Source organism: Mobilicoccus pelagius NBRC 104925, assembly GCF_000247995.1.
GTDB lineage: Bacteria > Actinomycetota > Actinomycetes > Actinomycetales > Dermatophilaceae > Mobilicoccus > Mobilicoccus pelagius.
In genome coordinates, this window is sequence record NZ_BAFE01000009.1 from 1 (window position 1) to 115,343 (window position 115,343).

A 115,343-nucleotide genomic window follows, 5' to 3' on the forward strand; every position below is an offset into this window, starting at 1 on the left:
CGGGGGTCGACGCGCACCTCGAGCCAGTTGGTGTTGTTGTCGGAGCCGTCGACGGTGATGCGGGTGAGGTCGTCGGCGGCGCCCTTCACGCCGTAGAACGTCAGCCAGCGGGAGCCGGCGGCCAGGGGCTCGTCGACGTGGAACACGTGGCTGTCACCGTCGAGGAGGTAGACGCGGCCGTCGAAGTCGTTCGTCTCGTCGACGAGCTTCTGCACCAGCGGCGCGAACGCCTGGTTCGTGCCCGGCTTCGGCTCGTAGGTGGGGTCGAACATGTCGGCCTGCATCGCAATGGCGACGGCGCGGTCCTTCTTCGCCCGGGCCGTCGCGAAGGTCTGCTCGACGAGGTCGATCGAGGCGGCCATGCGGGCCTGCTCCTCGGCGAGCTGCGCCGAGGTGGCCTCCTTCTCACCCGTCCACGGCAGACGGCCGTTGTCGCTGCCGACGACGTGGATCGCCGCGGCCGAGACGCCCGGGTAGCGGAACGACACGTTCTCGGGGAACCCGCGGGAGGCCTGCGAGGCGATCGGCGCGGGACGGCCGTTCGTCACACCGGGCGTCGCGAAGAACGTCGACCGGATCTTCCCGAGACGTTCGAGGGGGTTGTAGCCACCGTTGTTCGTGCGGTGGCAGTCGGTCCACTCGTTGTCGCCGGGGGTGTAGACGAGCGGCATCCGCAGCCGGTCGAACTGCGACTTCACCCACGAGGAGTACTCGTCGCTGCACACGGTCGAGCCGTTCTTGATGTCCCCGAGGTGCATCGCGGCGACGGGCTTGGCCGCGTTGAGGTCGTCGATCATCCCCGGGAACGCGGCGACCTGCTTCTCGCCGTAGGGCACGTCACCGATGACGGCGAGGCGCTGCGCGGCCTTGGAGGGGCGGGCCGCGCCGTAGGGGACGAACGAGCCGAACAGGCGCGGGTCGGCGTGGAGGCTGCGGGGGAGGCGGATCTCGATGTACTCGTTCTGGTCGGCGACGCCCTTCCCGCGGCCGCCGGTGGCCGGGTAGTTGTTGTCGTTCATCACGGCGATCGTGTGGTCGTCGACGAGCTCGACGTCCTCGATGGTGAAGAACGGGAACGTGAACGTCGTGTCGCCCGAGAGCTTCTGGGGGTCGGCGAGGTTCATGAGGTCGGCCACGAGCGTCTTGGCGACGACGCCGCCGGGCTTGATGCCGCGGATGTCGGCGAGGTAGATGCGCTTGAACGCGGCCTCGTTGCCCTGCTTGCTGTCGCGCTCGATGACGAGGAACCGGTGCGCATCGACCGCGATCATGTCGCCGATCGCGTTGTCGGGGGATTCCATGCGGTAACGCCACGACGTGCCGGTGAACCGGGCGCCGCCCTTGCGCAGGGAGACCTGGAACATCCGCAGGTCCGCGGCGTGCCCGGCAGCCTTGTCCGCGGCGGTCGCGCCCTCGAGCATCGGGTAGAGGGTGCGGCCGTCGGGGGAGATCGCCATGCCCTCGAAACCCTTGGAGTCGGGGATCGCGGGCTTCTCGCCCGCGGTGAGGGTCGGGTTCGACGGCGACTTGACGCCCGGGGTCGGCACCGGCGGAGCGAGGAGGCGACCCTGCTGGTCGGTGTGGAGGAGGTAGGGGCCGAACTCCTCACCGAACCAGAACGTGCCGTCGGGCGCGACCTGCATCGACTCGATGTCGAAGTCCGCGCCGGTGAGCTTTCGGTCGGCGGTCGGGCACGTGTAGCCCTTCGGGAGGGTCGCGGCGGCCTCGCATCCGCCGTCACGCCAGAGGCGCCACGGCACGTATCCGTGCGGGTCCGACAGGGTGAACACGGTGTTGAGGTAGCTCGTCGCGCCCGGCTTGCCGTCCTTGGCCGCTCCCGGGCGGATGCGGTGCACCGAGAGGAGCGCGTCGGGGCTGTTCGCCTTCGCGCCGAACCCGTTGTCGCTCATGACGAGGTAGCTGCCGTCACCGAGCCGGTGCGTCGCCGAGAAGCCCTGGACCGGCTGGCCCGTGAACGGGGCCTTGGCCGCGGCATCACCGGTGAGGAAGTGGCCCGAGGTCTCGCTGCCGGGGGGGAACGTGTCGGCCGGGAGGACGGAGTACGCGGCGAGGGTCGCCCGCGAGGCGGGCGCCGGGGCGGGCGAGGGGGTGGCGGCGGCGGGCAGGAGCGTCGTTCCGGTGGTGGCCGCCGCGAGGAACGTGGCGGCGGTGAGGCGGAGGGGGCGGGCGATCACGGGGACTCCACGGTGTCGGGGTTCGGTCGGGCACACGCCGGGAGGGACGCGTCGATGTGCTTGGGGCACAGGCGAGTCGACCACCTGCGAGGGAGCAGTGGGTGAGGCGTGGGTGAGGTGCAGATGACGGGGGCGTGACGTCTCGCCACGGGCCGCGCCGCCTCGACGCTGCAGACCTCACCGGAGGGACGGACCCCGGGGCGTCGCGCAGAGGCCGTCCACGTCCGAGGGAGGAGCGCCCGGGAACACCGCCGGCGGCATCCGGGAGGATCGACGGCGCCGGGGCGGTCGGCGCCCGAGAGGGCCGGAGGGCTCGCCTAGGATGACGCGCATGTCTTCTCGTCTCCCCGTCGTCGGCGTGCCCGGGTCCATGCAGCGGCGTCTGGGGGCGGTCACGCTCGTCGGTGAGTCCCCGGTGTTGCTCTTCGGGGCGTTGGCGCTGTGGGGTCTCGCGTCGGCGCACGGCGACCCCAACGCCCGCATCGTCCTGTGGCTGGGGATCGCGACGACCGTCCTCGCCGTCGTCGCCGCCGCGACGATGCGCCGCCCGTTCGGCGTCACCCTGGGGTGGCTCGTCCAGCTCCTCACTCTCGTCGCCGCCTTCGTCGACCCGTTCGTCCTCGTCGTCGTCGCCGTGTTCCTCCCCATGTGGGTGTGGTCCCTGTGGCACGGCGCCAAGATGGACGCCCTCACCCGCGACTACGAACGCCGCGCAGCCCAGGACACGGCGAGTTCCACCCACTGATCCCCGCCCGGTCGTGACAGGTGTCATGGCCGGGTCGTGACATCTCCCGCATCCGCGAATCCACGCAGATCACGACGCTGGAGGCATGACCACCTCACTCCTCACCGGACCTGCTGCGGTCGACCTGCGGGAGGTCCGCAAGACCTTCGGCACCAGCGACCGCACGGTCGTCGCCGTCGACGGCCTCGACCTGCGCATCGACCCCGGCGAGGTCGTCGCCGTCCTCGGCCCCAACGGCGCGGGCAAGACGACGACCCTCGACATGGTGCTCGGCCTCACCTCGCCGTCCTCCGGCACCGTGCGCACGTTCGGGCAGGACCCACGGGCGTCGGTCGCCGCAGGTCGCGTGTCGGCCGTACTGCAGAGCGGCGGCCTGCTCGACGACCTCACGGTGGGGGAGACGGTACGGCTCGTCGCCTCGCTGTACGGCTCCCGCGAGATCGCCTCGCGCGCCCACGTCGGGCAGGTCATGGACCGCGCGGGCATCACGCACCTCGCGCGGCGGCGCGTCTCCAAATGCTCCGGTGGTGAGCAGCAGCGCCTGCGGTTCGCCCTCGCGCTGCTGCCCGAACCCGACCTCCTCGTCCTCGACGAACCCACCGCCGGGATGGACGTGAGCGCCCGGCAGGAGTTCTGGGCCGCCATGCACGCCGACGCCGACGGCGGACGCACCGTCGTTTTCGCCACCCACTACCTGCACGAGGCGGAGGAGTTCGCCCGGCGGGTCGTCCTCGTCGACGGAGGACGTGTCGTCGCCGACGGAACGACCGCCGAGCTCCGGGCACGATCGTCGGCCCGCACCGTGAGTGCGGATCTCGCGCCCGATACCGAGACCGACGCACGGGCCACCCTCCACGCGCTCAGCGGTGTCCAGGCGGTACAGGTCAGCGGTGTCGAACCCACCGGGCAGCGGATCACCGTGCGCTGCACCGACTCCGACGCTGTCGCCCGCGCCCTCCTTCACCTCGGTGCTCACGACCTCGAGATCGCCCGTGCCTCCCTCGACCAGACCTTCCTCGACCTCACCCACCGCGCCACCGACGCGACTGCCAGAGACACCACCACCGACATTACCCCCGAGATGGAGCCGACCCGATGACCACCTATTACCGCTACGAGGTCCTGCGGGAACTCCGCGAGCCCGTGGGATTGCTCTTCACGCTCGGTCTGCCCGCCTTCATGTACCTCGTGTTCGGTGCGGCCCAGGCGTACGGGCAGCAGGACATCGGGCACGGCAACGTCGCCGCCCACGTCATGATCTCGATGGCGGTCTACGGCGCGATGACCGCGACGACGACCATCGGTGCCGCCGCCGCCCTCGAGAAGCAGTTCGGGTGGGGACGGCAACTCGGTCTCACGCCGCTGCGCGACTCCGGATTCGTGATCGTCAAGGTGGCCCTCGCCGTGACGATGGCGCTCGTCGCCGTCGCCGCCGTCTACGTACTCGGCGCGGCGACGGGGGCCCACGCCGAGGTGCACGTGTGGGTGCTCTCGGCCCTCGGCTGCGTCGCCGGCGCACTGGTGTTCGCGCTCTACGGCCTCACCTTCGGCCTCGGCATGCGCTCGCGGAGTGCCGTCGGTGTCGCGAGTGGCACCCTCGTACTCCTCGCCTTCCTCGGCGGGTTGTTCACCCCGCTGTCGGGGACGATGCTCCAGCTCTCCCGTTTCACCCCCGTCTACGGCGCGGCCGCGCTCGCCCGCGCGCCCCTCACCGAGGGCGCCGTGATGACCGCCGACGGGCTCGTCACCGACCCGACGTGGTGGGCCGTCGTTAATCTGGCCGCATGGCTCACGGTGCTCTCGACGCTCTCCGTCGTGTTCGTGCGCCGGGGGCGGAACCGGCAGTGAGCGCCGAAGGAGACGCGCGACCGCGCAACCCGTGGGTCTTCTTCGGATGGCTCATGTCGGGGGTATGGCTCGGGTTCCTCGTGTTCCCGGCGATGGCCGTGTGGGCCTCGCCGTACGGCCTGGGGCTCCGGGTGGCCGGGATGCTCGCGCTCCTCGCGTTCGCGGGGGTGTTCGTGTACGGGTGCGGGGCGTGCTGGTCGGAGTCCGCCTCCGCGCGACGGCCCCTGGCGCACTGGCTGTTCGCCGTCCTGTTGGTGCTCACCGCGGCCCTCGTCCCGTTCGTCGGGATCGGGGTCCTCGCCCTGGCGCCGTTCCTCGTCTCGTTCCTCGCCTTCACCTGGCCCGTTCGCATGGGGCTCCTCGCCGCGGGCGTGGTCTGGGTCGCGGTGGCGTGCACGGCGTGGATCGGGCACGCGGGCGAGGACTGGGGGAACCTGTTCGTCATCCTCGGCATCGTCTCCGTGTCCTCCTTCGCCACCCGGATCGCCAACACCCGTGGGCTCGAGTACGACCGCGCCATGGACGCCCTGCGACTGGCTGACGAGCGCGAGCGGGTGGCCCGTGACGTCCACGACGTTCTCGGGCACTCGCTCACCGTCGTGGCGGTCAAGGCCGAACTCGCCGAGCGACTGCTGGAGGTCGACGTCGATCGGGCCCGAAACGAACTCGCCGAGATCCGTGCGCTCACGAGGACCGCGCTCGCGGAGGTGCGGGAGACCGTGGGTGGGCTGCGCGTCGCGGCGCTCGCCGACGAGATCGACTCCGCCCGAACGGCTCTCGGTGGGGCTGGCATCCGGGCCGACCTCCCCCACGACCTCTCCGTCGTCGATCCACGCCACCGCACCGTCCTCGCCTGGGTGTTGCGGGAGGCCGTGACGAACGTCGTCCGCCACTCCGGCGCGCGGGCGTGCCGCGTGTCCCTCGGTGAGAGGACGCTCGTCGTCGAGGACGACGGCCGCGGACTGCGGGGGCGCCGGGAGGGCAACGGCATCCGCGGACTGCGCGAGCGGGTCGAGGGCGTCGGCGGGCACGTCGACGTCGGACCGGGGGAGCGCGGCGTGGGCACGCGGGTCGAGGTGACGCTGTGACCGCCGCGCCCGGAGACGGGACGACGCCGATCCGGTTGCTCCTCGCCGACGACCAGGCGATGGTCCGCGGCGCCCTGGCGGCGCTCCTCGACCTCGAGACCGACCTCCGCGTCGTCGGTCAGGTCGGCCGCGGTGACGAGGTACTCGACGCCGTCCGGGAGGTGCGTCCCGACGTGTGTCTGCTCGACATCGAGATGCCCGGCCTCGACGGCATCGAGGTCGCCGCCCTCCTCGCCCAGGAGGCTCCCGAGGTCCGTACGATGATCGTCACGACCTTCGGACGTCCCGGATACGTGCGTCGCGCGCTCGACGCCGGTGCCTCGGGGTTCCTCGTCAAGGACGCGCCCGCGACCGAGCTCGCCGACGCCGTCCGTCGCATCCACGCGGGGTTGCGGGTCGTGGACCCGGCGCTCGCGACCGAATCGTTGTTCGGTGGCGACTCCCCGCTCACCGCGCGGGAGTGCGACGTGCTCCGGTTCGCGCTCACGGGTCGCCGCGCGCCTGCGATCGCGGCCGAGCTCTTCCTCTCACCGGGCACCGTGCGCAACCACCTCTCCTCCGCCATCGCGAAGACGGGCACCGACACCGCCGTCGCCGCCGCTCGTGAGGCCCGGCGGTGCGGATGGATCTGAGGCCGGTGGTCCCCGTACCCGGGAGCCACCGGCCGGGACACCGTGAGTATCCCTGCAACACAGGGGGACACCTCGCTCCCTCGGCGGTCCTCGGGGGGTCTAGTTAGGGTGGGGACATGACCGAACGCTCTCTCGTCCTCGTCAAGCCCGACGGCTACGCCCGCGGCCTCACCGGTGAGGTCCTCCGCCGCATCGAGGCGAAGGGGTACACCCTCGCCGCGCTCAAGGTCCTCACCCCCGGCCGCGACCTGCTCATGCAGCACTACGCCGAGCACGAGGGCAAGCCGTTCTTCGAGCCGCTCGTCGAGTTCATGGGCTCCGGCCCCGTCACCGCCGCCGTCATCGAGGGCGAGCGCTGCATCGAGGGCTTCCGCTCCCTCGCCGGCGCCACCGACCCCACGACCGCAGGGCCCGGCACGATCCGCGGCGACCTCAGCCGCGACTGGGGCGAGAAGGTCCAGAAGAACATCGTCCACGGCTCCGACTCGACCGAGAGCGCCGAGCGCGAGATCGGCCTCTGGTTCCCCGAACTCTGAGCCGGCGCACCGACACCGACGGCCTCCCAGCGACATCCCCTCGTGTAGACCGGGACGATCCCGGGTACACGAGGGACAGCACGATCACCGACCACCCCGACGAAGGGACACGATGATGAGCGACACGACGACCAACCCCATGGGTGACGGCGGCGCGGACGGCGGTGCCGACTCCGGCGCCGGTGCCCCCGTGACCGGCCCTCTCGCGGGCAACCCCGCCCAGCACGGCCCCGCCGACGGCGGCGCCGACACGGGTGCCGGTGCCGACACCGGCGCGGGCGCCGACGGTGGCGCGGACGGTGGCGCCGACTCCGGCGCCGACACGGGCGCAGGCGCCGACACGGGCGCGGGTGCCGACGGTGGCGCTGACGGCGGTGCCGACGGTGGTGCCGATGGTGGCGCGGACGGTGGCGCCGATGGCGGTGCCGATGGCGGTGCCGATGGCGGTGCCGATGGTGGCGCGGACGGTGGTGCCGACGGTGGCGCGCACGGCAGCGCCGACGGTGGCGCCAACCCCACCGGCGACGGTGGCGCGGACTCCGGTGCGGGCGTCCCGGCCTGATCCGCATGACCACAACTGATCGCGACGGGCGGGCGGGTGCTTCGGCACTCGCCCGCCTCGTCGGTTCCGACCTCGATGCGTTCCGTGCGGCCTGGGGGAGGAGCCAGTGGCTCCACCACGGCCCCGGCTACGCCGATCTGCTCGACCCGCCCGCCATCGACGAACTCCTCTCGACGCGAGGTCTGCGCACCCCGTTCCTCCGCGTCGCGAAGAACGGCCGACCGTTCCCCGAGCGGACGTTCACGAGTGGGGGAGGCGTCGGCGCCGCCGTCGCCGACCAACTCGACGACGCCCGCCTCGCCGCCCTGTTCGCCGACGGCGCGACGATCGTCCTCCAGGGCCTCCACCGCACGTGGGCGCCGATCGCCGAGTTCGTCCGCGACCTCGCCGCCGACCTCGGCCACCCCGTGCAGGCCAACGCCTACATCACCCCGCCGCAGTCGCAGGGGTTCTCGGCCCACTACGACGTCCACGACGTGTTCGTGCTCCAGCTCTCCGGCGAGAAGCGGTGGGTCATCCACGAGCCGGTGCTGCAGTGGCCGATGAGAGACGAGCCGTGGGAGACCGGTGGTCGTCGCGACCTCGTCGCCCGCGCCGCCGAGGGCGAACCCGCACTCGACGTCGTCCTGCGTCCCGGCGACTGCCTCTACCTGCCGCGCGGTTACCTCCACGCCGCGACGGCCCTCGGCGGGGTGAGCGCGCACCTCACGCTCGGTGTCCACACGTGGACCCGTCATCACCTCGCGACCGACGTCATGCGTCAGGCCCTCGCCCGGGCCGGCGACCTCCGGGCGCCGCTCGCCTCAGGCGTCGACGTCGGCGACCCCGCCGCGATCGCCGAGGACGCCGCCGCCGTGCGCGCCGCGCTCGTCGCCGCGATCGACGAGATCTCCGACGCCGACCTCGCCGCCGCCCTGACCCGCCGCGCCGACGACTCCGGGCGTCCCGCGCCGGTCTCGCCCCTCGCGCAGGCCGCCGCCGCGCGCGCCGCCGACGACGACACCGTCGTGCGGCTCCGCCGTCACCTGCGCCTCCGGAGGTACGACGGGGACGGCACGACCCGCCTCGTCGGACGGGGTGTCGACGTCGTGCTCGACCCGGCCCCGCGTGCCGAGCTGCTCGACGTCCTCCTCGACGGAGACGACCACCGCGTCGCCGACCTCCCCGGGGACGGGGTGACCGAACTCGTCCGGCGTCTCCTCACCGTCTCGGTCCTCGTCCCCGCCTGACGGACCCGCCTCGTCGGCGTCATCGGCCCCGCATCCCGTCCGGGCTTCGGGGCCGACGCGTTCCCGGCCCACGGCCGACGGGGAACACGGGCACTCGCGGCCACGTTGGCACGGTGGCGGCAGAGGCTGCGATCCTGTCGTCGGCGTCCCCGAGCCCGAAAGGCCCTCATGCTTCCCCAGCCCGATCCCGACGAGCCGAGCTGCAGACCTGCCGGCGCCACCCCGCCGGCCGACACGTGCCTCGTCGTACGCGGCGGTGACGGCGCGTGAGCCCGGTCCTGTCCCTCCTCGTCGGGATCCTCGTCGTCCTCGTCATCACGGCGGCCACGGGGTACTTCGTCGCGCAGGAGTTCGCCTACATGGGCGTCGACCGCTCCCGGCTCGCGAGCCAGGCCGCCGCCGGTGACGCCGCCGCCGAACGCACCCTCGCGATCACGAAGCGGACGTCGTTCCTCCTCTCCGGGGCGCAGCTCGGCATCACCGTCACCGGCCTCCTCGTCGGCTACGTCGCGGAGCCGCTCATCGGCCAGGCCCTCACGGCGCTCACGGGTGACGCCCTCGGGACGGGTGCGGCCGTCGCCCTCGGTGGCATCGTCGCGCTCGGGTTCTCGACGATCGTGCAAATGCTCTTCGGCGAACTCGTCCCCAAGAACTACGCCCTCGCCCGCGCCGACGTCGTCTCCCGGTGGCTGTCGCGGTCGACGCGGATCTATCTCACCGTGCTCGGCCCGGTCGTCTGGGTATTCGACAAGGCGGCCGAGGGCTTCCTCCGCCTCCTCGGCATCGAGCCCGTCCACGACGTCGAGCACGCCGCGAGCGCCCAGGACCTCGAGGCCGTCGTCGCCGAGTCCCGCGCGAGCGGCGACCTCTCGCCCGAGCTCTCGATGCTCCTCGACCGCATCCTCGACTTCCCCCAGCGCACCGTCGAGCACGCGATGATCCCGCGCTCTCGCGTCGACGTCCTCCGCGACACGACGACGATCGCCGAGGCCCGCGCCGAGATGGCCGCGGGCAACACGCGCTATCCCGTCCTCGACGAGGAGGAGGCGATCGTCGGGGTCGTCGACCTCGTCCACGTCCTCTCCCACCCGGCCGACTCGGCCCGCACCGTCGCCGAGATCGCCCGGCCTCCGCTCATCCTCACCCCGTTCATGTCGCTGCCCGACGCCCTCCACCGCCTCCAGGAGGGGCGCGAGCGGTTGGGGTGCGTCATCGACGAGTACGGCGGTTTCGGCGGCATCCTCACGATCGAGGACCTCGCCGAGGAGGTCGTCGGTGAGATCACCGACGAGCACGACCCGGAGGAGCGCCAGTACGAGCCCCTCCCCGACGACGGCGTCTGGGTGATGGCCGGTGACGTCCACGTCGACGAGGTCGAACGTGCCCTCGACATCGACCTCCCCGAGGGTGACTACGAGACCGTCTCGGGCCTCGTCCTCCACACCCACGGTGGCCTGCCGCAGGAGGGCGAGACCGTCTCGGTCGAACTGCCCATGGATCCGGCGGACCTCGTCCTCGACGAGGAGCCCGAGCCGCGTCACCTCCACGTCGAGGTGCTCGAGGTCGACACGTACGTGCCCTCCCGCGTCCGACTCACGCTCGACCATCCCGCAGGCGGGAGCACCCCCGTGACGCCGCCAGCCGCGGACCGGGCCGAGAGCGGCGGCGCCACCGCGGCCGACGCCACCGATCTCCCGTCCGAGGAGGAAGGGCGATGAGCGGCCTCACCGTCGTCCTCGTGACGGTCGTCCTCATCGTCGCGAGCGCGTTCTTCGTCGCGATCGAGTTCTCCCTCATGGCCGCCAAGCGGCACCGCCTCGAGGGCCTCGCGACGACCTCCCGGGCCGCACGCGCGGCGCTCCGCAACTCCTCCGAGCTCACCCTGCTCCTCGCCGGGTCGCAGCTCGGCATCACGCTGTGCACGTTGGCGCTCGGTGCCGTGACGAAACCGGCCGTCCACCACGCCCTCACGCCGCTGCTCGAGGTGGCGGGGATGCCGCGGTCCGTCGCCGACGTCGCGGCGTTCGTCCTCGCCCTCCTCATCGTCACGTTCCTCCACCTCGTCGTCGGCGAGATGGCGCCGAAGTCGTGGGCGATCGCCCACCCGGAACGGTCGGCGGTGCTCCTGTCCCTGCCGATGCGGGGGTTCATGTTCCTCGTCCGCCCTGTCCTCCGCGCGCTCAACCACTCGGCGAACGCCCTCGTCCGACGCCTCGGCGCGACGCCGGTCGACGAACTCGCGAGCGGACAGGATCCTGCCGGGCTGCGTCAGCTCGTCGAGCACTCCGCCAACGTCGGCGCCCTCGACGCGGCGTTCCGATCCTCGATCGAACGCGCGCTCGACCTGCGGGAACTCACGGTCGCCGACCTCGTGCGGCCGACGGCCTCGATGACGAGCGTCCCCGCCGGGGCGACCATGGCAGCCGTGCAGGACGCGACGCGCCGCACCGGCCACCTCCGCGTGCTCCTCCGGGAACGGGGACGCATGGTCGGGGTCGTCCACGTCCGTGACACCCTCGAGGCCGACCCGCGCGCCAAGGCCGACACCGTCGCGCAACCGGTGTTCGAGCTCGAGGCGGGCATGCCGCTGTACGAGGCGATGGCGCTCATGCGCGAACAGCGCAAGCAACTCGCTGTCGTCCGGCAGGGTGCGCGGCAGATCGGCGTCGTCACCCTCTCCGACATCCTCCCCGGCCTCCTGCCTCCCGCGACCGAGAACGGGGCCGCGAAGGGCTCGGAGGGCAGGACCGGCAGCACCGCCGGAACCGTCTGACCGATCCGGTCACCGGCCGTCCCCGTCCCCGCCTCCGTCGGCGCCGTCGCGTCACACCGGCGGGACGACGTGCCGCGTCGCACCTGTGCCACGGTTCGAGCCGTCCGTACACGACGACGCCGGTGCCGGGAGATCTCCGGCACCGGCGTCGTTCGGTGAGGCGTCAGCTCGCGGCGATGAACCCCGCGGCGCGAGCGCGCTCGGCGTCGGCGAACCACACGTCCGGCTCGACGGAGCTCACGCCCTGGGCGGGGTCCCCGTACGTGCCGGTGCTCTTCCATGCGGGCACGGGGTGTCCGAGCGGCATCGCGTGGTCGGGTAGCGGACGGGCCGACCCGGGACCGTATCCGCCGTCGGCGACCTGGTCGAGCGTCGACACCCGACGCTGCCGGGCCTCCGGCGACCGGTCGTCCCTCGTGGCGGGGGTGGTCACGTCGACGACGACGGGAGCGACGGCCTCGCCCGCGTCGTCGGCGAGGACGACGACGAGGGTCCGCGGACCGTGGACGCCCTCGACGCGGGAGAGCTCGATGTCGCTCGTCGCCGATCCACCCGAGATCCACGTGAGCGGCAGGCGCTCCTCGTGCACCGACGGGGCAAGTCTGGCGACGGCTTCGGGGACGTCGGAGACGACCTGGTCGGCGCGGATGACGCACACGTGGAGGTCGGGCACGAGGGTAAGGGCGCGACGACCCTGGTCGGGCCGGTGGTCGAGCATGATCGTGCCCGATTCCGCGGCGCCGACGCAGCAGGCGGTGACGACGGCGTCCGTCTCGTTGAGCTGCCCACGCGTGAGGTGCGGCTCGTCCTCGCGGACGTCGAACCCTCCGGACGCGACGGCGTCGCGCCACGCCGGGTCGAGCCCGGCGGGAAGGACGACGGACTGCGCGCCGTGCTCGTGGAGTGCCTCGGCGATCCGCGCGGGGATCTCCCCGGTGTGGCAGCGCACGACACGGGCCTTGTAGTCCTCGACCCGTTCGACGAAGAGGTCGAGGACGCCCTCGGTGCGGGTCGGCCGGCCGTATTCCCACGGCACGGGCACGTCCTCCTCGGGCGGCAGGTCGGGGATGTCGACGAGGGCGGTGCGGATGCGGCCGAGGATCTCGTCCTTGGCGCTGCCGCGGCGCGCTGCCCCGTCACGGGTGGGCATGGTGGGGGTGCTCACTTCTCGTCGCCTCCTCGCGTCCGGCTCCACCAGGAGCGGAACGACTCCGTGGGCGGGACGGGGACGTCCCGCGCGTTGGTCCACTTCGACAACGGCCACGGCATCGGACCGATGTGATCGGCACGTCCGAGCAACCGGCCCGAGAGGCCGGCGCCCTTGGTCGCGGTCTCCCAGCGGCGGCTGTCGGCCATCATCCAGGCGGCGGCCGTCATCGCGGCGGGCTCGCCGTGGGTGAGGAACGGGCGCGCCTTGCCCGTCCGGCCCTCGACCTTCTTCGTCTCGACGACCTTGTTGCGCATGTAGACGAGGAGGTCGGGGATGGGGATCCGCACGGGGCAGACGTCGAAGCACGCACCGCAGAGCGAACTCGCGAACGGCAGCGACTTGTCGACGGCCGAGCCGGTGCCCCGCAGCTGCGGGGTGAGGATCGAGCCGATCGGGCCGGGGTACACCGAGCCGTAGGCGTGGCCGCCGACCTTCTCGTAGACGGGGCACACGTTGAGGCAGGCCGTACAGCGGATGCAGCGGAGCGCGTCGCGACCCTGACGGTCGGCGAGCACGTGCGTGCGGCCGTTGTCGAGGAGGACGACGTGCGTCTTCTCCGGCCCGTCGCCGTCCTTTCCGCCGGGGCCCGTCCACAGCGTGTTGTACGGGTTCATGCGCTCTGCGGTGCTCGAGCGGGGCAGGAGCTGGAGGAACACCTCGAGGTCGTCGAACGTCGGCAGCACCTTCTCGATGCCGATGACGCTGATGAGGGTCTGCGGCAGCGTGAGACACATGCGGCCGTTGCCCTCGGACTCGACGACGACGAGCGTGCCCGTCTCGGCGACGGCGAAGTTGGCGCCCGAGATGCCGACCTTCGCGCGGAGGAACTTCTCGCGGAGGTGCAGGCGCGCCGCGGCGGCGAGGTTCTTCGGCTCGGAGTCGAGGTCCTCGGGGGCCGGGCGGCCGTAGTTGCCCATCTCCCCGAGGAAGATCTCGCGGACCTCCGCGCGGTTGCGGTGGATCGCGGGGACGAGGAAGTGGCTCGGGCGGTCGTGACCGAGCTGGACGATGATCTCGGCGAGGTCGGTCTCCCAGGCGGCGATGCCCTCGGCCTCGAGGGCCTCGTTCATGTCGATCTCCTGGGTGACCATCGACTTCACCTTGACGACCTCGTCGCCCGCGATGCCGGTGCCGTCGTAGTCGACGTCCTCGTCGGCGAGGGCCTCCTTGACGAGGCGGGTGATGATCTCGTTGGCCTCGGCGGCGTCGCGAGCCCAGTGGACGACGGTGCCCGCCTTCGTGAGGTTCTCCTCGAGCTGCAGCAGGTAGGAGTCGAGGTGGCGCAGAGTGCGGTTCTTGATCGCCTCTCCCGCGAGACGCAACTCCTCCCAGTTGTCGAGCTCGGAGACCACCCGCTCACGCTTGGTGCGGATCGTCGTCATCGCGTGGTGGAGGTTGCCACGCTGCACCGGGTTCGCCATCTCGCGGCGGGCCCCGGTGGGGAACGGCGGGGAGTCGATGAGTTCGGTGGGGGGCGGTGCCGGCGTGTGCCGGTCGGCGCCCTCGTAGCGGGGGGCGGGGCGTCCGGCGACGGGGATGGTCGACCCGAGGAAGGTCGTCCTCCCGGGGGAGCCGAACGGGCCGCGGGGCGTGGTCTCGGTGGTCACAGCGTCTCTCCTTCGCGATCGGCCTCGGTACCGGCGAGGACTTCGGCGAGGTGGATGGGCCTGACGCCGCCCTTCTGGCGGTTGGTCACACCCGAGATGTTGAGAAGGCAGAGGTTGTCACCGGCGACGAGGTATTCGGCGCCGGTGTCCATGACGTGTCGGGCCTTGTCGCCCGCCATCGCCGTCGACACGTCGGGGTTCTTCATCGCGAACGTGCCGCCGAAGCCGCAGCAGCGCTCGGCGTCCTCGAGGGGGAGGATCGTGATGCCCTTGACGGCCTGGAGGAGTCGCATCGGCTTGTCGCCGACGTGCGCGATGCGAATCGAGTGGCACGTCGGGTGGTAGGTGACCTTGTGGGGGAAGTAGGCGCCCACGTCGACGACTCCCAGGACGTCGACGAGGAACTCGCTGATGTCGTAGGTGCGTCGGGCGACGGCGGCGGCGTCACGGGCGAGTCCGTGGTCACCGGCGTTCTCGGCGAGCATCTCGTGCTGGTGCCGCACCGCGCCGACGCAGGAGCCCGACGGGCCGACGATGTAGTCGTACGGCTCGAAGGTCTGGACGTAGTTGCGGACGACGGGGACGGACTCCTCGAAGTACCCCGTGTTCGCGAACGGCTGTCCGCAGCAGGTCTGCTCGCGGGGGAAGACGACGGTGCAGCCGAGACGCTCCAGGAGCGTGACGACCGCCTTCGGCGTCTGGGGGAACATCACGTCGCTCGCGCAGGTGGCGAACAGGGCGACGCGCTTGCCGTCGCCCGGCCGTGTCGTCATGGGGCGGACCTCCTCGTCGGTGCCGGTGGGGGCGCTGGGGCTGATGGGGGAAGTGGGGAAGGCGGTCATGGGAGCAACCATCCGAGGACGGGGGTGGACATGAGCCCCGCGATGAGGCACATGAAGAACAACAACAGGATGCTGTAGCCGAAGACCTTGCGGAGGATGACCGACTCGGCTCCTGCGATGCCGATGGCCGAGGCGGCCACGGCGAGGGACTGCGGCGAGATCATCTTGCCGACGACGCCACCGGCGGCACCGGCGCCGACGAGCAGCTCCTTGTGGCCGATCTGGTCGCCGACCCCGGCCTGCAGGCCGGAGAACAGGATGTTCGCGCTCGTGTCGGAGCCCGTGACGTATGTGCCGATCCAGCCGAGGATCGGGGCGAAGAACGGGTAGGCCGCGCCGACCCCGGCGATGAACAGGCCGAGCGCGAGGGTCTGGCCCGAGTCGCCCATGACGAACGCGAGGGCGACGACGGAGCCGATCGTGAGGGCCGTGTACTTGAGCTTGACGGCGTTCTTCCACAGCTCGCCGAAGAGCGTGCCCATCGGCACCTTGTAGATGAGGCCGACGGCGATCGCGACGAACGCGAGGAGCGTGCCGGGGCTGGAGAGCCACGTGAGCGTGTACGCGCGGTGGCCAGCGGGGGCGCCGGCAGCGTTGTCGAGGTCCGACAGGCCCGGCCAGGCGAACTTGAGGTCGGTGGAGGCGAGGGCCTCCTTGACGGCGGGGATCGCCGCGATCGAGAACACGGCGATGACGAGCACGTACGGCACGAGCGCCATGAGGATCCGACGTCCGTCGAGGTGGTCCGTCCGGAGTTCGGTGCCGGTCGCGGCCGGTGCGGTCTTCTGCGCGGTGGCGGTGGCGGCGCCGCCCTGGGCGTCGGCACGGCCACGGAGGTGGGCCTCCTCGACCTCGGGGACGAGGGCCTGACCGACGCGCGGACGTGCCTCCTCGCCGCCCTTGGGGTGCCACACGCGGAGGAAGGCGATGACGGCGACGACGGTGATGACGGCGGCGAACACCTCGGTGAGGTTGTAGAGGCTCGTGCCGGAGACGACCCACTTGGTGATGCCGAAGATCGCCCCGATGAACAACCCGATCGGCCAGCACTGCGCGACGCCCCGTTTGCCGTCGATGACGTAGAGGAGCAGGAGCGGGACGACGACCGAGAGGAGCGCACAGATGCGTCCGGCGACGGGGGAGACCGCGAGGACGGGCAGGTCGGCGGTCTTGGCGGCCATGAGGATCGGCAGGCCGACGGCGCCGAACGCGACCGGGACGGTGTTGGCGAGGAGCGCGGTGATCGCGGCGCGGATCGGGGAGAACCCGATGGCGACGAGCATGACCGTGACGATGGCGACGGGGGCGCCGAACCCGGCGAGCGCCTCGAGGAGGCCACCGAAGCAGAACGCGATGATGAGGCCGAGGACGCGGGGGTCGTCGGTGATGAGGTAGAAGGTCGCCCGCAGGTCGTCGAACCGGCCGCTGACGACGGTGACCTGGTACATCCAGATCGCGCAGAGCAGGATCCACACGATGGGGAACAGGCCGTAGACGAACCCGTGTGCGGAGAGGGAGAGCGCGGTCGTCAGGGGCATCGCGTAGACGGCGACGGCGATGACGAGCGCGACGGCCCACGACGTGAGTCCGGCGATGTGGGCCTTCCACCGCAGACCGCCGAGCGTCACGAGCATGACGAGGATGGGGAGGGTCGCCACGAGGGCGGAGAGCCATTGGCGCCCGAGGGGATCGGTGACGGGCTGGTATGCGGGGATCATCGGCACAACTCCGGGCAGACGATGGGGGGACAGGCCCGACTGAATGGTCAGACCATTGGGGTCAACGTAAGGCCGGGGGTCTCGGAGGTCAAGGGTCCTAGGGGCCGGATCCGACACCCGCCGTGCGGGGTTGCGGAGTGCAGCGGGCCCAGTGCCCGCCGCACCCGAAGGTCAGACGAGGGCGTCGGCGAGCGCCTCGAGGACGTGGTGATAGGTGTGCCCGGTGGCGCGACTCATGCCGAGTTCGCACGTGCGGTTGCTCGACAGGTAGAGGTCGTAGGTGCGGTGGTCCACCTCCTCCGCCTCCCGGGCCGTGGCCCCGGCGGTGAGTTCGGGGTGGAGCATGCCGCGGTCGCCCGCGAACCCGCAGCAGCCGGACTCGACGGGGACGACGACCTCGTCGGCCACGGCCTCCGCGATGGCGCGCAGCGCGGGGATGTCGTCCACGTGCCGGTCCGAGCACGTCGGGTGGAGGACCGCCGACCGGACCGTGCGGCGCACGGTGAGGCGGGGAAGGACGTGCTCGGCGACGAATCGGGTGGCGTCCATGATCTGCAGACCGGCGACGCGTTCGGCGAGGGCGTACTCACCGGCGGCGTCGAGGTCGGCCGGCAGGGCGTGGAGACCGTGGGTGCAGGAGGAGGCGTCCATGACGACGGGCACCCGCCCGTCCTCGCTCGCCTCGAGGAGCGCCCGGGCGGTGCGGACCGCCATCTGTCCGAGGCCCTCGGTGAGTCCCTTGCTGCGCCAGACGGTTCCGCAGCACAGCCCGTCCATGTCCTTGGGCAGTCGCACGGTGATGCCCGCGCGGTCGCAGACGGCGAGGAACGCCTGGGCAGCGCCGGGGGAGTCGCCTTCCGGGGCGAAGAGTTCGCCGATGCACGAGGGGAGGAGGACGACGTCGCCCGGCTCCTGTCGCGCGTTCGTGCGTCGGGACAGGCCGGGTCCGGGCAGGTCGTCGCCGACGAGTGGCACGAGGTCGGGGGAGAGCACAGCGCGGGCGGTGGCGGTGATGCGTTCGAGGAGGGTGCCCGGCACGTGGTCGGCGACGCCGACCCCCACGCGCAGGCCCGTGAGCGTCGGACCCCAGTTGTCGGCGAGGGCGGCGCCGACCCGCTGGACGGCCGGGGTCTGGGCGTCCTTGCGGAACCCCTTCATGACGATGCCGGTGTCGATGCCGACGGGGCAGGCCGGCTGGCAGAGGGAATCGGCCGCGCACGTCTGCACCGCCATGTAGTCGAAGTCCTTCGCGATGGCGTCGGCCTCGTCCTCGCGCCCGGCGGCGCGGTGGGCGGCCATCTCGCGCATGAGGACGATGCGCTGGCGGGGCGTGGTCGTCACGTCGCGGCTCGGGCACACGGGCTCGCAGTAGCCGCACTCGACGCAGCGGTCGACGGCCTCGTCCACGGGCGTCGGGGCCTTGAGCGCCCGCAGGTGGGCGCGCTCGTCGTCGGTGATGACGACGCCGGGGTTGAGCGTGTTCGTCGGGTCGAGCAGCCGCTTGACCTCGCGCATGACGGCGTACAGCTCGCTGCCGAACTGCCGCTCGACGAACGGTGCCATGACGCGTCCGGTGCCGTGCTCGGCCTTGAGCGAGCCGTCGGCGGCGAGGACGAGGTCGACGAGGTCGTCGCTGAACGCGCCCAGGGTCTCGACCTGGGCGGGGTCGCGCAGGTCGGGATTGATCATGAAGTGCAGGTTGGCGTCCTTGGCGTGGCCGAACACGACGGCCTCGTCGTAGCCGTGGCGGGCGCAGATCTCGCCCAGGTCGCGGACGGCCTGGGTGAGCGCCGGCATGGGCACGACGATGTCCTCGAGCAGGGCGGTGGAGCCGGCGCGGCGGGCGCCGGCGACCGCGGTGTAGAGGCCCTTGCGGACGGCCCACGCCTGGGCGCGCGGCACGGGGTCGGCCGAGAACCGGGTGGGGATGGCCAGGTCGGTGAGCAGCCCGTCGTGGCGAAGCCCGTCGAGCACGCCCTCCAATCGGTGGACGTGCTCGTCCAGCTCGCCCGCCTCGGCGGCGCGGGCCTCGACGAGGAGGGCCGTGTGGTCACGCACCTCGAGCCCGGTGAGGGCGTCGACGGGGGTGGGGAAGTGCTGGGCGACGCGCAGCGAGGCGGCGTCCATGAGCTCGGCCGTCTCGGCGCCGGCGCCGACCAGGTCGGGCAGTGCGGCGGTCGCGGTCTCGATGCCCTCGAACACGAGCAGCGCGGTCGAGATGTGCTGGTGCACGGGCACGGTGCGGAACGTCACCGACGAGATGAACCCGAGCGTGCCCTCGGAGCCGACGAGCAGGTGGGCGAGGATCTGCACGGGCTCGTCGAAGTCGAGGAAGCTGTTGACGCCGTAGCCCATCGTGTTCTTCATCGAGTACTGGTGCTCGATGCGGCGCACGGAGTCCGGGTTGCCGCGCACGCGGTCGCGCAGGCGGGCCAGCCCCTCCCATACCTCGGGCTCGGCGGCCTTGAGCCGCGCGTCGGCGTCGGGAAGGGCGGTGTCGATCACCGTGCCGCTCAGCAGCACGGCCTCGAGGCAGTCGAGCGTGCGGTACGTGTTGCGGGTCGTGCCGCAGGCCATGCCGGAGGAGTTGTCGGCGACGACGCCGCCGATGGTGCAGGCCGCCTCGCTCGCCGGGTCCGGGCCGAGCGCGCGCCCGTACGGGGCGAGGTGGGCGTTGACGGTGCGGACGGTCGCGCCGGGGCGGCAGCGCACGCGGGCGCCGTCGTCGAGCACCTCGACGTCGCGGAATCCGCGGCGGGTGTCGATGAGCACGCCGTCGGTGACGGCCTGGCCCGACAGCGACGTGCCGCCCGACCGGAACGTCACCGGCACGCCGTGGCGGGACGCGATCGCGAGGGTGCGGGCCACGTCGGGGGTGTCCCGCGCGACGACGAACGCCTGGGGGTGGAGCAGCACGTGGGAGGCGTCGTGCGCCGCCCGGGCCAGGTCGACGGGCCGGTCGCTCACCGCCGTCCCCTCGAGTGCCGTCCGCAGATCGGTGAGCAGCGCCGTGGACATCCGTTCCTCCTCGGGTCGGTGGGGGCCATCATCCTCCTCCTCGGGCGGATCCGGGGCCGGGGGGACCGTCGGTCCCCGACGTCGGAGGGTGCCTCTGCCGATCCGAGGTGTGGCCGCGGGGCGGGGCGGCGGGTGCCAGACTGTGCCCCATGTCCGAGAACCCGCCCGTCACCGCAGCGTCGGACCGCGGTGGCGAGCGGCCCCGCGCCTACGACGCCGTCATCGCCGCCGTCGAGGAGCAGATCGTCGCCGGGCAGCTTCGCGTCGGCGACCGGTTGCCGGGCGAACGCGACCTCGCCGCCCGACTGGGCGTGAGTCGTGCCGCCGTCCGCGAGGCGCTGCGGATGCTCCAGGCGCTCGGAGTCGTCCGCGCCGGGGTGGGCGTCGGCCCCGACGGGGGGACCGCCCTCGTCTCGATGCCGAGCGAATCGCTCACGTTGTTCCTCCGCCTCCACGTCGCCCTCGCGAACTTCCCCACCGACGACGTCATCGAGGCCCGCGTCATGCTCGAACGGTGGAGCGTCGGGCTCGCCGCACGCCACGCGACGCAGGCCGACCTCGACGCGCTCGCCGGGTTCCTCGCCGGCATGGAGGAGCCGGACGTCTCCCGCGAGAGGTTCAACGACCTCGACATCGCGTTCCACCTCGCCCTCGCCGAGGCGGGCGGCAACCGCCTCGTCACCGACATGACGACCGCGATCCGTGCCTCGATGAAGGCGCCGATCCTCGCGTCGTTCCACGCGACGCCCGCCTGGGACGAGCTCGTCGACGGACTGCGGGCGGGCCACCGGCGCGTCCACGACGCCGTCGTCGCCCGCGACGCCGAGGCGGCCGCCGACGCCGTCGAGGAGCACGTGCGGTACGCCTACTCCGCGCTCTCCTGGACGAACTGACACCGCCGCGTCGCTGCGACGTCCTCGACGGGCGACCACGTCACACACCCTTCACCGGGTCGATCACGTCGACGCGGTCACGTCGCCCCTCCGCCCCGGCCGCCCGGGGTGGCGGCGCGCAGCAGGGCGCCCACATCCCGGCGGGAGGCCTCAGCGCTCCGTCGGGGGTACGTGCGCGAGGACGTCGGGGACGGGCCCGTCCCAGCGGGCGATCTCGACGAGGACGTGTTGCCCCGTGCACGCCTGCGCGAGCGCCGAGGTGCCCACGTCGGCGGTGAGGACGTTGGGGTTGCCGTGGACGCACGTGCCCGGCGGCAGACCCGCCTCCCCGGCCTCCGGACCGTGGCGTCGCGGGTCGTAGGGGTCGAACCAGGCACCGGTCGAGAGCTGCGCCACCCCCGGGCGCACGTCCGCCGACAGGACGGCCCCGGCGAGGCACGCGCCCCGGTCGTTGCGGACGAGGACGACGTCACCGTCGCCGATGCCCCGGGCCGCCGCGTCGGCGGGGTTCAGCCGGATCGGCTCGCGCCCGGCGACCTTGGACGCCGCCGACGTCGCACCGTCGTCGAGTTGCGAGTGCAGCCGGGAGGCAGGCTGATTCGCGACGAGGAGGACCGGGAACGCCGCCGTGCGCTCACCGCCGAGCCACTCCTCCGGTTCGAGCCACGTGGGTCGTCCAGGGCAGTCGGGGAGGTCGAAGGAGGCGATGGTCGCGCTCGCGAGCTCGATGCGGCCCGACGGCGTCGCGAGCCGGTGCCGCTCGGGGTCGGCGCGGAACCGGGAGAACGAGACGATCGGTCCGCTGCGGGGGAGGTCGAGGCCCTCCCCGGCCCAGAACTCCGCGAACGGCGGCAGCTCGGGCGCCTCGACGCCGGGCGGGAGGATGCGCCGGTGGGCGAGGTCGTCGCGGAACCCCTCGTAGAGGTGCTCGATCCATCCGGAGACGTCACGCCCCTCGGTGAACCGCTCCTCGAGCCCGAGTCGGGCGGCGATCGCCGCGTAGATCTCGTAGTCGTCCCGCGCCTCGGCGTACCGGTGCGTCACGGCCCGCATCGGCGTGAGGCGTGCCCCCGAGCGGGCACCGCCGAGGTCGTCCCGCTCGAGGGAGGTCGTCGAGGGCAGGACGACGTCGGCGTGCCGCGCCGTCGCCGTCCAGTACGGGTCGGACACGACGACGGTGTCGGGCCGCGTGAACGCCTCGCGCAACCGGCCGAGGTCCTGGTGGTGGTGGAAGGGGTTGCCGCCGGCCCACCACACCATCCGGATGTCGGGGTACGTGAACCGCCCACCGTCGTAGGAGAACTCCGCGCCCGGGTGGAGGAGGAGGTCGGAGACCCGCGCGACGGGGGCGAACTCGCGGACGGGGTTGCGTCCCTGCGGCAGGGAGGGGTAGCGGAACGCGGTGGGGGAGCAGCCGGGCTTGTTCATCGAGCCGTACCCGCTCTCGAATCCGCCTCCTTGCAGGCCGATCTGGCCAAGGTGGGCTGCGAGGGCGAGGCCCGCCCAGATCGGCTGCTCCCCGTGGCGCGCTCGCTGGAGCGACCACGTCACCGTGACGAGGGTGCGACGCGCGGCGGCCTCGCGGGCGAGGTCGGCGATGTCGGCCGCGGGGATGCCGGTGAGGCGTTCGGCCCAGGCGGGGTCGCGTCGGACGCCGTCGGCGCGGCCGAGGACGTAGGCGGCGACCTCGTCGGCCCCGACGCAGTGGGTGGTGAGGAACTCCCGGTCGGCGAGGCCCTCGGTGAGGAGGACGTGGATCATCGCGAGCATGAGCGCGACGTCGGTGCCGGGGGAGATCGGCCACCACGTGACGTCCCCACGTGGCCGGTCGGCGGACCCCGTTGCTGGGCGGGCGGAGTCGCCGACGAGACCGTGCGGGGCGGTGACCCCGTAGCCGTCACCGACGCGGGGGAGGTCGTCGCGCAGGGGACTCACGGAGACGAGGCGTGCGCCCCGCGCCCGGAGCCCGTCGAGCGCGGACGGCGTGGGGTGGTCGCCGGAGCCGCCCGAGTCGATGCCGGTGTTCTTGACGGGCACGCCGCCGAACGCGATGAGGAGCTCGGTGTGCTCGGCGACGACGTCCCACGTCGACGCGGTCTGGGTGAGGACGGCCTCGTCGGCGAGGACGCGCGGCAGGATCACCTCGGAGGCGCCGGTGGAGTAGGAGTTGACGCTGCGGGTGTATCCGCCGACGACGTTGAGAAAGCGGTGGAGCTGGCTCTGCGCGTGGTGGAAGCGGCCGGCGCTCGACCACCCGTAGGAGCCGCCGTAGATCGCCTGCGCGCCGTGGACGGCGTGGACGCGGCGCAGGTCGGCGGCGAGGCGATCGAGGACCTCGTCCCACGGCGGGGTGACCCAGTCCTTTGGCCCGGACGTGCGGCCGCGTCGGGGATCGGGCCCGGGGCCGTCCTCCCACCACGCCCGCCGGACGGTCGGCCGCGCCACGCGCGAGCGACGCGTCACCGATCCCGGCACGTTGCCGAGGAGCGGTGAGGGGGCGGCGTCCTCGCGCCACGGCGTCACCGACCCGACGTCCCGCCCGTCGTCCGTGACGTGCGGGGTGAACACGCCCCAGTGGGCGACGTGGGAGGTCATGGGGACCAGGGTGCCACCGCGGCGTCGCATTCCCTGCTCACCGGGAGCAAGTGCTTGGTAGGGTCGCCGGTGCCAGTCGCCCTCACGGGCCAGGGAACCCGGTGGAACTCCGGGACTGACGCGCAGCGGTGAGGCGGACGGGCGGGGCACGAGGCCACTGGGAGCACTCCTGGGAAGGCGCCCCGACCCGGATGACGCCGAGTCCGAAGACCTGCTGGTGGTCGCCCGCGCACGTGCGGGCGGATCGACGTGCGGGCCCCGCGTTCCGGGTCCTCCGATCCTCGCGAGGTGATTCCCGTGCATGCCCACGTCCGTCCTACCCCCCTGCGCTCCGCCGCTCGCGTCGCCGCGGTCGTGTCGGCGCTGACGCTGCTCGTCGGATGCGCGGGCGCGCCGCAGGCCCCCTCCGACGGGGCGGCGGCCACCACGCCGGGTGCGTCTGCGTCGTCCGCGTCGTTCACGCCCGTCGACCTCGACGACTGCGGCGACAAGGTCACCGTCGAGGAGCCGCCGTCGAAGCTCGTCACGCTCAACCAGGGCGCCACCGAGGTCGCGCTCGCCCTCGGACTCGCGGACCGGATGGTCGGCACCGCCTACCTCGACGACGCCGTCGCGCCCCGGTACGCGGAGGCCTACGACTCCGTGCCGGTGCTTGCCGAGAAGTACCCGACGAAGGAGAAATTGCTCGCGACGGCACCGGACTTCGCCTACGCCGCCTACGCGAGCGCCTTCACCGACAAGGGGATCGGCACCCGCGCCGAGCTGTCCGGCGAGGGTGTCGGCACCTACCTCAGCCCGTTCGGCTGCCCCGAGGGCACGACGAAGGCCGACCCGACGTTCGAGAGCGGCTGGTGGGAGATCACCGAGGTGGCGTCGATCTTCGGCGTGCAGGACCGGGCGGAGAAGGTCGTCGCCGACCAGCGCACTCAGCTCGCCGAGATCACGAAGGCCAGGACCGGCGACGACCGCAGCATCTTCTGGTACGACTCCGGTGACAAGACCCCGTTCGTCGGGGCCGGTGGGGGCGGGCCCCAGCTCGTCGTCGACGCCGTCGGCGCCACGAACGTGTTCGGCGACATCAAGGACCCCGGCTGGGCCGACGGTTCGTGGGAGAAGGTGATCGCCGCCGACCCCGACGTCATCGTCCTCGCCGACGCGAGTTGGGACACCGCGAAGAAGAAGCGGGCCCACCTCGAGTCCGACCCGACGCTGAGCAAGCTCACGGCGGTGAAGGCGAAGCGGTTCGTCGTCGTGCCGTTCAGCGAGTCGACGCCGGGGGTACGCCTCGTCGACGGCGCCAAGCGCCTGTCCGACGAGCTCGCCGCCCTGCCCGCCTCGTGAGGAGCCCGGCGGCCGACCCGAACCCCACCGGCCCGCCGCGCCCCGTCGCCTCCCGAGCCGCCCCACTCCCTCCGTCCGCGGGGGCCGTGAGCCCGGGGTCGCTCCCGGCATCACCGCCTACCCCGGCCGACCCGAGCGCGGCCCGGCGGCCGGCGTCGACACGGGCCCGGCGTCGGCGGGCGGTGGTCGCCGGAATCGCCCTGACCACAGCGCTGCTCGTCACCGGCGTGCTCGTCCTCGGCGTCGGCTCTGTGAGGATCCCCGCCGGGGACGTGCTCGACGTCGTCCTGCGCCGCATGTGGCCGGGCCACGCCGACGTCTCGCCCGTCACCGACCGGATCGTGTGGGAGCTGCGGTTGCCCCGGGTGCTCGCGGCGGCGGCCGTCGGGGCGGGGCTCGCTCTGTGCGGTGCGGCGTTGCAGTCGCTCACGGGCAACGACCTCGCCGACCCCTACCTGCTCGGCGTCTCGAGCGGGGCCGCCCTCGGTGCGGTCATGACGATCGTGCTCGGGTGGACGCCGCCGCCCGACGTGCCCGCGGGCCTCGCGACGAGCGTCGGCGCGTTCGCGGGAGCCCTCGGTGCGCTCGTGCTCGTGCTGGCCCTCGCCGCGGGACGTTCCGGAGACCTCCCGCCCGCCCGCACGATCCTCGCGGGCGTCGCCGTGGCGCAGCTCGCCGGGGCCGGGACCTCCCTCGTCGTCATGGTGTTCGGCGACCGGCAGGGTGCACGCGAGGTCCTCGCCTGGACCCTCGGCTCGTTCGCGGGGGTGCGCACGACGTCGGCGTGGGTCCTCGTCGCCGGGGCCGTCCTCGCGACGGTGCTGCTCACCGGATCGGCGCGCACCCTGGACGCGTTCGCGTTCGGGGAGACCTCGGCCCGCTCCCTCGGCGTCGACGTCGGGCGCGCGCGGTGGACGTTCTTCGTCGGATGCGCCCTCGTGACCGCGGGGACCGTCGCGGTCGTCGGTCCCATCGGGTTCGTCGGCCTCACGGTGCCGCACGTCGTGCGCCTGGTCGTCGGCCCCGCGCATGCGTTCCTCCTGCCGCTGTCGGCGCTCACCGGGGCGCTGCTCATGGTGTGGTCGGACACCGCGGCGCGGTCCCTTGCGAGCGGGCAGGAGATCCCCGTCGGGGTCGTCACGGCCCTCGTCGGCGCGCCCGTGCTCGTCGTGCTCCTGCGGCGCCAGGCGAGACAGGTATGAGGCTGCGCGTCCGTGATCTCGCCTGGTCCGCCGGGCGCGGGGCCCACGCCGTCCCGATCCTCCACGGCGTCGACCTCGACGTCGCCGGCGGCCTGCTCACCGGCATCGTCGGCCCGAACGGGTGCGGCAAAACCACTCTTCTCCACCTCGTCGCCGGTCTGCGCCGACCCACCCGGGGCACGGTCGAGGCCGACGGGGAGGATCTCCTCGCCCTCACCGCCCGGGAGCGGGCGCGGCGGGTGGCGCTCGTCGAACAGCACCCGCAGACGGGGCTCGACCTCACCGCCCGGCAGGTCGTCGAACTCGGACGCATCCCGCACCTGGGGCGATGGGGGAGGAGGCGCGAGCGCGGCGGGGACGTCGTCGAGGAGGTGATGGCGACCTCCGGGGTCGCCCACCTCGCCGATCGTGCGTGGGGGACGCTTTCGGGCGGGGAGCGGCAGCGGGTGCAGCTCGCGCGGGCCCTGGCCCAGCAACCTCGGTTGCTCCTCCTCGACGAGCCGACGAACCACCTCGACCTCGCCCACCAGATCGGGCTGCTCACCCGGGTCGCCGACCTGCCGGTGTCGACCGTGGCCGTCCTTCACGACCTCGACCTCGCCGCCGCGTTCTGCGACCACCTCGTCGTCGTGCACGCCGGTCGGGTCGTCGCCGCCGGGCCGACGGCCGAGGTGCTGCGGCCGGACCTCGTCGCGGAGGTCTTCGGCGTCGACGTCCGCGTCGAGGCGGCCTCGGGCGACCGGTTGCGGGTGCAGTGGCGTGGACTCACGGAAGTGCCGTGAGTGAGCTCCTCCTCGTCACCCTGTCCGTCGTGGCCCCGTCGGACCTGCCTGGTCTCACCTCCCGCGCCCACCGACTGGGCGGATCGCTCGCCGCGCTCCAGGGGCATGCGCTCCCGCCCCTCGTCGACGCGCTCGCGACCCTCACCGGCGGTGAGGCCCAGGCGGGGGAAGAGGTCCACGTCCGGCTCGTGCCCGTCGTCACCGACCCCGGCGGTGCGGGCGGGGCCTCGTGGGTGCGGCGGGTCGCGGCCCATCACCTCCGGTCCCTGCCGCAGGTGCGTCGCGAGCGGGCCCGCATCGACCCTTCACCGTGACTGGCGGGGCTCGCGCCGGCACCGCGGCGACGCTGGGGCCGAACGTACCGATGGTGACATCTGTGCAGGTCAGGGCAGCCTTGGCTTGCTTGTGGGCGGCGCAGGAGGGGGCCTAGGGTGAGCCCGTCAGATACGCGGGCGACCGATCGTCCGAAGGGATCCACCATGTCCACCACCACTTCCGTCTCCACCTGCGCCACGACCTCCTGCGCGTTCAACCACGACGGCTGTCACGCCCTCGCGGTCACCATCGGTGGCTCGCAGGGCACAGCGTCGTGCGGCACGTTCGTCACCGTCGACGTGCGCGGCGGCGTCGCGGGCGACGCCGGCAAGGTCGGCGCGTGCCAGCGTCTCGAGTGCGTCCACAACACCGACCTCATGTGTTCCGCCGACGCCATCACCGTCGGTGGCGACAACGCCCTCTGCGAGACCTACCAGGCCCGCTGACGACCCGCGCCCCCCGGGCGCATCGACCGCCGCGATCCGTTCGGCGTGCACGTGTGGCCCCCACCGGGCGGGTGGGGGCCACACGCATGCCCGGCCCCGGGTGTCAGATACGCGGCGAGGCGTGCCGAGGCCGAGATCAGGGGTGCGGCGTCAGAGCCGCCGCGTCGATCCCGCGTCGCGGTGGTGGGCCGGGTTCGCGGTCGGGCCACTGGTGGGCCCGGTGGAGGGGAAGCCCGCGAACACGATCGTCTCGGCGTCGTCGTCCACGTGCAGCAGAGTGATGCCCGAGGGGTCGGTGTCGAGGCAGTGCACGCCGCGCCCGGCCGTGAGGGCCACCCCGACGGGGCGACGCGCGAGCACCCGCCCGTCCGCGCGGCCCGCGCCGACGTCGCGGCACAGACGTACGAGCGCGGGTTGGTCGGCGGCGAGCACGGCCTCGGCAGCGTCGAGGGCCTCGGTCGTCGCCCGCGGCGAGAGCTCGGCGGCCACCGCGGCGACCTCGGCGAACGGCCAGGCGGCCGTCCCCTCGCTGTCGTGGAGTGCGACCCGCTCGACGCTCAGGATCCCCACCCGGTTGCGGTTCGACCACGCCGGTTCCCGCACAAACACCGGGAGTTCGGCGGTCGCGGCCAGGCGACGCTGCTCGGCGATCGACACCCACTCGACGCGGGCCAGCAGGTGCAGGCTCGACACGAGGATGCGCACCTCCGCCGACGCCGCCTCGCGGTGGACGTCGAGACGCACGTCGTGGACGTCGTCGGCCACGTCGTTCCGGAGGCCGCCACCGGCGCCGACACCGAGTTCACCGGCCGCGACGTCCGCGAGGGAGGTCTCCGTGCACACGACGACGAGGCGTCCGTCCGCGGTGAGGCCGTGGGAGAGCACGTCGAGCTCCGCCGTCGGGTCGTGACGGTAGGGCGTCAGCGTGGCCCGGCCACCGCCGCCGAGGAGTCGCGCCGCGGACCGTGCGCGTCGGGCATCGGCCGAGGTCGCGGAGGCGGGGTCGCTCGAGGCGTGCGGTGGGGTCATGCCTACTCCTGCGGTGGGGAACGTGACGACGCGCCGATCAGGTACGCCTTCGTAAAGTAAGGCTAACCTAATCGGCCCGTCGATGGGGGGCAAGAGTCGCTCCCGTCCGTGGGTCCCTCGCTCAGCCACCTTCGCGGTCGTCCTCCCAGATCGACCTCAGGCGGTGGACCCGCAACGCGGTGACGTGCGCCGTTCCCGCGACGGCCGTGAGGGCCGGGGTGCGGGTGCCGTCGTCGGGCAAACTCAACGAGGACACCGTCGCTGCGCCGTCGCCGAGGAACACCCCGACGGTGCCACGGTCGACGAACACCCGCAGGCGCAGTATGTCCCCCTCGAGCGGCGCCAACCGCACCCCGCCGTCTCCGGGCGTGGAGTTCGTCGTGCGGCGGTCGAGGACGGCGCGCTGTGCGAGGTCGTCGTAGGCGACGTATGTGCAGCGCCCCGACGCCGTTCCGAGCACCTCGAGGCCGATCTGTTCGGCGGTCGATCGGGCGAGGTCCACCTCGAGCTCGACCTCGTACGTCTGTGTGACCGGCCCCGCGCAGCGGCAACGTTCACAGGAGGGCGGGCGCGAGGTTGACGGCGGTGTGGACCAGGGCGCCGGGCCAGACCGAACCGTGGCCGTGGCGCAACCACCCGAGGGCCAAGCCGGCGCCGAACTGAATCGGTAAGAGCGGCCACAGCCGCATGTCGGCGAGGAGCAGCGCGACGTGGGGGAGGAGGAAGACACCGGCCTGGAGGAGGTTCCCCACCGTGAAGCCGAACCGCCGGATCAGGAGTCCGCCCAGGAGGCCGCGGAAGAACACCTCCTCGCCGCCCGCCCGCAGCGCCACGCCGATCGCGGCGAGCGGCGACAGCGCGACGGTCGTGACCCCGGGGGCCGCGCGCGCTTCGGCGGGGATGACGGACGTCGCCGCCCAGGCGAGCAGCCCGCAGGGCACGAGCAGGGCGAGCGCGAACAGATAGCCCCGTGACTCGCCTCGGCCCAGTCCGCACCGACGCCACGCCTCACTCCCGCGCCCGCGCCGGAGCGCGACCAGCACGTACACGGCACTCGGCAGGCATAGGAGGACGAATTCGGTCACGCCGCCACCATTCCAGACGGCGGGGCGGGAACGATCGGTCGCCCCGCACCGGGCATTCGGCCGGTAATGTCGTGTGGGCTCAGGGCTTATCAGGGTCGGCGCCCGTCAAGCAGGCGATCCGGTCGGGAAGAGTTCGGTGAGTCCGTGCGTCGTCGGTGTCCAGCCGCGGCACTGCGTGCCGGAGTGTCGAGTCCCTGTCCTGGTCTTCCGTGGCGATTAGGGAGGGGCGGAGCGCGCTGGTAGCGTGGCCTCTTGCCGTCGATCGGCCGCGGAGAGAGAGCGCCGGGTGGATTCGCCCCCGAGCACCGCGCAACGAGTGAGTGAGGAGTCGTCAGTGCCGCTGGATGCTGAGACCAAGAAGAAGATCATGGCCGAGTTCGGCACGGGTGAGAACGACACCGGCTCGCCCGAGGTGCAGATCGCGATGCTCACGCAGCGCATCAAGGACCTCACCGAGCACTCGCGCGCCCACAAGCACGACCACCACAGCCGCCGCGGCCTGCTGCTGCTCGTCGGTCGTCGGAAGCGCATGCTGCGCTACCTCGAGTCCGTCGACGTCGAGCGCTACCGCGCGCTGATCAAGCGCCTCGGTCTGCGCCGTTGACGCAAGGCTTCACGCCAGGGGCGGTCACCTCTTCCGGGTGACCGCCCCTGGCGTACATCCACCCCTGTCGACGCGTCGGTCGCGACGACACGCGCGAGATCGGGGAGGATGGGGCCGCACGCAGAATTCCGCCCCCGCCACCATCCGGTGGTGAGCGGCGGAGGTCACGCCACGACGCAACCGCGGGTGCGTGACGTCAGAACGAAGACAGCCCGGGCACAACGACGATGCTCCGAGCCGAAGAGATGAAGAACAGGAGGGCCCACATGGAGGGTCCAGAGATCACGTCCACCGAAGCGATCATCGACAACGGTCGATTCGGTACCCGCACGATCCGTTTCGAGACGGGCCGCCTCGCCAAGCAGGCGAACGGCGCGGTCGCCGCGTACCTCGACGACGACACGATGCTGCTGTCCACGACGACGGCCGGCAAGAACCCCAAGGATCAGTTCGACTTCTTCCCCCTCACGGTCGACGTCGAGGAGCGGATGTACGCCGCGGGCAAGATCCCCGGCAGCTTCTTCCGTCGTGAGGGTCGTCCCGGCACGGACGCCATCCTCACGTGCCGTCTCATCGACCGTCCCCTGCGCCCGACCTTCAAGAAGGGTCTGCGCAACGAGGTGCAGGTCGTCATCACCGTGATGGCGCTCAACCCCGACCACCAGTACGACGTCCTCGCGATCAACGCGGCGAGCGCGTCGACGCAGATCTCCGGCCTGCCGTTCTCCGGCCCGGTCGGCGGTGTGCGCATGTCGCTCATCGACGGTCAGTGGGTCGCGTTCCCCAACTTCGGCGACATCGAGCGGTCCGTCTTCGACATGGTCGTCGCCGGCCGCGTCGTCGGTGACGACGTCGCGATCATGATGGTCGAGGCCGAGTCCACCGAGCAGACGTGGGACCTCGTCAAGAACCAGGGCAAGACCGCGCCGACCGAAGAGGTCGTCGCCGAGGGTCTCGAGGCGGCCAAGCCGTTCATCGCAACCCTGTGCCGCGCCCAGGCCGAGCTCGCCGACAAGGCGGGCAAGGAGGTCCAGGAGTTCCCGATCTTCCTCGACTACGAGGACGATGTCTACGAGGCGGTCGAGCAGGCCACGAGCGACAAACTGCGCGAGCTGCTGTCCATCGCGGGCAAGCAGGAGCGCGAGGACGCGCTCGACGAGGCCAAGGACATCCTCAAGGAGAACCTGGCCGGCGAGGGCAAGCCGTTCGAGGGGCGAGAGAAGGAGATCTCCGCGGCCTACCGTGCGGTGCAGAAGAAGCTCGTCCGCGAGCGCATCCTCACCGAGAAGGTCCGCATCGACGGCCGTGGCCTCGCCGACATCCGCGCCCTCGGCGCCGAGGTCGAGGTCCTGCCGCGCGTGCACGGCTCCGCGATCTTCGAGCGTGGCGAGACCCAGATCATGGGTGTCACGACGCTCAACATGCTCCGCATGGAGCAGCAGCTCGACACCCTCTCCCCGGTGACGCGCAAGCGCTACATGCACAACTACAACTTCCCGCCGTACTCCACCGGTGAGACGGGCCGCGTCGGCAGCCCCAAGCGTCGCGAGATCGGCCACGGTGCGCTCGCCGAGCGTGCCCTCATGCCGGTGCTCCCCACCCGTGAGGAGTTCCCCTACGCCATCCGTCAGGTGTCCGAGGCCCTCGGCTCCAACGGTTCGACGTCGATGGGTTCGGTCTGCGCCTCCACCCTCTCGCTGCTCAACGCCGGTGTGCCGTTGCGCGCCCCGGTCGCGGGCATCGCGATGGGCCTCGTGTCCGCTGAGATCGACGGGACGACGCAGTACGCGGCGCTCACCGACATCCTCGGGGCCGAGGACGCGTTCGGCGACATGGACTTCAAGGTCGCCGGCACGAAGGAGTTCGTCACGGCGATCCAGCTCGACACGAAGCTCGACGGCATCCCCGCCTCGGTGCTCGCCGGCGCGCTGACCCAGGCCCGTGACGCGCGCCTGCACATCCTCGACGTCATGAACGAGGCCATCGACGCCCCCGACGAGATGAGCGCCTACGCGCCTCGCGTCATCAGCGTCCAGGTCCCGGTCGACAAGATCGGTGAGGTCATCGGCCCGAAGGGCAAGATGATCAACCAGATCCAGGAGGAGACCGGCGCGGACATCTCCATCGAGGACGACGGCACCGTCTACATCGGCGCCACCGACGGCCCGTCGGCGGAGGCGGCTCGCGCGCAGATCAACGCGATCGCCAACCCGACGATGCCCGAGGTCGGCGAGCGGTTCCTCGGCACCGTCGTCAAGACGACGACGTTCGGCGCGTTCGTCTCGCTGCTGCCCGGCAAGGACGGCCTGCTGCACATCTCCGAGGTGCGCAAGCTCGTCGGCGGCAAGCGGATCGACTCCGTCGACGACGTTCTCTCCATCGGCCATAAGATCCAGGTCGAGCTCAAGGAGATCGACCCGCGCGGCAAGCTCTCCCTGGGCGCCGTCCTCACCGACGAGCAGCAGGCTGCGGCCGACGCCGACGGTGCGCACGAGGGTCGCGGCCCGCGTCGTGAGCGTGGCGACCGTGACCACGACCGTGGTGAGCGTCGAGACCGTGGCGACCGCCGTGAGCGTGCGCCGCGTGAGGACCGCGAGCCCCGTGAACCCAAGGCCGACACCGAGGGCGAGGGCGGCCCGGAGGACCACGAGTCCGACGAGGAGCGCGGCGAGCGTCGTAGCCGCAACCGAAACCGCCGCCGTGGCTCGCGTGGCCGCGGCAGCAACGGTGGCGACAACCGCGAGAACGTCGAGCACGGCGAGGACACCCCTGCCGCCGACGCGATCGTCGAGTCTGCGTCCGCCGGTGAGGGCGTCTCCGCCACCTCCGACGAGGCCTGAGCCTCACCGTTCCTGCCACGACGGCGACGGCCCCGTCCACCTCCGGGTGGGCGGGGCCGTCGCCGTGCCGGGGCGTCCAGCGGTGGGGTGAGGGGACGGGGGAACGTCGCTAAGCTCGGGCAATGGCTCACAAGACGGAGTTCGTCATCCCCCGCCCCACGTCGGGCGACCTCATCGACGCCATCATCGACGACCACCGCGTGATGGAGGCGCTACTGCGCGACATCCGTGACTCGACCGCCGACCGCGACGGCGCCCGCCGTGCCTGCGCCGCACTGCTCGTCGCGCACAGCGAGGCCGAGGAGGAGAAGGTGTACCCGACGCTGCGTCGCAAGACCGACGAGGTGGGTGAGCACGAGGCCGACCACGGCGAGGAGGAGCACGCCGAGGGTCTCGTCGCGATGCTCGAACTCCTCGAGGCCAAGGGCACCGACACCCAGAAGTTCGACGACGCGGCCGAAAAGCTCAGCAACTACCTCTACCACCACTTCGTGGAGGAGGAGCTGACGATCCTCAACCCGGCCCGCACCGAGCTCTCCGACGCGCAGCGCGCCGACCTCGGCTCGGCGTTCCTCGCCGCCCGCAGCGAACTCCTCGACTCCGACTGCGGCGACGTCGAGAACGTCCGCCGTCTCGTCAAGGAGGCCGTCGCCGACGGCACGATCGAGTCCACCGACATCCCCGACGCCCCGGCCGACTGACGCGACACCCCACACGACGAACGGGCCGCACCCTCACGGGGGTGCGGCCCGTTCGTCGTGCCCGGGGGGGACTCAGCCGCGGTCGCGGGCCTCGTCGCTGCAGCACGTGGTCCCGTTGCTGCGGCACGCGTCGTCGGTGCTCGGGGTCGTCGTGTCGCCGCAGGCGTCGGTGCCGCAGGAGTCCGAGCCGGGAACGGCCGGGCCGCAGCCGCAGGACTCGCCCTCCCACGTCTCGCGGCCCTCGTGGACGGCGACGGCCGCGATGACGAGGGCGGCGACCGGGTCGGCCCACCACCAGCCGAACGCCATGTTGAGGAGGAGTCCGACGAGGAGCACGGCCGAGAGGTAGGTGCACAGGAGCGTCTGCGTTGAGTCGGCGACGACGCTCCCCGAGGAGAGCTCCCGCCCCGTGCGGCGTTGCGCCCACGAGAGGAACGGCATGACGATCAACGACAGCGCCGCGATGGCGACGCCCAGGGTCGAGGAGTCCGGGGCGTGGCGGTGCCACAACGCCTCGCCGGCCTCCCACGTCACGTACGCGGCGAGCAGGAAGAATGACACCCCGATGGCCTTGAGCGCCTGCTCCTCCCGTTCCTCCGGGATCGCGTGACGGAACTGCCAGAGGATGACGAGTCCGCTGAACATCTCGATCGTCGAGTCCAACCCGAACCCGACGAGGGCCGCCGACGACGCGGCCGCGCCGGCGGCGATCGAGACGACGGCCTCGACGACGTTGTACGCGACCGACGCCCCGGCGAGGAGCTGGGCGCGACGCCCGAGGAGGCGGCGACGGGCCGGATCGAGCGGGCGTGTGGGGGCGTCCGGGCAGGCGTCGCTGTCGCCGCCGCTGCCGCAGCCGTACCCCGCCGTGGAGCTGCAAGTGGTCTCGTCGTTCGTCACACGAGGATCGTAGGTGCCCGCCCCATGTCCCCCTCGCCGGCCGTCGGGCGCGCGTCGGCGGACCTTCTGCCCCAGGCGCCTCACCGCGGGCGTCCCGTTCCCCGCGCCACGGAGCGGGCTTGTACGACGGGCGAACTCGGGTCCACCACCTGGCGGCCGATGGGAGAGGGACGGGAGTACGACGGGAAGGGGACACGGTGGAACGGATGGTCGTGGCCGGGCCGCGCACGGCTGCAGGACTGCCCCGCCGATCAGACGTCCTCGGTGCGCATCTTCCCGGTGGTCGCACCCCGTGGTCGTTCGAGACGCTCCACGGCGGTCGACACGCCCCCGCGGCGTCCACGCCCGAGGCGACGACCCCGCCGCCCGCCGCGATCCCGCCACCCGCCCCCTGGCGACTTCGTCCGGGTCTCGGTGTCACCGAGACCGGTTGTCTCCTCGTCGGTCTCGCCCTCGCTCTCGCGGTGACGCCGGGAGCGGGGGAGACCGAGCAGGGACTCGTGCGCCGTCGCCGCCTCACGCCGGTGGATGACGTCGTCGTGATCCCCGAGCTCGTCACCGCCGCGCGGCCCCTCACCGAACTGCCGCTCGCGCTCGTCGTCACCTCCCGCACCGACGAACGCGCGCTCCTCGCCGAACTCTCGGCGACGACGCGGTGGCACGTCACGGTCGCGTCGTTCACCTCCTGAGGTCCAGGTCGGTCGGGAGCCCCTGCGTCGAGCACCGCCCGGGGGCGGGCCGCGCCGCGCCTCGTAGGCTGCCCACATGACTCACGCGACTCTCGGCGCCCCGGCCACCTCCGCGCACGAACAGCGGCCACTGCGAGTGGGACTCGCCTCGTTCGGGATGGTCTCGCGGGTGTTCCACGCCCCGCTCGTCCGTGCCGCCGACGGGTTCGAGCTCGCGGCGATCGTCTCCTCCGACGCGGGTAAGGTCCGCGCCGCCCACCCCGACGTGCGTCACCTGCCCGACGTCGACGCCCTCCTGGGCGATCCCGACATCGACGTCGTCGTCGTCACCACCCCGAACGACACCCACGTCCCCCTCACCCTCGCGGCGGTCGAGGCGGGCAAGCACGTCGTCGTCGAGAAGCCCGTCGGCCTTGACCACGCCGAAGCGCTGCGTCTCGCAGACGCCGCGAATGACGCGGCGGAGCGAGGTCTCGTCGTCACGGCGTTCCACAACCGACGCTGGGACGGCGACTTCCTCAGCGTGCAGGACGCCCTCGCCGACGGACGCCCCGGCCGCCCGGTGACGCTGCACTCCCACTTCGACCGGTTCCGCCCCGAACCCCGCGACCGCTGGCGTGAGAACGGCGGTCCCGGCAGCGGCCTGTGGCTCGACCTCGGGCCGCACCTCGTCGACCAGGCCCGGGTGCTCTTCGGTGCCCCGGAGTGGGTGCAGGCCGACATCGCGACGATCCGCGACGGCGCCCGCGCGAACGACTACGCCGACGTCACGCTCGCGTTCCCCGGTGGGGTGCGGGCGATCCTCCACGCGACGACCCTCGCCGCCGCGACCCCGCCGCGCCTCGTCCTCCACGGCACGGGTGGGTCGCTCGTCGTCGAGGGCCTCGACCCGCAGGAGGCCCAGCTCGGTTCGGGCATCGTCCCCACCGACCGTGGCTACGGACTCGCGGAGGGTGCACAGTCCGCGGTGCTCCTCACCGACGGCACGACCCCGACGACGATCCCGCGCCGGGCGGGGGAGTACCCGCAGTTCTACGCCCGCCTCCACGCTGCGATCACCCGCGGCGAGGCCCCGCCCGTGTCGATGCGTGACGCCGCCGAGGTCATGCGCATCATCGAGGCCGCGATCCGCAGCGCCGAGACCGGCGCCCGCGTGCCGCTTCGCCGAACGTCACGACCCGATGAGCCGGGGCGGTCCCGGGAGTGAAACGACAGAAACGACGGTCCCGATGGGGTACACCTTCCCGCGCAGGCTCGTGACCTGCGATGTTCTGGTTCCACGCCGGGGCCGGTGGCATCGAGTCCGACGTTCCGGCGGTGTGCCCTTCGGGCGCGGCCTCAGAGGAGGAGTAGCGCCAGAGCGAGCACCGCGAACGAGACCACGGTGTCGAGCACTGCGGTGACGCGATGCCCCACCGGCAGGGTTGGTGCCTCGCGCATCCGGAGCAGGGCGAACACCGCTCCCACGAACCCACACGCGAGGATCGCGCCGAGCAGCCACACGGGCAGGAGGTGCCACGGGCCCAGAACCCGAGCGATGATCGCGCCGGTACCGGCGTCGGCGATCCCCGCGACGAGGTTCACCCGGCTGCGTCCCCGCCAGGCACGCCACCACGTGCCCGCGACGAAGAAGGCGGCGAGGAGGACCGGCACCCAGGACTGCCACCCGAACGGTGACGCCGCCGGCCTCGCCGTCGCGCGGTCGATGAGCACCGGGCCGACGTCGTCGGGGCCCGTCGCGGAGTTGCCGAGGACGACCGCGGCCCTCTTCTCCGCCCGATCGACGACGAGCACCGAGCCAGAGCCGCCCGTCCCGCCGTTGTGCCAGAGGTACGTGCCGCCCTCACCGGGGACCGCGAACCACGAGAGGCCGATCGTGCGGCTCTTGCCGGCGTCCACCCGCGGCTTGACCGCGGCCATGCCGGGGGCCGTACCGTCGATCACGGCCTGTGCGAATCGGGCCAGGTCGGCCGCCGTCGTGCGGGTCGACGAACCGGCGGGATCGTTGCCCGATGACGCCCATGCGCTCACGCGCCGCCCGTTCGCGCGGTGCGGCAGTGCCAGCCCCGGTTCCTCGGCGTCGTCACCGTCGACGATGCGCGTGGAATCCATGCCGAGCGGTCTGAAGATCCGCTCGGTCGCGAGCTCGGACCAGGTCGCCGTGCCCGCCGCCCGCGCCTCGGCGTGCCCGAGGAGGGCCATGCCGAGGTTGGAGTACGCGAACGTGCCCTGCTCCGTGAGCGTCTCTCCCTTCGCCGCGGCGACGACGTCCTCCACGCTCTGGCCGCGGTAGGGGTCGTCGCCCCGCACGACGGCGAGGGACGAGCCGAGCCCCATCGAGGACGGCAGTCGCGGCAAGCCGGAGGTGTGCGTCGCGAGCTGCTGCGGCGTCACGGTGCCCGCCGGGGTGCCCGCGAGCTCCGGCAGGTAGGTCGACAGCGGCGCGTCGAGCCTCATCTCGCCGCGCTTCACCGCGTCGGCGAGCAACATGCCCGTCCACGTCTTCGTCACCGACCCGAGTTCGTAGACGGTGTCGGGGGCCGGTGCAGCCGAATCGGTCTCGTCGAGGTCGCCGAGACCGGCGAACGTCGTGCGTCCGTTCTCGATGCGCGCGACCGAGAGGGTCTGCAACCCGCGGCCCTCGCCGACGGCGTCGCGGACCTCGCGGGCGAGGGTGGCGTCACCGCTCGTCGTGTCGGCGAGACGGGCGCGCGGGCCGAGCGCGAGGCCGAGGAGGGCGCCGACCATGAACGTCACGGCGAGCACGGCCGAGAGGATCGTGAGGGCTCGTCCGCGGGGTCGAGTCGAGGTCGGTGGGGCGGAGTCGGTCGGCAGCGGGTGCGCGGGCATGGCGGGGCCTTTCGGTCTCGGCCGAGCGGGGACGGGAGGTCGGGGTGGATCACGCCGTGAGCGTGGCGCTCACGACGACGAGGAGGGGAACGATGCGGTGCGGGGGGACCGAGTAACGGCCGCGACCGGCCGAGGCGAGCCAGCCGGCGGCGACGAGTGCGCGGAGGTGGTGGTGCAGTTGGCCCGTCGTGCCGAGGCCGTCGCTCTCGGCGAGCGCCGCGGTCGTCGTCGTTCCGGTGAGGACGTGCTGCAGGATCGCCAGACGCACCGGATGACCGAGCGCAGCGAGGGCGGTGGCACCGCGCGTCCAGTCGTCGGCGAGGAGGTCGTCGGTGAGTCGGCCCCACTGCCACCGGGCCTCGCCCGCCGGAAGGCGGAGATGGCCGCTGAACCCGACGGCGCCCTCGGGGTGACGATCGCGGAGGCCCTGGAGCATCCAGAACCGGTCGTCATCGCCCTCACGTTCGGGCGGGCCGTCGCCGTCCGAGACGTCGGGGGTGTTCGCGGGCGTGTCGCCCGGGGACGCCTCTCGGGGGCCTCGGTCGGAGGCGACGGCACTCCGGAGCTGCTCGACGGCGGCCTCGAGGGCGGCGACGCGATCCTCCGTGTCGGTCATGCGTTCAAAGTACGGAAGAACGTAGAAAGAAACAAGGGGCTGCGGACGAGTAGTGGCGTGCGTTCACGGGCGTACCCTTCGCACCGACAGCCGACCCGGAGGACGCCATGCCCGCTGACCCCCTGCCCCCCGCCGTACCGACCACCGGGTCCGGCGATCTCAGACGTGGTCTCAGCCTGCGCCACATCAGCTTCATCGCCCTCGGCTCCGCGATCGGCACGGGCCTCTTCTACGGGTCCGCCGCCGCGATCTCGACCGCAGGCCCGGCCGTCATCGTGAGCTACCTGGTCGCCGGAGCCGCGGTGTTCATGGTCATGCGAGCCCTCGGCGAGATGGCCGTGCGCCACCCCGTGTCGGGGTCGTTCGGCGACTACGCCTCGCAGTACCTCGGCCCGTTCGCCGGGTTCCTCACCGGCTGGACCTTCGCGTTCGAGATGATCGTCGTCGCCGTCGCCGACGTCACCGCGTTCGGCACGTACATGCAGTTCTGGTTCCCGAACTCGCCGAAGTGGACGTGGGTCGTCGCCGTCATCCTCCTCATCGGCGCCGTGAACACCCGCAAGGTCGCCGTCTTCGGCGAGACGGAATTTTGGCTCACGATCATCAAGGTGGGCGCGATCATCGCGATGATCGCCGGTGGAATCGCCCTGCTCGTCATGGGGACGTCTTTCTCGGGCAGCGCCCAGCCGGGACTCCACAACCTCACCTCGCACGGCGGGTTCGCCCCCCACGGCCTCGCGGGGTTCGTCGCGTCGTTCGCGATCGTCGTGTTCGCCTTCGGCGGCGTCGAGACGGTCGGCATCACGGCGGGCGAGGCCGACGATCCGGCCCGCGCGATCCCGCGCGCCGTCAACTCGGTGCCGGTGCGCATCCTGCTCTTCTACGTGCTCACGATGGTCGTCATCATGTCGCTCGTGCCGTGGAACGAGATCACGGAGGACGCGAGCCCGTTCGTCCAGATCTTCAGCACCCTCGGCGTGCCGTACGCGCCGTCGATCCTCAACGTCGTCGTCATCACGGCCGCACTGTCGGCGATCAACTCGGACACGTTCGGTGCCGGTCGCATGCTCTACGGCCTCGCCCGGCAGGGGCAGGCGCCGCAGGCGTTCGCGTCGGTGTCGCGGAACGGGGTGCCGTGGCTCACGGTCGTCGTCATGTGCGTCGCGCTCGGCATCGGCGCCGTTCTCAACGCCCTCGTCGAGAACGTGTTCCTCCTCGTCGCGTCGGTCGCGACGTTCGCCACGGTGTTCGTGTGGCTCATGATCCTGCTCGCCCACCTCGGCATGCGGCGTCGCATCGCGCGGGAGGGGCTGCCCGAGTCGCAGTTCCGCGTGCCGATGTGGCCGATCGCGTCGTGGCTCGCCGTCGCGTTCATGGTGTTCGTCATCGGGGTGCTCGCGTGGTTCCCCGACACCCGGGGCGCGATGATCGTCGGCGTCGTCTGGGTGCTCTTCCTCGGCGTCGCCTACGCCGTCGCCCACCGCCGTCGCGGCATCGGCGCCGTGAGCGGGGAGCCCACCCCCGCGGCCTGATCGGATCCATCGACCGCCGTCACGTTCCCCTCCCGGACGAGGGCGCGCGTGCGACCGGGCCCGTTCTGCGATCACCGATGCACCTCACCGCTTCGCCCGACGCGCCGACCTGCGGCGTTGCTCGCGGCCGGGGGCGACGAGGGCATCGGTGATCGTCGTTCGGGCCCGGCGTGTGCGGGTGGCGGACGCTGTGGCACTCGCGACGACCGCCCGGAGGAGGCCGCAGGCGGGCGGTCCGGGGGGCGAGTCCCGGGGTCCCGGTTCGGGTCAGAGCTCGGCGCGGACGCGGGTGAGGACGGCAGCCGTCTCCGCACCGGCACGGCACACGGACATCGGCACCTGGCCGAACTCGCGGCGGGGGAGGGGGTGGCGGCAGAGGGCCGCCGTCGCCTCCTCGTCCCAGTCGACGACGACCGTGCGTGGGTCACCGTCCTCGATCGCGGCCACGGTGCCGACGGCGACGAGTTCGGACCGCTTCGACAGGTACGCCCAGATCGTGTCGCCTGGCCGCATGGCCCGGTAGCCGGTGCGGAGGCACCAGCGGTCGATCGGTTGGGTGCGGCCGATCGCCTCCCACGCCGCCGTCGCGTCGGCGCGCGTACGCCAGTCGGCAGGCAGGTGCTCGGGGTGCGACGCCGGGTCGATGGGCAGGAGCCAGTGCGTCGTCGCCGCCTCGTGGGGGGTCGGCTCCGAAGGGGTGTCGGAGGTCGGCGTCACCATCTCGTCCATGTACAGCGTCCTCGCCGTCGCCGGGTATCGATCTCTTCGGGACGTCGTCGTGCCGCTCGGGCGGCTCACCGTCGTCACCGGCGCAAACGGTAGCGGCAAGTCCAACCTCTACCGCGCGCTGCGGCTGCTGGCCGACTGCGGGCAGGGCCGGGTGGTCGCGTCCCTCGCCCGTGAGGGCGGGCTGGCGTCCGCGTTGTGGGCCGGGCCCGCGACGCTCGGTGGGGCCCGCCGCACGGGCCGGGTCGAGGGGACGCGACGCTCCGAGCCGGTCTCGCTCCGTCTCGGGATCGCGGGGGAGGAGAACGGGTACCTCGTCGACCTCGGGCTGCCCGCGCAGGCACCGGGCGCGGGTTCGTTCTTCCTCCGCGATCCCGAGATCAAGCGGGAGGCCGTCTTCGCGGGACCGGTGATGCGCCCGGCGACGCTTCTCTTGCGGCGACGTCGGCTCTCGGTCGAGTTCCGCAGTGACGACGGCTGGACGCCCGGCGAGGTCGACCTCCCCCCGCATCGCAGCATGCTCGCCGAGTACGCCGATCCCGCCGCCACTCCCGATCTGTGGGCGATGCGCGCCCACCTCCGCGCCTGGCGCTTCTACGACGGGTTCCGGGCCGATGCCACCGCACCCGCCCGCACACCGCGGGTGGGGACGCGTACGCCCGTCCTCGCCGACGACGGCGCCGACCTCGCCGCCGCGCTCGCGACGATCCTCGAGGACGGGCGTGCCCCCGTCGCCGAGTTCGTCGCCGACGCGTTCGACGGTGCGACGCCCGAGATCGTCGTCACGGACGGGCTGTTCGACGTCGCCCTGCGCCAGCCGGGAATGCTCCGCCCGCTGCGGTCGGCCGAGCTCTCCGACGGCACCCTGCGTTACCTCCTCTGGCTCACGGCGCTCCTCACCCCCGAGCCGCCGCCGCTCATGGTGCTCAACGAGCCGGAGACGAGCCTCCACCCGAGCCTGCTCGGGCCCCTCGCCCGGCTCGTCGCCGAGGCGGCCCGGCACACGCAGGTCGTCCTCGTCACCCACTCCCGGGCGCTCCTCGACGCGCTCGCGACGGAGTACCCCGGACTGCTCGACGGCGAGGGCGGCGACGACGTGACACCCGGCCTCGTCACGGCACACCGGTTCGTCGAACTCACCAAGGACCTCGGGGAGACCCGCGTCGCAGGGCAGGGCCTTCTCACGACGCCTGCATGGGAGTGGGGTCGCCGCTGAGAAACCGAGCCGCACCCGCTCCGCCACCGCAACGCTGCCCCCGCCCCGCAGTCGTCACCGCTGCCCCGCGGTCGTGAGCGCCCATGTCGCCGGTGTGTTGCCCGCGTCCGCGCCGTCGCCGCATCCCCGGTCCCGCACCTCCGCCGACACAGGGGCGTCGCCGACGCCGACGGCCCCGCCGTGTGCAGGACACGACGGGGCCGTCGAAGGGGCGCGCGGTGGTGACGCTCAGCGCCGGGCGTCGGCCCGGCGACGGTGCTCCTCCATGAGGCGCCTCTCCTCCGGGCCGACCATCGCGAGCAGCACGATCGCGACGATCGTGAAGGCGGTGAGCAGGCCGAACGTGAGGTTCCAGCCGTAGTGCTGGGCGACGAACCCCACACCGGACGAGGCCATCGTCGCGCCGAGGACGTAGCCGAACAGGCCGGTGAACCCGGCGGCGGTGCCGGCGACGTGCTTGGCCGACATGTCGAGGGCCTGGAGGCCGATGAGCATGACCGGTCCGTAGATGAACGCGCCGATGAAGAACAGGTACACCATGAGCAGCCAGTACGGCGTGCCGACGGGGGCGAGCCAGTAGAGCACGACGAAGAGGGCGACGCCCGCCATGAACGTCACACCGGTGCGGGAGCGGTTGCCGCGGAAGACCTTGTCCGAGACCCAGCCGCAGGCGAGCGTGCCGAAGATCCCGGCGAGTTCGAACAGGGAGAAGCCCGCGATGCCCTCGGTGACGGACGCGTGGTGCACCTCGGAGAGGTAGGTCGGCGCCCACGTGAGCACGCCGTATCGGAGGGTGTAGACGAAGACGTTCGCGAAGGCGAGGAGCACCATCGCCCGGTTCGTGAGGATGTGGGTGCGGACGAGTTCCCACGTGCTCATCGTCTCGAGCTCGCTCGCGTCGGCGTCGACCTTGGCCGGGTCGTCGCGGTACTCCTCGATGGGCGGGAGACCGACGGACTCGGGGGTGTCGCGGATGAGCCACAGGGCGAGGGCGGCGACGCCGAGAGCGATGACGGCGGGGAACCAGAAGGCGGACTGCCACTGCCCACCCGTCATGGAGAGCCCTACGGCGGCCGCGGCACCGACGGCCATGCCGCCGACGTTGTGGGCCGTGTTCCAGATCGACGTCTTCCAGCCGCGCTCGTTGGTGGAGAACCAGTGGACGAGGACGCGACCGCACGGCGGCCAGCCCATGCCCTGGAACCAGCCGTTGACGAACATGACGATCGCGAACATCGCGAGGCTGCCGGAGACGGCGGGCACGAACGCGACGACGAGGTTGGCGACGGCCGAGAGGGCGAGGCCGATGGGGAGGAAGTACCGGGCGTTGGACCGGTCGGACATCATCGCCATGAAGAACTTGCCGAGCCCGTAGGCGACCAGCGCGGAGTTCGCGATGAGGCCGATGCCTGCCTTGTCGATGTGCCCCTCGTCGAGGAGGATCTTCGCAATCAGGGGGATGTTGTTGCGGATGAGGTAAAAGCCCGCATAGCCGATGAAGATGCCCATGAAGACCTGGAAGCGCAGGCGCGGGTAGCGCGCCTCGACCTGGTCCTGGGGCAGGCGCGGTGCGGGGCGCGGAGCGGAGAGCCAGCTCCGCGATCGGGTGTCGCTGTGCCCGGAGGCGGGCGCCGTGGTGCTCATGTGTCACTTCCGAGGGACGTCGGTGCAGGTCGCGGCGGGCCGGGTCGGCTCCGCCGCCGCCCCCCACGGTGGCGCCTCGAGCGGTCGTCGGGCAGGGGGCGTCGGTGACGGGCGGTGACAACCGCGTTACCGTTCCGCCCCGCCTCCGAGTTCCCGGCGTATCCCTTCCTCGGGGGGCAGGAGCCACGTCCCGTCGGCCGCGAGGTCGAGGCGGACGTGGTCGTCGATCCGCAGGGGGGAGGTGACGGACCCCGTGGCGAGGGCGACGCCTGCGTCGGTCTCGAGGACGTACTCCCACCGTTCGCCGAGGTAGCGCGCGTCCTGCACGAGGGCGACGGGTCCGCGGACGTCGCGGCGTACACGGGTGGGGGACAGTCGGGTGAGGCGGACGGCGTGGGGGCGGACGAGGAGGGTGCCGTGTCGTGGACGGGCCGCCCCTGTGGGAAGGGTGCCGGGGGACTCGGAGAGGCCGGTGACGATGTCGCGACGGGCGACGGGGTGGGCCGGGACGACGTGGTCGGTGCCCCAGAGCCGGATGTGTGCATGGTTCGGCGGGTCGTCCGGGAGGAGCGGGAGCACGTCGACGCCGAGGAGCCCTGCCGGCCCGGTGAAGTCCGCGACGAAGGCGTCGGTGGGGTGGGTATAGATCTCCTCGGGCGTGCCGACCTGATGGACCCGACCGGCACGGAGCACGACGACGAGGTCGGCCGTGGAGAGGGCCTCACCGAGGTCGTGGGTGACGTGGACGACCGTGCCGCCGAGGCGGCGCCGGGTGCGGACGACGAGGTCGAGGAGTCGGCGTCGCAGCCCGGCCTCGAGTCCGGCGAGGGGCTCGTCGAGGAGGAGGACCGAGGGGCGCAGCACCCAGGCGCGGGCGAGCGCGACCCGGCGCGCCTGCCCGCCGGAGAGCCGGTGCGGCAGGTGGTCGGCGACGGCCGTGAGTCCGAACTGGAGGATCGCGACGTCGACGCGCTCGCGGCGTTCCCGTTCGGCGACCCCGTGGAGGAGCAGTCCGTACTCGACGTTCTCCGCGACGGTGCGTTCGGCGAAGAGCGCCTCGCCCTGGAAGACCATCGCCGTCGGTCGTCGGCCGGGTGGGAGGTGGGTGACGTCGGCGCCGTCGACGATCAGCGAGCCTGCATCCGGGGTGTCGAGACCCGCCAGCGTCCGCAGGAGCGTCGTCTTGCCCGACCCCGAGGGGCCGACGACGGCGACGAGGGCGTCACCGGGGAGGTCGAGGTCGATCTCGGTGAGGGCGGGCGAGGCCGTGTCCGGGTGCCGCACCTGGAGGCCCGTGACGCGCACGTGCCCGGTCATCGGCCCCACCACCTGGATTGCAGACCGGCGACGCCGGGAGCGTCCTCGCCCGCGGCCGGGCCCTCGGTCCGTCGCCCGCCCGACGAGACCATGACAACGACGGCGACGAGCAGACCGAGCACGGTCGCCATGGCGCAGGCCTCGGAGACCCGGCCGTTCTCGGCAGCGGTGACGAGGTCGACGGGGAGGAGAGGCGTGCGGGTGGTCGAGAGGAGTGCGACCGGCGAGAGCGCGGTGGCCGAGCGGGCGAAGGTCGTCCCCAACTCGGCACCGAGGACGGGGCGCAGCGCGGGCAGGACGAGGTCACGGCGCACGTCGGCGGCGTCGGCGCCGAGCGTGAGGGCCGCCTGCGCGGGAGCGCGGGGGAGGCGACGCGATGCGTCGGCCACCGTCGCCGCCGTCGCCGGGAACGACGCCGTCGTGAGGACGGCGACGAGCAGCAGCCACGTCTGTGCCTCACCGACGGCGACGCCGGGCGGTGCCGCGTGCACGAGCGGCCCGGCGGTGGAGGTGAGGACGACCCAGGCGACGAGGCCGTACACCAGCGGAGGCACGGCCTGCATCGCAGCGGTGACGCCGGCGGCGAGAGGCGCGCGGCCGGTCGCGATGCGGCCGCCGACGAGGACGCCGAGGGGGAGCGCGAGCGCGGTGGCGAGGAGGGCGGCGAGCACGGTGTCGGCGAGAGCGACCCGGAACGGCCCGGTGGTCACCGCGCGAAGGGCGTCGAACGTGGGGCCGCCGGGGTCGAGGGCGCCCACGGCGCCGAGGAGGACGACGATCCCGGCGGACGCCACCGCCGCGGCGACGGTCCCTTGGACGGCGACGACGGCGAGAGCTCCTGGCCCGCGGGCGACCGTGCGGCGCCATGGCGTCCCCGCGGCCACCGGATGCGACCTTCCGCCGATGTGCCGGACGACGAGCGCGACGAGGATGCATGCGAGGGTGAGCGAGACGCCGTGCGTGACGGCCTCGGTGAGGTCGTTCTCCGCGGTGGCGGCTTCGAAGAGCCGCGTCGCGACGACGACGTAGCCGCCGCCCAGCACGAGGGGGTCGGCGAGGTCGGCGATCGTGTGCGCGACGACGAGGAGCGCCGCGACGGCGAGAGGGGGGCGGAGTGCCTCGAGCTCCCGGCAGGCGAGGACACCCCGTCCCGCGCCGAGATCCGCGGCGGCCTCGAAGACGCGGGGATCCTGGCGCGAGATGCCGTGGAGGAGGACGAGATAGGCGTAGGGGAAGGCCGAGAGGGCGGCGGCGACGACGAGACCCGGCGCGCCGTAGGCGAGCGGGGCGAGCCCGAGGTGGCGGGTGAGGAGGCCGTTGCGCCCCGCCAGTGCGAGGAGGGCGAGCGCGATCGTCGGGGGAGGGAGGAGTAGTGGCGCGAGGCACAAGGCATGGGCGAGGCCACGCCCTCGGTAGGTGTGGTGGACGCGCGCGTGTGCTGCGGCCCACGCGCCGAGCGTGGTGACGACGGCGGTCGTGGCCGCGACGACCGTGGTGTTCCGCAGGACGACACCACCCGGCGACGGTGTGAAGGACGCCGCGTCCCCGGCACCGGCCGCACCGGCGGAGAGCGCGAGCCCCGCCCCCAGCAGGAGGAGGACGGCACCCGCGACGTGGAGCGATGGGCGTGGGGTCCCGGTGCGAGGCCTGCCGAGTCGTCGGCGCGGTCGGCGCGGTCGGTCGAGGGTGGCACGCCGGGCGGTGGGAGTCACGGTCGCACCTGTTCCGCGAAACGGGCGACGACCGATTCCGTGGCCGCGGCGTCGGTCGTCGAGGTGACGAGGAGAGGGACGCCGTCGGGCAGCAGCAGACGCGGATCGACGGGGATGTCGCTGCGGGTCGGGAGTTGGGGCACGTTCTCGGTGCGACCGACGTCCTGCCCCGCCCGGGAGGCCGCGAAATCGACGTAGGCCGCGGCCCACTCCGGGTGACGCGCGGTGCGGATCCGGGCGACGGCCCCCACCTCCGCGCCCGTCCCTTCGCGCGGGTAGGTGACGACGAGCCGCCGACCCGCGTTCACCTGTCGAACGCAGTGCTGCGTGAACGTCACGGCGACGGCGGCCTCGCCCCGCGCCACCACTCCGGCCGGTGCCATGCCGGAACGGGTGTACTGGAGCACCGCCCGGTCGAGACGCCGCAACCACCTGACCGCCGCATCCGCGTCAACCATTCGGCGGACCTGGACGCCCACGACGGTCGTGCCGGTCCCGGAGGTGCCCGGGTTCGGCATCGACACGCGGCCGTGCAGGCGGGGGTCGAGGAGGTCCTCCCACGACTGCGGGGGCGCGAGACCGAGGGAGGCGAGGGCCTCGGGATCCGAGCAGAAACCGAGGTTGCCGTGGTAGACCCCTGTCCACGCACCGTCCGAGGCGCGGTCCGCAGCAGGAATCGCGGCGGCGTCGCGGACGTCGTGGGGGGCGAGCAGGCCCCGCTGCGCGGCGAGCACGTAGAGCTCGGCGGGCCCGCCGTGCCACACGTCGACGTCCACGGCCTCACCTCGGTCGAGGCGCGCGAGGGCCTCCCGGGAGGAGAGTCGTACGGTCGAGACGGGGATGCCCGTCCGGCGGGTGAACTCCTCGGCCCACCCACGGCACAGGTCCTCGACGGAGGAGCACACGACCGAGAGGGACTCTTCGCGGTGGACGCCCGCCACGGTCGTCCCGCTCCAGCCGAGGAGTCCCGCGCACAGGCAGGCGGCGAGCACACCCCGGGGGTGCAGGCGCCGTCGAGTACCGCGGGTGCCCCTCCCTCGAGCGCGTCCCCGTCGCCGTCGCCGGATGCCTCCCTCCTGGCTCACGGACGTTCCTCGTCGAGCCGTGGCATGAGGTAGCCGGTGCCGCGGACGGTGACGATGAGTCTCTCCCCACCCGAACCGAGGTGTTGCCGGAGGCGGTACACCGTCGTCTTGATCATGTCGCGCCCGCCCGCCGTCTCCGCGGTGAACCAGACCTCGTTGAGGAGGTCACGCCACGTGACGACGGAACCCGCATGCCGGGCCAGCACGGTGAGGAGGCGTTGCTCGACGTCGCTGAGGCGCAGCGCCCGCCCCTCCCACGTCGCGGTGCGTGCCGGGACGTCGACGACGAGAGGACCGTTGCGGAGCGCCTCGGTCTGCGCCCGGGAACGGGTCCGACGGAGAAGGGCCTGGGCGCGAAGCGCGAGTTCCCGCGGCGAGAACGGTTTCGTGACGTAGTCGTCGGCACCGGCGAGGAACCCGTCCACGCGGTCGTTCTCGGTGCCCTTGGCCGTGAGCATGAGGACCGGCACATCCGAGACGCTCCGGATGCGTCGGCAGAGGTCCTCGCCACTCGCTCCCGGGAGCATGCGGTCGAGCACGACGAGGTCGACGTGTCGGGACGTGAGGACGTGCCAGGCCGCCTCTGCGCTCCCTGCCGTGACGCAGTCGAAACCCTGTGTCTGCAAAGCGAACTCGACGATCGCGACCATCTGGCGTTCGTCGTCGACGACGAGCGCAACCGGTGTCGGTTCTCCGGGCATCTCGGTCATCGACGCGTCTCCTCGCGGACCTCGGCGTCGTTCCCGCCGCGGGCGTCGGGGCGCCTGCAGGGGAGGGTGACGAAGACGGTCGTGCCGTGTCCGCTCACCGTGTCGACGAGGACCCGGCCGTGGTGCTCCTCGAGGATCGACTCGGTGATCATCATCCCGAGCCCGGTTCCCGAGCGTGGGCTCGCTCCCACGGCGAACGGTTCGAACATCGAGGCACGTTCCTCCTCGGTCATCCCCGCGCCGTCGTCGTGGACGGCGACGACGGCCTGCCCCTCGTGGTCCCCGACCTCGACGTGGACGGTCGCGCCGGGGCCGGCGTGGCGTACGGCGTTCGTGACGACGTTGACGAGCGCCTGCCGCAGCAGGCCGGGGTCCCCGTCGACGAGGACGGGGCGTCCGGCGCCCGCGAGGCGGATCGGGGTGTCGTGGATGCGGCGCAGCTGCTGGACGGTGTCCTGGGCCGTCTGTCGCAGGTCGACCCGGCTCAGGTCCAGGCGGAAGAGACGGTCGGAGAGGCGCGCCTCGGTGAGCATGTTCTCCGCCATCCCGATGGCCTGATCGGCGTTCGACGTGATCGTCGTGACGAACTCGCGTTGCATGTCCGTGAGCGGGCCCGGCGTCTCCTCGGCGAGCAGTTCCGCCGCGCCCTTGACGAGGGCGAGAGGGGTGCGCACCTCGTGGGAGAACACACTCGGACGTTCGAGGCGCGCGGCGAGCAGCTCTCGCGCCTCCTGCGCCTCGCGGTGCGCGAGGGCGACCAGCGCGCGCTCACGACGCCACGCCAGGGCGCATCCGACCGCGACGAGCAGGGCCGCGGCCGTCACCACCACCGCGGCGGTGAGCAGCGCGGACGAGGTCATGGCGCCAGTGTCTCAGAGGTCCCGCAGGGGATGCCGGGGCCGGTGACGGGGCCGGTGACGGGGTCGTTACCTGCTGTCACCGGCGACACCGACGGGGCGGCGCGGACACCGTCGAGACTGACGCCCGCGGCGCCGCACCCGGCGGCGCCCCGCCGACGAAAGGTCGTCACCATGCGCGTGTCCCGCTCCCTCCTGTGGTGTGCCGCACCCCTCGCCCTCGCAGTGTCCGGCTGCTCCGGCGCCCCGTCCACCCCCGGTGACGCCCCCACGGACCCGGCCGCAGGTTCCCCCTCCGCGACGTCCTCCGCCGCGGAGTTCGATCTCCAGGCCCATCGAGGCGGCCGCGGTGAGACGACCGAGGAGTCCCTGGCCGGGTTCGAGAAGAGCATCCGCCTCGGTGTGACGACCCTCGAACTCGACGTGGTCCTCACCAAGGACGGCGTGCCCGCCGTCTGGCACGACCCGACCGTCCTCGAGACGAAGTGCTCCGACACCGGGCCCGCGACCCCGGGAGACCGGCAGTACCCCTACGTCGGCAAGCTCGTCCACGACCTCACGTGGGCGCAGCTGCGCACGCTCGACTGCAGCAAGACGCTCAAGGAGTTCCCCGACGCCCAGAGCGTGCCGGGCAACAAGATTGCCCGCCTCCGCGACGTCTTCGCCCTCACCGACCGGCTGGGCTCGAAGGCCCGATACAACATCGAGACGAAGATCGAGGCCGCCGAACCCGAGAAGTCCGCGACGCCGGAGGACTTCGTCGACGTGATCCTCGCCGAGGTCGACGCGGCACACGTCGCCGACCGGGTCTCCATCCAGTCCTTCGACTGGCGCTCCCTGCCGCTCGTCAAGAAGAAGAACCCCGCGATCCCCACCGCCCTGCTCTGGGACGAGACGACCTGGCTCGCCGATTCGCCGTGGACGGCCGGGGTGAGCGTCGAGTCGGTGAAGGGCGACATCGTCGCCGCCGCGAAGAAGGTCGACGCCGACGTCCTCTCACCCGGGTACTCCCTGCCCTACGGGCGGCGCCCCGGCGACGCCGACTTCCGCCTCGTCGCCGACAAGGCCTTCGTGGACCGCGCCCACGCCGCCGGGCTCACGGTGGTCCCCTGGACGGTCAACGACCCCGAGGCGATGAAGGCCCAGATCGACGCCGGCGTCGACGGGATCATCACCGACTATCCCGGCCGACTCCGCACGGTGATGGAGGAGCGCGGCATGACCGTTCCCCCGCCCGGCCGCTGAGGGCCCGGGCCCCCGGCCTGCTGCCTCCGTTCCTCGACGGTCGACGACGCCCGTCCCCGGCAGTCCGGCTCGGGCCACCGATGAGGTGCCACGATCCACGACGGGCACGACGCGCACGACGCGCACGACGGGCACGACAGGCGCGACGGTCACGGCGGACCACCACGACGACCCCGCCCCGCCGGGCCCGACGAGGGCCTCGGCGGGGTCGTCCTGGCGGTGGCCGCCCACTCGTAGACTGGCACCTCCCGATCCCGGGACGACCGTCTCCGGCCGAGACCGCGGCCGAACCCCTGGCGCTCGGCACGAGCCGCCGCCGGGATCGGACGAACCGCGAGGCCGTCGGCCCTGCGGCGTCCGCTCCCGATCCGATGCCCGATGGGCCTCCCGAGACGAAAGGCGACGATGTCCGAGGAGATGTCCCACACCGCAGACGTGGCCGGCGCGGCCGCCCCCGAGCCCGTGTGGCCGTTGTGGGAGGTCTTCGTCCGGGTGCCGCGCAGCCTGTCGCACGTCCACGCCGGGTCGGTGCACGCCCCCGATGACGCGACCGCGCTGCGTCACGCCCGAGCCCTCTATGCGCCGCGGCAGGACGGGGTCTCGGTGTGGGTCGTCCCCTCCGCCGCGATCACGACCGCCGCCGACGTCGCCGCGCAGGCCACCCATCTCCCCGACGCCGCCGCGGCGACCTGGACCCGCGAGGTGCCCCCGTGCCGCTGACCGCCCCTCGGCCCCGGCCCCGGTTCCACCCGCTCACCGTCGTCGCCGTGCGGCCCCTGACGAAGGACGCCGTCGAGGTCGTCCTCGCCGTCCCCGACGAGCTCGCCCGCGAATTCACCCACACGAGTGGGCAGTACGTCACCGTCCGCGCCGATATCGACGGGCAGGAGGTCCGCCGCAGCTACTCACTGTGCGCCCCACCCACGCCCGGTGAACTCCACCTCGGCATCAAGCGCGGCCCCGGCGGCCTCTTCTCCACGTGGGCCCACGAGAACCTCCGCCCCGGGCAGGTCGTCGACGTGATGAGCCCCACCGGCACGTTCACCGCCCGACGCAGTGCACGCGGAGCGACCCCGTCGGCCCCTCCCGCCCCGGCCGCCGCCACTCCTGGCGCGACGCCCGGCGAACGGCCCGGCCCGTCGCGCTACGTCGCGGTGGCCGCCGGGTCCGGCATCACCCCGGTCGTCCCGATCGTGCGGTCGGTCCTCGAGGACGACCCGGACGCGCACATCGTCCTCGTCTACGTCAACCGGACGTCTGAGGACGTGATGTTCGCCGACGACCTCGCCGACCTCAAGGACCGGTATCCCACGCGCCTCGCGCTCCACCACGTCCTGTCCCGCGAGCCACGGCCCGCTCCGCTGCACACCGGACGCCTCGACGCCGAGAAGCTGCACGCGATCCTCGGCACCCTCGTCCGCCCCGACCTCGTGGACGAGTGGTTCCTCTGCGGCCCTGCCGATCTCGTCCGCCTCGTCCGCGGCGAACTCGCCGCGGCCGGCGTCGACGACGGCGCGATCCGTCACGAACTGTTCACGACCGCCTGACGCCTCGCGGGACGGCGCGAGGGCTCCCGGTCAACCGTGGGTGAGGCGTCCCGCGAGGATCGTCGCGGCCACGGGCATCTCGCGCAGGACGGCAGCGGCCTCGGCGGTGTCGTCCGGCATCGCGAGAGGGTCGGTGTCGAGGAGGACGACATCCCCCCGGGAGCCGACGCGGAGCGTGCCCTGCCCGTCGAGGCTGCACGCGAGTGCCTCTGCGACCGTCAGGGATTCGTCGGCGAACCACGGCTCCCGGTCGTCGGCGCTGCGGTGGACGGCCGCGGCCATCGCGAGCCACGGGTCGAGCGGCGAGACGGGCGCGTCGGAGCCGAGCGCGAGGCGGCCGCCCGCCTCGAGGATGCTCCGGAACGGGAAGCAGCGGTCCGCGCGGTCGGGCCAGCAGTGGGTGGCGACGTCGCGGTCGTCCCACAGGTGCGCCGGCTGCACGCTCGCAGTGACGCCGAGGCGGGCGAGGCGGGGGATGTCGGCCCGCCGCATGAGCTGGGCGTGCTCGATCGACCCGCGGGCCCCGGTGGACTGGAACACGTCGAGGGCGTCTCGCACGGCCGCGTCGCCGATCGCGTGGAGCGCCACCTCGAGACCGCGGCCGCGCGCGACCTCCAGCAGCTGCCGCAGGTCGTCGACGGCGAGGTTCCGCATCCCGCAGGGGTGTTCGAGGGTGGAGGCGTCGGCGTACGGCTCGCAGCAGTGGGCGGTCCGCGTGTTGAGCGAGCCGTCCGAGATGATCTTGAGCGGCCCCATCGTGAGGAGGCCTCCGCCGTCTCCCACCGGATCCCCGGTGCGCAGGCCGGCGTGGAGGACGTCGTCCAGTCCGTCGGCGTACGTCCCGATTCGGATGCGCAACGCGTCGATGCCGCCGCGGGAGAACCGGTCGGGCCACAGGTCGACGCCCCGCTCGAACTCGAGGTCGACGATGCCGGTGACGCCCCGTCGCGCCGCGTCGGCGACGACGGTGCGATAGCCGGTGAAGGCCCGGGCGCGAAGGCCGGGCAGGCGTTCCTCCAGGAGGGGGAACGCGTCGAACCACTCCTTCTCCGCGACGACGCCCTCCCGGACGGGCAGGCCGAGAAGCTGGAGGGCGGGGGTGTTGAGCCATCCCGAATGGCAGTCGCCGCTCACCAGGACGACGGGCACCGCGTCGGTGAGGGCATCGAGGGCCGCCACCGTGGGCTGCTGCGTCCACGTGGCCGTGCGGTACCCGAAGCCGCAGATCGTGTCGCGGGCATCACCGGGCAGCGCAGCGAGTTCGGCGCCGACGATCGCCTGGACCTCCCCGACGTCGCGGGCACTCGACACGTCGAGGCGCGTCGACGTCGCCGCCCACTGTCCGAGGTGGACGTGCGCGTCCCACAACCCGGGGATCGCCCACCGGCCGCCGCCCTCGTGGACGGTCTCACCGGTGCGGCGGCGGAGTCCCGGGCCGACCTCGGCGACGGCCCCACCCTGGATGCGCAGATCGACAAAGAGCGCCTCCCCATCGTCCGCTTCGCCGGCCGACGGGCGCCGGCGACGGGTCGACCCGCCCGGTTCGACGTCGACGAGACGCACCTCGCGGACGAGACAGTCGGACACCCGTGACCTCCTTCGTCGTCGGCGCGCGGACGCGCCGGCCCGTCCGGCGCCGGTGCGCCGTCGGGACTCACCCTGTCATCTTCGTCCGCCCGGCAGGGACGCGCACATTCGCGGCATCTCGGGTCGTCGGTCCGGCATGGGAGAGCGGGCGAGGGAGTGCTCGGCCGTACGGACGGGGCGTCAGGGACGGCGGGAGGAACGCAGGAGTCGCGTGAACGCGCAATCAGCGCCGGCGGAGGATCGCGCGGATCGCCGCGTCGACGACGACCTCGCCGTCGTGCCCGCCCACCGTCTCCCCGGCCCCGGCCACGGCCCCGTCGCGTGTGGGGGTCGTCTCGGTGACGTACGTGACAGCGCCGGTGAGGATCGCCCGACTCGTCGTGTCGTAGTGGCGCCACCCGGCGAGGAGTGCCTCGAGGTCGGGCAGGGCCCGATGAACGGTGCCGTCCTGGGCGTGGAGGGCCGCGACGAGCTCCGCGGGGTCTTCAGTGCTGTGGCAGAGCGGCGCGACGTCGTTCCACAGTTCGCCTAGGTCACGTCGGAACCGTTCGAGTGCAACGGGATTCGATGATGTTTCGGAAATCACGGCAGCCATGGTCACCAACCTGGGGCGGGCTTGGGGGTCCCCATGCTAAGGGGTCCGCGGGCCCACGGTCAGCGACAGGTGCCGATCGTCATCGAGCCGTGACCGTCCAGGAGCCACCGAGGTCGTGTCCTCCGGCGGACGTCGCCGCTGGCCCTGGGGCTGCGGTGCGCGACCACGGGCGCCCCGTCGACCGTGCGCATCGATCTCGTCCGTCGATCTCGCGTGTCGACGGACCCGGCGGACCGGGCGATCCCGCGACGGGGGAAGATCGAGAAGGATCCCAGGACGGATCCCCGGACGCCCGACGCGGGGCCGGGACGAGGAGAGCGAGGACGACATGGACACGATCCGCGTGGCCGTCATCGGGGCGGCCGGACGCATGGGCAGTACGGTGTGCGACGCCGTGGAGGGCGCCGACGACATGGAGCTCGTCGCGCGCATCGACGACGGGGACGACCTCGGCGACCTCGGCGGCGCCCAGGTGGCCGTCGACTTCACGGTGCCGGACGCCTCGCCGGGCAACGTCGCCCACTGCATCTCACGCGGCGTGCACGTCGTCGTCGGCACGACGGGATGGACGCAGGAGCGGCTCGACGCCGTGCGACGCGACCTCCTGGAACACCCCGAGGTCGGCGTCCTCGTCGCGCCGAACTTCGCGTTGGGTGCCGTGCTCATGATGCGGTTCGCGCAGGAGGCGGCCCGGTTCTACGAGTCCGTCGAGATCGTCGAGCTGCACCACCCGCGCAAGGTCGACGCACCCTCGGGCACGGCGGCGAACACCGCCCGGATGATCGCCGCGGCACGCGCCGACGCGGGTCTCGGCCCGGTGCCGGACGCGACGGAGCACGACCCCGACGGCGCACGTGGTGCGCAGATCGAGGGGATCCGCACGCACGCCGTGCGGATGCGCGGGCTCGTCGCCCACCAGGAGGTGCTCTTCGGCGCCGAGGGGGAGAGTCTGACGATACGGCACGACTCCTACGACCGCGTGAGCTTCATGCCGGGCGTCCTCACGGGCGTGCGCGGGGTCGTCTCGCGGCCCGGCCTCACCGTCGGCCTGGAGAACTACCTCGACCTGTGAGGTGCCCCGGTATCACCCGCCGCGGCGGGTGATACCGGTCGGACGTCGGCGCGCGCGGCGCGTCGGCCTCACATGACGGCCGTGCGTCCGCGCCGCGAGCGTCCACTGCGATCGGGGGCGTGGTCGGGGGCGCGGTCGGCGGCTCGGGCCTGCACCATCTCGGCGAAGAGGTCCTCGTAGGCATCGAGCATCGCCGTGAACGACAGTCGCTCGACGGCGTCGGCGCGCACGGAGGCGCGGTCGAGGAGGAGGGCGTCGGCCACGACGGCCGCGAGGGCCGCGCCGGGGTCACCCGCCGGCCCGGGGTCGTGCACGGCGATGCCGCCGCGGCGACCGATGACCTCGGGGAGCCCGCCGCGTGCGAGGGCGACGACGGGTGTCGCGCACATCATCGCCTCGGCGGCGACCATGCCGAACGGTTCGTCCCAGCGGGGTGTGACGAGGCAGGCGCCGCTGTGGGCGAGGACTTCGCGGATCTGCGGGTGCGAGAGGTGCCCGAGGTAGCGGATCCCACCGCCGAGGAGCGGTTCGACGTCGTGTCGGAAGTGCACGGCGTCGCTCACCGGGCCGATGATCGAGAGCCGCCGCCCGGCGAGTCGGGCCGCGCGCACGGCGAGGGGGAGCCCCTTCTCGGGGGTGATGCGCCCGACCCAGACGAGGTCCCCGCTGCCGGGGCCGGGCCGGAAGAGGGTCTCGTCGACGCCGTTGGGGATGACGTCGACGTCGTGCAGGGTCGTCCACTGCCGGGCCATCGCGTGGCTCACCGCGACGTACCGGCAGTCTGGGGCCGCGAGGGAGGCGCCGTGCTCCATCCACGGCAGCGGCGGGGTGTGGAGGGTCGTTACCATCGGCGCCGGCATGAGCGGGCTGAACGCGAGCGGCAGGTGGTGGAGGCTGTGGTTGAGGACGAGGTCGACGTCGGTGCGCCGCAAGAGGTCGGTGACCCCGGCGGTGAACGCGTGGTGGTCGGCAAGGAACCGTGGCTCGGGCAGGTGGGGGTTGAGCAGCGCGGTGTCGCTGAGTGACGGCGGCCCCGGGTACGTCACGAGCTCGTCGGCGAGATCGCGGGGCGTGCCCTCCGCGGCGTAGAGACGGACGATGTGGCCGCGGCGACGCAGGCCCGCGACGGTCGCGGCGACGATCGCCTCCATGCCGCCCGCGTACGGCTCGCCCAGGGGGTGCCAGTTGGGGCCGACGACGGTGAGCCTCACCGGCCACCTCCGTCCGTGTCGCCGCTCGGTGCACCGTCGTTCGACGTGCCGCGGAGACCGAGCGTCTCGGTGACGAGGTCGTGGAAGCGGTGTTCGGCGTCCGTCGGCAGCGCGCCCCGGTGGGCGAGCTCACGGACGCACACGAGGCCGACGCCCATCGCGCCGTAGGCGCCGCACGCGACGAGGGCGCCCGCGCGGAGCATGTCGTCGGAGAGCTCGGCGAGGTGCGCGAGGTCGCGGACGTAGAGGAGGTCGGCCTCGACGAGGTGGCGGGCGTGGCCCTGGAGGGGGTCGTCCCACGCGACGGGGGAGAGCGGCCACGTGCGCGTCGTGACGAACGTGTGCGGGACGAATCCGGCCGCCCGCAGACGGGTGTCGACGTCGGCGAGCGTCGGGCCGTTCTCGTAGAGCCGGTGGAACCCGACCTCGACCTGCACGGCGAACACCGTGGCGAGGACGCGGGGAGTGCCGTCGAGGACGGCGGGCTCACCGCCCTGGATGTCGAGGGCGAGGAGGTCGGCGCGCTCGACCTCTGTGTCGTCGAGGCGGACGGTGTCGACCTCGACGCGGTCGGTGACCTCGGCGAGGCGCGGGAAGTCGGTGAGGACGGCGAGCTGGCGCGTGTCGGGGGCGAGCAGCGAGGAGAACCCGCCCGCGGCGCACACGTGGAGGGTGTGGCGGCCACCGTCGCCGACGGCGTGCGGCAGGTGGCGGGAGTGCTCGTCGTCGGCCTGTCGGAGCTCCGCGAGGGACTCCTCGTCGGGTTCGAACCCGGTGACCCGGGCGAGGCCGGCCTCGAGCAGCCCGGCGTAGGCGGGCGGTTCGCCGACGAGGGGGCTCGCGCCGACGTCGACGACCTCGACGGGCCGCCCGACGCGGAGCAGGTCGGCCAGCGTCGTGAGCGCGGATCCGGTGAGACGGGGGCCGAGGTGCTCGGTGAGGGCCTGGTCGGTCGTCTGCGCGGTCATCGTCGCTCCTTCGTCGGGCAGGGGTCGGCGGTCGGGAGGCTCGTCGGAGCCCACCCGTCCGTCGCCACCGGCAGGGTGGTGGCCGACCGCCATCCCCATTCGGCCTCGAGGGAGGCGTCGGGGCGGGCGGTGCGGACGGTGTCGCACGGGGTCGGCGCCGGCATCGGTACCCCGCACGCGTGGTCGCGGGTGCGGATCACGCGGAGGCCGGGTCGATGCACGGGGGTGCCGGGTGTGGCGCTCTCACACGCGGCGGCGAGTGTGCTCGTGAGGCGGATCGGGGCGTCGACGTCGACCCGGAACCGTGCCCGGGCGAGCGCGGCGGGCGGTGGTGGACCAAGGCGGACGCGGGGATCGGAGCCGGGCCAGAGCCCGTCCGTGAGGATCCTCCCGTCGTCCAGCCACACCCGTGCGTCGGTGCCACGGAGGAGGTCGGCGCACGTGAGGAGCACGTCGGCGGGGCGGAGACCCCCATCGTGGAACGTCACGACGACGTCCGGATATTCCCAGAGGAGGTGGGGGTCGCGCGCGCCGGGTTCGGTGATCGTCGCGGCGAGCCGGAGGGTCTCGGCGAGCTTGCGTGAGTACGCCTGTGTCGTCGTGGGGCCTGCGCCGGCGTCGGCCGTCTCCTCGTCGCGCCCCGCGGCGTCGGGGCCGTCGTGCCAGGCGACGGCGTCGGGGACGTGACGGAGGTCGGCGCCCGCGAGCCACGCACGTTGCGCAAATTCCCAGTCCTCCCCGCCGTATCCGACGAACGACTCGTCGAAGCCGCCCGTCGCCTCGAGGAGGGCGGGAGTCACGGCGAGGACGGCACTGATGACGAAGCGGTAGCTGCGGTCGTCGGCGTCGCGGAGGTCCGACGTCGCCGCGTACCCCTCCTCGAGCCACGTCGTGTCGGGCAGGATCCGCGTGGGGTCGGGGTCGGCGAGGAACCGCTGCACCGCGGCGTCGTCGAGGCCGTCGAGGTCGGCGTAGCGGCGACGGCCGACCGCGAGGACGCGCCCGTGCGGGGCGTCGGCGGCGAGTTCCTCGACCTCGCGGGCGAGGCGGTCGACGTACCCGGGGGTGGGCATCGTGTCACCGTCGAGGAAGAGGACCGCCGACAGCGACTCCCCGGTCTCCCCGGCCCGGGCGAGGAGATGGCGGGCGCCGAGGTTGCGGGCGGCGGCGGCGCGGAAGCCGAGATCCGCCTGGGTGACGAGGTCGACGCCCGGCCGGTCGTCGAGAGCCGGGGGCACGGTGGAGCCGTCGTCGGCGACGACGACCCGCGCGTCCTCCCGCGGCCCGATCGTGTCGAGGACACGGTCCAGGCCCACGGGGTCCTCGTAGTGGACGACGACGATGCCGATCACGGTGTGTCCCCATCGAGGATGGGCGGCGCCGGGCCCGTCGTGCGGGTCGTGGGGACGGTCGTCGAGGTGACGGCCCAGTCCTCCACCGCGCGGGCGAGGGCGGCGGCGGCCCCGTCGCCGTCGGGGGTGAGACGGGCGCCGGGGTCGAGCCACGTGAGCGAGGGGTCGGCGAGCGCTGCGCGGGCCGCGGCAGCGAGGTCGGGGTGGTCGGTGCCCGGGCCGTACCGGAACGACGCGCCGGGACACCGGGACTCGATCTCGTCGACGTATGTGCCGGTGGGGACGAGGGGGCGGCGTCCCGCGGCCAGCCAGGAGCCGATCGACCCCGAGGCCGAGACGTGGCGGTGGGGTGCGACGGGGATCCACGCGGTGCGGAGCGCGTCGCGGACGGCGTCGTCGGGGAGGTGCCCGGTGACGGTGACGGTCCGCCCGAGCTCGTGGGCCCGGCGGCGGAGGGTGTGCGCCTCGTCCTCGTGACCGGGGGAGACCTCGCCGAGTGCGACCAGGCCGACGTCGGCGGCGTCCCCGCCGAGGGTGGCGAGCGCCTCGAGGGCGTCGGCGTGGCCCTTGCCGGGGTAGAGCCAGCCGAAGACGGCGAGGCTCCGAGGGCCGGCGGGGGAGACGGGCCCTCGAGGGTCGGGCGGGTCGAGGGGGAGGGGGACGACGACGATCGGCGGGGCCGCGCGCCCCTCCTCGGCGAGGGCGGTGGTGAGCAGGGCGCGTTCGTGGTCACTCGCGACGACGACGCCGCGGGAGGCCTCGGCCATGCGGGCGTACGCGGCGCGACGGCGCTCGTACCGGCCCGGCCCGTCGGCGGGCTGGGGGAGGTCGTGGAGGGTGAGCGACACAGGGTGCCGGGCCGCGAGGGCGACGAAGATCTCGGCGCACTCGCCCGCGGTGGGGGCGAGGAGGTGGTCGGTGAGGTGGAGGTGCACGTGCGGCGCCCGCGCGTCCTCGCCCCTTCCCGCCTCCGCGGCGTCGACGACGGCCGCCTCGAGCAGCGCGGTGGTGTCGTCCGTCGTCGCGGCGGGTCCGTCCTCGACCACCCGGCGCACCGAGTGGTCGGCGAGGGCCGGCCGTCCGAGGAGGTCGAGGGCGTGGCGCGTCACCCCGTGGCGGTCGGGACCGGGCACGAGGTGGAGGACCTCGACCGGTCGTGAGGCGGACGTCGTGGTGTGTGGCGAGGACGACGGCGTGCTCACGGTCGATCCTCCGGTGCCGTGACCGCCCACGTGTCCCCGTCGAGGCGGGCGAGTCCCTGCGCGGCGAAGGCCTCGAGCCACCCCTCCATCGGGTGACGCCCCCAGCGTCGGGCGAAGAGGTTGGCATTGCGGACGATGTCGTCGAGGTGCTGCACCGGTGGGCGCTGCGTCGGGTGGTACTGGTGGTACGCGTCGGCACCGCCGAGCCACAGGAGGGCGCCGCCGAGTTCGCCGAGGCGCATCGCGACGTCGGTGTCCTCGCCGCCGTAGCCGACGTACTCCTCGCAGAACCCGCCGAGGGCGCGGTAGTGGGCGCTCGTGAGCGCGAACGAGAGTGACCAGAAGAGCCGCAGGTCGTCGGCGGGGAGGACCTCGCCGGGTGCCGGAGCGGGCCGGGCGGGGTGCGGGTCGGCGAGCGTGGGCAGGGCCCCGAGGTCGTAGCGGCCGTCGACGGCGCCGGTCTCCTCGACCGGGGGGAGATAGGCGACGGGGCCGGACCAGACGACGGGCGCTTCCTCCTCCGTTCGGGAGCGCACGGCGTCGGCGTAGGTCGCGACGAGACCGGGGGCCGGGATGCAGTCGACGTCGAGGAAGACGAGGACGTCGCACCCGAGTTCGGCCGCCCGGGCCGCGCCGAGGTTGCGGGCGCGGGCGAGCGGGAGTCCGAGGGGCTCGGCGTCCACCTCGACGACGCGGGGGCGCAGTCCCGTTCCCGCACAAGCGTCCTCGACGATCTCGCGGACGCTCGGGTCGGCCATCGCGACGACGACGAACTCCTGCGGCAGGTGGGTTCCGGCCGCGAGACCGGCGACGAGTCCGCGCAGGTGCTCACCGCGGCCGTGGACGAGGGTGACGACGGCGGTGCCCGCCGCGACCCGTCGCCCGCGGGCGGCCGCCTCGAGGACGGCGGCGGCCCGTCGCGCGCCGTGGCCGTCGGTCCAGCGTGCCCAGGCGGCAGGGTCGCGTCGCGCGGCACGCTCGAGGAGCGCGGGCCAGTCGAGGTCGGGCAGACCCCCGGTGGCGTCGACGGTCTCGGCGAGGTCCCCGGCGCGGAGCGCGGCGATCGTCGCGACCTGCTCGCCGTGCGGGCGGTCGAGTCCGACGACGACGGCCGGACGCCGGGCCGCGGCGACCTCGGCGACGGCGTTCTGTCCGGAGTGAGCGACGACGACGTCGGCGGCGCGGAGCTCGTCCCACACGTCCTCCGGCGCGGCGCCCCACACCCACGTCCACCCGGGCGTCGCCGCTTCCGCCGCGGCCCATCGCTCCTCGGGCACGTCGCCCCCGCCACGACCCCAGAGGACGAAGACGCGGCGGCTCCCGGCGTCACGATGCGCGTCGGTGTCGCGGCCGTCGGTGCCCGCGGTGCGATCGTCGATCCGGTCGTCGAAGCGGGAGATGCCGCCGACGTGGACGGTCTTCGCCGCGACGTGGTCGGGCGTGCCCGGCTCGGGCAGAGCGGCGGGCCACGGGGCGACGAGACAGTGGGCGACGTCCTGGGCGAGGCGGTGGGGGAGGTCGCTCCGGTCGCCGCGCATCGCGGCGACGACGACCGGCACCCCGAGGAGACGGGCGAGCAGTGTGACCTCGACCGAGACGTCGACGAGGAGGAGGTCGACGCCCTCCTCGCGCAGGCCCGCGGCGAGGCGGGCCATGCGGGCGGGGTAGGGGTGGTCGCCGATCGGCGCCCAGTGGAGGACGCCGCCCGCCGTCGGGTCGGATCCCGGACCGGGGGTAGCGGCGTCGTCGGGGAGGTCGACCCAGTGTCCCGGCCAGGCCTCGGGCCGGGGGTGCGTGGAGAACCCCACGACATCCTCGGTGCACTCGCGGGCGATCGCGACGGCGCGGGCGAGGTGCCCGGCGCCCTGGTGGTGGACGTAGAAGCCGATCCTCATCGCGGTCCTCCCGGGGCGTCGCCGCAGACACGGAGTCGCACGTCGCGGTAGAGGCGGGCGTGCAGGGCGCGCACGTCCTCCCGCTCCCGCACGCGCGCGGCACGGGCCGGTCGGGCGGGCCGGATGTCCGTCCCGTGGTCGCGGTGGGCGCGGGCGATCTCGACGCCGATCGAGGAGGCGGAGACGGGGTCGTAGGTACGCACGGGGCGCTGTTCGGAGGCGTGCCCGGCGGTGGAGACGAGGACGTCGGTGCCGAGGTCGTGCGTCATCTCGAGCCACCCCGAGTGCGTGCCGAACCGGTAGGGCAGGAGCGCGAGGTCGACGTCGAGGAGGTCGCCCCACAGGGCGTCGTCGTCGAGGGGGCCGTGGATGCGGGCGTCGACGTGCGGCGCGGCAAGCAGTGGCGCCAGGCGGGGGTCGTGTCGTGGGTGGGCGGGGTCGAGGACGTCCTCGTGGACGTGGAGGCGGAGGGAGACGGGCGCGCCGGCGTCGGCGAGGGCGGCGACCGCGTCGCGGGCCCGCACGAGGGTGGGGACGTCGAAGGACGCCCGCAACGACTTCGCGTGGACGCCGACGACCCACGTGTCGTGCGCGGGCCGCGGCGCGTCGAGGTAGGCCTCGTCGACGACGTGCGGGTGCGGGTGGACGACGGACTCCCGACCCCACCGGCGGGCGATCTCGTGCGCGGCTCCGGGGGTGAGGGTCGTCACCGCGTCGGCGGCGGGGACGACGACCGAAAGCAGCTCGTCGTACCGGGCGTCGGGCCCGAGGTGGGGGTTGACGAGGTCGTGGACGGTGACGACCAGGCCGATCCGCTCGGCCCGCAACGCCTCGACCCAGGCACGCATCTGTGCGGGGGTGCGGTGCTCGAACCCGAAGTGGAGGTGGACGAGGTCGACGTCGGCGGCGTGCACCCATGCGGGTTCGAGCGCGGGGTGGGGCCACCACTGCCCTGCGGGAGCGCCGGGGACGGGCGGGTCGGGGCGCAGCACGCCGCCCGGGGACACCGAGAGGGCATAACCGTGACCGGCCGGGATGTGTTGCAGTCGGGCAGTGCCCGTCGTCGTGGCGCGCACCGCCTCGGACCTCCGTCGATGAGCCCACCGAGGTGGGCGGACACGGCACCGCCGGGGGATACGGGCGGGGCCGGGTCTCAACCTAGCCCCCCGGCGTCGGGTGCCGCCACCAGACGGCGGGCGCACCTCCGTTCGGGACCGGTCGGGTGGAGTGCGCGGATCGTCCCGTCATCCTCACGTCGTGGGACCGGACTCGCACTGTCCGCGGACGGACGAAGCGGAGCGGGTGATCGGCCGGACGTCATCGGGCGCACGGGGTCGCGGGGGACCTGCAGTCGCGCGACCCCGGCGTCAGGGTCGCGGGCGGGGCGTCACGAGGCCGTGACCGCGCTGCGGGAGGCCGTGCGACGTCCGAGCGCGAGGAGGACGAGGAACGCCCCGACGGTGACGGCGCCGTAGGCGATGCCGACGCCGAGGTAGTCGACCCGTCCCATGACGATGCCGGCGAGGGCCGCGGAGAGGGCGCCGACGAGGGAGACGAGCGCATCGCCGAACCCCTGCGCCTCGACCCGCTGCGTGGGCGGTAGCGCGCTCGTGAGCATCGTCGCGCCGGCGACGGAAGCGGCCGACCAGCCGAGGCCGAGGAGGACGAGGGCCGCCGTGACGACGGGCAGGTGCGCGGAGCCGAACCCGGCGAGGAGCGCAGCGGCGAGGGTGCCGACGAGCCCGCCCGCGGTGACGGTGTAGGCCCCGAACCGGTCGGTGAGGACGCCCATGACGGGTGACAGGGCGTACATCCCGGCGATGTGGAGGGAGATCGTCATGCCGATGATCTCGAGGGTGTCGGGGGAGCCCGCGTCGTGCATGTGATGGGCGATGTGCAGCGGCGTCATCGACATCACCCCGACCATCGTCGCGTGGGCGCCGACGAGGCCGACGACCGCGGCGAGCGCGACGGGGTGGGCGGCGACGATGCGCGCCCCTGCGGCCCACGTGTGGGCCCCCTTCGCCATCGGTGGGGCGTCGTCGAGGCGGCGACGGACGAGGAGCGGGTCGGGGCGGAGGAACAGGAGGATGACGGTACCGCCGACGACCATTCCTGCCGCGGAGATGACGAACGCGCCCGCGTGCGTGGGGAGTCCGAGGACGTTCGCGAGGGCGGCGCCGGGGCGGCCGGTGTTCGGGCCGAGGACCGCGCCGACGGTGATCGCCCACACGACGAGGGAGAGGTCGCGCCCCCGGTGCTGCGGCTCGGCGAGGTCGGTGACGGCGAACCTCGCCTGGAGGTTGACGGCCGTCGCGACCCCGACGAGGAGCGACCCGACCGCGAGGAGGGCGTAGGAGGAGGCGAGGACGGCCCCGACCATCGCGAACGTGCCCGCGATGGCGAGGAGCAGGCCGGCGCCGAGCGCGACCCGACGGCCGCGCGCGGCGGCGAGTCGGGCGAGCGGGACGGCGGCAAGCGCGGCGCCGAGACCGAGCGCCGTCGTCGCGGTGCCGGCGAGGGCCTCGTCGCCCGAGAGCTCGACGGCGAGGATCGACCCCAGCGCGAGGGTCGACCCGTTGCCGAGGGAGGAGACCACCTGGGCGCAACAGAGGACGATCCGGACCCGTCGCTGGATCTCGGTCGTCGAGGTGGGGGTGGACACGCCCGTCATCGTGCCATCACGACGAGGACGGCCCGGGCCGATCCGCGGTCGACGGATCGGCCCGGGCCGTCGTGGAGGGATCAGCAGCACCGCGTCGCGGGGTTGCGCTCCATCTCCTCGTAGTGCTCCCGCCAGAACTCGCGTTCGGTGGGGATCGGCGCGTCCGGGTGGGTGCGGCGCAGGTGCGCGACGTACCGGTCGTACCGGTCGGCGCGGGTCACGCCACGGACGAACCACCGCACGGTGCGGGCGGCCCCGCGGGCGCGGTCGAGGAGACCGGGCGCCGCGGCGCCGTCCCCGAAACGGCCGCCCGTCGCGCAGGCCTGCGACGCGGAGGCGTGCGACACCCGGGCGATCACGGCCATCACTGGCGACCTGCCACGGGGGCCGGGTCGAGACCCGCCTCCCGCCACTCGGCGAGGACCTGCTTCTCGAGCGGGGTCGCGACGAACCCGCTCGGGGCGAAGATGTGCGACGCGGGGGCGTCGTGCTCGACGGGCGGGGCGCCGACGCCGCGGAGCCAGCGGGCGACGACGATCATGGCCGCCGCGAAGACGACGAGGACGAGGACGGCGTAGACGATCGAGAGCGTCCCCTGGACCGCGGTGTTGCGGACGACGGCCTCGATCTCCGCCGGCGACTTCGCCGTCTGGAACGTCTGGGCACCGGAGGCGAGCGCCTCCTTGGCCTTCGCGTGGATCGTCCAGTACCCGATCTTCGGGTTGGTACTGAAGACCTTCTGCCATGAGGCGGCCATCGTCACGAGGAGGACGAACGCCAACGGCAGGCCCGGGATCCACGCCCACCTCAGGCCGATCCGCTTGACGGTGACGGCGAAGACGACGCAGAGCGCGATGACGGCGAGGAGCTGGTTGGCGATGCCGAACAGCGGATAGAGCATGTTGATGCCGCCGAGCGGGTCGGTGACGCCCATGTAGAGGATCGAGCCCCACGCGAGCACCATGATCGTCGTCGCGATCCACGCGCCGGGGCGCCAGCTCGGGTCCTTGAACGCGTGGAGGCCGCGGACGTTGCCGATCGCGTCGGAGAGCATGAACCGGGCGACGCGAGTGCCGGCGTCGATCGTCGTGAGGATGAACAGCGCCTCGAAGAGGATCGCGAAGTGATACCAGAACGCCTTGTCGCCGACGAGGTTGAGCAGCGGAGTGCGGTGCATGACCTCGGACATGCCGAACGCGAGCGTCGGCGCGCCGCCGGTGCGGGAGACGATCGAGTTCTCGCCGACGTCCTTCGCCGCCTGGGCGTACACCGCCGGGTCGATGTCAGGCAGCGGGGTGCCCGCGCCGGAGACGAGGTGAAGGCCGTTCGTGTAGGCCGCGGCCGTCTCGGGCGTGCCGCCGGTGAGGCCGGGCGGGGCGTTCATCGCGAAGTAGACGTGCTGGTCGATGATGCACGCCGCGACGAGGGCCATGATCGCGACGAAGCTCTCGGTGAGCATGCCGCCGTACCCGATCATGCGGGCCTGCGACTCCTTCTCGATGAGCTTGGGCGTCGTGCCGGAGGCGATGAGGGCGTGGAACCCCGAGATGGCGCCGCATGCGATGGTGATGAAGAGGAACGGGAAGAGGTTGCCCGCGAACGCCGGGCCCGTGCCGTCGTGCGCGAAGTGCGTCACCGCCGGCATCTGCAGCTCGGGGCGCACGACGAGGATCGCGAGGGCGAGCATGACGATCGTGCCGACCTTCATGAACGTCGACAGGTAGTCACGCGGCGCGAGGAGCATCCACACGGGCAGGACTGCGGCGACGAACCCGTAGACGGCGAGGCAGATCGCGAGGGTCGGCTTGTCGAGGATGAAGACGTGCGCCCAGTCGCTCTGGGAGACCCAGCGTCCGCTGACGATCGCGGCGAGGAGGAGGACGACGCCGATCGCCGACACCTCGGAGACACGCCCCGGCCGCAGGTATCGGAGGTAGACGCCCATGAAGAGGGCGATGGGGATCGTCATCGCGACGGCCCACACGGCCCAGGCGCTCTCGGCGAGGGCGCCGATCATGACGATGCCGAGCACGGCGATGAGGATGACCATGATCGTGAGGACGCCGAGGATCGCCGCCCAGCCGCCGACCGATCCGAGCTCGTCACGGGCCATCTGGCCGAGGGTGCGGCCGCGGCGGCGGATGGAGAGGTGCAGCACCATGAAGTCCTGCACGGCGCCCGCGAGGACGACACCGAAGACGATCCACAGCGTGCCGGGCAGGTAGCCCATCTGGGAGGCGAGGACGGGACCGACGAGCGGCCCGGCGCCGGAGATCGCGGCGAAGTGGTGCCCGTAGAGCACCCGGCGGTCGGTCGGCATGAAGTCCTTGCCGTTGTCGAACTCCTCGGCCGGCGTCATGCGGGTGTCGTCGGGTCGGTGGATCTTCGCGTCGATGAGACGGGCGTAGAACCGGTAGGCGATGAGGTAGGTGCCCACCGCCGCGAGGACGATCCACATGGAGTTGACGTGCTCGCCCCGGGAGAGGGCGAGGATCGCGAATCCCGTCGCGGCGACGAGCGCGATGACGGCGAAGACCGCCCTTTCCTTGCCCGACATGCCGGGTGGTTCGACGACGGCGACCGGGGGCCGGTCGGGATCGGTACGGAGCGTCCTCGCTCCGTCGGCGACCTCGGTTGGCATGGTGTGCTCCTGACAGGTGAGGGGGCGTTTCGGCGCACCCTAGGGTCTGGTCGGCGGCGGGTGGGGAGGACGTCTGCATCGTGTCGGCCGCGGGGCGGTGAGCGGTCGCCGCGGGGCGACGAGCGGCCCGGGAGCGGCGGGCCGTCGGGCGGTGACGCCCCTGGTCAGCCCCGGGCGTACGTGACGAACGCGAACGCGGCCCGGTCGTCGCGGGCGACCTCACGCCACTGCGCAGGGTCGATCTCGGGGAAGGTGATGTCGCCGCGCGCGGGGGCGTCGACCTCGGTGAGCTCGAGACGGTGGGCGCGGTCGATCGTCGCGCGGTAGATCTCGCCACCGCCGAGGACCATGACCTCCTCGCCACCGGGGAGGTCTTCGGCGAGGGCGAGCGCCTCGTCGAGGTCGTGGGCGACGTCGACGGCGTCGTCCCGCCACTGCCGGTCGCGCGTGAGGACGATCGTGCGCCGTCCGGGCAGGGCGCGACCGATCGCCTCGTGCGTGCGCCGACCCATGAGGAGCGGGTGCCCCGTCGTGAGGGCCTTGAACCGTGCGAAGTCCTCGCGGAAGCGGAAGGGTTGGTCCTCCCCGTCGCCGATGACGCCGTTGGCGGCGACGAGGGCGACGAGGACGAGCTCGGGCTCCGGCTCGGTGGCCATCTCGTACCCGCTCACACCGCGATGGGGGCCGCGATGGCCGGGTGCGGGTCGTAACCCTCGAGGGAGATGTCGTCGAGGGTGAATCCGTCGATCTGCGTGACCTCGCGGTTCAGGCCTAGCGTGGGGAGCGGACGCGGCTCGCGGGAGAGCTGCTCCCGGGCCTGGTCGAGGTGGTTGAGGTAGAGGTGGGCGTCCCCGATCGTGTGGACGAAGTCGCCGACGGCGAGCCCCGTGACCTGGGCGACCATGTGCGTGAGCAGCGCGTACGAGGCGATGTTGAACGGCACGCCGAGGAAGGTGTCGGCGCTGCGCTGGTAGAGCTGGCACGAGAGCCGGTCGGGCCCGCCCTCGCGCGCGGGCGCGACGTAGAACTGGAACATCGTGTGGCACGGCGGCAGCGCCATGTGGTCGACGTCGGCGACGTTCCACGCCGAGACGATGTGCCGCCGCGAGTACGGGTTGGTGCGGATCGACTCGACCACCCCGGCGATCTGATCGATCGTGCGCCCGTCGGGCGTGGTCCACGACCGCCACTGGTGACCGTAGACCGGGCCGAGGTCGCCGTTCTCGTCGGCCCACTCGTCCCAGATCGTGATGCGGTTGTCGTGCAGCCAGGCGATGTTCGTGTCGCCGCGCAGGAACCACAGCAGCTCCCCGAACACCGACCGCAGGTGCACCTTCTTCGTCGTGACGACGGGGAACCCCTCGGTGAGGTCGAACCGCATCTGGTGGCCGAACACCGAGAGCGTGCCCGTGCCCGTGCGGTCACCCCGCTCCACGCCGTCGTCGAGGATGCGCCGGAGGAGGTCGAGGTAGGGCTGCATGGGGACCACGGTAGCGAGCGGGGACGACGATCCTTCACGGCGGAGCGCGGTGTCGCCGTGGGAGAGCACCCCTGGATGCCTATGACGCGCATCACCCCGAGGAAACCTGACGGAGCGTAACGATCGGGTCTCGGTGGCGATGTCATCACCGAACGCGGCGCTACTCGAACCCCCGAGCGGGTAGCGCCGCGTTCCTCATGTCCGCACCGGTCTCCACACGCGGCACACCCGCTGCGCGTCCTCGCTGCCCGCGCCCGGTGCGGTGGGGGGCCCGATCGTCGACGTCCGTCGTGAGTCGGCCGGTCGGTGGCGTTACCGTGTCTCCCATGTCGTCACCTGTCTTCGGCCGCCTCCTCACCGCGATGGTCACCCCCATGGACGAGCGCGGGGCCCTCGATCTCGACGCCGCCGCCCGCCTCGCCCGTCACCTCGTCGAGCAGGGGAACGACGGCATCGTCGTCAACGGCACGACGGGGGAGTCCGCCACGACGAGCGACGCCGAGAAGGCGCAGCTCGTCGAGACCGTCGTCGACGCGGTGGGCGACCGGGCCAAGGTCGTCGCCGGGGTCGGCACGAACGACACCGCCCACACCCTCGAGCTCACCGCACAGGCGACCGAGCGGGGCGCGCACGGTCTCCTCGTCGTCACCCCCTACTACACGAAGCCCCCACAGGCGGGGCTGCTGCGGCACTTCCGTACGGTGGCCGAGGCCGCGCAGGTGCCCGTCATGCTCTACGACATCCCCGGTCGCTCCGGCGTGCCGATCGCCACCGAGACGCTCATCGCGCTCGCCGAGCACGAGCGCATCGTCGCCGTCAAGGACGCCAAGGGTGACCTGTGGGCCACGACGCACGTCCTGCGCGCGACCGACCTCGAGTGGTACTCCGGCGACGACGGCGCGACGCTGCCGCACATGGCCCAGGGCGCCGTCGGCGTCGTCGGCGTGACGACGCACGTCGCCCCCGGCGCCTTCGCCCGTCTCGTCGCCGCGGCGACCGAGGACGACTTCGCCACGGCGCGTCGTCTCCACATGGATCTCGTCCCGGCCGTCGACGCGGTCATGGGGATCACCCAGGGCGCCATCGCCGCCAAGGCGGCGCTCGTCGAGCAGGGCGTCCTCACGACGGCGACGGTCCGCAGCCCGTTGCCGCAGATGGAGGACGCGCAGCTCGACCGTCTCCGTACCGGACTCAAGGAAGCAGGGCTCCTGTGAGCAACCAGCATCTCGATCTGCCCGAACCCGGCCCGCTCGCGCCCGGCGGGGTGCGTGTCACCCCCCTCGGTGGCCTCGGCGAGGTCGGCCGCAACATGACGGTCATCGAACACCAGGGTCGGCTGCTCGTCGTCGACTGCGGCGTGCTCTTCCCCGAGGACCACCACCCGGGCGTCGACCTCATCCTCCCGGACTTCTCCTCGATCGAGGACCGCCTCGACGACGTCGAGGCGGTCGTCCTCACCCACGGCCACGAGGACCACATCGGTGCGGTGCCGTACCTCCTGCGCCTCAAGCCCGACATCCCCCTCATCGGCTCCACGCTCACCCTCGCGCTCGTCGAGGCCAAGCTCAAGGAGCACCGCATCAAGCCGTACACCCTCGGTGTCACCGAGGGGCGGCGTGAGCAGCTCGGCGTCTTCGAGGTCGAGTTCATCGCCGTCAACCACTCGATCCCGGACGCGCTCGCGGTCGCGATCCGCACGGAGGACCAGCTCATCCTCCACACGGGCGACTTCAAGATGGATCAGTTGCCGCTCGACCGCCGTATCACCGACCTGCGCGCCTTCGCACGTCTCGGTGAGGAGGGCGTCGACCTCTTCCTCGTCGACTCGACCAACGCCGAGGTCCCGGGGTTCACCGTCCACGAGAAGGACATCTACCCGGCGATCGAGCGCGTCTTCGCCAAGGCGCAGCGCCGCATCATCGTCGCGTGCTTCTCCTCGCACGTGCACCGCGTGCAGCAGGTGCTCGACGCGGCCGCCGAGTACGGCCGCAAGGTCGCGATCGTCGGCCGGTCGATGGTGCGCAACATGGGTATCGCCGAGGATCTCGGCTACCTCCACGTGCCGCCGGGTGTCGTCGTCGACTTCAAGAAGCTGGGCGACTACCCCGAGGACCGGCAGGTGCTCATCTGCACCGGGTCGCAGGGTGAGCCGATGGCGGCGCTGTCGCGGATGGCGAACCGCGATCACAAGATCGAGGTCGGCGAGGGCGACACCGTGCTCCTCGCGAGTTCGCTCATCCCCGGCAACGAGAACGCGGTGTACCGCGTCATCAACGGGCTCATGCGCCTCGGCGCCGACGTCGTCCACAAGGGCAACGCCCGCGTGCACGTGTCGGGTCACGCGAGCGCCGGCGAGCTTCTCTACTGCTACAACATCATCCGGCCGCGCAACGTCATGCCCGTGCACGGCGAGTGGCGGCACCTCGTCGCCAACGGTCGTCTCGCGGAGCAGACGGGGGTGCCCTCGAGCAACGTCGTCCTCGCGGAGGACGGGTACGTCGTCGACCTCGTCGGCGGCAAGGCCCGCATCGCGGGTGCGGTCGACTGCGGGTACGTCTACGTCGACGGGTCGTCGGTGGGGGCGACGGACGAGGCGCTCCTCAAGGACCGCCGCATCCTCCGTGACGAGGGCTTCGTCACCGTTGTCGTCGGTGTCGACGCGAGCACGGGTCGGGTGACGACGGGGCCGGAGATCCTCGCGCGTGGTTTCGCGGAGGATGTCGCGGTGTTCGAGAACATCGCCCCGCAGATCAAGGACGCGGTCGAGCAGGCCGCGGCGAAGGGTGTCACCGACACGCATCAGCTGCAGCAGGTCGTGCGTCGCACGGTGGGCAGCTACGTGGGTGGCAAGTTGCGGCGTCGGCCGATGATCATTCCCGTCGTCATCGAGGCGTGACGACGCGACGACCGCCGGTGGGGCCGCGCGCGCAGCGGAGCGAGCACGGGGTCCCGCCGGGGGTCGTGGCCGGTGAGCGCGGCAGCGGGGTCGGCGAGTAGGTTCGTCGTGTGACGCCGCCACGGCGGCCGGGTGCCGGTGGTGCTCGCGAGAGACGAAGGAGCAGGTCGGGGCATGTTGTCGATGGGTCGTGGGCCGAAGCTGGGTGTCGTAGGTGCCGGGGCGGTGGGCACCGCCGTGGCCTATAACGCGCAGATCCGCGGGCTCGCGCGGGAGATCGCGTTGTTCGACATCAACCGCTCGAAGGTGCGGGCCGAGGTGCTCGACATGGCGCACGGCAGCCAGTTCACGGCGTCGCGGGTCATCGGTGGTGACGACGTCGAGGTGCTCGCGGGGTGCGACGTCGTCGTCGTCACGGCAGGGGCGGCGCAGAAGCCGGGGGAGACGCGCCTCGACCTCGTCAACAAGAACGTCGCGATCATGCGGTCGGTGCTTCCGCAGGTGATCGAGCAGGCGCCGGACGCGGTGATCGTGCTCGTGACGAACCCGTGCGACGTGCTCACCGCGGTCGCGGTCGAGGAGTTCGGGGTGCCGTCGGCGCGGCTGTTCAGCTCGGGCTGCGTCCTCGACTCGAGCCGGCTGCGGTGGCTCGTCGCGGAGATCGCGCGGGTGTCGCCGACGAGCGTTCACGCGATGGTCGTGGGTGAGCACGGCGACAGCGAGTTCCCGCTGTGGTCGTCGAGCAGGGTCGGCCACACCCCCCTCACGGAGTGGACGGAGCGGGGCACCCGCCTGTTCACGCCGGAGATCCTCGCGGACATGACGCAGGGCGTCGTGCGTGCCGCCTACACGGTCATCGAGGGCAAGGGCGCGACGAACTACGCGGTCGGTCTCGCCGCGGGCCGCATCGTCCAGGCGGTCCTCCGCGACGAGCAGACCGTGCTTCCCGTCTCCCGTGTGCTCCGCGCGCAGGAGCTCGACCCCTCGCTCGAGAGCCTCGACGGCATCGCGTTGAGCCTGCCGACGATCGTCGGCGCGGGCGGCGCGGAGCGTGTCGTGAGCCCGCCGATGGTCGAGGACGAGCGGGCCCGCCTGCTCCGCAGCGGTGAGGCCTTGCGTGAGGTCTTCGAGACGGTACGTCGCTGATCGCACCGGTCGACCCCGTCCTCGAACACCCCGCCGGGAGCACGTCCGTCGCGTCCCCGGCGGGGTGTCGCTTTCCCCGCGGGGGATGTTCTCGCCTAGTCTGCGACGGTGGCCACTCGTAACACCTCCTCCACCCGCCGCCCGAGTCGTTCGGGGGGTGGCTCGAGTCGCGCCTCGGGTGGCCGGTCCTCGGGTGGCCGCGGCTCGGGTCGGTCGAGCGGGTCCCCCCGCGCGAAGAGCCGCCCGTCGTCGTCCCGGGGGTCCTCCCGGCCCGTCGGGCGCAGCGGGCCGAGCTGGCCCGTGCGTGCGGTGAGCTCGACGTGGAATGGGATGGCGCATGTGGCCGGAGGGGCGGTGCGTCGCGTGGGTCGGAGTGCGGCCGAGCTCGAGCCCGAGCATCGGCGTGACGGCATCGGTCTCGTCTTCCTCGCGGCGGCGGTCGTCGTCGCGGCGCGGGAGTGGTGGGGTCTCACCGGTCCCGTCGGGGACGCGATCCACGCGGTCGTCGCCGGCACGGTCGGCCTCGTCGCCCTCGCGCTGCCGCTCGTCTTCGTCCTCATGGGTCTGCTCATCCTCCGTGCGCCCGACGACGATCGTCGGGTCAACCGCATCGCGATCGGGACGACGGCCCTCTTCTTCTCGGTGTGCGGCCTCACCCATCTGTCGACGGGGTCACCGTCCCCGGCCGACGGGTTCCCGCTGCTGCGCGGTTCCGGCGGCATGATCGGGTACCTCGCCGCGGGGCCGCTCCAGGCGGGACTCACGGTGTGGGGTGCCGTCCCGGTCCTCGTCCTCCTCGGCTTCTTCGGGCTGCTCGTCGTCACGGCGACGCCCGTCCACCGCATCCCGGAGCGTCTTCGCGAAGCGGGTGACGCACTCTTCGGCGGCAGCGACCGGTCGCGGAGCGAGGACACCGAACCGCTCCACACGTCCCGCGGGCGTCGCCGCATCCCCTCCCACGACGGCGAGGAGGCGTTCGAGCAGGCCGCGGAGGTGCACCGCCGACGGGGCCGTCGCCTCGCCCACGAGGCGCGCGAGGCGGCCGAGGCCGAGGCACGATCCACCGGATCGGACGAAGCCGAGAAGACGGGTACGGGTCGGTCGAAGGGCCGCCGCGGCGCCACCGCGGTGCACCCCGCCGAGACCGAGGCGCTCGAGGCGGACACGCCACGTTCCGGCGGCAAGGGCAGCCACGCGGCCCCGTCGGCACCGCCCGCGAAGGCCGTCCCCGAGACGAAGGTCGACCTCCCGGCCCCGCCGACCGAGCCACTCCCGCAGCGGGTCGAGCAGCTCGTCATCACCGGTGACGTCTCCTACACGCTCCCCGACGCGGCGCTCCTCGAGCCGGGCACGCCGCCCAAGTCGCGCAGCGCGGTCAACGACCAGGTCGTCGAGTCCCTCACCGGGGTCCTCGACCAGTTCGGCATCGACGCGCAGGTGACCGGGTTCTCCCGTGGCCCGACGGTCACTCGGTACGAGGTCGAGCTCGGCCCCGGCGTCAAGGTCGAGCGCGTCACCGCCCTCTCGAAGAACATCGCCTACGCCGTCGCGAGCGCCGACGTACGGATCCTCTCGCCGATCCCCGGCAAGTCGGCCATCGGCATCGAGATCCCCAACGCCGACCGCGAGACCGTCTCGCTCGGTGACGTCCTCCGCAGCGAGGTCGCCCGCCGCAACCCGCACCCGATGGTCATGGGCGTCGGCAAGGACGTCGAGGGTGGGTACGTCATCGCGAACCTCGCGAAGATGCCTCACCTCCTCGTCGCCGGTGCGACGGGCTCCGGTAAGTCGAGCTTCGTCAACTCGATGATCACGTCGATCCTCATGCGGGCCACGCCCGACGAGGTGCGGATGATCCTCGTCGACCCCAAGCGCGTCGAGCTCACCGCCTACGACGGCATCCCGCACCTCATCACGCCGATCATCACGAACCCGAAGAAGGCCGCCGAGGCCCTCCAGTGGGTCGTGCGGGAGATGGACGCCCGCTACGACGACCTCGCTGCGTTCGGGTTCAAGCACATCGACGACTTCAACAAGGCGGTGAAGTCCGGCGCGGTGACGCCGCTGCCGGGCTCGGAGCGGGTGCTCCAGCCCTACCCGTACCTCCTCGTCGTCGTCGACGAGCTCGCCGACCTCATGATGGTCGCCCCCCGCGACGTCGAGGAGTCGATCGTCCGCATCACGCAGCTCGCCCGCGCCGCCGGCATCCACCTCGTCCTCGCGACGCAGCGCCCGAGCGTCGACGTCGTCACCGGCCTCATCAAGGCGAACGTGCCGAGCCGCATGGCGTTCGCGACGAGCTCGCTCGCCGACTCCCGCGTCGTGCTCGACCAGCCGGGCGCCGAGAAGCTCATCGGCCAGGGCGACGCGCTGTTCCTGCCGATGGGCCGCAACAAGCCGATGCGCACCCAGGGGGCGTGGGTCAAGGAGTCCGAGATCCACGAGGTCGTCACGCACGTCACCGAGCAGCTCAAGCCGATGTACCGCGAGGACGTCGTCGTCAAGGCGGAGAAGAAGCACGTCGACGAGGACATCGGCGACGACCTCGAGCTGCTGCTCGCGGCAGCCGAGCAGGTCGTCACGACTCAGTTCGGATCGACCTCGATGCTCCAGCGCAAACTGCGTGTCGGGTTCGCCAAGGCGGGTCGACTCATGGACCTCCTCGAGTCGCGCAACATCGTCGGCCCCTCGGAGGGATCGAAGGCCCGCGACGTGCTCGTCAAGCCCGACGACCTCGACGCGACCCTCGCGATGCTCCGCGGCGACGACCCGCCCGCGCCCGCACCGACGCCGTCCTCGGTGTCGTACGACGCGGACGACGTCGTGGGCGATGTCGAGATCGTCGACGAGGAGGACGACTCCGAGAGCGAGGACGCGTGGGAGCTCACGGGTCGCGACCGGTACTGAGGGGCGTCGTGGGGTCGCTGCCGTCGGTCGGGACGCCGGTCGTGGCGTCGTCGACGCCGCGGTCGGCACGGCGCCGTGGTGCCGTCGCCGTCGTCGGGGCGACGATCGCCGTCGGTGCCATCGCCGCGTGCGGGGGGATCCCACCGGAGCCGTACGTCGTCGGGGAGGCCGCGGGGCGGGGCCCGAGCGAGCCGCCCGCCCTCACCGCGGCCGACGTCCAGGCGGAGTTCGACGCGTTCGTCGCGGCACACCCCGGGGAGGTGTCCCTCGCATGGGCGCCCGTCGGCGCGCCCGAGAACGTGCAGACCCTCGGCGCGACGACGGATTCCGACGCGTGGTCGACGATCAAGGTGCCCATCGCCGTCGCCGCGCTCACGAAGGCCGGGGGCGCCGACGGGGCGCCCGCGGAACGCCGTGAGCAGGTGCGCGCCGCGATCGAGTGGTCCGACAACGACGCCGCGGCCCGTCTCTACCGCAGCCTCGGCGAGGGGGACGCCGCCGAGGAGGCCGTCCAGGCGGTGCTGCGCACGGCGGGCGACACCCGCACCGACGTCGACCCCGACACGGGGGCGGTGAGCGGCTTCGGACGCACCGTGTGGCGGGTCGAGGACTCCGCCGCGTACGCCGCGCACCTCCCGTGCGCTCCCGAGGCGACGTTCGTCTACGACGAGATGGGTCGCATCCGGGAGGACCAGCGCTGGGGGCTCGGCGCGCTCACGGTGGCCACCCGGTTCAAGGGCGGGTGGGGGCCGAGCGAGCACGGCCACCTCGTCCGGCAGATCGGCACCGTCGACCACGACGGCGGACGCACCGCCGTCGCGTTCGTCGTCCGCCCGGAGGACGACACGCACGAGACCGGCACGGCCACTGCCTCCGCGCTCGTCACGTGGTTGGCCGGGCGTCTCGGCCCGGCCGAGGCGGGACGCTGCCCCGGAGGAGACACTCTCCCGCTCGGCACCCCCACCACGCACGCGTCGGTGCCCACCACCGACGCGCCCACCTCGTCCCAGGCGGATTCCACGGCACCCTCCGATCCCGCGGCCCCGACGTCCTGATCCCCCGGGAGGTGGCCGTAGGTTTGCCGCCTCAGGGTGGGGCGGTGACGGGCCGTCACGACGTCCGCCTCACGACGTCCGCCTCACGACGTCCGCCTCACGACGTCCGCGATACCACGTCTGCCTCACGATGCCCTGCCACGTCTCCGTCACCACGTCCGGCGCACGACGGGCGCGAACACCTCGGGGAGCGGCTCGGGAACGCCGTCGACCTCGGTGATCGTCGCGAGGCGCGGGGGGGTGTCGGCGAGGTCCCTCGCGACGGACTCGGCGCCGCGCATGACGCGGAGGACGTTGCGGCCGGCGAGGAGGGCGAGGTCGTCCTCCGACCAGCCACGCTCGGTGAGCTCGGCAAAGAGGCGTGGGTATGTGCTCACGTCGCCGAGGCCTTCGGGCAGCTCGGACGTGCCGTCGAAGTCACCACCGAGGCCGACGTGCGCGACGCCCGCGAGCTCCCGAAGTGCCTCGACGTGGTCGGCGACCTCGCGCACGCCGACGGGCGGGGGAGTCTCACCGAGACGCGCGACGAAGGCCTGCCGGGCGGCGTCGTCGTGCGGGTCGATGCCGGCGGCCCGGGCCTGCTCCTCGACGTCACGCTCCCAGGCGTGCCGCTCGGCCGAGCAGAACGCGGGCACGAACGTCGCGCAGCACACCCCGTCCGCCGCGGCCATCGTGCGGAGGACGTCGTCGGGGACGTTGCGCGGGTGGTCGGTGAGGGAGCGCGCGCCCGAGTGCGTGAAGATCACCGGCGCGGACGAGGCGTCGAGGGCGTCACGCATCGTGCCGGGGGAGACGTGGGAGAGGTCGACGAGCATGCCGAGACGGTTCATCTCGGCGACGACCTCCCGGCCGAACGCAGACAGACCGCCGAGGCGCGGCGGGAGGGCGGCGCAGTCGGCCCACGGCACGTGCTCGTTGTGCGTGAGGGTGAGGTAGCCGACGCCGAGGGCGTGGAGCATCCGGAGCACGCCGAGGGAGCAGCCGATCGAGTGGCCGCCCTCGACGCCCATGAGCGAGGCGATACGGCCGTCGGCGTGGATCCGTTCGACGTCCTCGGCGGTGCGGGCGCGGGCGAAGACGTCGGGGCGGGCGGCGACGAGCCGGTGCACGGCGTCGACCTGCTCGATCGTCGCCGTCACGGCCTCGTGCCCGGGGAGGGCGCCGTCGACGAACACCGACCAGAACTGGGCACCGACGCCCCCGGCACGCAGCCGGGGGACGTCGGTGTGCGTCGGTGCGGCGTCGAGCGGCAGCGACGCCCAGTCGCCGCCCGCCACCTCCCGGCACGCGAACGGCAGGTCGTTGTGGGTGTCGAGGAGGAGTCGGTCGCTCATGGCGTCACCCTGCCACGCCGTCCGCAGCGGACGGTCGGCCCGGGCCGGCGTGCCGCCCGGGCCGTGGTCCTCGGACGCGGAAGCGGCCCACGAGGTCGGTGAGCGGCGTCGCCTCGGTGCGAAGGTCCCCCGAGGACTCCTGCATCCGCGTCGCGTTCGTGCCGAAGTGCGCGGCGATCGACGACGTCTCGTCGACGAGACCCGCGCTCGCCTGCGTCGAGCGGAGCGCCTCCTCGAGGAGCTCGGCGAGCCGCTCCGAGACGCGTCCCTGCTCGTCCACGACGGTCGTGATCTCGTCCTGCGAGGCGCGGATGTTGCCGGCCGTCGTCGCGATCGACCGGATCGCCTGCACGGCCGCCTCGGTGTCGCTCTGGATCTGACCGATGCGCTGGGCGACGTCCTCGGTCGCCTCGCCCGTCTGTGCGGCGAGGTTCTTCACCTCGCCCGCGACGACGGCGAAGCCCTTGCCCGCCTCGCCCGCACGGGCCGACTCGATCGTCGCATTGAGCGCGAGGAGGTTCGTCTGCTCCGAGATCGCCGAAATCGTGTCGATGACCTGGCCGATCGTCGCCGACGATGCGCCGAGCTGCTCGATCGTCGTGACGGTCGTCGTCACCTCGTCGACGGCCTGGTCGGTGATCGCCGTCGAGGAGCCGGCGGCCTGCGCGATGCGGCCGCGGGAGTCCGTCATCTGCTCGACGACCTCCGCCGCGTGACGGCCCGACTCGAGGGCGACACCGCAGGCGACGTCGGCCCGTTCGAGGTGACCGGCCGTGTCCTTCGCCGCCTTGCTCACCTCCGCCGACATCGTGTCGACCGACCCGGCGGCCTCGTCGACCCGCGCCGCACTCGCCGACACCTGCCGCAGCGTCTCGGCGAGCGCGTCGAGCGTGATCCGCAGCGAGTGGGCCATGTGCCCCATCTCGTCGCGCGAGGTGACGACGGGGGCGTGCGTGAGGTCGCCCTCGGCGAGCGCCGCGAGCGACTCGTTGATCTCCCGGATGGCCCGCCGGACGCCGACGATGATCATGCCCATCGGCGTCATGATGAGGACGCAGGCGACGAGGACGGCGATGACGACGTTCCACCGCGTGCGCACGACGGCGGCGAGCGCCTCGTCACCCGCGACGTGCATCGCCTGGGTGAGCGACGTGAGGTCCTCCCCACGGGCCGCCGCCTGCGAGAGGGCGTCGGCGGCCGACGTGACGTCGGTGAGCGAGTGGGAGAACGCCATCGACGACCAGATCGTCGTGCCGGCGACCATGACGGCGCACAGCACGGTGACGAGCCCGTTGAGCAACAGCTTCGTCGTGAGGCCCAACCCGGGGCGGAAATCCCCGGTGACGGGGTCCACCGCCGCCCTCGAAGGGGTGGCCGGGGGTGTGGTCGGCGTGGCCATGTCGACTCCTTGCTCGGTCGATCGTCGGTCGTCCGGCGGTCTCCGCCGGGTCGTGCGTGCGGCGCGGTGGGCGCCTCGTGCGTCGGTGTGCGGGTGGATGCGGGGTGCGTGCGTGCTCGGTGCGTGGGTCGCGGCCGCGGCCGGGGGGATGTGGCCGTGGTGGGGTGTCGAGGGCCGGTGACGCCTCGGCGCGGGGCCGACGCGCCCGTGGACTCCGAACGGTCGTTCACGTGCCCATCGGCGGCGGGGAGGCGCCCCTGAGCGGGAGCGCGCGCGAAGTCCGTTGGGGGAGCAGGGCGCGCGACGGGTGATGCCGCACCCCGCCCGGGCCGCCCGTAGAGTGGGCGCATGCCGGAGAACGAGACCCACGGATCGGTCGCCATCGTCACCCTCGGGTGCGCACGCAACGACGTCGACTCCGAGGAACTCGCCGGTCGGCTGAGCGCCGGAGGCTGGACCCTCGTCCCCGACCCGGCCGAGGCCGACGTCGCCGTCGTCAACACCTGCGGCTTCGTCGAGCAGGCGAAGAAGGACTCCATCGACGCCCTCCTCGAGACCGCCGACCTCAAGGAGCACGGTCGCACCCAGAAGGTCGTCGCCGTCGGGTGCCTCGCGGAGCGGTACGGCGAGCAGCTCGCCGCGGAGCTGCCGGAGGCCGACGCCGTCCTCGGGTTCGACTCCTACACCGACATGTCGACGCAGCTCCGGTCGATCCTCGCCGGTGAGACCCCCGCCGCCCACACGCCTCGCGACCGCCGCACGCTCCTGCCCATCAGCCCGGTGCAGCGCCCCGCCGCCCTCGCCGGCGACGACGTCGTCGTCCCCGGCGTGTGGATGCAGGCCACGCCCCGCGCCCGCCTCGGCTCGGCGCCGTGGGCGCCGCTCAAGATCGCGAGCGGCTGCGACCGACGCTGTGCGTTCTGCGCGATCCCCGCCTTCCGCGGCTCGTTCGTCTCCCGACGCCCCACCGACGTCGTCGCAGAGGCCCGCTGGCTCGCCGAGAACGGCGTGCGCGAGGTGCTCCTCGTCAGCGAGAATTCGACCTCCTACGGCAAGGACCTCGGCGACCTGCGTCTCCTCGAGACCCTCCTGCCCGACCTCGCCGCCATCGACGGCCTCGACCGCGTCCGCGTCTCCTACCTCCAGCCCGCCGAGATCCGTCCTGGGCTGCTCGACGTCATGGCGCACACCCCGGGCGTCGTGCCCTACTTCGACCTCTCGTTCCAGCACGCGAGCCCCACCCTGCTGCGTCGCATGCGGCGGTTCGGCGGCGCCGAGGACTTCCTCGCCCTCGTCGAACGCATCCGCGACCTCGTCCCCGACGCCGGCATCCGCTCCAACGTCATCGTCGGCTTCCCCGGCGAGACCGAGGAGGACGTCGACGTCCTCTGCAGCTTCCTCGAGGGCGCCCGCATGGACGTCGTCGGCGTGTTCGGCTACTCCGACGAGGACGGCACCGAGGCGCTCGACCTCGACGTCCACCTGCCCGAGGAGGTCGTCGCCGACCGGGTCGAGCACGTCTCCGACCTCGTCGAGGAACTCATGAACCAGCGCGCCGCCGAGCGCGTCGGCAGCGAGGTCACCGTCCTCGTCGACGAGATCGAGCAGGACGACCCCGACGCCGCTCCCGTCTCCGTCGGCCGGGCCGACCACCAAGGCCCCGAGGTCGACGGCGTGTGCCGGCTCACGACACCCGTCGAGGTCGGCCGCCTCGTCCGCGGTCGCATCCTCGACTCCGACGGCGTGGATCTCGTCGTCGAACCGATCGAGGAGGCGCGATGAGCACCCCCACCACCCCGCACTCCGGCGCCCCCGAGCGACGCCCGAGCAACTGGAACGCCGCCAACGCCCTCACGGTCCTCCGGATCGTCCTCGTGCCCGTCTTCCTCTGGCTGCTCCTCCGCCACGGCGGTCTCGACGTCGCCGACCGCTGGTGGGCCTTCGTGGTGTTCGTCGTCGCGATGATCACCGACCGCATCGACGGCGACGTGGCCCGCAAGTACGGCCTCATCACCGACTTCGGCAAGATCGCCGACCCCATCGCCGACAAGGCCCTCACCGGCGCCGCGTTCATCTCGCTGTCGGCCATCGGCGAGCTGTGGTGGTGGGTGACGATCGTCATCCTCGTCCGCGAGATCGGCATCACCCTCATGCGGTTCGTCGTCATCAAGTACGGCGTCATGCCCGCGAGCAAGGGCGGCAAGCTCAAGACGGCCCTCCAGGCCCTCGCACTCGCCCTCATGCTGCCGCCCCTCGGTGGGGTCGTCTACTGGGCGGGATGCGCCGTCATGGGCGCCGCGCTCGTCGTCACCGTCGTCACCGGAATCGACTACGTCCTCGCCGCCCGCCGCCTCGTGCAGGACTCGAAGGCCGAGGCCGCCGTCGGGAACGCCCGGGCGTGAACGATACGACCCCGGCCGCGCCGCGCGTCCCGCACGGCCCGCGGTACGAGATCGGGCCGAGGCTCCGCGAGCCCGCCGAGTTCCTCCTCGAGCTCCTGCGCAACCGTGGGGAGACTCTCGCGGTCGCCGAGTCGCTCACCGGTGGGCTCGTCCTCGCCACCCTCACCGACATTCCCGGCGCCTCCGACGTCCTCCGCGGCGGCGTCGTCTCCTACGCCACCGACCTCAAGGCGGGAGTGCTCGACGTCGACGCGGCGTTGCTCGCTGCCGGCGGCCCCGTCCAGGCGGAGGTCGCCGCGCAGATGGCCGTCGGTGTCGCCCGGTCGTGCGGAGCCACGTGGGGTCTCGCGACGACCGGTGTCGCCGGCCCCGGCCCCGCCGACGGACACCCCGCCGGCACCGTCCACGTCGCCGTCGCCGCCGCCGACGACCGCATCACCCCCGTCACGTATCTCGACCCCGACCTCGTCGACCTGGCCGCCGCCGGAGCGGATCGCGCTGCCGTGCGGGCCTCCTCGGTCCGTGCCGTGCTCCGCCTCGCCTGCGACACGCTGCACGCCCACATGTGACGCGCGCGTCACCCACGACGATCGGTAGGCTGGAGGCCGAGGTCCCATGCTCGAGAGGAGGCGTCATGCCCGTGCTGCTCCGCACCCACCTGGGTGAGGTCATCCGCGAGTCTCGCAAGGACCAGGGACGCACCCTCCGTGACGTCTCCTCTTCCGCCCGCGTCTCCCTTGGTTACCTCAGCGAGGTCGAGCGGGGCGAGAAAGAGGCCTCCTCTGAGCTCCTCGCCGCGATCTGCGAGGCGCTCCACATGCCGCTGTCGCAACTCTTCGCCGAGGTCTCCGACCGGTTCGCCGAGGAGGAGGGCACGACCCTCGCCCCCCCGGTCGCCCTGCCGGTCCGTCCCCGCCCCGAGGCCCAGGCCCCCGCAGCCTGACCGACTCGCGTCGGTCTTTCCCCGTCCATCCCTCGGGGGTTTCCACCTCTGGCCTCGTCGCATCCGTGCGTGCGGTCGGCGCATGCCCGCGCCTCCGGGGTGAGCGGGATGCGTGTCGTCGGGACCCCGGCCCGCGGCCGGCAACCCGCCCACGTGGGCCCACCACCTCGGCGGCCCGCGGGCGCATGGCTCCATGGACTCGGTCGCGGATGCAGGCGTGGGGTGGTCGTCCTCAGCCGCGTCCGCGGGCGATGTATCCGCGCCGCCGCTTGGCCGGGCCCGTGCCGAGGGGTTGTTGACGGGCGCCGTCGTCGTTCGGGGCGAGCCCGCCCTGGCACGTCGGGCAGTAGAACATCGTCCGTTCCTGCGTCGGCGGCCCGATCATCGCGACCCGCACCGAGCCGCGGCAGCGTCGGCACGCCCGGCCCGAGCGGGCGTGGACGTGGACGCTCTCCCCGACACGTCGGGAGCCGGTCGTCGACTGGACGGCGTGTTCGACGTTCGCGTGGAGGAGCCGGTGGGCCCGTCGGACGACGCGACGCACGTCCGCCTCGGCGAGGTCACGTGCCGGGGTCCACGGCTGCATCTTCTCGAGGAAGAGCGACTCACTGCAGTACAGGGTGCCGACGCCCGCGAGGTTGCGTTGGTCGAGGAGGGCGGCGCCGATCGTCGTCGGCGAGGCGAGGAGGTGGGCGACGGCAAGGTCCTCGTCCCAGTCGGCGCCGAGCACGTCGGGACCGAGGTGGCCGACGAGGCGGTGCTCGTCATCGGTGCGGACGAGGTCGAGCATGCCGAGACGCAGACCGAGGCCGGTCCACACGTCCGTGGCGAGCACGGCCCGGACGTCGGCGCGGTGCGGCACCGGCTCGCTCGCCGCGGCGATGCGCCAGCTACCCTCCATCCGCAGGTGGGAGTGGAGGGTCCACCCGCTCTCGGTGCGGTGGAGGAGGTGCTTGCCGCGGGCGACGACCTCGCTCGTCGTCGCACCGACGAGGACGTCGGCGTCGCGTTCGCCCCACCGTAGTTCGGTACGTCGCAGCACCTCACCGGCGAACGCCGCGTGGAGGCGGCGGGCGGTGCGAAGCACGGTGTCTCCCTCGGGCACGTCACGACCTCCTGATCCGCAGACCCTGGGGGCTCGTGTGGAACCCCGCGTCGAGGAGGGCGTGGGCGAGGGGGTGCGTCGAGCCGAGCGCCTGCTCTGCGTCGATCGTCACGACGGTGAGCCGTTCGAGAGCGCCCCGGCGGACGGCGTCGGCGAGCGCCTCACCGGCGAGCACCCACGCCTGCCCGTCGGCGAGGCCGTCCTCCGACCACGACGCAGGCGCGGCCTCTGCGCCCGGGCCGGCGGCCGGGGATGCGGCCTCGCCCTCCGTGTCGCGCGGGAAGGTGAGGACGGTGCGGCCACCACGTTCGAGGAAGCACGCCAGGGCGCCGTCGACGAGGACGACGAGGCCGCCCGCCTTGCGGCCGGGGCGGTGACCGGCCTCGCCGCGGTCGGGCCAGGGGAGGGCGGCGCCGTAGGGGTTCGCCGGGTCCGTGGCGGCGAGGAGCACGGCGCGACCGCTGCCGTCGCGTGAGTCCTCACCCACGCCCCGCGCCGAGGCACGGAGCCGGTCGACCGCTCCCGCGGAGGCGAACTGGGCCGCGCCGAGGTGCTCGACGAAGTAGCCGCGACGCACCGCGCCGGTGTCCTCCGCAGCCGAGAGCACCTTGTACATCGCCGAGAAGGCTCCCTCGACGCCCTCGGCCTCGACGGATCCGCGTGTGAGGACGCCGTACCGGTCGAGGAGGACCTCGGCAGTGGCGAGGGTGCGGGCCGTCGCGTCGGGTTCGACGGCGGGGAGCAGGGTCCACCGACCGACGCCGCGGGGTGGGGTCGTGCGGTGCGGGGTCGCGACCGAGCGGGAGCCGAGCGCGCCGATGCCGCGGCGGCCGAGTCGTGCGGGGCCGGGGCGGCGGCGACTCTTGTGTGCTCCGTGACCGCCCGCGAGCAACGCCCGGACGGGCGCGAACGTGTCGTTGGAGAGCCGCCCGCCCCACACGAGTCGCCACAGCGCGTCGAGGACGGCGTCGTCGCCGGTGGCCGTGGCGTCGGCATGCAGGGCGTCGAGGAGGCCGGGGAAGAAGTACCCCCCGCCGGAGCCGAGGAGGTCGAGCACACGCGCGTCGAGCGAGGCCTCCGGCCCGGCCGCAACGCCGTCGGGCGTGGCGTCGTCCGTGGGGGCCGCGAGGGTGAGCGGCGCGGTGTCGGCGAGGTGGAGCGACACCCACCCGTCGTCGCCGGCGATCGTGCCGTGCCCCTGCCACAGCACGTCCCCACGGGTGAGTGCCTCGTCGAGCATGGCGGGGGTGTAACCGACGACCCGGGAGGGGAGGACGAGGGATTCGAGGGCACTCGCGGGCACCCGCGCCCCCGAGAGCTGTTCGACGGCGCGAAGGAACCCGGCCGGGCCGCGCAGCGTGGGGTGGGGGTCGCCGACGTCGTCCGTGACGCCCTGCCACGCGGCGGTGAACCGGGCGAAGTCACGGGGGGAGGCCGGTTCGACCTCGGCGCGGAGCGCGGCGAGACTGCGACGTCGCAGGCGGCGGAGGATCTCGGCGTCGCAGTGGTCGATGCCGCTGCCTGCGGGGCGCAACTCGCCCTCGACGATGCGGCCCGCGGACACGAGGCGGCGCAGCGCGTCGCGGACGACGGCGGTGCCGAGGCCGAGGCGCGAAGCGAGGTCGGCGGCGGAGAAGGGGCCGTGACAGCGGGCGTAGCGGGAGACGAGGTCGCCGAGCGGGTCGGGCAGTGGTTCGAGGAAGACGTCGGGCACGCCCGGTGGGACGGCGACGCCGAGCGCGTCGCGCAGGCGTCCGGCGTCCTCGACGGCGGCGCGGTGGGGCACTCCCGCGATCCGGACCTCGACGAGGCGGCGCGCGTCGGTGAGGGTCGTGAGGAACGCGGGCACCTCGGCGCGTGCGTCCTCCCTCGTGCGGGCCGTGATCTCGGCGTCGGTGAGCGGCCCGATGCGTCGCACCATGTCGGCGACGTCCTCGGCGTGCCGGCACATGCGTTCGGGGTCGAGGTACTGGAGTTCGCGTTCGGTGGCCTCGACGATGGCCGGATCGAGGAGGTCCCGCAGCGAGGCGCCCTCGCCGCGGCCGAGGAGCTCGGCGAGCAGGGTCGGGTCGAGGGCGAGCGCGGCGGCGCGGCGTTCGGCGAGGGGCGAGTCGCCCTCGTAGAGGAACTGTGCGACGTATCCGAAGAGGAGGCTGCGGGCGAAGGGCGAGGGGTGCTCGGTGTCGATCGACACGAGCGAGACGCTCCGGCTGCCGACGGCCCGCATGAGCTCGACGAGGCCCGGCACGTCGAAGACGTCCTGGAGGCACTCGCGCACGGCCTCGAGGACGATCGGGAACTCGGGGTAGCGCGAGGCGACCTCGAGGAGCTGGGCCGCCCGCTGCCGCTGCTGCCACAGGGCCTGACGCCGGCCGGGGTCGCGGCGGGGGAGCAGCAACGCCCGCCCGGCGCACTCCCGAAACCGGGAGGCGAACAGCGCCGACCCGCCCACCTGGTTCGTCACGAGGTCGGTGACCTCGTCGGGGTCGAGGGTGACGAGGTCGCCGATCTCGGCGAGCACCCCGGCGGCGTCGGCCTCGAACTCGAGGTCGGGCAGACGCAGCACGATGCCGTCGTCGCCGTGCATGGCCTGGACGTCGACGCCGAACCGTTCCCGCATGCGGGCCGAGATGGCGAGCGCCCACGGTGCGTGCACCTGGGAACCGAAGGGGGAGTGGATCGCGATCTGCCAATCGCCGATCTCGTCGCGGAACCGTTCGAGGACGATCGTGCGGTCGCTCGGCACGACGCTCGTCGCCTCCGCCTGTTCGCGCAAGTAGGCGAGGAGGTTGTTCGCGGCCCACTCGTCGAGCCCGGCGGAGCGCGCCCGCTCGTGGGCGGCCTCGGCCGGCATCGCGCTGATCTCGCGGACGAACGCGCCGACCGCGCGGCCCAGTTCGAGCGGGCGGCCGAGGGTGTCGCCCTTCCAGAACGGCAGCTTTCCCGGCTGCCCCGGCGCGGGGGAGACGAGCACCCGGTCGTGGGTGATGTCCTCGATGCGCCAACTGGAGGTGCCGAGGGTGAACACGTCGCCGACGCGCGACTCGTAGACCATCTCCTCGTCGAGCTCCCCGACGCGGCGGCCGGGGCCGTCACCGGCGAGGAACACCCCGAACAGCCCTCGGTCGGGAATCGTGCCACCGCTCGTCACCGCGAGGCGCTGCGCGCCGGGGCGGCCGGTGAGGGTGCCGGTGAGGCGGTCCCACACGATGCGGGGGCGCAGCTCGGCGAACTCCTCGCTCGGGTACCGCCCGGCGAGCATGTCGAGGACGGACTCGAAGACCGTGGGTGAGAGGTCGGCGAACGGTGCGGACCGGCGGAACAGGGCGAGCGCGTCGTCGACCGACCACGCGTCGAGCGCGCACATCGCGACGACCTGCTGCGCGAGCACGTCGAGGGGGTTGGTGGGGATGCGCAGGGCCTCGATCGCCCCCTGGCGCATCCGTTCGACGACGACCGTGGTCTGGACGAGGTCGCCGCGGTACTTGGGGAAGAACACCCCGGTCGACACGGCGCCCACCTGGTGTCCGGCACGACCCACGCGCTGCAGGCCGCCCGCGACGCTCGGCGGCGACTCGACCTGGACGACGAGGTCGATCGCGCCCATGTCGATGCCGAGCTCGAGGCTGCTCGTCGCGACGACCGCGGGCAGCCGCCCGGCCTTGAGCGCGCCCTCGATCTCCGACCGCTGCTCCCGGCTCACCGAGCCGTGGTGGGCCCGGGCGAGCACCGGGACGTCCGGGTCCGAGCTCCGCGACGCCCCGGCCTGGGCCATGATCTGCGCGGGCGGACGGCGCCGCAGGTCGGCGATCGCCCGGGACAACGGCACGGGATCGTCCGGGTGGTCCTCGTCGAAGGCGTCGCCGTCGGAGTCCGTGTGCAGGCCTTCGCCGGTGTCGCCGTCGGCGCGGTGTCGTGCGCCGCCCCCGCTGCTGCCTGCCCCCTCGTCCTCGGCGAGGTCGCCCGGCTCGTCGAGGTCGTCGGCGTCGTCGGCGTCGACGGCCTCCGGTCGGGAGAAGAACGCGGCGGCCTGCTCCTCGGCCTGCGCGGCCAGGCCCTCGGTTGCGGCGGCCTCGAGGCGTTCCTCGTGGATCTCGTTGAGCCGCGTGGTGAGTCGCTCGGAGAGACGGCGGGAGTTCGCGAAGACGAGCGTGGAGTGCTGGGCGTCGATGAGGTCGACGAGACGTTGCTCGACGTGCGGCCAGATCGACGTGCGCTGCTCCGCGCCCGCCGCGGCACCGGAGAGGTCGCCGGTGACCTGTCCGAGGGCACCCATGTCCTCCACGGGGACGACGACCTGCAGGTCCCACTGCTTGCGTGACGGGGGCGCGACCGTCGTCACGGGGCGTCCGCCCGCGAGATAGCGCGCGACCTCCTCGAGCGGCCGCACCGTGGCGGAGAGACCGATGCGCTGGGCGGGGGAGGGCAGCAGCGCGTCGAGGCGGTCGAGGCTCACCGCGAGGTGGGCGCCGCGCTTGGTGCCGGCTAGCGCGTGGATCTCGTCGATGATCACCGTCTCCACGCCGACGAGCGATTCGCGCGCCTTGGAGGTGAGCAGCAGGAACAGCGACTCCGGCGTCGTGATGAGGATATCGGTGGGGCGCCTCGCGAACGCGCGCCGTTCGTCGGCGGGGGTGTCGCCCGAGCGCACCGCCACGGTGACGTCGGGCTCGGGCAGCCCGAGGCGCCGCGCCGCGTGCCCGATGCCGACGAGCGGGGAGCGCAGGTTGCGTTCGACGTCGACGGCGAGGGCCTTGAGCGGTGAGACGTAGAGCACCCGACAGCGCTTCTGCGGCTCCGGCGGCGGACTCGACGCCAACCGGTCGAGGGCGAAGAGGAACGCCGACAGCGTCTTTCCCGAGCCGGTGGGCGCGACGACGAGCGTATGGTCGCCGCCGCTGATCGAATGCCACGCCCCGGCCTGCGCGGCCGTCGGCTCACGGAACGAGGCCGTGAACCACTCCCGCGTCGCGGGGGAGAACCGCGTGAGGACGTCGACGACGGGCGCGTCGACCTCGGGCGCCTCGTCGGACTCGGGGGAGTGAGGGGTTTCGTTCATGACACCGCACAGCGTGCCACCGACGACCGACAACCGTTCGCTCGACGCGCGACCTCGTGCGATGCGTGCGCCGAATGTGAGACCGCCTCTGCCGGGGGAGGCAATGGCCGCGGGCCGGGAGGGGTGGGAACGGGCGAGCGTGAGGCCGACGGCCGGTCGGGCGGACGCGCGAGGACGTCGGGCGGTCGGCGCCGGCGGCCCGGCGGTCTGCTTGACTCACGGGGTGAGGGAAAGCGAATTCTGGATGCTCATGGACGACGAGTTCGGCGAGGCCTACGCCGCCGTCGTCGCCCGGTCCCAGCACATGGGTGCGCTCGACGGCCGCACCGCGCAGGAGGCCGTCGACGCGGGCGTGCCGCCGCGCCGCGTGTGGGAGGCCCTGTGCGACCACATGGGGATCCCGCCGGTACGGCGCCTCGGCAAGGACCGCCCGCTGCGCCGCGGTCCCGTCGACGAATGAACGCACGCCCTCCGGCCGTGAGGCCGGAGGGCGTGCGTTCGTCGTGCGGCGAACCGGGGCCCGGAGGTGCGTCGAGGTGGAGGTCAGGTCCGCAGCCGTGACACGACGGCGACGGGGCAGGAGGCCTCGGTGAGCATGTTCTGACTCACCGAACCGAGCATGAGCCCGGCGAAGCCGCCCCGGCCGCGGGAGCCCACGACGAGCAGATCGGCGTCGCGTGCCGCGTCGAGGAGGGCCTCGGTGGCGCGCGCACGATCGACGCGCGTCTCGAGGACGACGTCGGGGTAGTCCGCGGGCACGTCGCCGATCGCGGCGCGCATCCGGGACTCGTACCCGGAGACGACCCGTTCCCACTCGGCGGACTCGGGCGTCGTGACGACGACCCCGTCGACCACCTCGAGCCACCACGCGGTGACGGCCGTGACGCGTCCGGAGGGCGCCGCGCAGTCGAACGCGAACCGCACCGCGCGCTCGGAGTCGCGGGAGCCGTCGGCACCGACGACGACGTGGGCCGAACCGTGGGTGCGGTCCTGCTCGGCGTGGTCCTCGCGGATGACGACGACGGGGCACCGGGCGTGGGAGGCCGTCTGGAGGGAGACCGTGCCGAGGACGGCGGCGGTGCGCCGACTCCGGCCTCGGGTGCCGACGACGAGGAACGCCGCCCGGTCGCTCGCCGCGACGAGCACCTGGGCCGGTCCTCCCCACGGGCGGGAACACGTGATCTCGATACCAGGGGCGACGCGCTGGGCGAGTTCGCACGCCTCCCGGAGGATCGTCTTACCGCCGTCCTCGAGGGCCTCCCACGGGAGGGCGCTCTCGACGACACCGGTGGGAAGGGCGAAGGACTCACGGGCGCACAGCAGGTGGACGGGGAGGCCGCGGGAGGCCGCCTCACGGGCGCCCCACGCGAGGGCGGCGTCGGCGGCAGGAGAGCCGTCGACGCCCACGACGACGCAGCCCTCGGGGACGTCGGCGATCTCCTCGACGGGGGAGAGAGGAGCGGCGTCCGCGCCCGTCGCGGGTGGCGGAGTGTCGGAACCGGGCCGGGGAGCAGGAGTCTCGTGGTCGGTCATGCCCGCAGTCTCGACCACGTCGCGGTGACCGGCCAGGGCCCAAGTGCCCGGCCTCGACGAGGCCGGTGACTCGAGAGACGTGGTCGACCGACGCGCCGAGGGCGGGTGTTCCGCTTCGAACATGCGTTCGGTATGGTCTCCCCAGGCGGTGCCCCCGTCGGTCAGTCCTCCACAGCTCATCGCCGTGGGGAGAGGGCTGTCGGTGGCCCCGTCTAGCGTCCGACCCGAGACGTCGAGCACGACACACGACACCGCACGACGCCCGGGTTGCCGGTGGGCGCGCCCGATTCGACACGACAGAAAGCAGGTGCCCGGCCATGGCCGCATCGAACACCTCCACCAACGCCGACCAGAAGGCGATGGACCAGCGCGTGAAGTCCCTCGACACCGTGATGGCGCAGATCGAGAAGAACTACGGCAAGGGCGCGGTCATGCGTCTGGGTGACGACGTTCGCCCGCCGATCGGCACGATCCCCACGGGGTCGGTCGCGCTCGACATCGCCCTCGGTATCGGTGGCCTCCCGCGGGGTCGCATCGTCGAGATCTACGGCCCGGAGTCCTCGGGTAAGACGACGGTCGCGCTCCATGCGGTCGCCAACGCCCAGAAGGCCGGGGGTATCGCGGCATTCATCGACGCCGAGCACGCCCTCGACCCCGAGTACGCCAAGAAGCTCGGCGTCGACACCGACGCCCTCCTCGTCAGCCAGCCCGACACGGGTGAGCAGGCCCTCGAGATCGCCGACATGCTCATCCGCTCCGGCGCGCTCGACATCATCGTCGTCGACTCGGTCGCCGCGCTCGTGCCCCGCGCCGAGATCGAGGGTGAGATGGGTGACTCCCACGTGGGTCTCCAGGCCCGCCTCATGAGCCAGGCGCTCCGCAAGCTCACCGGTGCCCTCAACAGCACCGGCACGACCGCGATCTTCATCAACCAGCTGCGCGAGAAGATCGGCGTGATGTTCGGGTCTCCGGAGACGACCACGGGTGGTAAGGCGCTCAAGTTCTACGCGTCGGTGCGTCTCGACGTGCGCCGCATCGAGACCCTCAAGGACGGCACGGAGCCGGTCGGCAACCGCACCCGCGTCAAGGTCGTCAAGAACAAGGTGAGCCCGCCGTTCAAGCAGGCCGAGTTCGACATCCTCTACGGGCAGGGCATCTCCCGCGAGGGTGGCCTCCTCGACATGGGCGTGGAGCAGGGCTTCGTGCGCAAGTCGGGTGCCTGGTACACCTACGACGGTGACCAGCTCGGGCAGGGCAAGGAGAACGCCCGTAACTTCCTCAAGGACAACCCCGAGCTCACGGACGAGCTGGAGCGCAAGATCCTCACCAAACTCGGCATCGGCAAGTACGCCCAGCAGGCGGAGGCCGACGCCGCCGCCGAGGAGCAGGCGGCACCGGCCGAGCCCGCGGTTGCGTTCTGAACCGATGACGTCCCGCTCTGATCGGGTGCCCGCCGGTGCACGGTGGGTGCCGTGACGGGTTTCGGTCGGCCTTGCACGGGTCCGGCAGCCGAGGAGCCGCCGGACCCGGCGTTCGACCCTGCCGATCCTTGGGTGGCCGCCGATGGTGGGGCGAGCACCGACGGTGTCGTGAGCGCAGAGACCCCCGAGCAGCGTCTCGCCCGGGCCCGGGCGGCCCTCGCCGCGGCGGAGGCGGCGGCGACGGAGTCCTTGCCCGCGGAGTCGCGTGGCGGTTCCCGTCGTCGCGGGGCCTCCGCCCGTCGTGGTGCCGGTGGTTCCGGGGACGGACAGGAACCCGCGGGCCGCGCCCGCAGATCCGACCGAGGGGGACGCCGCACCTGGAGCCGTTCCGTCGGTCGCCCGTCGCGGCGTCCCACCCGGTCGGAGAACGGTGAGAACGACGCCCGCGAGGAGGAGATCGACCTTTCCTCCTGGCCCGGTGCGGGCCCGCCGCCGGAGTGGGTTCCCGAGGTTCCCACCGCCGCGGCGGACGACGCCGGCGGCACGACGGCTCTCGAGACCGAGGCAGTCGACGCGTCCGGCGAACCCGACCTCATGGACGAGCACGAGGAGGAGGCCCGCGTCCGCCAGATCGTCCTGCGTCAGCTCGCGATGGCGCCGCGGAGCAGGGCCCAGCTCGAGGACAAGCTCGCCGAGCGGGACGTCGACGCCGAGGTCGCCGACGCCGTCCTCGACAGGTTCACCGAAGTGGGTCTCGTCGACGACGCCGCCTTCGCGGAAGCTCTCGTGCGCTCCCAGCAGGAGTCTCGCGGGCTCTCCCGCCGCGGCCTTCGACACGAGCTGCGCAAGAAGGGCGTCGACCCCGAGACGGCCGAGGGTGCCCTCGCCGCCGTCGACACCGAGAGCGAACGCGCCCGGGCGGAGGAGCTCGTCGCCGGTCGTCTCCGCCGACTCCACGGACTGCCGCGAGAGGTGCAGATGCGGCGCCTCGCCGGGTTCCTCGCCCGCAAGGGCTACCCCGGTGACCTCGCCTTCGCCGTCATCCGCGAGGCCCTCGACAACGCCGAGGAGCACGCCCGTGACTGAGCCCCGGCACCCCCAGGTCACGGGCGCCGCCGCATCGCCAGGATCGCGCCCCGGCCGCCCGACGGGTCGAGCAGGGACGAGAGTCGGGACCAGTGATCCGAACGAGGGGCAGACCGGGCCCGGCCGTCGACGTCCTCGTCCCGGGGTCGCCCACGACGACGGCCGCTCCGCTGCCCCCTCACCGGCCCCGTCGTCCCCGCCTGTGCGGGGGTTCCGCTCCCGGGCGGGACGGCACCACGCCGCACGCGCCGTACCCTGGAGGACGCGATGACGATTTCGAACCTCCCCAAGACCTATGACGTGCGCACCCACGGGTGCCAGATGAACGTCCACGACTCCGAACGCCTCGCCGGCCTCCTCGAGACGGCCGGCTACGTCGACCTGGCAAGCATCCCCGCGCCGGCACGGCCCGAGGTCGCCGACGTCGTCGTCTTCAACACGTGCGCGGTGCGCGAGAACGCCGACAACAAGCTCTACGGCAACCTCGGCCAGCTGCGTCCCGCCAAGACCCGCAACCCCGAGATGCAGATCGCCGTCGGTGGCTGCATGGCGCAGAAGGACCGTGACACGATCGTCCGCAAGGCCCCGTGGGTCGACGTCGTGTTCGGCACCCACAACATCGGATCCCTGCCCGCGCTCCTCGACCGGGCCCGCCACAACAAGCGCGCCGAGGTCGAGATCCTCGAGTCGCTCGAGACGTTCCCCTCCACCCTGCCCACGCGGCGGGACTCCGCCTACTCGGGCTGGGTCTCCATCTCGGTCGGCTGCAACAACACGTGCACGTTCTGCATCGTGCCCAGCCTGCGAGGCAAGGAGCAGGACCGTCGCCCGGGCGACATCCTCGCCGAGGTCGAGGCGCTCGTCGCCCAGGGCGTCGTCGAGGTCATCCTGCTCGGGCAGAACGTCAACTCCTACGGTGTCGAGTTCGGCGACCGACAGGCGTTCTCCAAGCTGCTCCGCGCCTGCGGCGAGATCGACGGGCTCGAGCGGGTGCGCTTCACGAGCCCGCACCCGGCGGCGTTCACCGACGACGTCATCGACGCGATGGCCGAGACTCCCAACGTCATGCCGAGCCTCCACATGCCGCTGCAGTCGGGTTCGGACAAGGTCCTCAAGGACATGCGCCGCAGCTACCGCAGCACCAAGTTCCTCCGCATCCTCGACGCCGTGCGTGAGCGCATCCCGGAGGCCGCGATCACGACCGACATCATCGTCGGCTTCCCCGGCGAGACGGAGGAGGACTTCGAGGCGACCCTCGACGTCGTCGCCCGGTCGCGCTTCTCGAGCGCGTTCACGTTCCAGTACTCGATCCGCCCCGGTACGCCCGCGGGGGCGATGGAGAACCAGATCCCCAAGGCCGTCGTGCAGGAGCGATTCGACCGTCTCGTCGCGTTGCAGGACGAGATCTCGTGGTCGGAGAACCGCAAGATCGAGGGCCGGGAGGTCGAGGTCCTCGTCGCCCCGTTCGAGGGCCGCAAGGACATCGAGACCGCCCGCATGTCGGGCCGTGCGCGCGACAACCGGCTCGTCCACTTCGCGCTGCCGGAGGGGCTGCCCGAGTCCGAGCGTCCGCGTCCGGGCGACGCCGTCACCGTCGCGGTGACCTACGGTGCGCCGCACCACCTCGTCGCGGATTCCGCGGTGCAGGGCGGCACGTTCTCGGTCCGCCGCACCGCCGGTGGCGACGCGTGGGCGGCAAGCCAGGACAACCCCGTCCCGGGTCGCCCCGCGGTCTCGCTCGGGATGCCCTCGCTGGGCCGCCCGACGACGCCCGCCCCGGCGCCCTCCTGTCGGTGAGCGGGCACGGTGACGTCCCTGCCGCGAGGCGAACGCCGGCCCAAGGGCCGGCCGTGAGCGTCGACGACCACGGGCGGACGCCGACGCTCGTCGCGGTCGTCGGCGCGACGGCGACGGGCAAGTCCGCCCTCGCGCTCGACCTCGCCGAACGGCTCGGCGGCGAGATCGTCGGCGCGGACGCCTCGCAGCTCTACCGGGGCATGGACATCGGCACGGCCAAGGTGCCCGTGGACGAGCGCCGTGGCCTGCCTCACCACCAGATCGACGTCCTCGACATCGACGAGGATGCGAGCGTCGCCGCCTACCAACGCCATTGCCGCGAGGACGTGGGCGGGATCGTCGCCCGTGGACGACGACCGATCCTCGTCGGCGGCTCGGGTCTCTACGTGCGGGCCGCGGTCGACCATCTCGAGATCCCCCCGACCGACCCCGCCGTCCGCGCCCGGCTCGAGGCGGAGGCCGCCGAACTCGGCACCCCGACGATGCTGGCGCGGTTGCGCGAGGTCGACCCCGTGGCCGCGTCGCGGCTCGAACCGAACAACACGCGGCGCATCGTCCGCGCCCTCGAGGTCGTCGAGCTCACCGGGCGGCCGTTCTCGGCGACGATGCCCCGGCGCGAATACCTGCGTCCGACACTCACGCTCGGGCTCGCCCTCGACCGCGCCGTCCTCGACGAGCGCATCGCCCGACGCACGGCGGGGATGTGGGCCGACGGCCTGCTCGACGAGGTCGCGGCGCTCGTGGGGCGGGGCCTCTCAGGCACTCGTACCGCCTCGCGGGCCGTCGGCTACCGCGAGGCTCTCGCGGAGCTCGCTGGGCGCATGACGCGGAGCGAGGCGATCGAGGCGACGACGACCGCGACGCGGCGTCTCGTCCGGCGGCAGGAGAGCTGGTTCCGCTCGGATCCCCGCATCCTCTGGCTCGACGCCGCCGCCCCCGACCTCCTCGACCGGGCGCTGCGTGCCGTCGCCGAGCACATCGCCGACCCGGTCTGAGCGGGCGCCCGGCGTACGAGCCGGGGAACGAGGCAGCGCCTCGCGGCAGGGCGGCAGGGCGGCACGGTGGCTCGGCACGACGACTCGGGTCGACACTCGCCGGGGTCGGCGGCGTACCGGCGGATCCGACCCGTCAGGCGGGAAGGACGACGAGGCGGCCGGCGATGCGGTGCACCTCGAGGGGGGTGCGGTAGACCCGGGAGAGGGTCTCGGCGGTGAGGACCTGCTCGACGCTGCCACGGGCGGCGACGACGCCGTCCTCGAGAAGGACGAGACGGTCGGCGTACCGGGCGGCGACGGTGAGGTCGTGGATCGCGACGACGACGGTGAGGCCGTCGCGACGGCGGAGGTCGTCGACGAGGCCGAGGACACCGGCGGCGGTGCCGATGTCCAGGGCGCTCGTCGGCTCGTCGAGGAGGAGGACGGGCGTCTTCTGGGCGAGTGCGCGGGCGAGGGCGACACGCTGGGACTCGCCGCCGGAGAGCTCGATGACGGGCCGTGCCTCGTGGCGGCGCAGGTCGAGGCGGTCGAGGACGTCGTCGACGACGCGGCGGTCGTTCTCGGACTCCCTCCCGAACGCTCCGAGGTGCGGGGTGCGGCCGAGGAGGACGTACTCGGCGACGTTCATGCCGGGCGGGAGGATCGGCGTCTGCGGCATGACGGCGACCTCGCGCGGTCCGACGGGTCGACCGGACGGCACGGTGACGACGCCCTCGGCCGGGATGAGCCCGGCCAGTCCTCGGAGCAGGGTCGACTTGCCGGAGCCGTTGGGTCCGATGAGGGCGAGGAACTCCCCGTGCCCCACGTCGAGGTCGACCCCGCGGACGACCTCGCGCCGGGCGCGTCCCGATCCGAGGTGGATGCGCAGCTCCGAGGCGGTGAGGGCGGGCGTCCCCTGCGCGCCGGCGGTGGTGCCGTCGCGACCGGGGGAAGACGTGGGCGTCGCCGCGGCCTCGTGCGGGTCGTGCGCCCAGTGCGCCACGCGCGGTAAGGCGTCCTCGGCGGGTCTCACGGCGCACCTCGGCGACGACGCATGAGGACGAACCCGAAGAACGGGGCGCCGACGAACGCGGTGATGACGCCGATGGGGAGCTCGGCGGGGGCGACGAGGGTGCGGGCGCCGACGTCGACGACGAGGAGGAACGCGCCGCCGAACACCCCGGCGAGGGGGAGGATCGCGCGGTAGGAGTGGCTGGCGACGAGGCGGACGACGTGGGGGATGACGAGTCCGACGAAGCCGATGAGGCCGCTCACGGAGACGGCGGCCGCGGTCATGAGGGTGGCGGCCACGACGACGACGAGACGCACCCGTGCGGCGTCGACGCCGAGGGAGCGGGCCTCCTCGTCGCCGACGCGGAGGACGTCGAGGCGGCGTCCGGAGGCGAGAAGCACGGCCGCAGAGAGGACGAGGTAGGGCAGCACGGTGAGGACGCCGGACCAGCCGTCGGTGGTGAGGCGCCCGAACATCCAGCCGAGCACCTCGCGGGAGCGGACCTGGTCGAGGCGTTGGAGGAGGAACGTCTGGACGGCGGAGAAGAGGGCGGCGACGGCGACGCCGGACAGGAGGAGGGTCGCGGGGTCGGCGAAGGAGCCCCGCGCGACGAGGGCGGAGGCGAGGACGGCGAGGAGCGCCCCGGCGAAGGCCGCCATGGGGACGGCGGCGAAGGGTCCGACGGAGAGGTCGAGTCCGAATCCGAGGGCGAGGACGGCGCCGACGCCGGCGCCGGCGGAGACGCCGAGGAGGTACGGGTCGGCGAGCGGGTTGCGGAAGACGCCCTGGTAGGCGGCCCCCGCCATGCTCAGGGACGTGCCGACGAGGACGGCGAGGATGCTGCGGGGCAGGCGGATCTGCCAGAGGACCTGCGCCTCCGGGCCTTCGAGGACGCCGGGCAGCGAGACACCCGGCAGGGCGTCGAGGAGGGTGCGGACGACGGCGGACACGGGCAGCCCGGCCGCGCCCTGGGAGACGCTGAGGGCGAGGGCCGCGAGGACGGCGAGGAGTCCCGCGACCAGGGGGAGCGCGGGGACGCCGAACGCCCGGGACAGTGCGCGGGGTGCGCGCTCGTCCCGGGCGGGGGCGTCACCGGTGCCGCGGTGCGGGGTCCGGCGGGCGGGTGCCTGCGTCGACGGCATGCGTCGGTCAGCGGGCGGTGGCCGTGGCCGAGCTCGTCGCCGGGGCGGGGGAGTCGGTGGCGGACGTGGACGCCTTCGTCATCGCGTCGGCGATCGTCTCGACGAGCTGGGGCAGGCGCGGTCCCCACCGGGAGGCGATGTCGGCGTCGACGGTGACGATGTTCCCGTTCTTCACGGCGGCGACGTCGGCCCAGCCGGGGCGCTTCTTCACGTCGTCGGCCGTGTAGTCGACCTGGTCGGTGATGACCATGAGCTGCGGGTCGGCCTTGACGACGGCCTCCTCCGTGAGCTGCGGGTAGCCCGTCTTGTCCTTGTCGGCGGCGTCGGCGATGTTCGTCGCGCCCATCTTCGTGTAGATGGATCCGAGGAAGCTGTGCGAGCTCGCCGAGTGGTACTGGGAGTCGAGCTCGTGGTAGATCCGCACCGGCTTGTCGGGGGCCTTGGCGAGGGCGGTGGCGATGTCGTCGCGCATCGTGCGGACGACCTGCGCGGTCTCGTCGGCGTGGCCGGTGGCCTGGCCGAGGACGGCGATCTCGTCGTAGCCCTGGTCGAGCGTCGTGGGTGCGGGGGAGAGGAACACGGGCACGCCGAGCTTCTCGAGCGCGGCGGCGGTGCCGCCCGTGTCGTTCGACATGACGACGAGGTCGGGCTTGTACCCGGAGATGGCCTCGACGTTCGGCTCGAAACCGCTGAGGTCGGTCTTGGGTGCGTTCGCGGGGTAGGTCGAGTACTCGTCGGCGGCGACGACCTGGGTGCCCGCGCCGATGGCGAAGAGGGACTCGGTGGCCGACGGCGACAGCGACACGATGCGCGTCGGCTGCTTGTCGAGGGTGACCTCGCCGAGCGGGGTGTCGACGGTGACGGGGTACGTGACGTCGGAGGTGACCGCGGCGGTGCTCGTGCCGGGGGTGGGCGTGGACCCGGCGGACGGGGGCGCGTCGTTCTGGGACGAGCAGCCGGCGATGACGAGCAGCAGGGCGGTGGCCGCGGCGAGGGCGACTGGGCGCAAGAGATCCTCCTCGGGGATCGAGGCGGGGCGTGCCCGCCGGTGCGTCGAGGAGGACCGGCCGGAGAAGGGAGCCGGACGTCGCCCGGTCTGCCGTGTGTCCGAACCGCCCCAGACCTCGAGAGCGTGGTGATCGGGTGTCGGCGAAGCTCGACCGGACTCGTCCGCGCGCAGGCCGTGTGGCTCGGGCGGCGTCACCGTTGCGGGTCAGTGCCGGGATCTACCGGACTTCGTCCCGCCGACCCGACCACCGTAGCGCGCGCACGCAAGGTTGCTCCCTGGGACCCGACCGCGCCCTCCCCGCACACGTCGCTTCGACCCGGGTGTCAGCCCCGTGACTCCTCCAGGCACCAGGCGTGGTCGTCCTCGACGTCGAACCGTCCCCAAGTTCGGTGCGCAGGCGACGGAACGCCTGCTCCATGCCGTCGGCGTACGCCTCCCGCTCGACCGCGTCGGACCAACCCGTGTGGGGGTCGAACCGGGCGAAGAGATCGCCGCACCTGGACAGGAGATCCGTGAGGTCGGCGGACAGCCGAGGTCGGACGGCTCCAGCGGGTAGTCCTCCCCGCCGGTCTCCCAGAGGGGTCAGCGACGACCGTAGTCGTGGGAGAACCGCACCACGCGCGTCGGATCCGCCTGTCGCAGGGGGCCCCAGCGTGGGTCGGCCGGTGCGAACGCGTCTCGCATGGCGAACTGCTGCCGTCGGCGGCGGATGTCAGACTTCCCCCGTGAGCATCGAGAGCGCCCCCACCCGCCCCGCCGTCCCCTTCACCAAGGGCCACGGCACCCAGAACGACTTCGTCCTCGTCCCCGACCTCGACGGTGCGCGCGGGCTCACCGATGCGCAGGTGCGGTTCCTCGCCGACCGGCGCGGGGGCATCGGCGGCGACGGGGTGATCCGGGTCGTGCCCACACGGTGCGCCGAGGAGTCCGAGGTGCGCGCCCTCGCGGACGAGGCGGAGTGGTTCATGGACTACCGCAACGCCGACGGGTCGCGGGCGGAGATGTGCGGCAACGGGACTCGCGTCTTCGTCGCCTACCTCCTGCGTGAGGGGCTCGCCTCCGGCCCGGAGGCCGCGATCGCGACGCGCGCCGGCGTCAAGGTGGCCCGCGTGTCGGAGGGGGAGAACGGTGAACCCTCGTACGCGGTCGACCTCGGACCGTGGCGTGTCACCCACGCCGACACGGTCGGCGCGCAGGGGTACGACACCCTCGTCGCGCTTCCCGGCCTCGAACCGCTGCCCGGCATGAGCCTCGACCTCGGCAACCCACACGTCGTCATCGCCCTGCCCGACACGGCCGACCTCATGGACCTCGACCTCACGACCGCGCCCGTGCTCAACCCGGCGCCGGAGTCGGGTGCGAACGTGGAACTCGTCCAGCCCCTCGGCCCGGGGCACCTGCAGATGCGCGTCCACGAACGGGGCGTGGGGGAGACACGCTCCTGCGGCACCGGTGCAGCGGCCGCCGCGCTCGCGCTCATGACGTGGAGCGGCGCACCGCACGACAACGAGGTGTGGCGCGTCGACGTCCCGGGCGGCACCCTGCACGTCCGCGCCCTGCCGGGGCAGCGTGTCGAACTCGCCGGTCCCGCCGTGCTCGTCGCCGACGGCGTCGTCGAGACGCCCCGCGACTGACGGACGCGGCGTCCCCGCCCTCACGGCTCTCACGCCCGGTCGACACGCCACGCCCCCGGAGGATGACGTCGTCGACCCGACTTCGCGCGGCGCCACGGCCCGGGGAAGCGGGAGGTCGTGCGTCAGGCGCCTTCGGTGGGCGGGGTGAGGTGGCGGTGGACGGCGAGGACCCGGAACCCCTTCGCCGAGGCGATCCGCGCGGTCGCGAACTCGGGCCCGAGGGTGCCGCCGAGCCAGGCGTGGAGGGAGTCGGCGCCGAGGTTCTTCTGGACGACGAGGTAGGCGGTGCCGCCGCGTTCGAGGCGCGGGATCCAGCGCAGGAGCATCTCGTGGAGGGCGGCCTTGCCGACGCGGATCGGCGGGTTAGACCAGATCGTCGCGAACGTCACGTCGTCGGGCACGTCGTCGGGGCCGACGGCGTGGATGCCGGTGAGGTCGTGGCGGGCCGCGTTGCGGCGCAGGAGGTCGAGGGCGCGGTGGTTGACGTCGACACCCCATACCCGCGCCTCGGGGGAGAGCGAGGCGAGCGTGAGCGTGACGGGTCCCCACCCGCAGCCGAGGTCGAGGAGGTCGCCGTGCTCCGGCGGGTCCGGCACCGTCCGGAGAAGCACGGACGTGCCGAGGTCGATCCGGTCGGGGCAGAACACCCCCGGCGCGGTCTCGACGGTGAGAGGGCGCCCGGCGATGGGGACGGTCAGCTCACGTCGCTGGTCGGCGCTCGCGGGGTCGGCGGTGAAGTAGTGCTCCTGCTCGATCACACCGCCGGAGCCTAGCGGGCCACACGGGTGGGGCCGTCCCGGCGCGCACGGTGGAGCATCCGTCCGGGGCCGGAGACCTTCGCGGCCAGGTGCCACCGGGAATGCCCCTCCCACGGGTGGCGTTGGTGTCGAGGTCAGTTCCCTCGTCGACTCCTGGAGGTCCCCATGTCCCGCATCGTCGTCATCGGTGGTCACGGCAAGGTCGCGCTGAGGCTCGCGCCGCAGCTCGTCGAGGCGGGCCACGAGGTCGTCTCGGTGATCCGCAACCCCGAGCACACCGCCGAGGTGGAGAAGACCGGCGCGCAGGCCGAGGTCGCCGACGTGGAGTCCCTCGACGTCGCCGGTATCGCCGAGGTCCTGCAGGGTGCGGACGCGGTCGTGTGGTCCGCGGGCGCGGGCGGTGGCTCCCCGGAGCGCACGTACGCCGTCGACCGTGACGCCGCGATCCGTTCGATGGACGCCGCCGCGCAGGCCGGCGTCTCCCGCTACGTCATGGTGTCGTACTTCGGCGCGGGGCCCGATCACGGCATCGACCCCGAGAACGGCTTCTACGCCTACGCGGAGGCGAAGGCCGCGGCCGACACGCACCTCAAGGGCACCGACCTGGCCTGGACGATCCTCGGCCCGAGCGCCCTCACCCTCGAGCCCGGCACCGGCCGCATCGAGACCGGCGAAGGCGTCTCCGGCAGCGAGGTGAGCCGCGACAACGTCGCCGCCGTCGTCGCCGCCACCCTCGCCGACGACTCGACGATCCGTCGGGTCATCGAGTTCAACGACGGCGACACGCCCGTCGCCGAGGCGATCCACCAGGGCTGAGCGCCGTCCGGCGACCTGGGCCGGACACACGCCACACGCGCACCGAAACGGGCCGCGAGACGGGGAGACCCCCTGTGTCACGGCCCGTTCGTGGGCGGTCCGGCGTGTCGGGCCGTCGGTCAGTCGGTCCAGGCCTTCGCGCTGCGGCGGACGAACGCCTCGCGGTACTCGCGCGTCGTCTCGGGGAGGAGCTCACCGGTGCCCCAATCGACGATGACGGCGTAACGGCGGACGAGGTCGAGGGTGTCGAGCTCGCCCTCGCAGTACCGGCGGGCGACGTCCTCCGGGTCCTCCTCGATCCACCCACGGCGGGAGGCGCGGATCTCGTCACGGAGGCGGGTCGTCGCGTCGCTGTCGAGGCGGTACTCGTCGAGCTCGGGGTCGATCGCCTCGACGACCACGCCGTAGTCCTTCGCGGCGCGGTCGAGGGAGACGTACCCGTCGATGACGTCCTCGAGCACCTCGGCGGGCTCCCGCTCGAGCGGGTCACCGAATCCGCCACCACCGGCGGAGGGGCGGACGAACGAATCTCCCGGCCCGACGGGGACGGAGGAGAACACGCTGCCGAGGAACCTCTCGTCCTCGGTGTCCTTGTTGAGCCACACACCGTGCGGGTTCGACGGCAGGCCGCCTTCGAGGCCCCACGTGATGGAGCGTGCGCGGTCGCAGCAGTACGAGATGACGGTGCGTTCGGCGTCGGTGAGCGTGCCACCCTTCTCGATGCCGACGCCGCCACGGTGCTTGCCGGGGCCGCCGGAGTCGGTGGCGATGGCGTGGCGGGTGGTGAGGACGGGGGAGAGCCGCTCCTGGCCCTCGACGGGCTGGACGGCGAGGCCGACGCCGAAGACCGGCGCGGACGTGCCGGATCCGTCACGGCCGCTTCGGCCGCCCCAGCCGCCGGCCATCCAGTCGTACCACATGAAGTAGGGCTTCTCGGGGGAGCGCGCGTCGCGGCCGCCGACGAGGAGGTACTCGAGGTTGAAGCACCCCGCGAGAGCGCGGTCGGGCATGAGCCCGGACCAGATCTCGAAGATCGCGTTCATGATCTTCTCGTAGGGGCCAGAGCAGAACCCGGTCACCGCGTGGGGCCAGCCGGCGTTGACGACCGAGCCCTCCTCACCGATGTCGGCCGAGACCGCCCGGTAGAAGCCGGAGTTGAGCGGCACGTCGGGGAAGAACGTCTTGGTTCCCGCGTAGAGCGCCGAGTGGGTCGTGCCGTACCCGGAGTTGAGGAACGACGCGACGGCGGGCGCGGATCCCTCGAGGTCGTAGTGGATCTGGTCGCCCTCGATGCGGAGGGTGACGACGATGGGCACGAGGCCCTCGCCGCGGCCGGGGTCGCTGTCGAGGTAGTCGGTCGTCGTCCACTCCCCGTCGGGGAGCTCGGCGACGCGCTTGCGGACGAGGGTCTCGACGTAGTCCTGCACCTCCTCCATCGCCGCGACGATCGTGTCCTTGCCGTACCGCTCGACGAGGCGGAGGATGTCGCGCTCGCACACGGCCGTCGCCTCGGACTGGGCGTGCAGGTCGCCGAGGCTCACGCCGGGGGAGCGGGTGTTCTCGACGAGGAGCGCGGCGACGTCGTAGCGGAACGTGCCGCGGTCGAAGATCCGGATGGCCGGGATGCGGAGGCCCTCGCCGAAGTGCTCGGTCGCGTTGACGTCGAAGCTGCCCGGCACGTTGCCGCCGATGTCAGCCCAGTGCCCCTTGTTCTGCGCGAACGCGATGATCTCGTCGTCGACGAAGATCGGGCGGATGAAGCTCACGTCGTTGAAGTGGGTGCCGCCCCGGTAGGGGTCGTTGATCGCGAAGACGTCGCCGGGGTGGATGTCGTCGCCGAACTGCTCGAGGACGGCCTGGCACTGGAAGTGGAGCGTCCCGACGTGGACGGCGATGTCCTGGCTGCCCTGCATCACCGTGTTGCCCTTGGCGTCGCACAGGGCGGAGGAGAAGTCGCGGCTGTAGATGACGAAGCTGTAGCAGGTGCGGAGGATCTGCTCGCTCATGAGGTCCACGGACGTCGTGAACGCGTTCTTGAGCACCTCGAACGTCACCGGGTCGAGGGAGCGGCGGGAGGCGGCCGCGGCCGCCTCGGCGACGTCGACGGCGGGGGTGGTCGTCTGGGCGGTCATGTCAGGCCTCCTTGCGGTCGCGGGGCGCGGCGGCGTCGTCGAGGTGGATGCGGATGTTGAGCCATTCGTCGATCTCGGCGCGGGTGCCGGGCGGCACGACCGTCGTGGAGTCGAACTGGTCGACGATCGCCGGCCCGGAGAACGTCGTCCCGGCGGGGAGGGAGTCGCGGTCGTGGACCGGGGCCTCGACCCAGCCGGTCTCCTCGAACCACGCACGGCGGTGGGAGGCGGGCTCGGGGTCGGCCGTGCCGGTGCGCTCACGCTTGGGGAACGCCGGCTTCGGCGTCGTGCCGATCGCGCTGAGGCCGAGCTGGTAGAGCTCGACGGGCGCGTCGTCGCGGCGGAAGGCGAACTCGCGTTCGTGCTGCTCGTGGAACCGGGCGACGGCCTCCTCCAGCGCATCGGGGCCGGAGCCGACCTCGACGGCGAGGGAACGCCATTGGCCCTCGTACCGCATGCTGATCGACCGCTGGAGGACGGCGTTCTCGGGGCCCACCCCCTCGTGGCGGAGCCGTTCGCTCGCCTCGGCCTCGAGGGCGGTGAACGCCTCCTCGAGCTCGTCGGGGTCCACCTCGTCGGCGTCGTGGTGGAACATCGTCGTGAGGTCGTGGCGGATGTCGACGAGAAGGCAGCCGAGCGCCGAGGTCACGCCCGGGTTGGGCGGGACGATGACGGTGGGGATCGACAGCTCCTTCGCCACCTCGGCGCCGTGCAGCGCGCCGGCGCCACCGAACGCGACGAGGGCGAAGTCGCGCGGGTCGAGGCCGCGGCGGATCGAGACGAGGCGCACCGCGTCGGACATGTTCGCGTTGGCGACCTTGAGGACGGCGCCCGCCGCCTCCTCCCGCGACATGTCGAGCGGCCCGGCGACGTGCTCGTCGAGCGCCTTCTCGGAGCGGTCGCGGTCGAGGGTCTTCGCGCCGCCCGCGAGGGTGGTGCCGAGTCGACCGAGGGCGAGGTTGGCGTCGGTGTTCGTCGCCTCCGTGCCGCCCGTGCCGTAGCAGGAGGGGCCGGGGTCGGCGCCCGCGGACTGGGGACCGTTGCGCAGGGAGCCGGCCGGGTCGATCCACGCGAGCGAACCGCCGCCCGCGCCGATCGTGAGGACCTCGATGCTCGGGAACATGATCGGGTGGCCGTACTCGACCTGCCACTCCTTGGTGACGCGGAGTTCGCCGCCGTGGACGACGCAGATGTCGGTGCTCGTGCCGCCCATGTCGAGGCCGATCGCGTTGTCGTACCCGCACTGGGTCGCGATGTGCCGACACGCGATCGCGCCGGCCGCGATGCCGGAGGCCGCGAGACGGACGGGGTACTGGGAGACCATGCGCGGCGTCATCGAGCCGCCACCGGAGTGGAGCAGGAGGAGGTCGCCCTCGTAGCCGCCCTCCTCGAGCCGGTCGGCGAGGCGGTCGACGTATCCGCTCACGAGCGGGGCGAGGACGGCGTTCGCGACCGTCGTGTTGAACCGGTCGAACTCGAAGATCTCGGGAAGGATCGATGCCGAGGTCGAGATCGACGCCTCCGGCATCTCCTCGGCGAGGATCTCCTTCATCCGCTCCTCGTGGGCCGGGTTGGCGTAGGAGTTGAGGAAGCAGACCGCGACGGTGTCCGCACCACGCCGACGGAGGAGCTTGGCGAGACGCCGGGCCTCCTCCTCGTCGAGGGGCTCGACGACCTGGCCGTCGTAGTCGATGCGCTCGGTCACCTCGAAGCGGTCACGGCGACGGATGTAGGGCGGCGTGACGTCGTGGTAGGCGTCCCACAGGTCGTCCTTCGTCCCGTCGCGGATCTCGAGGACGTCGCGGAACCCCTTCGTCGTCACCATGGCCGCGGCCGGGAAACGCCGCGTGATGAGAGCGTTCGTCGCGACGGTCGTTCCGTGCGAGAAGAGGGACACGTCCGAGAGCTCGATCTGCGCGCGCTCGACGCCGGCCATGACGGCACGCATCGGGTCGTCGGGCGTCGAGGGGACCTTGCTGACGTAGGACTCCTTCGTGTCCTCGTCCACGACGAAGACATCGGTGAACGTTCCGCCGACGTCGACGGCGACTCGCTGTGGGCCCACGGGGCACCTCCTCATGAGTTGGGGTCCGGCCGAGGGGATCTCACGACGGGCGGGCCGGGCGCCTCGCTGCGTTTGGCGGCTACCTTGCCCGTGGCCCGAGCCGCTCGTCACTGGCCGATCCACGATCCGGGGTGGGATTCTTTGTGCGATCGCACAGTCGCGTCGTCCACATCCAGGTCGGGGGCCTGCGGGCGCCGCAAGGACGGAGGAGAGATGGTGGACGGGGTCGACGAGGCCGCCGAGGAGATCCGGCGGCTCCGGCGCGAACTGTGGTTCCACGGCGAGCTGCTCGCCGCGCTCGGCGACGACCGCCCACTCCAGGCGCTCATCGCTCGCCTCGGGCAGCTCGTCCGCGGCACCGCGGTGCTCTACGACGACGCGGGCCGCATCGCCGCCTCGGTCGGTGAGGGGCCGGTGCGTCTCCTCTGGCACGAGCTCGCCCATCGCGAACGTGCCTTCACGAGTCTCGACCTCGGCCGCTACCGGGTGCTCGCCTCGCCGGTCGTCATGCGCGGCGCCGGGTACTGGGTCGCCGTGGTGTCGAGGGACGCGGCGATCGTCGAGGAGGACGGTGAACCGCTGCTCCTCACGGCGCAGGGCATGCTCTCGGCGATGCGAGGCGCCCGGTCCCTCGCCCGCACGCAGGAACTCACGCGGGCGCGGCATCTCGTGACGATCCTGCGCGGCGAGGTCACGGCCGACCGCGTGCCGCAGGTGTGGCGGCGGCTGCGTGAGCTGCGGTTCACCGTCAACCAACCGCTTCGGGCGGTCGCGGCGACGCTCGTCGACCCCTCGGGCGACACCCCACGTCGCCGGGCCGATCGCCTCGAGACCCTCCACGAGCGCGCCTACCTCGCAGGTCTCCCGCTGGTCCTCGCCGACGCGCCGCCGGGCGCCCCGTCGGAGGCCGGACACCGGGAGGCCTCGGTCCTTGCGCTCGTCGGCGACGAGCCGGCACTCACGGCGTGGCTCGACCGTCTCGCGACCGCCCATGTCGTCGGCGTGAGCGAACCCTTCGTCGACCTCACGGCCGCCCCCGCCGCCTACCGCGACGCCGACATGGCGATGCAGGTCGCCCTCCTCGGTCGGGAGAACGCCCGACGGGCGGGTGTCGACGGCCGCGCTCGCGAGACGGGCCGGGCTCGCGACGGGGGATGGGCGCGTGAAGGCGGCCGTGCGGGAACGGGGCGAGAGGCGTCGGATCGGAGGAGCGTCGAGGAGGGCGCGATCGTGCGCTTCGAGGACGTCGACCTCGCTCGCTGGCTCCTGTCGAGCCGTCCCCCGTCCGATCTCGCCGAGCGGGTCCGGCGCCAGTTCGGGCCGGTCCTCGAGAACGCCGACCTCCACGAGACGCTCGTCGTCCACCTCGCGCTCGGCCTCGACGTCGGAGCCACGGCACGACGGTTGTTCCTCCACCCCAACACCGTCCGGTACCGCCTGCGCCGGATCGAGGAGACGCTCGGCGCGCCCGTCTCGTCCGCCGGGGTCGTCGCCAACGCCTACCTCGCGTTCCTCGAGGAGATCGTCCGCGTGCCCCCGCAGGAGTGACGTCGACATGGGCCCACGCCTCGCCGCCGCCGCGGGGACCGCGCCGCCCGGGCCGATCCGGCGACCGGGCGGAATGAGGACGACCCGCCCGGACGTTGACGGAGGAAAACATCTCGCCCCGACCGCGGGCGTCTGCGACCCTGAGAGGGATATGACGAACCACACCGAACGCACCAGTGCCGACATCCTGTCGGGTCGGGCGAGTGCCCTGTCGGACAGCGACGACTGGCACCTGGCCGATCCCGATTTCACCTCCTACGACGGAGACCAGTTCGAACGTGAGGAGCGCGCGGCGATGCGTCGCGTGCAGGGCCTCTCCACCGAGCTCGAGGACGTCACCGAGGTCGAGTATCGCCAGTTGCGCCTCGAGCGGGTCGTGCTCGTCGGCGTCTGGTCCGAGGGCACGCTCGAGGAGGCCGAGAACTCCCTGCGCGAGCTCGCCGCGCTCGCCGAGACCGCCGGGTCGACCGTCCTCGCGGGCGTCGTCCAGCGCCGCTACCGGCCCGACCCGGCGACGTACGTCGGCTCCGGCAAGGCCGAGGAGCTGCGTGACATCGTCGTCGCCGAGGGTGCCGATACGGTCGTCGCCGACAGCCAACTCGCCCCCAACCAGCGGCGCGCCCTCGAGGACGTCGTCAAGGTCAAGGTCATCGACCGCACCGCGCTCATCCTCGACATCTTCGCCCAGCACGCGAAGTCCAAGGAGGGCAAGGCGCAGGTCGAACTCGCGCAGCTCCAGTACCTCCTGCCACGCCTGCGTGGCTGGGGTGAGTCGATGTCCCGTCAGGCCGGTGGTCAGGTCTCCGGCGGTGCGGGCATGGGTTCGCGTGGCCCCGGTGAGACGAAGATCGAACTCGACCGGCGCCGCATCAATCAGCGCATGGCCAAGCTGCGTCGCGAGATCAAGGAGATGAAGACGGTCCGCGACACCAAGCGCAGCGGCCGTCGCGCGAACCACGTCCCCGCGGTCGCCATCGCCGGGTACACCAACGCCGGCAAGTCCTCGCTGCTCAACCGCATCACCGGCGCCGGAGCGCTCGTCGAGAACGCCCTGTTCGCCACCCTCGACCCCACGATCCGTCGCGCCGAGACGCCCGACGGGCGGGAGTTCACCATCGCCGACACCGTCGGGTTCGTCCGCTCGCTGCCGCACGAGCTCGTCGAGGCGTTCCGATCGACGCTCGAGGAGGTCGCAGACGCCGACCTGCTCCTCCACGTCGTCGACGGCTCACACCCCGATCCCGAGGGGCAGATCACGGCCGTGCGTCAGGTGCTCGCCGACGTGTGGGACGACCCGAACGACCAGCCCAAGGAGGTCGTCGTCGTCAACAAGGCCGACATCGCCGATCCCGAGGTCGTCGACCGGATCCTCCGCCACGAGAAGTACTCGATCGCGGTCTCCGCCCGTAGCGGCGCGGGCATCGAGGAGCTCCGCGCGCTCATCGCCGACGAGCTTCCCCACCAGGACGTCGAGCTCACCCTCCTCGTGCCCTACGGCCGCGGCGACGTCGTCAACACGCTCCACTCCGTCGCCGACGTCCTCTCCGAGGAGCACCTGCCCGAGGGAACACGCCTCCACGTGCGGGTGTTCTCCCACCAGGCGGAGACGTTCCGGGAGTTCGTCCCGCAGTGACGGGGCCTCGCCCCACGAACGACGTGCGCGCCGGTTCACCACGCTGGCCGGCCCGCCGGAGAGAAGGATCCATGGCGAAGAAGACGAAGACGAAGCGCATCCTCGCGATCACGACGAGCGCGAGCGAGTACCAGAAGAAGGGCTACCGCACGGGCCTGTGGCTCGGCGAGCTCACCCACTTCTACGACGAGGTGACGAACGCCGGTCACGAGGTCGTCGTCGCGAGCATCGACGGTGGCGTCGTCCCGCTCGACCCCGAGAGCCTCACGCGCACGGTCCTCGCGATGGGTGGCACGAACAAGCGGTATGAGGATCGCGGGTTCATGAACATCCTCGACACCACGCCGGCCGTCGCGGACATGAACGCGAAGGACTTCGACGCGATCTACCTCACCGGTGGTCACGGCACGATGTTCGACTTCCGCCGCCCCGAGCTCGCGCGTCTCGTCGCGGACTTCTGGGAGCAGGGCAAGATCGTCTCCGCCGTCTGCCACGGGCCGGTCGGTCTGCTCGACGTCGTCGTCGACGGCAAGCCGCTCGTCAGGGGCCGCAAGCTCACGGGCTTCTCGTGGCCCGAGGAGAAGCTCGCCGGTCGCGACGACGCGGTGCCGTTCAACCTCTCCCAGGCGCTCAAGGACAAGGGCGCGAAGTACAAGAAGCCGATGCGTCCGATGGCGAAGAACGTCGTCGCCGACGGTCGTCTCATCACGGGCCAGAACCCGATGAGCGCGAAGGCCGTCGCGAAGGCCCTGCTCAAGGCTCTCTGACGGACTCCGCCGGGACGCGTCCCCGTCGGCACACGACCGCGGCACCCCCTCCTCGTCGAGGCGGGTGCCGCGGTCGTCGCGTCTCCCCACGCGGGGCGGTCACGAGCCGTACCCGACGGGCGCTGTGGACGACCGTCACGGGCGCTCCGGGGCAGGCACTAGCCTGTGCGGGTGCGTGGAGCCCGGGTCGATGAACTGCTCGCCGCGGCCGTGAAGGCGGTCGGCGGCACCGAACGTCCTGGTCAGAAGCGCATGGCGCTCGCCGTCGAGGATGCCGTCGCCGCGCAGGAACACCTGCTCGTCCAGGCAGGGACGGGCACGGGCAAGTCGCTCGCCTACCTCGTGCCCGCCGTCGCCGACGCGGTCGACACCGGCACCCCCGCGATCATCGCGACCGCCACCCTCGCCCTGCAGGCGCAGATCGTCGATCGTGACATGCCGCGCGTCGCGAACGCCCTCGCCCCGCTGCTGGGTCGGCGTCCGAACTACGTCCTCGTCAAGGGGCGACGCAACTACGTCTGTCTCCACAAGCTCGCCGGAGGGTTCCCCGATGACGACGGCGCGCTGTTCTCGGCCGCGTCGCTCGCCCCGGCATCGGCCCCCGACGACGACGCGCGCGGCGAGGCCGGGCCCTCCCGCCTCGGAGCCGAGGTCCTGCGGCTGCGCGAGTGGGCCGAGGGCACCGAGTCCGGTGACCGCGACGAACTCGTCCCCGGCGTCTCCGAGCGGGCGTGGCGGCAGGTCTCCGTCGCGGCGCGCGAGTGCCTCGGCACGAAGTGCCCCATGCGCGAGGAGTGCTTCGTCGAACGCTCCCGCGAGGCCGCCAAGGACGCCGACGTCGTCGTCACCAACCACAGCTTCATGGCGATCGACGCCTTCGAGGGCCGGGCGATGCTGCCGGAGCACCACCTCCTCGTCATCGACGAGGCCCACGAACTCGTCGACCGCGTCACCGCCACCGTCACCGACGAGCTCTCGCCCGGCATGGTGACGACCGCCGCCCGCAAGGCCGCGAAGTACACGGGCACCGACGACCTCGTCGGCGCGGGAGAGGTGTTCGCCCAGGCGCTGCAGCCCCTGCCCGAGGGGCGGCTCACGAGCCTGACGGACTCGCTCGCCGACGCGCTGTCGATGCTGCGCACCGACGCCCGCAACGTGCAGAGCGGAATGAAGGCCGAGTCCAAGGGCGTCGACGACGCCGACGGTGCCCGGTCGGTCGCCAAGGCCGCCGTCGACGAACTCGTCGACGTCGTCGACCGACTCCTCGAGGAGCGCGCGCTCGATGTCGCGTGGGTCTCCCAGAATCCCCAGCGCGGACCCGTGCTGCGCGTCGCGCCGATGAGCGTCGCGATGGACCTCCGCGAGAAGCTCTTCACCGAGCGCACCGTCGTCCTCACCTCGGCGACGATCGAGCTCGGCGGCACGTTCGACGCCGTCGCCAGCACGCTGGGTCTGCGAGGTGAGGGCGCACCCGACTGGCAGGGCCTCGACGTGGGGAGCCCGTTCGACTACCCCAAGCAGGGCATCGCCTATGTCGCGGCCAACCTGCCCGCACCCGGCCGCGACGGGCCGAGCCCGCAGATGTTCGACGAGCTCGAGGCGCTCGTTCGTGCCGCCGGTGGCCGCACGCTCGGGTTGTTCTCCTCGATGCGCGCCGCGCAGGCCGCGACCGAGGAGATGCGCGCGAGGATCGGTGGAGAGATGACGATCCTCTGCCAGGGCGAGGACCAGATCACCACCCTCGTGCGGGAGTTCGCCTCCGACGCGAAGACGTGTCTCTTCGGCACGCTCACGCTCTGGCAGGGCGTCGACGTGCCAGGCCCTGCCTGTCAGCTCGTCGTCATCGACCGCATCCCCTTCCCGCGCCCCGACGACCCGCTCGCCTCGGCCCGCACGCAGGAGATCGGACGACGCGGCGGCAACGGGTTCATGGCCGTCTCCGCGACGCACGCCGCGCTCCGACTCGCGCAGGGCGCCGGTCGTCTCATCCGTCGCTCCGACGACCGTGGCGTCGTCGCGTTCCTCGACTCCCGCATGATCACCGCCCGCTACGCCGGCTTCCTCCAATGGTCGATCCCGCCCTTCTGGCCGACGACGAACAAGGCCGTCGTGCTCGAGGCGTTGCGTCGGCTCGACGAGTCCGCCGCGCCCGTCGTCCCCGTCGCGCCGCCACCGTCGCGCGGCGTCGTCGCGGGGGAGAACGAGCACCCGCCCCCGAGCGCGAAGGCCTCCCCCGTCACGGAGAAGGTGAGCGACGCGGTCACCACAGGGGCGCCCGCCGTCCAGGAGGAACGCACCGCCGTCACCGGCGGACATGCGTGGACCCGGGAGGACGACGAGGAGCTCAAGGACGGCCGCGACCTCGGCCTCTCGGCCGAGGAGCTCGCCGAGCACCTCGAGATCCCCCTCGAGTCCGTCGAGGCGCGGCTCACGCTTCTGCGGCTGTGACGACGGGGAGGCACGAGCAGGGCGGGTACCACTGCCGCGAACGACCGAGGGGGACCGACGGCGTCGCCGAGCAGGTGGGCGGGTTGTCGGTCGTCTCTGACATCCTGAGCGCGTGAGCACGGACGACCGACCGAAGGCCACCCCCGGCGGAGGGGTGCCGCCCCTCGTGCTCGTGAGCGGGCCCCAGCAGATCCTCGCCGAGCGCGCGATCACCTCGACACTGGACGCGCTGCGATCCCTGGCGCCCGACGTCGAGTACATCCGCGTCGACATGGAGACCTACGAGCCCGGTCAGATCGGGATGCAGTGTGCACCCTCGTTGTTCGGCGGCGACAAGTGCGTCGTCGTCCGTGGCGCCGAGCAGGCCGGGGACGACGCCCAGGCCGACCTTCTCGCCCAGATCGAACGCCCTGAACCCGGAGTGACCCTCGTCGTGGCCCACGCCGGCGGCAACCGCGGCAAGCGGGTCGTCGACGCGATGAAGAAGAACCGGGCCCGCGTCATCGAGGCCCCCGCGATCAAGACCGACAAGGACAAGAACGACTTCGCCGTCAACGAGTTTCGCCGCAACCGTCGCAAGGCCACCCCGGAGGCGGTGCGGGCGCTCGTCGAGGCCGTCGGCAAGGACGTCCGCGAACTCGCGTCCGCCTGCAAGCAACTCATCGACGACACGACCGGCCTCATCGACGAGCGGGTCGTCGCCACCTACCACGGGGGCAAGGTGGAGGCCACGGGGTTCCGTGTCGCCGACGCGGCCGTCGCCGGCAACGCGGCGGAGGCCCTGCGACTCCTCCGCCACGCGCTCGCGAGCGGCGTCGACCCCGTGCCGATCGTCGCCGTCCTCGCCGTGCAGCTGCGTCAGCTCGTCAAGGTCGCCGGGGCGGGTCGGGCGAGCTCGAACTCACTCGCGAAGACCCTCGGCATGGCGCCGTGGCAGATCGACCGGGCGCGACGCGCGCTCAACGGCTGGGACGTCGAGGCGCTCGGCCGGTGCATCCAGGCCGTCGCCGCCGCCGACGAGGCAGTCAAGGGCGGCGGGCGCGACCCCGTCTACGCCGTCGAGAAGGCGGTCCTCACGATCTGCGCGGAACGCTCGGGACGACACCGCTGATCCGCCGACCGCTCCCTCGACCGCTCCGTCGAGGGCGGACTGCATCGCCGACGTCGCTCCTGTTTGGGCGGGGGAGTCGTGGCTGGTAGCGTGGTCTCTCGCGTGTGCGCCCAGGTCGTGCGCCGACACGCACTGTGCAGTCCACCTTTGGCCGGAGCCCGACCAGCTCCGGAGGTGAGGGTGGGCCTGTCCTCCTGACAGCCAAACGACCGGAAACGAGAGTCACCATGGCGAACATCAAGTCCCAGATCAAGCGGATCAAGACGAACACCAAGCGCACCGAGCGCAACAAGGCGTACAAGTCCGAGCTCCGCACGTGGATCCGTCACTTCCGCGAGACCGCCGCCGCCGGCAACAAGGAAGAGGCCGCGAAGGCGCTGCAGGTCGCGAGCCGCAAGCTCGACAAGGCCGTGAGCAAGGGCGTCATCCACAAGAACCAGGCCGCGAACAAGAAGTCCGCGATGGCCAAGACGCTCAACGCGCTCTGAGTCGACCACGCGTCGACGAGACGTTCGTGAGCCTCGGCTCACACGAGGCGGGCCATCCCTTCGGGGGTGGCCCGCCTCGTTCGTATGGGCGCCTCGTCCGGACGCGTCCGCGGAGGAAGCGGCGCGGAGGGGCTGTCGGCGGGCTGGGTTAGGCTGAAACGCCAGCCCGAACACGCGAGGGTCGATCGCCGCTCCGACCGGCGGGTGCGTCGCCCCGATGCAGACCCGAGGATCGAAGGACGCGATGAACGACACCCCCTACCGGTACGACCCCGCCCTGGCCGAGCAGATCGAGCTCTCCTGGCAGGACCGGTGGGCCGAGGAGGGCACGTTCCGGGCTCCCAACCCTTCCGGCCCGTGGGCCGACCCGAAGGGCGTGGCCGGGCGCGAGAAGCTGCTCGTCCTCGACATGTTCCCCTACCCGAGCGGCGCGGGCCTGCACGTCGGCCACCCGCTCGGCTACATCGCGACCGACGTGTGGGCGCGGTTCCACCGGATGACCGGCAAGAACGTGCTCCACTGCCTCGGCTACGACGCGTTCGGTCTGCCCGCGGAGCAGTACGCCGTGCAGAC

Annotated in this window: 93 protein-coding genes, 1 pseudogene and 1 riboswitch (1 of these 95 running past the window's edge); of the genes and pseudogenes, 50 read left to right on the plus strand and 44 right to left on the minus strand. The window is 72.7% G+C overall.

Annotated features, from left to right (window positions below):
* Window positions 1-2,195: esterase-like activity of phytase family protein (locus tag MOPEL_RS17000; protein WP_009481209.1), on the minus strand; the 2,195-nt coding region annotated here is incomplete at its 3' end.
* Window positions 2,196-2,526: 331 nt separating this feature from the next.
* Here MOPEL_RS17000 and MOPEL_RS02160 point away from each other — a divergent pair.
* From MOPEL_RS02160 to MOPEL_RS02205, 10 genes are all read left to right on the plus strand, one after another.
* Window positions 2,527-2,940, plus strand: a complete 414-nt coding sequence (locus tag MOPEL_RS02160; protein WP_009481210.1) for a DUF4233 domain-containing protein — start codon at window positions 2,527-2,529, stop codon at window positions 2,938-2,940.
* 85 nt (window positions 2,941-3,025) lie between these two features.
* Entirely contained in the window at window positions 3,026-4,039 is a 1,014-nt protein-coding gene (locus tag MOPEL_RS02165; RefSeq protein ID WP_009481211.1) for an ABC transporter ATP-binding protein, read from the plus strand.
* Entirely contained in the window at window positions 4,036-4,788 is a 753-nt protein-coding gene (locus MOPEL_RS02170) for an ABC transporter permease (RefSeq protein WP_009481212.1), read from the plus strand. The genes MOPEL_RS02165 and MOPEL_RS02170 overlap by 4 nt, the downstream gene beginning before the upstream one ends.
* The gene (locus tag MOPEL_RS02175; RefSeq protein ID WP_009481213.1) at window positions 4,785-5,876 is read left to right on the plus strand and encodes a sensor histidine kinase; all 1,092 of its coding nucleotides are present in this window, start codon (window positions 4,785-4,787) and stop codon (window positions 5,874-5,876) included. Before MOPEL_RS02170 ends, MOPEL_RS02175 begins: the two co-directional genes overlap by 4 nt.
* Window positions 5,873-6,508, plus strand: coding sequence for a response regulator transcription factor (locus MOPEL_RS02180; RefSeq protein WP_009481214.1), 636 nt, complete (start codon window positions 5,873-5,875; stop codon window positions 6,506-6,508). The genes MOPEL_RS02175 and MOPEL_RS02180 overlap by 4 nt, the downstream gene beginning before the upstream one ends.
* Before the next feature lie 116 nt (window positions 6,509-6,624).
* On the plus strand, window positions 6,625-7,044 hold the full coding sequence (ndk, locus tag MOPEL_RS02185; RefSeq protein ID WP_009481215.1) for a nucleoside-diphosphate kinase: 420 nt from the start codon (window positions 6,625-6,627) through the stop codon (window positions 7,042-7,044).
* Window positions 7,045-7,159: 115 nt separating this feature from the next.
* Window positions 7,160-7,606 carry a hypothetical protein gene (locus tag MOPEL_RS18705; protein WP_009481216.1) on the plus strand — a complete coding sequence of 149 codons (447 nt, stop codon included), beginning with the start codon at window positions 7,160-7,162 and terminating at the stop codon, window positions 7,604-7,606.
* Window positions 7,607-7,611: 5 nt separating this feature from the next.
* On the plus strand, window positions 7,612-8,835 hold the full coding sequence (locus tag MOPEL_RS02195; protein WP_009481217.1) for a cupin domain-containing protein: 1,224 nt from the start codon (window positions 7,612-7,614) through the stop codon (window positions 8,833-8,835).
* Between the two features lie 266 nt (window positions 8,836-9,101).
* On the plus strand, window positions 9,102-10,553 hold the full coding sequence (locus MOPEL_RS02200) for a hemolysin family protein (protein ID WP_009481218.1): 1,452 nt from the start codon (window positions 9,102-9,104) through the stop codon (window positions 10,551-10,553).
* Window positions 10,550-11,608, plus strand: a complete 1,059-nt coding sequence (locus tag MOPEL_RS02205) for a CNNM domain-containing protein (protein ID WP_009481219.1) — start codon at window positions 10,550-10,552, stop codon at window positions 11,606-11,608. The genes MOPEL_RS02200 and MOPEL_RS02205 overlap by 4 nt, the downstream gene beginning before the upstream one ends.
* Before the next feature lie 163 nt (window positions 11,609-11,771).
* Here MOPEL_RS02205 and MOPEL_RS02210 read toward each other — a convergent pair whose 3' ends face one another.
* From MOPEL_RS02210 to MOPEL_RS02230, 5 genes are all read right to left on the minus strand, one after another.
* Window positions 11,772-12,773, minus strand: coding sequence for a LutC/YkgG family protein (locus tag MOPEL_RS02210; protein WP_009481220.1), 1,002 nt, complete (start codon window positions 12,771-12,773; stop codon window positions 11,772-11,774).
* The gene (locus tag MOPEL_RS02215; RefSeq protein ID WP_009481221.1) at window positions 12,770-14,425 is read right to left on the minus strand and encodes a lactate utilization protein B; all 1,656 of its coding nucleotides are present in this window, start codon (window positions 14,423-14,425) and stop codon (window positions 12,770-12,772) included. The genes MOPEL_RS02210 and MOPEL_RS02215 overlap by 4 nt, the downstream gene beginning before the upstream one ends.
* Entirely contained in the window at window positions 14,422-15,198 is a 777-nt protein-coding gene (locus tag MOPEL_RS02220) for a (Fe-S)-binding protein (protein WP_040632402.1), read from the minus strand. Before MOPEL_RS02220 ends, MOPEL_RS02215 begins: the two co-directional genes overlap by 4 nt.
* Window positions 15,199-15,263: 65 nt before the next feature.
* On the minus strand, window positions 15,264-16,985 hold the full coding sequence (locus tag MOPEL_RS02225; protein ID WP_009481223.1) for an L-lactate permease: 1,722 nt from the start codon (window positions 16,983-16,985) through the stop codon (window positions 15,264-15,266).
* Window positions 16,986-17,156: 171 nt separating this feature from the next.
* Window positions 17,157-20,003 (minus strand): FAD-binding and (Fe-S)-binding domain-containing protein, encoded by a 2,847-nt coding sequence (locus MOPEL_RS02230; protein ID WP_009481224.1) that lies wholly within the window; start codon window positions 20,001-20,003, stop codon window positions 17,157-17,159.
* Between the two features lie 149 nt (window positions 20,004-20,152).
* Here MOPEL_RS02230 and MOPEL_RS02235 point away from each other — a divergent pair, with 149 nt between their 5' ends.
* Window positions 20,153-20,896: a FadR/GntR family transcriptional regulator gene (locus tag MOPEL_RS02235; protein ID WP_009481225.1), complete on the plus strand. Its 744-nt coding sequence runs from the start codon at window positions 20,153-20,155 to the stop codon at window positions 20,894-20,896.
* A gap of 150 nt (window positions 20,897-21,046) precedes the next feature.
* On the opposite strand, the gene MOPEL_RS02240 is transcribed toward MOPEL_RS02235, so the two are convergent.
* Window positions 21,047-23,491, minus strand: a complete 2,445-nt coding sequence (locus MOPEL_RS02240) for a molybdopterin-dependent oxidoreductase (RefSeq protein ID WP_040632450.1) — start codon at window positions 23,489-23,491, stop codon at window positions 21,047-21,049.
* A gap of 50 nt (window positions 23,492-23,541) precedes the next feature.
* A riboswitch (cobalamin riboswitch) is annotated at window positions 23,542-23,724 on the plus strand.
* Between the two features lie 64 nt (window positions 23,725-23,788).
* Between MOPEL_RS02240 and MOPEL_RS02245 the strand changes: the two genes are divergently transcribed.
* The 5 genes from MOPEL_RS02245 to MOPEL_RS02265 all read left to right on the plus strand — a co-directional run bounded on the left by MOPEL_RS02245 (window position 23,789) and on the right by MOPEL_RS02265 (window position 27,577).
* Window positions 23,789-24,832, plus strand: a complete 1,044-nt coding sequence (locus tag MOPEL_RS02245; RefSeq protein WP_009481227.1) for an ABC transporter substrate-binding protein — start codon at window positions 23,789-23,791, stop codon at window positions 24,830-24,832.
* Window positions 24,833-25,014: 182 nt separating this feature from the next.
* Window positions 25,015-26,034 (plus strand): FecCD family ABC transporter permease, encoded by a 1,020-nt coding sequence (locus tag MOPEL_RS02250; protein ID WP_009481228.1) that lies wholly within the window; start codon window positions 25,015-25,017, stop codon window positions 26,032-26,034.
* On the plus strand, window positions 26,031-26,816 hold the full coding sequence (locus MOPEL_RS02255) for an ABC transporter ATP-binding protein (RefSeq protein WP_009481229.1): 786 nt from the start codon (window positions 26,031-26,033) through the stop codon (window positions 26,814-26,816). Before MOPEL_RS02250 ends, MOPEL_RS02255 begins: the two co-directional genes overlap by 4 nt.
* Window positions 26,813-27,130, plus strand: coding sequence for a hypothetical protein (locus tag MOPEL_RS02260; RefSeq protein WP_009481230.1), 318 nt, complete (start codon window positions 26,813-26,815; stop codon window positions 27,128-27,130). The genes MOPEL_RS02255 and MOPEL_RS02260 overlap by 4 nt, the downstream gene beginning before the upstream one ends.
* 165 nt (window positions 27,131-27,295) lie before the next feature.
* Window positions 27,296-27,577: a DUF1540 domain-containing protein gene (locus MOPEL_RS02265; RefSeq protein ID WP_040632408.1), complete on the plus strand. Its 282-nt coding sequence runs from the start codon at window positions 27,296-27,298 to the stop codon at window positions 27,575-27,577.
* A gap of 150 nt (window positions 27,578-27,727) precedes the next feature.
* On the opposite strand, the gene MOPEL_RS02270 is transcribed toward MOPEL_RS02265, so the two are convergent.
* The 3 genes and pseudogenes from MOPEL_RS02270 to MOPEL_RS02280 form a co-directional block, all read right to left on the minus strand.
* Window positions 27,728-28,606, minus strand: a complete 879-nt coding sequence (locus MOPEL_RS02270; RefSeq protein WP_009481232.1) for a hypothetical protein — start codon at window positions 28,604-28,606, stop codon at window positions 27,728-27,730.
* Between the two features lie 121 nt (window positions 28,607-28,727).
* A pseudogene (locus tag MOPEL_RS02275) lies at window positions 28,728-29,126 on the minus strand (glycoside hydrolase family 32 C-terminal domain-containing protein); the annotation flags it as partial.
* Window positions 29,127-29,160: 34 nt separating this feature from the next.
* A complete protein-coding gene (locus tag MOPEL_RS02280; RefSeq protein WP_009481234.1) occupies window positions 29,161-29,691 on the minus strand; it encodes a CPBP family intramembrane glutamic endopeptidase in 531 nt (176 codons plus the stop codon).
* Window positions 29,692-30,025: 334 nt separating this feature from the next.
* On the opposite strand from MOPEL_RS02280, the gene rpsO reads away from it, so the two are divergent.
* The 3 genes from rpsO to MOPEL_RS02295 all read left to right on the plus strand — a co-directional run bounded on the left by rpsO (window position 30,026) and on the right by MOPEL_RS02295 (window position 33,836).
* Window positions 30,026-30,295 carry a 30S ribosomal protein S15 gene (gene rpsO, locus MOPEL_RS02285; protein WP_009481235.1) on the plus strand — a complete coding sequence of 90 codons (270 nt, stop codon included), beginning with the start codon at window positions 30,026-30,028 and terminating at the stop codon, window positions 30,293-30,295.
* A 266-nt stretch (window positions 30,296-30,561) separates the two neighbouring features.
* Complete coding sequence (locus tag MOPEL_RS02290; protein WP_009481236.1) at window positions 30,562-33,135, plus strand: polyribonucleotide nucleotidyltransferase; 2,574 nt, start codon at window positions 30,562-30,564, stop codon at window positions 33,133-33,135.
* A gap of 122 nt (window positions 33,136-33,257) precedes the next feature.
* Window positions 33,258-33,836, plus strand: a complete 579-nt coding sequence (locus tag MOPEL_RS02295) for a hemerythrin domain-containing protein (RefSeq protein WP_009481237.1) — start codon at window positions 33,258-33,260, stop codon at window positions 33,834-33,836.
* 72 nt (window positions 33,837-33,908) lie between these two features.
* Here MOPEL_RS02295 and MOPEL_RS02300 read toward each other — a convergent pair whose 3' ends face one another.
* The gene (locus tag MOPEL_RS02300) at window positions 33,909-34,736 is read right to left on the minus strand and encodes a cation diffusion facilitator family transporter (RefSeq protein WP_009481238.1); all 828 of its coding nucleotides are present in this window, start codon (window positions 34,734-34,736) and stop codon (window positions 33,909-33,911) included.
* Window positions 34,737-34,933: 197 nt separating this feature from the next.
* Here MOPEL_RS02300 and MOPEL_RS02305 point away from each other — a divergent pair, with 197 nt between their 5' ends.
* Together MOPEL_RS02305 and MOPEL_RS02310 are read left to right on the plus strand one after the other, a co-directional pair.
* Window positions 34,934-35,425, plus strand: a complete 492-nt coding sequence (locus MOPEL_RS02305) for a hypothetical protein (protein WP_009481239.1) — start codon at window positions 34,934-34,936, stop codon at window positions 35,423-35,425.
* A 76-nt stretch (window positions 35,426-35,501) separates the two neighbouring features.
* A complete protein-coding gene (locus tag MOPEL_RS02310) occupies window positions 35,502-36,632 on the plus strand; it encodes an oxidoreductase (protein ID WP_009481240.1) in 1,131 nt (376 codons plus the stop codon).
* A 131-nt stretch (window positions 36,633-36,763) separates the two neighbouring features.
* Here the strand turns inward: MOPEL_RS02310 and MOPEL_RS02315 are convergent, their stop codons facing one another.
* Window positions 36,764-38,275, minus strand: coding sequence for a serine hydrolase domain-containing protein (locus tag MOPEL_RS02315; RefSeq protein ID WP_009481241.1), 1,512 nt, complete (start codon window positions 38,273-38,275; stop codon window positions 36,764-36,766).
* A gap of 49 nt (window positions 38,276-38,324) precedes the next feature.
* Entirely contained in the window at window positions 38,325-38,891 is a 567-nt protein-coding gene (locus MOPEL_RS02320) for a winged helix-turn-helix domain-containing protein (RefSeq protein WP_009481242.1), read from the minus strand.
* A gap of 107 nt (window positions 38,892-38,998) precedes the next feature.
* On the opposite strand from MOPEL_RS02320, the gene MOPEL_RS02325 reads away from it, so the two are divergent.
* The gene (locus tag MOPEL_RS02325) at window positions 38,999-40,423 is read left to right on the plus strand and encodes an amino acid permease (RefSeq protein WP_009481243.1); all 1,425 of its coding nucleotides are present in this window, start codon (window positions 38,999-39,001) and stop codon (window positions 40,421-40,423) included.
* A gap of 267 nt (window positions 40,424-40,690) precedes the next feature.
* On the opposite strand, the gene MOPEL_RS02330 is transcribed toward MOPEL_RS02325, so the two are convergent.
* Window positions 40,691-41,143 carry a hypothetical protein gene (locus MOPEL_RS02330; RefSeq protein WP_051992182.1) on the minus strand — a complete coding sequence of 151 codons (453 nt, stop codon included), beginning with the start codon at window positions 41,141-41,143 and terminating at the stop codon, window positions 40,691-40,693.
* 7 nt (window positions 41,144-41,150) lie between these two features.
* Between MOPEL_RS02330 and MOPEL_RS02335 the strand changes: the two genes are divergently transcribed.
* On the plus strand, window positions 41,151-42,365 hold the full coding sequence (locus tag MOPEL_RS02335; protein ID WP_009481245.1) for an AAA family ATPase: 1,215 nt from the start codon (window positions 41,151-41,153) through the stop codon (window positions 42,363-42,365).
* A 228-nt stretch (window positions 42,366-42,593) separates the two neighbouring features.
* On the opposite strand, the gene MOPEL_RS02340 is transcribed toward MOPEL_RS02335, so the two are convergent.
* From MOPEL_RS02340 to MOPEL_RS02365, 6 genes are all read right to left on the minus strand, one after another.
* Window positions 42,594-44,009 (minus strand): MFS transporter, encoded by a 1,416-nt coding sequence (locus MOPEL_RS02340; protein ID WP_009481246.1) that lies wholly within the window; start codon window positions 44,007-44,009, stop codon window positions 42,594-42,596.
* 126 nt (window positions 44,010-44,135) lie between these two features.
* Window positions 44,136-45,326 (minus strand): ABC transporter ATP-binding protein, encoded by a 1,191-nt coding sequence (locus MOPEL_RS02345; protein ID WP_009481247.1) that lies wholly within the window; start codon window positions 45,324-45,326, stop codon window positions 44,136-44,138.
* Complete coding sequence (locus MOPEL_RS02350; RefSeq protein WP_009481248.1) at window positions 45,323-47,038, minus strand: ABC transporter permease; 1,716 nt, start codon at window positions 47,036-47,038, stop codon at window positions 45,323-45,325. The genes MOPEL_RS02345 and MOPEL_RS02350 overlap by 4 nt, the downstream gene beginning before the upstream one ends.
* Complete coding sequence (locus MOPEL_RS02355) at window positions 47,035-48,030, minus strand: extracellular solute-binding protein (RefSeq protein WP_009481249.1); 996 nt, start codon at window positions 48,028-48,030, stop codon at window positions 47,035-47,037. The genes MOPEL_RS02350 and MOPEL_RS02355 overlap by 4 nt, the downstream gene beginning before the upstream one ends.
* An 89-nt stretch (window positions 48,031-48,119) precedes the next feature.
* Window positions 48,120-48,833: a response regulator transcription factor gene (locus MOPEL_RS02360; RefSeq protein WP_009481250.1), complete on the minus strand. Its 714-nt coding sequence runs from the start codon at window positions 48,831-48,833 to the stop codon at window positions 48,120-48,122.
* Window positions 48,830-49,693 carry a sensor histidine kinase gene (locus MOPEL_RS02365; RefSeq protein ID WP_009481251.1) on the minus strand — a complete coding sequence of 288 codons (864 nt, stop codon included), beginning with the start codon at window positions 49,691-49,693 and terminating at the stop codon, window positions 48,830-48,832. Before MOPEL_RS02365 ends, MOPEL_RS02360 begins: the two co-directional genes overlap by 4 nt.
* 171 nt (window positions 49,694-49,864) lie before the next feature.
* On the opposite strand from MOPEL_RS02365, the gene MOPEL_RS02370 reads away from it, so the two are divergent.
* From MOPEL_RS02370 to MOPEL_RS02380, 3 genes are all read left to right on the plus strand, one after another.
* Complete coding sequence (locus MOPEL_RS02370; protein WP_009481252.1) at window positions 49,865-50,935, plus strand: glycerophosphodiester phosphodiesterase; 1,071 nt, start codon at window positions 49,865-49,867, stop codon at window positions 50,933-50,935.
* Window positions 50,936-51,352: 417 nt separating this feature from the next.
* Window positions 51,353-51,655 (plus strand): hypothetical protein, encoded by a 303-nt coding sequence (locus MOPEL_RS02375; protein ID WP_217994496.1) that lies wholly within the window; start codon window positions 51,353-51,355, stop codon window positions 51,653-51,655.
* Complete coding sequence (locus MOPEL_RS02380) at window positions 51,646-52,482, plus strand: FAD-binding oxidoreductase (protein ID WP_009481254.1); 837 nt, start codon at window positions 51,646-51,648, stop codon at window positions 52,480-52,482. The genes MOPEL_RS02375 and MOPEL_RS02380 overlap by 10 nt, the downstream gene beginning before the upstream one ends.
* Before the next feature lie 30 nt (window positions 52,483-52,512).
* On the opposite strand, the gene MOPEL_RS02385 is transcribed toward MOPEL_RS02380, so the two are convergent.
* Together MOPEL_RS02385 and MOPEL_RS02390 are read right to left on the minus strand one after the other, a co-directional pair.
* The gene (locus MOPEL_RS02385; RefSeq protein WP_009481255.1) at window positions 52,513-54,069 is read right to left on the minus strand and encodes an amidohydrolase; all 1,557 of its coding nucleotides are present in this window, start codon (window positions 54,067-54,069) and stop codon (window positions 52,513-52,515) included.
* 223 nt (window positions 54,070-54,292) lie between these two features.
* Window positions 54,293-54,664, minus strand: coding sequence for a hypothetical protein (locus MOPEL_RS02390; protein WP_009481256.1), 372 nt, complete (start codon window positions 54,662-54,664; stop codon window positions 54,293-54,295).
* A 328-nt stretch (window positions 54,665-54,992) separates the two neighbouring features.
* On the opposite strand from MOPEL_RS02390, the gene dapB reads away from it, so the two are divergent.
* Window positions 54,993-55,736: a 4-hydroxy-tetrahydrodipicolinate reductase gene (gene dapB / locus MOPEL_RS02395; RefSeq protein WP_009481257.1), complete on the plus strand. Its 744-nt coding sequence runs from the start codon at window positions 54,993-54,995 to the stop codon at window positions 55,734-55,736.
* A 68-nt stretch (window positions 55,737-55,804) separates the two neighbouring features.
* Here the strand turns inward: dapB and MOPEL_RS02400 are convergent, their stop codons facing one another.
* From MOPEL_RS02400 to MOPEL_RS02455, 11 genes are all read right to left on the minus strand, one after another.
* Window positions 55,805-56,947, minus strand: coding sequence for a glycosyltransferase (locus tag MOPEL_RS02400; protein WP_009481258.1), 1,143 nt, complete (start codon window positions 56,945-56,947; stop codon window positions 55,805-55,807).
* Window positions 56,944-57,915 carry an FkbM family methyltransferase gene (locus MOPEL_RS02405; protein ID WP_009481259.1) on the minus strand — a complete coding sequence of 324 codons (972 nt, stop codon included), beginning with the start codon at window positions 57,913-57,915 and terminating at the stop codon, window positions 56,944-56,946. Before MOPEL_RS02405 ends, MOPEL_RS02400 begins: the two co-directional genes overlap by 4 nt.
* Complete coding sequence (locus MOPEL_RS15630; RefSeq protein WP_009481260.1) at window positions 57,912-59,267, minus strand: galactosyltransferase-related protein; 1,356 nt, start codon at window positions 59,265-59,267, stop codon at window positions 57,912-57,914. Before MOPEL_RS15630 ends, MOPEL_RS02405 begins: the two co-directional genes overlap by 4 nt.
* A complete protein-coding gene (locus MOPEL_RS15635) occupies window positions 59,264-60,469 on the minus strand; it encodes a glycosyltransferase family protein (RefSeq protein WP_009481261.1) in 1,206 nt (401 codons plus the stop codon). Before MOPEL_RS15635 ends, MOPEL_RS15630 begins: the two co-directional genes overlap by 4 nt.
* On the minus strand, window positions 60,466-62,364 hold the full coding sequence (locus MOPEL_RS18280; RefSeq protein WP_009481262.1) for a glycosyltransferase family 2 protein: 1,899 nt from the start codon (window positions 62,362-62,364) through the stop codon (window positions 60,466-60,468). The genes MOPEL_RS15635 and MOPEL_RS18280 overlap by 4 nt, the downstream gene beginning before the upstream one ends.
* Entirely contained in the window at window positions 62,361-63,440 is a 1,080-nt protein-coding gene (locus MOPEL_RS17005; RefSeq protein ID WP_009481263.1) for a nucleotidyl transferase family protein, read from the minus strand. Before MOPEL_RS17005 ends, MOPEL_RS18280 begins: the two co-directional genes overlap by 4 nt.
* A 311-nt stretch (window positions 63,441-63,751) precedes the next feature.
* Entirely contained in the window at window positions 63,752-65,038 is a 1,287-nt protein-coding gene (locus tag MOPEL_RS02435) for an MFS transporter (RefSeq protein WP_040632412.1), read from the minus strand.
* Window positions 65,039-65,109: 71 nt separating this feature from the next.
* Window positions 65,110-65,394: a YbdD/YjiX family protein gene (locus MOPEL_RS02440; protein ID WP_009481265.1), complete on the minus strand. Its 285-nt coding sequence runs from the start codon at window positions 65,392-65,394 to the stop codon at window positions 65,110-65,112.
* Complete coding sequence (locus tag MOPEL_RS02445; protein ID WP_009481266.1) at window positions 65,394-67,670, minus strand: carbon starvation CstA family protein; 2,277 nt, start codon at window positions 67,668-67,670, stop codon at window positions 65,394-65,396. The genes MOPEL_RS02440 and MOPEL_RS02445 overlap by 1 nt, the downstream gene beginning before the upstream one ends.
* Before the next feature lie 164 nt (window positions 67,671-67,834).
* Complete coding sequence (locus tag MOPEL_RS02450; RefSeq protein WP_009481267.1) at window positions 67,835-68,341, minus strand: dihydrofolate reductase; 507 nt, start codon at window positions 68,339-68,341, stop codon at window positions 67,835-67,837.
* A complete protein-coding gene (locus MOPEL_RS02455; RefSeq protein WP_040632414.1) occupies window positions 68,338-69,150 on the minus strand; it encodes a thymidylate synthase in 813 nt (270 codons plus the stop codon). Before MOPEL_RS02455 ends, MOPEL_RS02450 begins: the two co-directional genes overlap by 4 nt.
* 326 nt (window positions 69,151-69,476) lie before the next feature.
* On the opposite strand from MOPEL_RS02455, the gene dapA reads away from it, so the two are divergent.
* The 5 genes from dapA (at window position 69,477) to MOPEL_RS17535 (ending at window position 77,154) form a co-directional block, all read left to right on the plus strand.
* A complete protein-coding gene (gene dapA / locus MOPEL_RS02460) occupies window positions 69,477-70,364 on the plus strand; it encodes a 4-hydroxy-tetrahydrodipicolinate synthase (RefSeq protein WP_009481270.1) in 888 nt (295 codons plus the stop codon).
* A complete protein-coding gene (locus tag MOPEL_RS02465; protein WP_009481271.1) occupies window positions 70,361-72,046 on the plus strand; it encodes a ribonuclease J in 1,686 nt (561 codons plus the stop codon). Before dapA ends, MOPEL_RS02465 begins: the two co-directional genes overlap by 4 nt.
* Before the next feature lie 174 nt (window positions 72,047-72,220).
* Window positions 72,221-73,192, plus strand: coding sequence for an L-lactate dehydrogenase (locus tag MOPEL_RS02470; RefSeq protein WP_009481272.1), 972 nt, complete (start codon window positions 72,221-72,223; stop codon window positions 73,190-73,192).
* A 108-nt stretch (window positions 73,193-73,300) separates the two neighbouring features.
* On the plus strand, window positions 73,301-76,099 hold the full coding sequence (locus MOPEL_RS02475) for an FtsK/SpoIIIE family DNA translocase (protein WP_083841692.1): 2,799 nt from the start codon (window positions 73,301-73,303) through the stop codon (window positions 76,097-76,099).
* Between the two features lie 41 nt (window positions 76,100-76,140).
* Complete coding sequence (locus MOPEL_RS17535) at window positions 76,141-77,154, plus strand: serine hydrolase (RefSeq protein WP_169316266.1); 1,014 nt, start codon at window positions 76,141-76,143, stop codon at window positions 77,152-77,154.
* 149 nt (window positions 77,155-77,303) lie between these two features.
* On the opposite strand, the gene MOPEL_RS02485 is transcribed toward MOPEL_RS17535, so the two are convergent.
* Both MOPEL_RS02485 and MOPEL_RS02490 read right to left on the minus strand, forming a co-directional pair.
* Entirely contained in the window at window positions 77,304-78,488 is a 1,185-nt protein-coding gene (locus MOPEL_RS02485) for a dipeptidase (RefSeq protein WP_009481275.1), read from the minus strand.
* A 4-nt stretch (window positions 78,489-78,492) separates the two neighbouring features.
* Entirely contained in the window at window positions 78,493-79,887 is a 1,395-nt protein-coding gene (locus tag MOPEL_RS02490) for a methyl-accepting chemotaxis protein (protein ID WP_009481276.1), read from the minus strand.
* 348 nt (window positions 79,888-80,235) lie between these two features.
* Between MOPEL_RS02490 and rimO the strand changes: the two genes are divergently transcribed.
* The 4 genes from rimO (at window position 80,236) to MOPEL_RS02510 (ending at window position 83,232) form a co-directional block, all read left to right on the plus strand.
* Complete coding sequence (rimO, locus tag MOPEL_RS02495) at window positions 80,236-81,669, plus strand: 30S ribosomal protein S12 methylthiotransferase RimO (protein ID WP_009481277.1); 1,434 nt, start codon at window positions 80,236-80,238, stop codon at window positions 81,667-81,669.
* Window positions 81,666-82,289: a CDP-diacylglycerol--glycerol-3-phosphate 3-phosphatidyltransferase gene (gene pgsA / locus MOPEL_RS02500; protein WP_009481278.1), complete on the plus strand. Its 624-nt coding sequence runs from the start codon at window positions 81,666-81,668 to the stop codon at window positions 82,287-82,289. Before rimO ends, pgsA begins: the two co-directional genes overlap by 4 nt.
* Complete coding sequence (locus tag MOPEL_RS02505) at window positions 82,286-82,858, plus strand: CinA family protein (RefSeq protein ID WP_009481279.1); 573 nt, start codon at window positions 82,286-82,288, stop codon at window positions 82,856-82,858. Before pgsA ends, MOPEL_RS02505 begins: the two co-directional genes overlap by 4 nt.
* Before the next feature lie 65 nt (window positions 82,859-82,923).
* Entirely contained in the window at window positions 82,924-83,232 is a 309-nt protein-coding gene (locus tag MOPEL_RS02510) for a helix-turn-helix domain-containing protein (protein ID WP_009481280.1), read from the plus strand.
* A 232-nt stretch (window positions 83,233-83,464) separates the two neighbouring features.
* Here MOPEL_RS02510 and MOPEL_RS02515 read toward each other — a convergent pair whose 3' ends face one another.
* Window positions 83,465-84,337: an Fpg/Nei family DNA glycosylase gene (locus tag MOPEL_RS02515; RefSeq protein ID WP_009481281.1), complete on the minus strand. Its 873-nt coding sequence runs from the start codon at window positions 84,335-84,337 to the stop codon at window positions 83,465-83,467.
* 1 nt (window position 84,338) lies between these two features.
* Window positions 84,339-89,396 carry an Lhr family helicase gene (locus MOPEL_RS02520; RefSeq protein ID WP_083841700.1) on the minus strand — a complete coding sequence of 1,686 codons (5,058 nt, stop codon included), beginning with the start codon at window positions 89,394-89,396 and terminating at the stop codon, window positions 84,339-84,341.
* Window positions 89,397-89,619: 223 nt separating this feature from the next.
* On the opposite strand from MOPEL_RS02520, the gene MOPEL_RS16390 reads away from it, so the two are divergent.
* Window positions 89,620-89,856 (plus strand): DUF3046 domain-containing protein, encoded by a 237-nt coding sequence (locus tag MOPEL_RS16390; RefSeq protein WP_040632419.1) that lies wholly within the window; start codon window positions 89,620-89,622, stop codon window positions 89,854-89,856.
* An 83-nt stretch (window positions 89,857-89,939) separates the two neighbouring features.
* On the opposite strand, the gene MOPEL_RS17020 is transcribed toward MOPEL_RS16390, so the two are convergent.
* Entirely contained in the window at window positions 89,940-90,929 is a 990-nt protein-coding gene (locus MOPEL_RS17020; RefSeq protein ID WP_009481284.1) for a universal stress protein, read from the minus strand.
* Between the two features lie 359 nt (window positions 90,930-91,288).
* Between MOPEL_RS17020 and recA the strand changes: the two genes are divergently transcribed.
* The 4 genes from recA to miaA all read left to right on the plus strand — a co-directional run bounded on the left by recA (window position 91,289) and on the right by miaA (window position 96,228).
* On the plus strand, window positions 91,289-92,350 hold the full coding sequence (recA, locus tag MOPEL_RS02535) for a recombinase RecA (protein WP_169316268.1): 1,062 nt from the start codon (window positions 91,289-91,291) through the stop codon (window positions 92,348-92,350).
* Window positions 92,351-92,518: 168 nt separating this feature from the next.
* The gene (locus MOPEL_RS18285; RefSeq protein ID WP_009481286.1) at window positions 92,519-93,436 is read left to right on the plus strand and encodes a regulatory protein RecX; all 918 of its coding nucleotides are present in this window, start codon (window positions 92,519-92,521) and stop codon (window positions 93,434-93,436) included.
* 267 nt (window positions 93,437-93,703) lie between these two features.
* Window positions 93,704-95,233: a tRNA (N6-isopentenyl adenosine(37)-C2)-methylthiotransferase MiaB gene (gene miaB, locus MOPEL_RS02545; RefSeq protein ID WP_009481287.1), complete on the plus strand. Its 1,530-nt coding sequence runs from the start codon at window positions 93,704-93,706 to the stop codon at window positions 95,231-95,233.
* A gap of 53 nt (window positions 95,234-95,286) precedes the next feature.
* Complete coding sequence (gene miaA, locus MOPEL_RS02550) at window positions 95,287-96,228, plus strand: tRNA (adenosine(37)-N6)-dimethylallyltransferase MiaA (protein ID WP_009481288.1); 942 nt, start codon at window positions 95,287-95,289, stop codon at window positions 96,226-96,228.
* A 133-nt stretch (window positions 96,229-96,361) separates the two neighbouring features.
* Here miaA and MOPEL_RS02555 read toward each other — a convergent pair whose 3' ends face one another.
* The 3 genes from MOPEL_RS02555 to MOPEL_RS02565 are packed head-to-tail and all read right to left on the minus strand — an operon-like array spanning window position 96,362 to window position 99,370.
* On the minus strand, window positions 96,362-97,210 hold the full coding sequence (locus tag MOPEL_RS02555; protein ID WP_009481289.1) for an ABC transporter ATP-binding protein: 849 nt from the start codon (window positions 97,208-97,210) through the stop codon (window positions 96,362-96,364).
* A 26-nt stretch (window positions 97,211-97,236) separates the two neighbouring features.
* Window positions 97,237-98,361 carry a FecCD family ABC transporter permease gene (locus MOPEL_RS02560; RefSeq protein ID WP_009481290.1) on the minus strand — a complete coding sequence of 375 codons (1,125 nt, stop codon included), beginning with the start codon at window positions 98,359-98,361 and terminating at the stop codon, window positions 97,237-97,239.
* Between the two features lie 7 nt (window positions 98,362-98,368).
* On the minus strand, window positions 98,369-99,370 hold the full coding sequence (locus tag MOPEL_RS02565; RefSeq protein ID WP_009481291.1) for an ABC transporter substrate-binding protein: 1,002 nt from the start codon (window positions 99,368-99,370) through the stop codon (window positions 98,369-98,371).
* A gap of 725 nt (window positions 99,371-100,095) precedes the next feature.
* On the opposite strand from MOPEL_RS02565, the gene dapF reads away from it, so the two are divergent.
* On the plus strand, window positions 100,096-101,004 hold the full coding sequence (gene dapF, locus MOPEL_RS02570; RefSeq protein WP_009481292.1) for a diaminopimelate epimerase: 909 nt from the start codon (window positions 100,096-100,098) through the stop codon (window positions 101,002-101,004).
* Window positions 101,005-101,126: 122 nt separating this feature from the next.
* Here the strand turns inward: dapF and MOPEL_RS02575 are convergent, their stop codons facing one another.
* Window positions 101,127-101,762 (minus strand): class I SAM-dependent methyltransferase, encoded by a 636-nt coding sequence (locus MOPEL_RS02575; protein WP_009481293.1) that lies wholly within the window; start codon window positions 101,760-101,762, stop codon window positions 101,127-101,129.
* 165 nt (window positions 101,763-101,927) lie between these two features.
* On the opposite strand from MOPEL_RS02575, the gene MOPEL_RS02580 reads away from it, so the two are divergent.
* Window positions 101,928-102,578, plus strand: a complete 651-nt coding sequence (locus MOPEL_RS02580; protein ID WP_009481294.1) for an SDR family oxidoreductase — start codon at window positions 101,928-101,930, stop codon at window positions 102,576-102,578.
* A 119-nt stretch (window positions 102,579-102,697) separates the two neighbouring features.
* Here the strand turns inward: MOPEL_RS02580 and MOPEL_RS02585 are convergent, their stop codons facing one another.
* Together MOPEL_RS02585 and MOPEL_RS02590 are read right to left on the minus strand one after the other, a co-directional pair.
* Complete coding sequence (locus MOPEL_RS02585; protein WP_009481295.1) at window positions 102,698-104,710, minus strand: hydantoinase B/oxoprolinase family protein; 2,013 nt, start codon at window positions 104,708-104,710, stop codon at window positions 102,698-102,700.
* 1 nt (window position 104,711) lies between these two features.
* Window positions 104,712-106,775 carry a hydantoinase/oxoprolinase family protein gene (locus MOPEL_RS02590; RefSeq protein WP_009481296.1) on the minus strand — a complete coding sequence of 688 codons (2,064 nt, stop codon included), beginning with the start codon at window positions 106,773-106,775 and terminating at the stop codon, window positions 104,712-104,714.
* A gap of 216 nt (window positions 106,776-106,991) precedes the next feature.
* On the opposite strand from MOPEL_RS02590, the gene MOPEL_RS02595 reads away from it, so the two are divergent.
* The 7 genes from MOPEL_RS02595 to MOPEL_RS02625 all read left to right on the plus strand — a co-directional run.
* Window positions 106,992-108,323: a PucR family transcriptional regulator gene (locus MOPEL_RS02595; RefSeq protein WP_009481297.1), complete on the plus strand. Its 1,332-nt coding sequence runs from the start codon at window positions 106,992-106,994 to the stop codon at window positions 108,321-108,323.
* A 151-nt stretch (window positions 108,324-108,474) separates the two neighbouring features.
* Window positions 108,475-109,956 (plus strand): GTPase HflX, encoded by a 1,482-nt coding sequence (hflX, locus tag MOPEL_RS02600; RefSeq protein WP_009481298.1) that lies wholly within the window; start codon window positions 108,475-108,477, stop codon window positions 109,954-109,956.
* A gap of 71 nt (window positions 109,957-110,027) precedes the next feature.
* Window positions 110,028-110,723 (plus strand): type 1 glutamine amidotransferase domain-containing protein, encoded by a 696-nt coding sequence (locus MOPEL_RS02605; protein ID WP_009481299.1) that lies wholly within the window; start codon window positions 110,028-110,030, stop codon window positions 110,721-110,723.
* A gap of 165 nt (window positions 110,724-110,888) precedes the next feature.
* On the plus strand, window positions 110,889-113,171 hold the full coding sequence (locus tag MOPEL_RS02610) for an ATP-dependent DNA helicase (RefSeq protein ID WP_505758453.1): 2,283 nt from the start codon (window positions 110,889-110,891) through the stop codon (window positions 113,169-113,171).
* 112 nt (window positions 113,172-113,283) lie between these two features.
* Window positions 113,284-114,282 carry a DNA polymerase III subunit delta gene (gene holA / locus MOPEL_RS02615; protein ID WP_009481302.1) on the plus strand — a complete coding sequence of 333 codons (999 nt, stop codon included), beginning with the start codon at window positions 113,284-113,286 and terminating at the stop codon, window positions 114,280-114,282.
* Between the two features lie 227 nt (window positions 114,283-114,509).
* A complete protein-coding gene (rpsT, locus tag MOPEL_RS02620) occupies window positions 114,510-114,770 on the plus strand; it encodes a 30S ribosomal protein S20 (RefSeq protein ID WP_009481303.1) in 261 nt (86 codons plus the stop codon).
* A 244-nt stretch (window positions 114,771-115,014) separates the two neighbouring features.
* Window positions 115,015-115,343, plus strand: the beginning of a protein-coding gene (locus MOPEL_RS02625) for a leucine--tRNA ligase (RefSeq protein WP_009481304.1). The gene runs 2,662 nt beyond the window's last position; 329 of the gene's 2,991 nt are visible here — the first part of the coding sequence; the start codon lies at window positions 115,015-115,017; its stop codon lies off the right edge, out of view.

Bases quoted from the DNA above. Each gene is read 5' to 3' on its own strand.
- MOPEL_RS02325 (WP_009481243.1), top strand. From the start codon at position 38,999: ATGCCCGCTGACCCCCTGCCCCCCGCCGTACCGACCACCGGGTCCGGC.
- MOPEL_RS02255 (WP_009481229.1), top strand. From the start codon at position 26,031: ATGAGGCTGCGCGTCCGTGATCTCGCCTGGTCCGCCGGGCGCGGGGCC.
- MOPEL_RS02230 (WP_009481224.1), bottom strand. From the start codon at position 20,003: ATGTCCACGGCGCTGCTCACCGATCTGCGGACGGCACTCGAGGGGACG.
- MOPEL_RS02580 (WP_009481294.1), top strand. From the start codon at position 101,928: ATGTCCCGCATCGTCGTCATCGGTGGTCACGGCAAGGTCGCGCTGAGG.
- dapB (WP_009481257.1), top strand. From the start codon at position 54,993: ATGGACACGATCCGCGTGGCCGTCATCGGGGCGGCCGGACGCATGGGC.
- rpsT (WP_009481303.1), top strand. From the start codon at position 114,510: ATGGCGAACATCAAGTCCCAGATCAAGCGGATCAAGACGAACACCAAG.
- MOPEL_RS02375 (WP_217994496.1), top strand. From the start codon at position 51,353: ATGTCCCACACCGCAGACGTGGCCGGCGCGGCCGCCCCCGAGCCCGTG.
- miaB (WP_009481287.1), top strand. From the start codon at position 93,704: ATGACGATTTCGAACCTCCCCAAGACCTATGACGTGCGCACCCACGGG.
- MOPEL_RS02560 (WP_009481290.1), bottom strand. From the start codon at position 98,361: ATGCCGTCGACGCAGGCACCCGCCCGCCGGACCCCGCACCGCGGCACC.
- MOPEL_RS02455 (WP_040632414.1), bottom strand. From the start codon at position 69,150: ATGCAGCCCTACCTCGACCTCCTCCGGCGCATCCTCGACGACGGCGTG.
- recA (WP_169316268.1), top strand. From the start codon at position 91,289: ATGGACCAGCGCGTGAAGTCCCTCGACACCGTGATGGCGCAGATCGAG.
- MOPEL_RS02335 (WP_009481245.1), top strand. From the start codon at position 41,151: ATGTACAGCGTCCTCGCCGTCGCCGGGTATCGATCTCTTCGGGACGTC.
- MOPEL_RS02490 (WP_009481276.1), bottom strand. From the start codon at position 79,887: ATGGCCACGCCGACCACACCCCCGGCCACCCCTTCGAGGGCGGCGGTG.
- MOPEL_RS02360 (WP_009481250.1), bottom strand. From the start codon at position 48,833: ATGACCGAGATGCCCGGAGAACCGACACCGGTTGCGCTCGTCGTCGAC.
- MOPEL_RS02290 (WP_009481236.1), top strand. From the start codon at position 30,562: ATGGAGGGTCCAGAGATCACGTCCACCGAAGCGATCATCGACAACGGT.
- MOPEL_RS02310 (WP_009481240.1), top strand. From the start codon at position 35,502: ATGACTCACGCGACTCTCGGCGCCCCGGCCACCTCCGCGCACGAACAG.
- MOPEL_RS02370 (WP_009481252.1), top strand. From the start codon at position 49,865: ATGCGCGTGTCCCGCTCCCTCCTGTGGTGTGCCGCACCCCTCGCCCTC.
- MOPEL_RS18280 (WP_009481262.1), bottom strand. From the start codon at position 62,364: ATGAGGATCGGCTTCTACGTCCACCACCAGGGCGCCGGGCACCTCGCC.
- MOPEL_RS02315 (WP_009481241.1), bottom strand. From the start codon at position 38,275: ATGCCCGCGCACCCGCTGCCGACCGACTCCGCCCCACCGACCTCGACT.
- dapA (WP_009481270.1), top strand. From the start codon at position 69,477: ATGTCGTCACCTGTCTTCGGCCGCCTCCTCACCGCGATGGTCACCCCC.
- MOPEL_RS02265 (WP_040632408.1), top strand. From the start codon at position 27,296: ATGTCCACCACCACTTCCGTCTCCACCTGCGCCACGACCTCCTGCGCG.
- MOPEL_RS02470 (WP_009481272.1), top strand. From the start codon at position 72,221: ATGTTGTCGATGGGTCGTGGGCCGAAGCTGGGTGTCGTAGGTGCCGGG.
- MOPEL_RS02365 (WP_009481251.1), bottom strand. From the start codon at position 49,693: ATGACCTCGTCCGCGCTGCTCACCGCCGCGGTGGTGGTGACGGCCGCG.
- MOPEL_RS02205 (WP_009481219.1), top strand. From the start codon at position 10,550: ATGAGCGGCCTCACCGTCGTCCTCGTGACGGTCGTCCTCATCGTCGCG.
- MOPEL_RS02585 (WP_009481295.1), bottom strand. From the start codon at position 104,710: ATGACCGCCCAGACGACCACCCCCGCCGTCGACGTCGCCGAGGCGGCC.
- MOPEL_RS02195 (WP_009481217.1), top strand. From the start codon at position 7,612: ATGACCACAACTGATCGCGACGGGCGGGCGGGTGCTTCGGCACTCGCC.
- MOPEL_RS02440 (WP_009481265.1), bottom strand. From the start codon at position 65,394: ATGGCCGTGATCGCCCGGGTGTCGCACGCCTCCGCGTCGCAGGCCTGC.
- MOPEL_RS02235 (WP_009481225.1), top strand. From the start codon at position 20,153: ATGTCCGAGAACCCGCCCGTCACCGCAGCGTCGGACCGCGGTGGCGAG.
- MOPEL_RS02390 (WP_009481256.1), bottom strand. From the start codon at position 54,664: ATGGCTGCCGTGATTTCCGAAACATCATCGAATCCCGTTGCACTCGAA.
- MOPEL_RS02340 (WP_009481246.1), bottom strand. From the start codon at position 44,009: ATGAGCACCACGGCGCCCGCCTCCGGGCACAGCGACACCCGATCGCGG.
- MOPEL_RS02330 (WP_051992182.1), bottom strand. From the start codon at position 41,143: ATGGTGACGCCGACCTCCGACACCCCTTCGGAGCCGACCCCCCACGAG.
- pgsA (WP_009481278.1), top strand. From the start codon at position 81,666: ATGAGCACCCCCACCACCCCGCACTCCGGCGCCCCCGAGCGACGCCCG.
- MOPEL_RS02160 (WP_009481210.1), top strand. From the start codon at position 2,527: ATGTCTTCTCGTCTCCCCGTCGTCGGCGTGCCCGGGTCCATGCAGCGG.
- MOPEL_RS02445 (WP_009481266.1), bottom strand. From the start codon at position 67,670: ATGCCAACCGAGGTCGCCGACGGAGCGAGGACGCTCCGTACCGATCCC.
- MOPEL_RS02405 (WP_009481259.1), bottom strand. From the start codon at position 57,915: ATGACCGCGCAGACGACCGACCAGGCCCTCACCGAGCACCTCGGCCCC.
- MOPEL_RS02270 (WP_009481232.1), bottom strand. From the start codon at position 28,606: ATGACCCCACCGCACGCCTCGAGCGACCCCGCCTCCGCGACCTCGGCC.
- MOPEL_RS02295 (WP_009481237.1), top strand. From the start codon at position 33,258: ATGGCTCACAAGACGGAGTTCGTCATCCCCCGCCCCACGTCGGGCGAC.
- MOPEL_RS02170 (WP_009481212.1), top strand. From the start codon at position 4,036: ATGACCACCTATTACCGCTACGAGGTCCTGCGGGAACTCCGCGAGCCC.
- rimO (WP_009481277.1), top strand. From the start codon at position 80,236: ATGCCGGAGAACGAGACCCACGGATCGGTCGCCATCGTCACCCTCGGG.
- MOPEL_RS17020 (WP_009481284.1), bottom strand. From the start codon at position 90,929: ATGACCGACCACGAGACTCCTGCTCCCCGGCCCGGTTCCGACACTCCG.
- MOPEL_RS02605 (WP_009481299.1), top strand. From the start codon at position 110,028: ATGGCGAAGAAGACGAAGACGAAGCGCATCCTCGCGATCACGACGAGC.
- hflX (WP_009481298.1), top strand. From the start codon at position 108,475: ATGACGAACCACACCGAACGCACCAGTGCCGACATCCTGTCGGGTCGG.
- MOPEL_RS02520 (WP_083841700.1), bottom strand. From the start codon at position 89,396: ATGAACGAAACCCCTCACTCCCCCGAGTCCGACGAGGCGCCCGAGGTC.
- MOPEL_RS02225 (WP_009481223.1), bottom strand. From the start codon at position 16,985: ATGATCCCCGCATACCAGCCCGTCACCGATCCCCTCGGGCGCCAATGG.
- MOPEL_RS02165 (WP_009481211.1), top strand. From the start codon at position 3,026: ATGACCACCTCACTCCTCACCGGACCTGCTGCGGTCGACCTGCGGGAG.
- MOPEL_RS18705 (WP_009481216.1), top strand. From the start codon at position 7,160: ATGAGCGACACGACGACCAACCCCATGGGTGACGGCGGCGCGGACGGC.
- ndk (WP_009481215.1), top strand. From the start codon at position 6,625: ATGACCGAACGCTCTCTCGTCCTCGTCAAGCCCGACGGCTACGCCCGC.
- MOPEL_RS02320 (WP_009481242.1), bottom strand. From the start codon at position 38,891: ATGACCGACACGGAGGATCGCGTCGCCGCCCTCGAGGCCGCCGTCGAG.
- MOPEL_RS02485 (WP_009481275.1), bottom strand. From the start codon at position 78,488: ATGAGCGACCGACTCCTCCTCGACACCCACAACGACCTGCCGTTCGCG.
- MOPEL_RS02240 (WP_040632450.1), bottom strand. From the start codon at position 23,491: ATGACCTCCCACGTCGCCCACTGGGGCGTGTTCACCCCGCACGTCACG.
- MOPEL_RS02345 (WP_009481247.1), bottom strand. From the start codon at position 45,326: ATGACCGGGCACGTGCGCGTCACGGGCCTCCAGGTGCGGCACCCGGAC.
- MOPEL_RS02220 (WP_040632402.1), bottom strand. From the start codon at position 15,198: ATGACGACACGGCCGGGCGACGGCAAGCGCGTCGCCCTGTTCGCCACC.
- MOPEL_RS02435 (WP_040632412.1), bottom strand. From the start codon at position 65,038: ATGACGGGCGTGTCCACCCCCACCTCGACGACCGAGATCCAGCGACGG.
- MOPEL_RS02510 (WP_009481280.1), top strand. From the start codon at position 82,924: ATGCCCGTGCTGCTCCGCACCCACCTGGGTGAGGTCATCCGCGAGTCT.